This is a genomic window from Burkholderia gladioli (genome assembly GCF_000959725.1).
Lineage (GTDB): Bacteria > Pseudomonadota > Gammaproteobacteria > Burkholderiales > Burkholderiaceae > Burkholderia > Burkholderia gladioli.
In genome coordinates this window covers 57,672-171,032 of the sequence record NZ_CP009323.1, presented here as the reverse complement: position 1 = coordinate 171,032, position 113,361 = coordinate 57,672, and the positions used below count along the sequence as shown (strand labels likewise).

Annotated in this window: 104 protein-coding genes, 1 tRNA gene and 5 pseudogenes (2 of these 110 running past the window's edge); 63 read left to right on the top strand and 47 right to left on the bottom strand. The window is 65.6% G+C overall.

Going from position 1 to position 113,361, the window contains the following annotated elements:
- The 5 genes from BM43_RS17610 to BM43_RS41365 all read right to left on the bottom strand — a co-directional run.
- On the bottom strand, positions 1-410 hold the start of the coding sequence (locus BM43_RS17610) for a 5-oxoprolinase subunit B family protein (RefSeq protein WP_036050168.1). The gene continues 466 nt to the left of window position 1, outside the view; 410 of the gene's 876 nt are visible here — the first part of the coding sequence; its start codon is at positions 408-410; the stop codon falls past the left edge of the window.
- Positions 407-1,858 (bottom strand): acetyl-CoA carboxylase biotin carboxylase subunit, encoded by a 1,452-nt coding sequence (locus BM43_RS17605; protein ID WP_036053119.1) that lies wholly within the window; start codon positions 1,856-1,858, stop codon positions 407-409. The genes BM43_RS17610 and BM43_RS17605 overlap by 4 nt, the downstream gene beginning before the upstream one ends.
- Before the next feature lie 5 nt (positions 1,859-1,863).
- A complete protein-coding gene (locus tag BM43_RS17600) occupies positions 1,864-2,106 on the bottom strand; it encodes an acetyl-CoA carboxylase (protein ID WP_013698639.1) in 243 nt (80 codons plus the stop codon).
- A 35-nt stretch (positions 2,107-2,141) separates the two neighbouring features.
- A complete protein-coding gene (locus BM43_RS17595; RefSeq protein WP_025101677.1) occupies positions 2,142-2,921 on the bottom strand; it encodes a 5-oxoprolinase subunit PxpA in 780 nt (259 codons plus the stop codon).
- 127 nt (positions 2,922-3,048) lie between these two features.
- Positions 3,049-3,192, bottom strand: coding sequence for a hypothetical protein (locus BM43_RS41365; protein WP_155296538.1), 144 nt, complete (start codon positions 3,190-3,192; stop codon positions 3,049-3,051).
- Here BM43_RS41365 and BM43_RS17590 point away from each other — a divergent pair.
- Positions 3,191-4,108, top strand: a complete 918-nt coding sequence (locus BM43_RS17590; protein ID WP_013698637.1) for a LysR family transcriptional regulator — start codon at positions 3,191-3,193, stop codon at positions 4,106-4,108. The genes BM43_RS41365 and BM43_RS17590 overlap by 2 nt on opposite strands.
- 77 nt (positions 4,109-4,185) lie before the next feature.
- On the opposite strand, the gene BM43_RS17585 is transcribed toward BM43_RS17590, so the two are convergent.
- The gene (locus tag BM43_RS17585) at positions 4,186-4,812 is read right to left on the bottom strand and encodes a GNAT family N-acetyltransferase (protein WP_158380926.1); all 627 of its coding nucleotides are present in this window, start codon (positions 4,810-4,812) and stop codon (positions 4,186-4,188) included.
- A 24-nt stretch (positions 4,813-4,836) separates the two neighbouring features.
- On the opposite strand from BM43_RS17585, the gene BM43_RS17580 reads away from it, so the two are divergent.
- A complete protein-coding gene (locus tag BM43_RS17580) occupies positions 4,837-5,802 on the top strand; it encodes a LysR family transcriptional regulator (RefSeq protein ID WP_042286233.1) in 966 nt (321 codons plus the stop codon).
- 122 nt (positions 5,803-5,924) lie between these two features.
- Complete coding sequence (locus tag BM43_RS17575; protein WP_036050170.1) at positions 5,925-6,419, top strand: GNAT family N-acetyltransferase; 495 nt, start codon at positions 5,925-5,927, stop codon at positions 6,417-6,419.
- Positions 6,420-6,450: 31 nt separating this feature from the next.
- Here BM43_RS17575 and BM43_RS17570 read toward each other — a convergent pair whose 3' ends face one another.
- Complete coding sequence (locus tag BM43_RS17570) at positions 6,451-7,743, bottom strand: NAD(P)/FAD-dependent oxidoreductase (protein ID WP_036050172.1); 1,293 nt, start codon at positions 7,741-7,743, stop codon at positions 6,451-6,453.
- A gap of 136 nt (positions 7,744-7,879) precedes the next feature.
- On the opposite strand from BM43_RS17570, the gene BM43_RS17565 reads away from it, so the two are divergent.
- Positions 7,880-8,551 carry a TetR/AcrR family transcriptional regulator gene (locus tag BM43_RS17565; protein WP_042286234.1) on the top strand — a complete coding sequence of 224 codons (672 nt, stop codon included), beginning with the start codon at positions 7,880-7,882 and terminating at the stop codon, positions 8,549-8,551.
- Between the two features lie 47 nt (positions 8,552-8,598).
- Here BM43_RS17565 and BM43_RS17560 read toward each other — a convergent pair whose 3' ends face one another.
- Both BM43_RS17560 and BM43_RS17555 read right to left on the bottom strand, forming a co-directional pair.
- Positions 8,599-9,510 (bottom strand): response regulator transcription factor, encoded by a 912-nt coding sequence (locus tag BM43_RS17560; RefSeq protein WP_036040010.1) that lies wholly within the window; start codon positions 9,508-9,510, stop codon positions 8,599-8,601.
- A 55-nt stretch (positions 9,511-9,565) separates the two neighbouring features.
- Positions 9,566-13,114 carry a hybrid sensor histidine kinase/response regulator gene (locus BM43_RS17555; RefSeq protein WP_036053128.1) on the bottom strand — a complete coding sequence of 1,183 codons (3,549 nt, stop codon included), beginning with the start codon at positions 13,112-13,114 and terminating at the stop codon, positions 9,566-9,568.
- A 187-nt stretch (positions 13,115-13,301) separates the two neighbouring features.
- On the opposite strand from BM43_RS17555, the gene urtA reads away from it, so the two are divergent.
- From urtA to BM43_RS17510, 9 genes are all read left to right on the top strand, one after another.
- On the top strand, positions 13,302-14,570 hold the full coding sequence (urtA, locus tag BM43_RS17550) for an urea ABC transporter substrate-binding protein (RefSeq protein ID WP_013698629.1): 1,269 nt from the start codon (positions 13,302-13,304) through the stop codon (positions 14,568-14,570).
- Between the two features lie 99 nt (positions 14,571-14,669).
- Complete coding sequence (gene urtB, locus BM43_RS17545) at positions 14,670-15,587, top strand: urea ABC transporter permease subunit UrtB (RefSeq protein ID WP_013698628.1); 918 nt, start codon at positions 14,670-14,672, stop codon at positions 15,585-15,587.
- Positions 15,588-15,649: 62 nt separating this feature from the next.
- Positions 15,650-16,828 (top strand): urea ABC transporter permease subunit UrtC, encoded by a 1,179-nt coding sequence (urtC, locus tag BM43_RS17540; RefSeq protein WP_036050173.1) that lies wholly within the window; start codon positions 15,650-15,652, stop codon positions 16,826-16,828.
- Between the two features lie 2 nt (positions 16,829-16,830).
- Positions 16,831-17,574: an urea ABC transporter ATP-binding protein UrtD gene (gene urtD / locus BM43_RS17535; RefSeq protein WP_013698626.1), complete on the top strand. Its 744-nt coding sequence runs from the start codon at positions 16,831-16,833 to the stop codon at positions 17,572-17,574.
- Between the two features lie 16 nt (positions 17,575-17,590).
- The gene (urtE, locus tag BM43_RS17530) at positions 17,591-18,280 is read left to right on the top strand and encodes an urea ABC transporter ATP-binding subunit UrtE (protein WP_036050175.1); all 690 of its coding nucleotides are present in this window, start codon (positions 17,591-17,593) and stop codon (positions 18,278-18,280) included.
- A gap of 57 nt (positions 18,281-18,337) precedes the next feature.
- Complete coding sequence (gene fmdA / locus BM43_RS17525) at positions 18,338-19,576, top strand: formamidase (protein ID WP_036050177.1); 1,239 nt, start codon at positions 18,338-18,340, stop codon at positions 19,574-19,576.
- A 17-nt stretch (positions 19,577-19,593) separates the two neighbouring features.
- Positions 19,594-19,971, top strand: a complete 378-nt coding sequence (locus tag BM43_RS17520; RefSeq protein WP_036039927.1) for an FmdB family zinc ribbon protein — start codon at positions 19,594-19,596, stop codon at positions 19,969-19,971.
- 39 nt (positions 19,972-20,010) lie between these two features.
- Positions 20,011-21,051 carry an aliphatic amidase gene (locus BM43_RS17515; RefSeq protein ID WP_036050179.1) on the top strand — a complete coding sequence of 347 codons (1,041 nt, stop codon included), beginning with the start codon at positions 20,011-20,013 and terminating at the stop codon, positions 21,049-21,051.
- A 387-nt stretch (positions 21,052-21,438) separates the two neighbouring features.
- The gene (locus tag BM43_RS17510) at positions 21,439-22,050 is read left to right on the top strand and encodes a LysE family translocator (protein WP_036050180.1); all 612 of its coding nucleotides are present in this window, start codon (positions 21,439-21,441) and stop codon (positions 22,048-22,050) included.
- Between the two features lie 27 nt (positions 22,051-22,077).
- On the opposite strand, the gene BM43_RS37830 is transcribed toward BM43_RS17510, so the two are convergent.
- Complete coding sequence (locus BM43_RS37830; protein WP_063769164.1) at positions 22,078-23,547, bottom strand: alpha/beta fold hydrolase; 1,470 nt, start codon at positions 23,545-23,547, stop codon at positions 22,078-22,080.
- A gap of 138 nt (positions 23,548-23,685) precedes the next feature.
- Here BM43_RS37830 and BM43_RS17500 point away from each other — a divergent pair, with 138 nt between their 5' ends.
- Positions 23,686-24,678, top strand: a complete 993-nt coding sequence (locus tag BM43_RS17500) for a LysR family transcriptional regulator (protein WP_036050182.1) — start codon at positions 23,686-23,688, stop codon at positions 24,676-24,678.
- Between the two features lie 42 nt (positions 24,679-24,720).
- Here the strand turns inward: BM43_RS17500 and kdgR are convergent, their stop codons facing one another.
- From kdgR to kduI, 3 genes are all read right to left on the bottom strand, one after another.
- Entirely contained in the window at positions 24,721-25,557 is an 837-nt protein-coding gene (kdgR, locus tag BM43_RS17495; protein ID WP_013698618.1) for a DNA-binding transcriptional regulator KdgR, read from the bottom strand.
- Positions 25,558-25,620: 63 nt separating this feature from the next.
- Entirely contained in the window at positions 25,621-26,382 is a 762-nt protein-coding gene (kduD, locus tag BM43_RS17490; protein WP_042286236.1) for a 2-dehydro-3-deoxy-D-gluconate 5-dehydrogenase KduD, read from the bottom strand.
- Between the two features lie 64 nt (positions 26,383-26,446).
- Positions 26,447-27,283 carry a 5-dehydro-4-deoxy-D-glucuronate isomerase gene (gene kduI, locus BM43_RS17485; RefSeq protein ID WP_025099251.1) on the bottom strand — a complete coding sequence of 279 codons (837 nt, stop codon included), beginning with the start codon at positions 27,281-27,283 and terminating at the stop codon, positions 26,447-26,449.
- 268 nt (positions 27,284-27,551) lie between these two features.
- Here kduI and kdgT point away from each other — a divergent pair, with 268 nt between their 5' ends.
- On the top strand, positions 27,552-28,577 hold the full coding sequence (gene kdgT / locus BM43_RS17480; protein ID WP_025099252.1) for a 2-keto-3-deoxygluconate transporter: 1,026 nt from the start codon (positions 27,552-27,554) through the stop codon (positions 28,575-28,577).
- Between the two features lie 183 nt (positions 28,578-28,760).
- Positions 28,761-29,381, top strand: coding sequence for an HAD family hydrolase (locus tag BM43_RS17475; protein WP_036050187.1), 621 nt, complete (start codon positions 28,761-28,763; stop codon positions 29,379-29,381).
- Positions 29,382-29,457: 76 nt separating this feature from the next.
- Here BM43_RS17475 and BM43_RS17470 read toward each other — a convergent pair whose 3' ends face one another.
- The 10 genes from BM43_RS17470 to BM43_RS17425 all read right to left on the bottom strand — a co-directional run bounded on the left by BM43_RS17470 (position 29,458) and on the right by BM43_RS17425 (position 40,313).
- Positions 29,458-30,195: a GntR family transcriptional regulator gene (locus tag BM43_RS17470; protein WP_025099254.1), complete on the bottom strand. Its 738-nt coding sequence runs from the start codon at positions 30,193-30,195 to the stop codon at positions 29,458-29,460.
- Positions 30,192-30,638 carry an oxalurate catabolism protein HpxZ gene (gene hpxZ / locus BM43_RS17465; RefSeq protein WP_036050189.1) on the bottom strand — a complete coding sequence of 149 codons (447 nt, stop codon included), beginning with the start codon at positions 30,636-30,638 and terminating at the stop codon, positions 30,192-30,194. Before hpxZ ends, BM43_RS17470 begins: the two co-directional genes overlap by 4 nt.
- Positions 30,635-31,333: a cysteine hydrolase family protein gene (locus BM43_RS17460; protein ID WP_036050191.1), complete on the bottom strand. Its 699-nt coding sequence runs from the start codon at positions 31,331-31,333 to the stop codon at positions 30,635-30,637. Before BM43_RS17460 ends, hpxZ begins: the two co-directional genes overlap by 4 nt.
- Before the next feature lie 16 nt (positions 31,334-31,349).
- On the bottom strand, positions 31,350-33,200 hold the full coding sequence (locus tag BM43_RS17455; RefSeq protein ID WP_052710574.1) for an ABC transporter ATP-binding protein: 1,851 nt from the start codon (positions 33,198-33,200) through the stop codon (positions 31,350-31,352).
- Positions 33,200-33,898 (bottom strand): biuret amidohydrolase, encoded by a 699-nt coding sequence (gene biuH / locus BM43_RS17450; RefSeq protein WP_036050193.1) that lies wholly within the window; start codon positions 33,896-33,898, stop codon positions 33,200-33,202. The genes BM43_RS17455 and biuH overlap by 1 nt, the downstream gene beginning before the upstream one ends.
- Before the next feature lie 27 nt (positions 33,899-33,925).
- Positions 33,926-34,855 carry an ABC transporter permease gene (locus tag BM43_RS17445; RefSeq protein ID WP_036050195.1) on the bottom strand — a complete coding sequence of 310 codons (930 nt, stop codon included), beginning with the start codon at positions 34,853-34,855 and terminating at the stop codon, positions 33,926-33,928.
- Positions 34,848-35,984, bottom strand: coding sequence for an ABC transporter permease (locus tag BM43_RS17440; RefSeq protein ID WP_036050197.1), 1,137 nt, complete (start codon positions 35,982-35,984; stop codon positions 34,848-34,850). The genes BM43_RS17445 and BM43_RS17440 overlap by 8 nt, the downstream gene beginning before the upstream one ends.
- Positions 35,985-36,048: 64 nt before the next feature.
- Entirely contained in the window at positions 36,049-37,146 is a 1,098-nt protein-coding gene (locus BM43_RS17435; protein ID WP_013698606.1) for a BMP family ABC transporter substrate-binding protein, read from the bottom strand.
- Positions 37,147-37,165: 19 nt separating this feature from the next.
- Entirely contained in the window at positions 37,166-39,196 is a 2,031-nt protein-coding gene (gene atzF, locus BM43_RS17430; protein WP_036050199.1) for an allophanate hydrolase, read from the bottom strand.
- A 304-nt stretch (positions 39,197-39,500) separates the two neighbouring features.
- On the bottom strand, positions 39,501-40,313 hold the full coding sequence (locus BM43_RS17425; RefSeq protein ID WP_013698604.1) for an inositol monophosphatase family protein: 813 nt from the start codon (positions 40,311-40,313) through the stop codon (positions 39,501-39,503).
- 353 nt (positions 40,314-40,666) lie between these two features.
- On the opposite strand from BM43_RS17425, the gene BM43_RS17420 reads away from it, so the two are divergent.
- Positions 40,667-41,443, top strand: coding sequence for an RNA methyltransferase (locus tag BM43_RS17420; RefSeq protein WP_036050202.1), 777 nt, complete (start codon positions 40,667-40,669; stop codon positions 41,441-41,443).
- Positions 41,444-41,698: 255 nt separating this feature from the next.
- Positions 41,699-42,469 carry a serine O-acetyltransferase gene (gene cysE, locus BM43_RS17415; protein WP_013698602.1) on the top strand — a complete coding sequence of 257 codons (771 nt, stop codon included), beginning with the start codon at positions 41,699-41,701 and terminating at the stop codon, positions 42,467-42,469.
- Positions 42,470-42,530: 61 nt separating this feature from the next.
- Here the strand turns inward: cysE and BM43_RS17410 are convergent, their stop codons facing one another.
- The 4 genes from BM43_RS17410 to BM43_RS17395 all read right to left on the bottom strand — a co-directional run bounded on the left by BM43_RS17410 (position 42,531) and on the right by BM43_RS17395 (position 45,289).
- Positions 42,531-43,334, bottom strand: a complete 804-nt coding sequence (locus BM43_RS17410) for a UDP-2,3-diacylglucosamine diphosphatase (RefSeq protein ID WP_036039898.1) — start codon at positions 43,332-43,334, stop codon at positions 42,531-42,533.
- Positions 43,335-43,356: 22 nt separating this feature from the next.
- Positions 43,357-43,848 carry a peptidylprolyl isomerase gene (locus tag BM43_RS17405; protein WP_013698600.1) on the bottom strand — a complete coding sequence of 164 codons (492 nt, stop codon included), beginning with the start codon at positions 43,846-43,848 and terminating at the stop codon, positions 43,357-43,359.
- 86 nt (positions 43,849-43,934) lie between these two features.
- Positions 43,935-44,510 (bottom strand): peptidylprolyl isomerase, encoded by a 576-nt coding sequence (locus tag BM43_RS17400; RefSeq protein ID WP_013698599.1) that lies wholly within the window; start codon positions 44,508-44,510, stop codon positions 43,935-43,937.
- Between the two features lie 41 nt (positions 44,511-44,551).
- A complete protein-coding gene (locus BM43_RS17395; RefSeq protein WP_036050204.1) occupies positions 44,552-45,289 on the bottom strand; it encodes a tetratricopeptide repeat protein in 738 nt (245 codons plus the stop codon).
- A gap of 230 nt (positions 45,290-45,519) precedes the next feature.
- Here BM43_RS17395 and cysS point away from each other — a divergent pair, with 230 nt between their 5' ends.
- The 8 genes and pseudogenes from cysS to istA form a co-directional block, all read left to right on the top strand.
- Entirely contained in the window at positions 45,520-46,914 is a 1,395-nt protein-coding gene (gene cysS, locus BM43_RS17390; RefSeq protein ID WP_036050207.1) for a cysteine--tRNA ligase, read from the top strand.
- Between the two features lie 47 nt (positions 46,915-46,961).
- The gene (locus tag BM43_RS17385) at positions 46,962-47,870 is read left to right on the top strand and encodes a DNA-3-methyladenine glycosylase family protein (RefSeq protein WP_036050209.1); all 909 of its coding nucleotides are present in this window, start codon (positions 46,962-46,964) and stop codon (positions 47,868-47,870) included.
- Positions 47,871-47,975: 105 nt separating this feature from the next.
- The gene (locus BM43_RS17380) at positions 47,976-48,947 is read left to right on the top strand and encodes an acetyl-CoA carboxylase carboxyltransferase subunit alpha (protein WP_013698595.1); all 972 of its coding nucleotides are present in this window, start codon (positions 47,976-47,978) and stop codon (positions 48,945-48,947) included.
- 34 nt (positions 48,948-48,981) lie between these two features.
- Positions 48,982-50,415, top strand: coding sequence for a tRNA lysidine(34) synthetase TilS (tilS, locus tag BM43_RS17375; protein WP_036053136.1), 1,434 nt, complete (start codon positions 48,982-48,984; stop codon positions 50,413-50,415).
- 334 nt (positions 50,416-50,749) lie between these two features.
- Positions 50,750-52,000: an aspartate kinase gene (locus tag BM43_RS17370; protein ID WP_013698592.1), complete on the top strand. Its 1,251-nt coding sequence runs from the start codon at positions 50,750-50,752 to the stop codon at positions 51,998-52,000.
- Positions 52,001-52,172: 172 nt separating this feature from the next.
- Positions 52,173-52,266 (top strand) — tRNA-Ser (locus BM43_RS17365).
- A 159-nt stretch (positions 52,267-52,425) separates the two neighbouring features.
- Complete coding sequence (locus tag BM43_RS17360; RefSeq protein ID WP_036050211.1) at positions 52,426-53,631, top strand: tyrosine-type recombinase/integrase; 1,206 nt, start codon at positions 52,426-52,428, stop codon at positions 53,629-53,631.
- A 1,215-nt stretch (positions 53,632-54,846) separates the two neighbouring features.
- Positions 54,847-56,241 (top strand): annotated as a pseudogene (gene istA, locus BM43_RS17355) (IS21 family transposase); the annotation flags it as partial.
- Between the two features lie 290 nt (positions 56,242-56,531).
- Here the strand turns inward: istA and BM43_RS17350 are convergent.
- Both BM43_RS17350 and BM43_RS17345 read right to left on the bottom strand, forming a co-directional pair.
- A complete protein-coding gene (locus tag BM43_RS17350) occupies positions 56,532-58,538 on the bottom strand; it encodes a MacB family efflux pump subunit (protein WP_036050212.1) in 2,007 nt (668 codons plus the stop codon).
- Between the two features lies 1 nt (position 58,539).
- Positions 58,540-59,706, bottom strand: coding sequence for an efflux RND transporter periplasmic adaptor subunit (locus BM43_RS17345; RefSeq protein ID WP_157693212.1), 1,167 nt, complete (start codon positions 59,704-59,706; stop codon positions 58,540-58,542).
- A gap of 383 nt (positions 59,707-60,089) precedes the next feature.
- Here BM43_RS17345 and BM43_RS17340 point away from each other — a divergent pair, with 383 nt between their 5' ends.
- The 4 genes and pseudogenes from BM43_RS17340 to BM43_RS42290 all read left to right on the top strand — a co-directional run.
- Positions 60,090-61,490: an efflux transporter outer membrane subunit gene (locus BM43_RS17340; RefSeq protein ID WP_080742312.1), complete on the top strand. Its 1,401-nt coding sequence runs from the start codon at positions 60,090-60,092 to the stop codon at positions 61,488-61,490.
- A 1,088-nt stretch (positions 61,491-62,578) separates the two neighbouring features.
- The gene (dsbG, locus tag BM43_RS39010) at positions 62,579-63,499 is read left to right on the top strand and encodes a thiol:disulfide interchange protein DsbG (RefSeq protein ID WP_080742310.1); all 921 of its coding nucleotides are present in this window, start codon (positions 62,579-62,581) and stop codon (positions 63,497-63,499) included.
- Positions 63,500-63,546: 47 nt separating this feature from the next.
- Positions 63,547-63,777, top strand: coding sequence for a hypothetical protein (locus BM43_RS40555; protein ID WP_127841035.1), 231 nt, complete (start codon positions 63,547-63,549; stop codon positions 63,775-63,777).
- A gap of 758 nt (positions 63,778-64,535) precedes the next feature.
- Positions 64,536-64,742: pseudogene (locus BM43_RS42290) on the top strand (integrase); the annotation flags it as partial.
- 58 nt (positions 64,743-64,800) lie between these two features.
- Here BM43_RS42290 and BM43_RS17330 read toward each other — a convergent pair.
- Positions 64,801-66,062, bottom strand: a pseudogene (locus BM43_RS17330) (IS256 family transposase); the annotation flags it as partial.
- Positions 66,063-66,113: 51 nt separating this feature from the next.
- Here BM43_RS17330 and BM43_RS17325 point away from each other — a divergent pair.
- Positions 66,114-66,605, top strand: a pseudogene (locus BM43_RS17325) (tyrosine-type recombinase/integrase); the annotation flags it as partial.
- Between the two features lie 343 nt (positions 66,606-66,948).
- Positions 66,949-67,176 carry a helix-turn-helix transcriptional regulator gene (locus tag BM43_RS39005; RefSeq protein ID WP_036050217.1) on the top strand — a complete coding sequence of 76 codons (228 nt, stop codon included), beginning with the start codon at positions 66,949-66,951 and terminating at the stop codon, positions 67,174-67,176.
- Positions 67,177-67,688: 512 nt separating this feature from the next.
- Here the strand turns inward: BM43_RS39005 and BM43_RS40545 are convergent.
- A complete protein-coding gene (locus BM43_RS40545) occupies positions 67,689-68,051 on the bottom strand; it encodes a hypothetical protein (RefSeq protein ID WP_127841036.1) in 363 nt (120 codons plus the stop codon).
- 462 nt (positions 68,052-68,513) lie between these two features.
- On the opposite strand from BM43_RS40545, the gene BM43_RS17315 reads away from it, so the two are divergent.
- On the top strand, positions 68,514-69,080 hold the full coding sequence (locus tag BM43_RS17315; protein ID WP_042284828.1) for a hypothetical protein: 567 nt from the start codon (positions 68,514-68,516) through the stop codon (positions 69,078-69,080).
- 138 nt (positions 69,081-69,218) lie between these two features.
- Here the strand turns inward: BM43_RS17315 and BM43_RS17310 are convergent, their stop codons facing one another.
- From BM43_RS17310 to BM43_RS17255, 12 genes are all read right to left on the bottom strand, one after another.
- Positions 69,219-69,857 carry an acyl-homoserine-lactone synthase gene (locus tag BM43_RS17310; protein WP_042284826.1) on the bottom strand — a complete coding sequence of 213 codons (639 nt, stop codon included), beginning with the start codon at positions 69,855-69,857 and terminating at the stop codon, positions 69,219-69,221.
- A 166-nt stretch (positions 69,858-70,023) separates the two neighbouring features.
- Positions 70,024-70,719 (bottom strand): helix-turn-helix transcriptional regulator, encoded by a 696-nt coding sequence (locus BM43_RS17305; protein WP_036050220.1) that lies wholly within the window; start codon positions 70,717-70,719, stop codon positions 70,024-70,026.
- A 399-nt stretch (positions 70,720-71,118) separates the two neighbouring features.
- Positions 71,119-72,045 carry a 3-oxoacyl-[acyl-carrier-protein] synthase III C-terminal domain-containing protein gene (locus BM43_RS17300; RefSeq protein WP_036050221.1) on the bottom strand — a complete coding sequence of 309 codons (927 nt, stop codon included), beginning with the start codon at positions 72,043-72,045 and terminating at the stop codon, positions 71,119-71,121.
- The gene (locus BM43_RS17295) at positions 72,042-73,103 is read right to left on the bottom strand and encodes a 3-oxoacyl-ACP synthase (RefSeq protein ID WP_042284824.1); all 1,062 of its coding nucleotides are present in this window, start codon (positions 73,101-73,103) and stop codon (positions 72,042-72,044) included. The genes BM43_RS17300 and BM43_RS17295 overlap by 4 nt, the downstream gene beginning before the upstream one ends.
- Entirely contained in the window at positions 73,100-73,708 is a 609-nt protein-coding gene (locus BM43_RS17290) for a GNAT family N-acetyltransferase (RefSeq protein WP_036050222.1), read from the bottom strand. The genes BM43_RS17295 and BM43_RS17290 overlap by 4 nt, the downstream gene beginning before the upstream one ends.
- Positions 73,709-73,733: 25 nt before the next feature.
- Positions 73,734-74,813: an acyl-CoA dehydrogenase family protein gene (locus tag BM43_RS17285; protein ID WP_036050223.1), complete on the bottom strand. Its 1,080-nt coding sequence runs from the start codon at positions 74,811-74,813 to the stop codon at positions 73,734-73,736.
- A gap of 24 nt (positions 74,814-74,837) precedes the next feature.
- Entirely contained in the window at positions 74,838-76,046 is a 1,209-nt protein-coding gene (locus BM43_RS17280) for a pyridoxal-dependent decarboxylase, exosortase A system-associated (protein WP_036050226.1), read from the bottom strand.
- Entirely contained in the window at positions 76,043-77,659 is a 1,617-nt protein-coding gene (locus BM43_RS17275; protein WP_036050229.1) for an acyl-CoA ligase (AMP-forming), exosortase A system-associated, read from the bottom strand. Before BM43_RS17275 ends, BM43_RS17280 begins: the two co-directional genes overlap by 4 nt.
- A 25-nt stretch (positions 77,660-77,684) precedes the next feature.
- On the bottom strand, positions 77,685-78,632 hold the full coding sequence (locus BM43_RS17270; RefSeq protein WP_036050232.1) for a ketoacyl-ACP synthase III family protein: 948 nt from the start codon (positions 78,630-78,632) through the stop codon (positions 77,685-77,687).
- Entirely contained in the window at positions 78,629-79,525 is an 897-nt protein-coding gene (locus BM43_RS17265) for a 3-oxoacyl-[acyl-carrier-protein] synthase III C-terminal domain-containing protein (RefSeq protein ID WP_227742936.1), read from the bottom strand. The genes BM43_RS17270 and BM43_RS17265 overlap by 4 nt, the downstream gene beginning before the upstream one ends.
- A gap of 121 nt (positions 79,526-79,646) precedes the next feature.
- Positions 79,647-79,928, bottom strand: coding sequence for an acyl carrier protein (locus BM43_RS17260; RefSeq protein ID WP_036050237.1), 282 nt, complete (start codon positions 79,926-79,928; stop codon positions 79,647-79,649).
- Positions 79,929-79,989: 61 nt separating this feature from the next.
- On the bottom strand, positions 79,990-81,240 hold the full coding sequence (locus BM43_RS17255) for an acyl-CoA dehydrogenase family protein (RefSeq protein WP_036050240.1): 1,251 nt from the start codon (positions 81,238-81,240) through the stop codon (positions 79,990-79,992).
- Positions 81,241-81,480: 240 nt separating this feature from the next.
- On the opposite strand from BM43_RS17255, the gene BM43_RS17250 reads away from it, so the two are divergent.
- Positions 81,481-82,317, top strand: a complete 837-nt coding sequence (locus tag BM43_RS17250; RefSeq protein ID WP_036050242.1) for a FadR/GntR family transcriptional regulator — start codon at positions 81,481-81,483, stop codon at positions 82,315-82,317.
- A gap of 55 nt (positions 82,318-82,372) precedes the next feature.
- Here the strand turns inward: BM43_RS17250 and BM43_RS17245 are convergent, their stop codons facing one another.
- The 3 genes from BM43_RS17245 to BM43_RS39000 all read right to left on the bottom strand — a co-directional run bounded on the left by BM43_RS17245 (position 82,373) and on the right by BM43_RS39000 (position 84,881).
- On the bottom strand, positions 82,373-83,797 hold the full coding sequence (locus BM43_RS17245; protein ID WP_036050245.1) for an amidase family protein: 1,425 nt from the start codon (positions 83,795-83,797) through the stop codon (positions 82,373-82,375).
- 337 nt (positions 83,798-84,134) lie between these two features.
- A complete protein-coding gene (locus BM43_RS17240; RefSeq protein WP_036050247.1) occupies positions 84,135-84,464 on the bottom strand; it encodes a helix-turn-helix domain-containing protein in 330 nt (109 codons plus the stop codon).
- Between the two features lie 57 nt (positions 84,465-84,521).
- Positions 84,522-84,881, bottom strand: a complete 360-nt coding sequence (locus BM43_RS39000; protein ID WP_080742066.1) for a helix-turn-helix transcriptional regulator — start codon at positions 84,879-84,881, stop codon at positions 84,522-84,524.
- A 166-nt stretch (positions 84,882-85,047) separates the two neighbouring features.
- Between BM43_RS39000 and urtB (BM43_RS17235) the strand changes: the two genes are divergently transcribed.
- From urtB (BM43_RS17235) to BM43_RS17200, 8 genes are all read left to right on the top strand, one after another.
- Positions 85,048-85,923 (top strand): urea ABC transporter permease subunit UrtB, encoded by an 876-nt coding sequence (urtB, locus tag BM43_RS17235; RefSeq protein ID WP_036050250.1) that lies wholly within the window; start codon positions 85,048-85,050, stop codon positions 85,921-85,923.
- Positions 85,924-85,928: 5 nt separating this feature from the next.
- Complete coding sequence (locus BM43_RS17230; protein WP_036050251.1) at positions 85,929-87,002, top strand: branched-chain amino acid ABC transporter permease; 1,074 nt, start codon at positions 85,929-85,931, stop codon at positions 87,000-87,002.
- On the top strand, positions 87,002-87,736 hold the full coding sequence (locus tag BM43_RS17225; protein WP_036050253.1) for an ABC transporter ATP-binding protein: 735 nt from the start codon (positions 87,002-87,004) through the stop codon (positions 87,734-87,736). Before BM43_RS17230 ends, BM43_RS17225 begins: the two co-directional genes overlap by 1 nt.
- On the top strand, positions 87,723-88,466 hold the full coding sequence (locus BM43_RS17220) for an ABC transporter ATP-binding protein (RefSeq protein WP_036050254.1): 744 nt from the start codon (positions 87,723-87,725) through the stop codon (positions 88,464-88,466). Before BM43_RS17225 ends, BM43_RS17220 begins: the two co-directional genes overlap by 14 nt.
- A gap of 28 nt (positions 88,467-88,494) precedes the next feature.
- The gene (locus BM43_RS17215) at positions 88,495-89,673 is read left to right on the top strand and encodes an ABC transporter substrate-binding protein (RefSeq protein WP_036050256.1); all 1,179 of its coding nucleotides are present in this window, start codon (positions 88,495-88,497) and stop codon (positions 89,671-89,673) included.
- Between the two features lie 54 nt (positions 89,674-89,727).
- Positions 89,728-91,143: an amidase family protein gene (locus BM43_RS17210; RefSeq protein ID WP_036053143.1), complete on the top strand. Its 1,416-nt coding sequence runs from the start codon at positions 89,728-89,730 to the stop codon at positions 91,141-91,143.
- On the top strand, positions 91,140-91,685 hold the full coding sequence (locus tag BM43_RS17205) for an amino acid synthesis family protein (protein ID WP_036050258.1): 546 nt from the start codon (positions 91,140-91,142) through the stop codon (positions 91,683-91,685). Before BM43_RS17210 ends, BM43_RS17205 begins: the two co-directional genes overlap by 4 nt.
- 73 nt (positions 91,686-91,758) lie before the next feature.
- Positions 91,759-92,793: a porin gene (locus BM43_RS17200; RefSeq protein ID WP_036050259.1), complete on the top strand. Its 1,035-nt coding sequence runs from the start codon at positions 91,759-91,761 to the stop codon at positions 92,791-92,793.
- Positions 92,794-93,182: 389 nt separating this feature from the next.
- Here the strand turns inward: BM43_RS17200 and BM43_RS40540 are convergent, their stop codons facing one another.
- The gene (locus BM43_RS40540) at positions 93,183-93,401 is read right to left on the bottom strand and encodes a hypothetical protein (protein WP_127841037.1); all 219 of its coding nucleotides are present in this window, start codon (positions 93,399-93,401) and stop codon (positions 93,183-93,185) included.
- Positions 93,402-93,620: 219 nt separating this feature from the next.
- On the opposite strand from BM43_RS40540, the gene BM43_RS38995 reads away from it, so the two are divergent.
- The 21 genes and pseudogenes from BM43_RS38995 to BM43_RS38985 all read left to right on the top strand — a co-directional run.
- A complete protein-coding gene (locus BM43_RS38995; RefSeq protein ID WP_407852666.1) occupies positions 93,621-93,908 on the top strand; it encodes a helix-turn-helix transcriptional regulator in 288 nt (95 codons plus the stop codon).
- On the top strand, positions 93,905-94,228 hold the full coding sequence (locus BM43_RS38990) for a hypothetical protein (protein ID WP_036050264.1): 324 nt from the start codon (positions 93,905-93,907) through the stop codon (positions 94,226-94,228). The genes BM43_RS38995 and BM43_RS38990 overlap by 4 nt, the downstream gene beginning before the upstream one ends.
- Positions 94,229-94,693: 465 nt before the next feature.
- A complete protein-coding gene (locus BM43_RS17185) occupies positions 94,694-95,272 on the top strand; it encodes a ParA family protein (RefSeq protein ID WP_227742937.1) in 579 nt (192 codons plus the stop codon).
- Between the two features lie 255 nt (positions 95,273-95,527).
- A complete protein-coding gene (locus tag BM43_RS17180; RefSeq protein ID WP_042284840.1) occupies positions 95,528-96,106 on the top strand; it encodes a hypothetical protein in 579 nt (192 codons plus the stop codon).
- Positions 96,103-96,750 carry a transglycosylase SLT domain-containing protein gene (locus BM43_RS17175; RefSeq protein ID WP_036050266.1) on the top strand — a complete coding sequence of 216 codons (648 nt, stop codon included), beginning with the start codon at positions 96,103-96,105 and terminating at the stop codon, positions 96,748-96,750. Before BM43_RS17180 ends, BM43_RS17175 begins: the two co-directional genes overlap by 4 nt.
- Before the next feature lie 35 nt (positions 96,751-96,785).
- A complete protein-coding gene (locus tag BM43_RS17170; RefSeq protein WP_036050268.1) occupies positions 96,786-97,127 on the top strand; it encodes a TrbC/VirB2 family protein in 342 nt (113 codons plus the stop codon).
- Positions 97,128-97,140: 13 nt separating this feature from the next.
- Positions 97,141-97,461: a VirB3 family type IV secretion system protein gene (locus BM43_RS17165; RefSeq protein WP_036050270.1), complete on the top strand. Its 321-nt coding sequence runs from the start codon at positions 97,141-97,143 to the stop codon at positions 97,459-97,461.
- A gap of 1 nt (position 97,462) precedes the next feature.
- Positions 97,463-99,952 carry a VirB4 family type IV secretion/conjugal transfer ATPase gene (locus BM43_RS17160; protein WP_036050272.1) on the top strand — a complete coding sequence of 830 codons (2,490 nt, stop codon included), beginning with the start codon at positions 97,463-97,465 and terminating at the stop codon, positions 99,950-99,952.
- Positions 99,949-101,106, top strand: coding sequence for a TrbL/VirB6 family protein (locus BM43_RS17155; RefSeq protein ID WP_036050275.1), 1,158 nt, complete (start codon positions 99,949-99,951; stop codon positions 101,104-101,106). The genes BM43_RS17160 and BM43_RS17155 overlap by 4 nt, the downstream gene beginning before the upstream one ends.
- Positions 101,103-101,810: a TrbJ/VirB5 family protein gene (locus BM43_RS17150; protein WP_036050278.1), complete on the top strand. Its 708-nt coding sequence runs from the start codon at positions 101,103-101,105 to the stop codon at positions 101,808-101,810. The genes BM43_RS17155 and BM43_RS17150 overlap by 4 nt, the downstream gene beginning before the upstream one ends.
- Before the next feature lie 177 nt (positions 101,811-101,987).
- A complete protein-coding gene (locus tag BM43_RS17145; RefSeq protein WP_036050280.1) occupies positions 101,988-102,704 on the top strand; it encodes a VirB8 family type IV secretion system protein in 717 nt (238 codons plus the stop codon).
- Complete coding sequence (locus BM43_RS17140; RefSeq protein ID WP_080742065.1) at positions 102,701-103,537, top strand: TrbG/VirB9 family P-type conjugative transfer protein; 837 nt, start codon at positions 102,701-102,703, stop codon at positions 103,535-103,537. The genes BM43_RS17145 and BM43_RS17140 overlap by 4 nt, the downstream gene beginning before the upstream one ends.
- The gene (gene virB10, locus BM43_RS17135) at positions 103,530-104,747 is read left to right on the top strand and encodes a type IV secretion system protein VirB10 (protein WP_036050282.1); all 1,218 of its coding nucleotides are present in this window, start codon (positions 103,530-103,532) and stop codon (positions 104,745-104,747) included. Before BM43_RS17140 ends, virB10 begins: the two co-directional genes overlap by 8 nt.
- On the top strand, positions 104,744-105,871 hold the full coding sequence (virB11, locus tag BM43_RS17130; RefSeq protein ID WP_036050285.1) for a P-type DNA transfer ATPase VirB11: 1,128 nt from the start codon (positions 104,744-104,746) through the stop codon (positions 105,869-105,871). Before virB10 ends, virB11 begins: the two co-directional genes overlap by 4 nt.
- 14 nt (positions 105,872-105,885) lie before the next feature.
- Entirely contained in the window at positions 105,886-106,287 is a 402-nt protein-coding gene (locus tag BM43_RS17125) for a hypothetical protein (protein WP_036053148.1), read from the top strand.
- Positions 106,284-108,065 (top strand): type IV secretory system conjugative DNA transfer family protein, encoded by a 1,782-nt coding sequence (locus BM43_RS17120; protein WP_036050287.1) that lies wholly within the window; start codon positions 106,284-106,286, stop codon positions 108,063-108,065. The genes BM43_RS17125 and BM43_RS17120 overlap by 4 nt, the downstream gene beginning before the upstream one ends.
- On the top strand, positions 108,062-109,948 hold the full coding sequence (locus BM43_RS17115) for a PriCT-2 domain-containing protein (protein ID WP_036050290.1): 1,887 nt from the start codon (positions 108,062-108,064) through the stop codon (positions 109,946-109,948). Before BM43_RS17120 ends, BM43_RS17115 begins: the two co-directional genes overlap by 4 nt.
- Before the next feature lie 45 nt (positions 109,949-109,993).
- A complete protein-coding gene (locus tag BM43_RS17110; protein ID WP_036050292.1) occupies positions 109,994-111,559 on the top strand; it encodes an LPD7 domain-containing protein in 1,566 nt (521 codons plus the stop codon).
- 10 nt (positions 111,560-111,569) lie between these two features.
- The gene (locus BM43_RS17105) at positions 111,570-112,097 is read left to right on the top strand and encodes a hypothetical protein (RefSeq protein WP_036050294.1); all 528 of its coding nucleotides are present in this window, start codon (positions 111,570-111,572) and stop codon (positions 112,095-112,097) included.
- 1 nt (position 112,098) lies between these two features.
- Positions 112,099-113,148 carry a relaxase/mobilization nuclease domain-containing protein gene (locus tag BM43_RS17100; protein WP_036050297.1) on the top strand — a complete coding sequence of 350 codons (1,050 nt, stop codon included), beginning with the start codon at positions 112,099-112,101 and terminating at the stop codon, positions 113,146-113,148.
- A pseudogene (locus BM43_RS38985) lies at positions 113,129-113,361 on the top strand (DNA adenine methylase) (its annotated part continues 26 nt past the right edge of the window); the annotation flags it as partial. The gene BM43_RS17100 and the pseudogene BM43_RS38985, both read left to right, overlap by 20 nt.

Below are 113,361 nucleotides of genomic sequence, written 5' to 3'. Positions count from 1 at the left end.
ATGAACTCGTCGACATCGCGCTTGCCGTTGATCCGCGCCGCGTATTCCAGGTCGGTCGAATCCGGGTCCTGGTGGCGCTCGCGAAAGCGCATCAGCGTCTCGTGGGTCCAGGGATCGTTGTACAGCACCGGGATCTCGATGATGCGGGTGGCGATCTCCAGTTGCGCGTCGCCGGTTTCCGCCTCGATCTGCTTGAGCAGGGCCAGCAGCGCCTCGGGATCGATGAGGTCCGGATCGTAGCGAACCTGGTAGGAGGCATTGGCCGGGCAGATGTCGACGATGCCGGGCACCGCGCGCCGTTGCAGCTCGCGCGTGATCGCGGTGCCCTTGAAGAAGGCGTCGAGCGACATCTCCTCGCTGATCTCGACGAAGATGAATTCGTCGCCGCCGAAGGTGTAGCGCGTGGTCATGCGGCCTCCTCGCGAGGCCCGGCAGCGGCGGCGAGCCGCTCGCGCCAGGCCGGGATCCAGGCTTCCAGGAAATTCGTGTGATAGCGCGCGGCGCGCACGTCGGGGTCGGCCAGCAGGGCGCGATGCAGTTGCGCGGTGGTCTTCACGCCGCCGACATGCAGCTCCGCGAGCGCGCGCTCGAGCCTCGCCAGCGCGGCCGGCCGGCTTTCGTCGGCGACGATCAGCTTGGCCAGCAGCGAGTCGTAGAACGGCGGCACCGTGTAGCCCTGGAACAGCATTGAGTCGATGCGCACGCCGGGCCCGGTCGGCCAGGCGAGTTCCTCGATGCGGCCCGGGCTCGGCCGGAAGTCCTGCACCGGATCTTCCGCGTTGATCCGGCATTCGATCGCCGCGCCGCGCGCCACGATCTGGTCCTGGCTCAGGCGCAGGGGCTCGCCGTCGGCGATGCGCAGGGTTTCGCGCAGGAGATCGACGCCGGTGATCGCCTCGGTGACCGGGTGCTCGACCTGGATGCGCGTGTTCATCTCGATGAAATAGAACTCGCCGCGCGTCTCGTCGAACAGGTATTCGAGCGTGCCCGCGCTGCGATAGGCGACCTGGCGCGCGAGCCGCGTCGCCGAGGCGCACAGTGCCTGGCGCAGTTCCGGCGTGAGCGAGGGCGAAGGCGCCTCCTCCATGATCTTCTGGCGGCGCCGCTGCAGCGAGCATTCGCGCTCGAACAGATGCACCACCTCGCGGCCGTCGCCGAGCACCTGCACCTCGATATGGCGGGCCCGCGCGATGAAGCGCTCCAGGTACACGCCGCCGTTGCCGAAGGCGGCCTGCGCCTCGCGCTGCGCCAGCGGCAGCTCGGCATCGAGCTGGGCCGCGTCGTGCGCGACGCGGATGCCGCGACCGCCACCACCGGCCGCGGCCTTGATCATGATCGGGTAACCGATTCTTTCTGCGATCCCGCGTGCCTCGTCGAGCGACAGCACCACGCCGTTGCTGCCCGGCACGGTCGGCACGCCGGCGCGCTGCGCGGTTTCGCGGGCCTTGGCCTTGTCGCCCATGGTGGCGATCACGGCCGGCGAGGGGCCGACGAAGATCAGCCCGGCCGCCTCGACCTGGGCCGCGAAGTCCGCGTTCTCCGACAAGAAGCCGTAGCCGGGATGGATCGCGTCGGCGCCGCATTGTTGCGCGGCGGCGAGGATGGCCGCCGGATTCAGGTAGCTCTTGGCCGCGTGCGAGGAGCCGATGGGGATCGCCTCGTCGGCCAGGCGCGCGGCCAGGCTGTCGCGATCGGCGTCGCTGACCACCGCCACGGCGCGCATGCCGAGCTCGTGTGCCGCGCGGATCACGCGCACGGCGATCTCGCCGCGATTGGCGACCAGCACGGTGCGGATCCGCTTCGGTCGATAGAAGGCCGCGCTGGCGGCGCTGTCGTGGGGCGTGTTCGACGGATTCATCATGCTCAGGCCTCGATGCGCATCAGGACCTGGCCGGCATCGACCGGCTCGCCGTCCTCGGCCAGGATTTCCGCGATGCGGCCCGCCGCGCCCGCCTCGACGTCGTTGAACTGCTTCATCACCTCGACCAGTCCCACCACCGTGTCGCTGTCGACCGGCGTGCCGACCTCGACATAGGGCGCGGCGTCCGGCGAGGCGCGCCGATAGAAGGTGCCGGGCAGGGGGCTGACGATCTCGTGTTGTGCCATCTGGGTAGTCCTCATCGATATTCGGGGCGCGCGGTTCAGCGCGCGACGGGGTAGCTCGGCGCCGCCACCCGGATGTCGTGCGCCGTGAGCGCCGCGCGCGTGGCCTCGACCAGTTGCAGCGCGCCGGGCGTGTCGCTATGGATGCAGACCGAATCGAAGTCGATCTCGATGTCCTCGCCGTCGACCGTCGCGACGCGCCCCTCGACGCAGGCGCGCAGCACCTTGGCGGCCACCTGCATGGGGTCGAGCCGGCCCACCCGGCGCGTGAAGACGATCGAGCCGCTGCGGTCGTAGTCGCGATCGGCGTAGAACTCGCGCACCACCGGCTGGCCGAGTTCGCGGGCGATCCGGTAGGTCACCGAGGCTTCCATGCAATACAGCAGCAAGGTCGGGTCGAGCCGCTGCAGCGTCTCCACCAGCAGGCGCGACAGGTTCTCGTCGCGCGCGGCCAGCATGTAGAGCGCGCCGTGAGGCTTGACGTGCTGCACGCTCACGTCGTGCAGGCGCGCGAATTCACGCAGCGCGCCGAGCTGGAACACGATGTCGTTGACCAGCGTCTGCGGCGTCTCGGTGAGCGTGCGGCGGCCGAAGCCGACCAGGTCGCGAAAGCCCGGATGCGCGCCCACGCCGACGCCCGCCTGGCGGGCGAGCTGCACGGTGCGCGCCATGATGTTGGGATCACCGGCGTGGAAGCCGGTGGCGATATTGGCCGAGCTGATGAGCGGCATGATCTCCTCGTCGACGCCATCGCCGACGGTCCATACCCCAAAGCCTTCCCCCATGTCGGAGTTCAGGTCGACGCGGTGTTTCTTCATGCTGGCGTTCTCCTCGATGCGGGGCGAGGACGCGGCCGGCAAGCCGCGTTCACCCCATCGAGAAGCACAGTAGCCGCTGGCCGCCGGTCAAAATAGTTCTATTTTTATATGGCACCGTATCTGTTTTTCAGATGGGGTGGGCGCCGCCGGAATGCGTGAAAATCGGCGCGGAGCCGGTTGCCAGGGGCATATCGACAGGCTCGCGCCCGATGGATTTTGGTGGGAATAAGATATCGGCCATCTCGATATCGATTTTTCGGATGATTGCCATGGCCCTGACGCTGCGCCAGCTGAAGTATTTCGTCGCGACCGCCGAACTCGGCCAGATCTCCCAGGCGGCGATTCAACTGACGATTTCGCAGTCGGCGGTCACCAACGCGATCAAGGAGCTGGAGGACAGCCTCGGCACCCAGCTCTTCATGCGCACCGCGACGGGCGTGACTCTCACCACCACGGGGCGCCGCTTCCTCAACCAGGCCTACACGATCCTCGCCTCGGTCGACGAGGCGATGCGCATCCCGAACCTGGAAAGCACGCTGAGCGGCACGCTCACGCTGGCCGCCAGCTACACGGTGCTCGGCTATTTCCTGCCGCATCACCTGCAGCGCATGAGCACCCTGTATCCGCGCCTGAACATCCAGTTGCACGAGCTCAATCGCGAGTCGATCGAGGAAGGCCTGATCACCGATCGCTACGACATGGCCGTGCTGCTGACCTCCAACGTCGCGAATCCGGAGCTGATGCTCGAGCCGGTGATTCATTCGCCGCGGCGTCTCTGGCTGTGCGCGCAGCATCCGCTGCTCAAGCGCGAGAACGTCACGCTCGCCGACGTGGCGGCCGAACCCTTCGTGATGCTGACCGTCGACGAGGCCGCCTACACGGCCCTGCGCTACTGGAACGAAACGCCTTACCGTCCGAACGTGAAGCTGCGCACGTCCTCGGTCGAGGCGGTGCGCAGCATGGTGGCCAACGGCAGCGGCGTGGCGATCCTGTCGGACATGGTGTATCGGCCCTGGTCGCTGGAAGGGCGGCGCATCGAGACCATGCAGCTGCGCGATCCGGTGCCGCCGATGAGCGTGGGGCTCGCCTGGCGCCGCAACGCCGAGTTGAGCCCGGCGATGCTGGCCGTGCGCGAGTATTTCCGGCATACCTTCATGGAGCCGCGTCCGTTGACGGGCGGCGCCTGAGACGGGGGAGGGCGGTGTTCCGGCGCGGTCATGGCCGCTCGCGTCACCGTCGTCCGGGAAGCAGCGAGGCCGCGCGCTTATCCGGCCGAGTAGCGGTAATGGCGATAACCGTCCGCCTCGTGGGTGAACGCGAAGCCGGCGGTTTCATACAGCCCCCGGGCGGGGTTGTCGGCCTTCACGCCGAGCACCAGCTCGAGCGGGCCGTGCGAGCGGGCGTCCGCGATATAGGCGTCGAGCAGCTTGCGCGCGATACCGCGACGCCGATGCGCCTCGACGACATGGATCGAGGCAAGCACGGCCTGCTCGCCGTGGCGTTCCCAGAAGCAATAGCCGATCGGCGTGCCCTGCTGCTGCGCCACATACATGAAGGGCAGGTCCCGGATCCATTGGCGCAGATGCGCGCCCATGGCCCGGCGCCAGCCGGCTTCCTGTTCGGGTTCGATGGCCAGGATATAGGACAGCTCGCCTTCGTAAAGCAATGGCAGGTCGTCCACGCGCGCGCGGCGAATCGAGTAGGGCTGGTCCGGCGCTTGGCTGTCGATGGGATGACTGGTCATGAGGTTCAAGGAGGGTTCATGGATGTACCACCCGCCATTGAACCGGAATTCGTCACAGGAAAACAAATAATCCATGCGTGCCGGGCCGATCGGCGGTGCTGCCGCGCCGTCCTCTCGCGAGCCCGCCCAATGCTGTGCATACTGCATCTCTCGTCTCGAAAAATGCATGTCATGCATGATGCTCTGCGCCGTCTCGACCTGAACCTGCTGCTCGTGCTCGACGCGCTGCACCGCCATCGCAGCGTGGCGGCGGCCGCCGACGAGCTGGCCCTGAGCGCCTCGGCCTGCAGCCACGCGTTGTCGCGCCTGCGCACGCGCTTCAACGACGAGCTGTTCGTGCGCTACGGCAGCGCGATGCAGCCCACGGCCCTGGCCGACCAGATCGCGCCGGCCGTCTCCGACGCGCTGCGCCTGCTGTCGGACCACCTCGGCGCGGCCGGCCCGTTCGTGCCCGCCAGCAGCACTCAGGTGTTCACGCTGGCGGCCACCGATTTCACGGCCTTCGCGGTACTGCCGGGCTTGATGGCGCGCTTGCAGGCGCTGGCGCCCGAGCTGCGGGTGAACGTCGTGTATTCGAGCCATCGCGATGCCCTCGAGGATCTCGCTGCCGGCCGCGCGCATTTCGCGCTCGGATTCTCCGACGAGGAAGGGCCTTCCGGCGAGGGCGTCGAGTCTTTCGCCTGCTACACCGACGACTATGTGGTCGTCGCGCGCCAGCCGCATCCGCGCATCGCGGGTTCGCTCCCGCTCGACACCTACCTGGCGGAGAAACACGTGGCGGTGCTGCCCTGGGCGAGTTCGGGCAGCATCATCGATGCGGTGCTGGCGCGCGGCGGACATCGGCGCCAGGTCGCCGTCTGCCTGCCGAGCGTGCTGGCCGCGCCCTTCATCGTCGCGAACACGGAGCTGCTGCTCACCTTGCCGCGTCGCGCGGCCGAGGCCTTGAGCCGGGCCACGTCGCTGTCGCTGTTCCCGACTCCGTTCGCGAGCCCCGACTACACCCTGCGCGTGTATTTCCACGCCCGGCATGCCGGCACGCCGGCGCATGCCTGGATGCGCGAGCAACTGCGGCAGGCGCTGGAGGCGGCGAATCCCCCGCTGCCCGCGAAGCTACGGAAAAAGCGGCACGGAACCTGAGGCTCGGCCGAGCGGCAAACTGCATGGCATACAGCCGCCCATGAAGAAGTTTCAGCGCGCGGTTCGCCCCGGCGCCCTATGATCGCGTGCTTGGAATCGATTGGATTGAACAGGTACCCGGGATGAACCACGAACTCCACCTGCGCGACGCACTGCCGACCGACGCGGATCGCTGCTACGCGATCGAGATCTCGGCCTACGAGGGCGACGAGGCGGCCACGCGCGAGAAGATCGCCACGCGCATCGCGCAATATCCGCAGGGATTTCTCGTCCTGGAGCGCGAGGGCCGCGTGATCGGCTTCATCAATTCGGGCTGTGCCCACCAGGTGGTGATGTCGGACGAGGCCTTCAAGGAGCTGGTCGGGCACGACGCCGAGGCGCCCAACGTGGTGATCATGTCGGTGGTGCTGGACCCCGCCGAGCATGGCAAGGGCTATGCGAAGCTGCTGATGGACAGCTTCGTGGCGCGCATGCGGGCGATGGGCAAGGCCACCATCCACCTGATGTGCAAGGACCGCCACGTCGAGCTGTATCGCAAGCTCGGTTACCAGTACGTGAAGCCTTCGGAATCGGACCATGGCGGCATGACCTGGCACGAGATGGTGATGCCGCTCTGAGCCGCGCCCACGCGCGCCAGGGTCGTGACGCCTAGGTCATCCGGATCGTGGGCCGCACGCAGCCGTTGAGGCGCTCGGCGCTCCACAGCAGGGCCGACTTCCTCAGGCCATGCAGCGCGTATTGATGCTGGCGATACAGCATCGCGTGGCTCAGTTGTGCGAAACGTCCCTTGATGAAGCCGCCGCGGAAGAAGCCGAACTGCCCGAGCGTGCCGAAGGCGTTGTAGTCGCTGATCGACACCAGCGCGCCGAGATCCTGGAAGTGGAACTCGGGCAGGGGCTTGCCGTCGAGCCAGGCGGGCAGGTGCCTGGCCAGGAAGCGTGCCTGCTGCGTGGCCACCTGGGCCGTGGGCGGCAGCGGGCGCTCCTGGCCTGCCGGCGTGTAGCTCGCGCAATCGCCGACCGCGAAGATGTGCTCGTCGTCCACGCTCTGCAAGGTCGGCCCGATCGCGACCTGGTTGGAGCGATTGACCTCGATGCCGGCCAACTGGCCGAGGAAGGTCGGTGCCTTCACGCCGGCCGACCAGACCATGATGTCGGCCGGCTGGCTGCCGCCGTCGGCGAGCTGCAGGCCATCGGGCCCGGCCGCCGTCACGCGCGTTCCGGTGTGCACCTCGAAGCCGATCTGGCGCAGTTGCGCCTCGCTCGATTTCGACACGGTTTCCGGAAACGCCGCGAGGATGCGCGGCCCGCTTTCATACAAGGACAGCTTGAGCCGCTCGCGTATCGCCGGGTCGCCGTAGCTGCTCGCCACCTCGAGCAGGTGGCTCAACTCCGCGGCCAGTTCCACCCCCGTCGCGCCGGCACCGACGATCGACACGCGCAGGTCGCGGTTCATCACCACGCTTTGGAAGATGCGCACGCGCAGCGCCTCGTTGAAGGCCTCGGCCTCGACCTGGTTGTCGATGAAGTGGCAATGGCTGGTCACGCCGGGCGTGCCGAAATCGTTGGCGCGGCTGCCCACCGCGAGAATCAGCACGTCGTAGCCGATCCGGCGCGGCCCGATCAGGGTCTCGCCGGCGGAGGTCTCGATCGCGGCCAGGTCGATCTCGCGCGTGGCGCGATCGATGCCGACCATCTCGCCGGGCTGGTAGGTGAAGCCGTGTTCGCGCGCATGCGCGAGGAAGATCACCTGCTGCTGCTGGATCTCGCGCGTGCCGGCGGCGATCGTGTGCAGCATCGGTTTCCAGATATGCGTGGGGCTCTTGTCGATCAGGGTCACGTCGGCGCACTGCTTGCGCCCGAGCGTGTCGCCCAGGCGCGTGGCCAGCAACAGGCCCGCAATGCCGCCGCCCACGACGACGATTCTCGGTCGATGTTTCATCGCGATTTATTCATCATGTGTTGAATTCGACAGACGATGGTAAGGGCAGCCCTTGTTCGCTGTCAATGCGAGGGGGCTGCCGGATGGAAGGCAAGGGTTAAACTTCGTCATTTCCCGGTTTGCCGATCTCGACCCGATGAAGTCCCCGAACGATTCCCTGGATGCCGCCGCGACGGCCACCCAACGACGCCGCGCGCGCGGCCGGCCCGCCGCCAGCGACGCGGGCGGTGCCGACGTGCTGCTGCGCAATGCGCGCGCGGCCTTCTCCAAGGGCGGCTACCACGCCACCAGCGCGCGCGAGATCGCGCGCGTCTCCGGCGTCGACGCGGCGCTGGTCGGCCATCATTTCGGTTCGAAGGAGACCTTGTGGGCGGCCGTGGTCGAGCAGATCGCCGACGAAGTGGCGCCGATGATCGAGCGCATCCGTGCGCTGCACGAGACGCCGGAGCTGTCGCCGCGCCAGCGCGTGGAGCAGGCGATGGCGTTTTTCATCGACCAGGTGTTCGCCATGCCCGATGTCGGCATGTTCTTCTCGACGGCCGCCACCGAGCACGGCGAGCGGCTCGATTTCCTCGTCGATCGCCTGGTGCGCCCGGTTCACGACGTGTTCCTGCCGCTGATCTCGCGCGCCATGAAGGCCGGCGAGATGCCCGCGCGCGACCCCGAGATCCTGTTCTCGATGATCGCCAACGGCGTCAGCAAGACCGTCTCCTACAGCCACGTGCTGGCGGCGTTCTCGTCCCTGCCGGCGCGGCCGGCCGCCTTCAAGCGCGAAGTGCTGGCGACCGCGATCGCGATGCTCGGCTAGGGCGCCGCCGCACGCGGCCCGCCCAGCCCGCGCCGCGCCTCCCCGCCTCAGGCGCGACCCACCGCCTTCACCGCCAGCGCCGCGGCAGCCGAGCGCGTCTCCACATGCAGCTTGCGGAACAGGTGCTCGAGGTGCTTGTTGACGGTGCGCGGCGCCATGTCGAGGATGTCGCCGATATCGCGATTGGTCTTGCCGCGCGAGACCCACAGCAGCACCTCGGCCTCGCGCGTGGTCAGCCCGAAGCGTTCGAGCAGGGCAGCCACCTGGGCACCGTCGTCCCAGGCTTCCAGCACGATCACCCATTCTCCCTGCTCGCGCGTGCCGCTCACGCGCGCCGAACGGCGCACGCCGCCGTCGGCGGTCTCATGCACGGCATCCTCGGGGCAACCCTGTTCCAGCCATTGCGCGAACCAGCGCGCCAGCGGCGGCGGCAGTTTCGCGCGCGCCACCGACAGGCCCGCCTCGCGCCCGAGCGGGTCGTAGCCGGCCAGCCGCGGCGCGGCCTGCGGGCTCTGCCAGCGGATCGCCGCCGCGCCGTCGACGATCACCGCCGCGCGCGCGTCGAGCCCGAGCACCGTGTCGGCATAACGCTGCGCGCGCGAGCGCTGCACATGGGCGGCGATGCGCGCGCAGACCTCCTCGGGGCGCACCGGCTTGGTCACGTAGTCGATGCCGCCCACGCGAAAGCCCTGCACCACGTGCTCGCTCTCGGCCAGCGCCGTCATGAAGATCACCGGCAGGTGCTCGTGGCGCCGGTCGAGCTTGAGGCGCCGGCAGGTCTCGAAGCCGTCGAGCCCCGGCATCATCGCGTCGAGCAGCACCACGTCGGGCGTGACGCGCGCCAGGCACTTCAGCGCGTCGTCGCCGCTGAGCGCCACCAGCACCGCGTAACCGTCGGCGCGCAAGGTGTCGGACAGCAGGGCGAGGTTGTCGGGCGTGTCGTCGACGATCAGCACCACAGGCCGGTTGCCGAGCACGCCGGGCAGCGCGGCATCGGGGAGCGGGCGCGCGGCTTCAGTCATCGGCGCCGAGCGGGAGACGGTCAAGCTCATGCTCGAAATCCTTCAGTTGGAACAGCTCGGCGCGCTCGCGCAGCGCGGCCAGCGCCGGGGCGAGACCCGGCCGGCGCGCGACGGCCGCGTCGAGCGCCTCGATCAGGCCCTGCACGTAGCCGACGTCGAGCAGGGTTTTCAGTTGCGCGTGGATCGCGCGGGGCAGGGGCGTCGGCGCGACCGCGAAGGCGGGTTCCTCGGCGGCCGCGGGCGAACCGCCCGTGATCGATGACGCGGCCGCCGCCGTCATCGCGTGGCCGCCGGCTGCCGCGAGCTCGATGCGCGTGGCCGTCGACGCCGCGGTGCTCGCTTGCGCCGGCCCCTCGTCCTTCATCACCCATTCGAGTTCGAGCAGGGCCGCCAGCTTGTCGAGCAGCACCGGCACCTGCACGGGCTTGACGAGATAGTCGTCGCAGCCGATCGCGATCGCGCGCTCGCGATCGTCGGCGAAGGCATTGGCGGACAGCAGCATGATCGGCGCGGCCGAGATGCGCCGCTCGCGGATCAGCCGGCTGGTCTCGTAGCCGTCCATGGCGGGCATCGAGATGTCCATCAGGATCGCGTCGGCGGCCTGCGTGCCGAGCCAGCGCAGCGCATCGATGCCGCTGCCGGCCTCGACAATCCCGAAGCCGAGCGGCGCGAGCATCTGCGCGACGATCGCGCGCTGGTCGGGCAGGTCGTCGACGATCAGCAGGGTGCGCCGCGGCCCGCGATAACCGCCGATATCGGCCAGCTCGGTGCGCGCGGGCGCGGCGCTGCGCACCGCCGGCGCGAACACCTTGACCACGAAGCGCGTGCCGCGCCCCGGCTCGCTGTCCACCTCCAGGCTGCCACCGAGCGCGTGCGTGAGCAGCTTGCAGATGGTCAGGCCCAGCCCCGCGCCGTGATCGTGCGCGCTGGCCGCGGTGCCGCGCTCGAAGGGCAGGAACAGCCGCTCCATCTCCTCGGGCGCGATGCCGGGGCCGGTGTCGACCACCTCGAAGGTCAGCGTGTCGAGCGCGTGGCCCACGCGCAGCGTCACGCCGCCCGCCTGCGTGAAGCGGATCGCGTTGCCGATCAGGTTGGTGAGAATCTGGCTCAGGCACTTCTGGTCGGTCTTGACGGTCGGCGGCAGCCAGCCGGCCGGCTGCACCGCGAACTCGAGCGCCTTCTCGACCGCCTGCGGGCGCAGCATCGAATTCATCTGCGCGAGGAAGTCGGGCAGCGAGATCGGCGCGATGTTCAGCTGCAGCTTGCCGGCCTCGATGCGCGCCACGTCGAGCAGGCCGTCGACCAGCGCGAGCAGGTGCTCGCCGCTGCGGTGGATGGTGCGGATCGCGTTGAGCCGAGCGCTGGGGATCTCCTCGCGCGCCTGCAGCAGCAGTTGCGCGTAGCCGAGGATGCTGTTGAGCGGCGTGCGCAGCTCGTGGCTCAAGCCCGTCACGTAGCGGCTCTTGGCGCTGTTGGCGGCTTCCGCCGCGGCCCGCGCGCGCTTGAGCGCGGCGTCGGTCTTCTGGTGCGCCTCGATCTCGTGCATCAGCAGCTCGGTCTGGCGCTGCGATTCCTCCTGCGTGACGCGCCGGCTCTCGCGCTCCAGCACCAGCCACCAGGCGGCGATACCGCCGATCAGCGCGAGCGCGACGAACACCTTCACATAGGCGTTGGCGAGTTCGTGCCAGGCGGGCGAGCCCGGCGTGGCCAGCGAATCGGCGCTCTGCGACCAGATCAGGTAGAGCACCGTGGCCAGCAGCAGCGAGATCGCCAGCAGCAGGCTCAGGTAATGCGCCAGGCGCAGCCCGGTGGCGCCGAGCCGTGCGTTCGGGAACAGGCGGTGCAGCACCCGGTCGAGCTGCGCGCCGAGCCGCGCATGCGGCTTGCAGCGATCGTGGCAGCGCGAATCGAGCGAGCAGCACAGCGAGCAGATGGTGCCGCCGTAGGCGGGGCAGTGGGCCGTGTCCTCGTGCTCGAATTCGTTCTCGCAGATCGCGCAGCGGCGCAGGCCGCCGGGCGGCCCCGGCTCGGCCTGGCGCGCGAGATAGTAGCGCCCGCGCGTGGCGATCGCGATCGCCGGCGCGCTCACGAAGGCCACGCCCAGCGCGATGAAGGGCGACATGGCGCGCGCCAGCTCGCCGAACGCGCCGCCGTGCGCGAGCATCGCCACCACGGTGGCGATCGTCATCGCGCCCACCCCGACCGGGTTGATGTCGTACAGGTGGGCGCGCTTGAACTCGATGTCGCGCGGACTGTAGCCGAGCGGCTTGTTGACCACCAGGTCCGCGAACAGCGCGCCCACCCAGGCGATCGCCACGTTGGCGTACATCGACAGCACCTTGCCGATCGCCTCGAACACGCCCATCTCCACCAGCAGCAGCGCGATCAGCACGTTGAACACCAGCCACACCACGCGCCCCGGATGGCTGTGCGTGAGCCGCGCGAAGAAGTTCGACCAGGCGAGCGACCCCGCGTAGGCATTGGTCACGTTGATCTTCAACTGGGAGACGATCACGAACAGCACGGCCACGGGCACCGCCCAGGACGCGAGCCCCAGCGGGTCTAGCAGCAGGTGGTAGGCGAGCAGGTACATCTGGGCGGGCTGCGCGGCCTGGGTGGCGTCGATCTCGTGCTGGATCGCGATGAAGGCGAGGAAGGCGCCGCCCAGCATCTTCAGCGCGCCCGGCACGATCCAGCCGGGCCCGGCGCTGAGCAATGCGATCCACCAGCGCCGCCGGTTGCGCGCGGTGAGCGGCGGCAGGAAGCGCAGGTAGTCGACCTGCTCGCCGACCTGCACGATCAGCGCGAACACCACGGTGGCGGCCTGGCCGAAGGCGATCGCGCTGAACGCGCGGCCCTCGGGCGCGAAGCCGGCGAAGGTGGTCCATTCGCGCAGCAGCCCGGGGTGGTGCCAGAGCACCGCGCCGTAGGGCAGCACGAACAGCACCAGCCACAGCGGCTGGGTCCAGCTCTGCAGGCGGTTGATCAGCGTGATGCCGAACATCACGATCGGGATCACCACCAGCGAGCTGATCACGTAGGCCAGGCCGATCGAGATCGGGAACACCAGCTGCAGCGCGAGCGACATGATGGCCGCTTCCAGCGCGAAGAAGATGAAGGTGAAGCTCGCGTAGAGAAGGGAGGTGACGGTCGAGCCGATATAGCCGAAGCCGGCGCCGCGCGTGAGCAGGTCCATGTCGACGCCGTGGCGCGCCGCGTAGTAGCTGATCGGCAGGCTGGTCAGCCAGATCAGCAGCGACACCGCCGCGATCGCGCAGACCGCGTTGGTGAAGCCGTAGTCGATCACCAGGCTGCCGCCGATCGCCTCCAGCACCAGGAACGAGACCGCGCCGATCGCGGTGTTCGCGACCCGGAATTCCGACCAGCGGCGAAACGAGCTGGGCGTGTAGCGCAGCGCGTAGTCCTCCAGCGTCTCGTCGCCGACCCAGGCGTTGTAGTCGCGGCGCACCTTGACGATGCGCTGCGTGATCGGCCGGAGATCGGGCCCCGCGGCGGGCTCGGGGGCGACGGACTGGTGCATCGGAGCCATGTCGGGTGATCCAGGTTGGTGCGCGGATGGCGGGCGGGATGCGTCACGCAAGTTACATTCCAGGCGCGCCTCGGGATATACGTCAATCGACGTATTCCGGTGCTTTATTTGGCTTCCTACATTCCGCTCCACACGCCGGCCACCTGCTCCGGCGGACCGAACCGACAAGGAGAACGGGATGTCCATGGACGATCGACACGATGACGAAGCCCCCTCGGCGCTGCGCCGGCGCCTGATCGGCAGCCTCGCGGCCGCCCCGCTGATGGCGCTGGGCCTGCCGCGCGCCGCCAGCGCGCAGACCCCGCCGACCGCCAAGGTCAACACCACCAAGCTCGCTGTTACTGACACCACGGTGACGGTCGGCCAGTTGCACTCGGCCACCGGCACCATGGCGATCTCCGAGACGGGTTCGATCCAGGCCGAGCGCCTGGCGATCGAGCAGATCAACGCGATGGGCGGTGTGCTGGGCCGCAAGATCCAGATCATCCAGGAAGACGGCGCCTCGGACTGGCCGACCTTCGCGGAGAAATCCAAGAAGCTGCTGGAGAACGACCACGTGGCCGCCGTGTTCGGCTGCTGGACCTCGGCCTCGCGCAAGGCGGTGCTGCCGATCTTCGAGAAGGACAACGGCCTGCTGTACTACCCGACCTTCTACGAAGGGCTCGAGCAGTCGAAGAACGTGTTCTACACGGGCCAGGAAGCGACCCAGCAGATCCTCTGGGCGCTCGACTGGGCCTCCAACACCAAGAAGGCCAAGAGCTTCTTCCTGGTCGGCTCCGACTACATCTGGCCGCGCACCTCGAACAAGATCGCGCGCCGCCATATCGAGCAGCACCTGCATGCCAAGGTGGTCGGCGAGGAGTACTACCCGCTGGGCACCACCGACTTCTACTCGCTGATGAACAAGATCAAGCTGGCCCGGCCGGATTGCATCTTCACGACCGTGGTGGGCGGCTCGAACGTGGCCTTCTACAAGCAGTTGAAGGCCGCCGGCATCACGCCGCAGAAGCAGTTCCTGCTGACCCTGTCGGTCACCGAGGACGAGGTGCTCGGCATCGGCGGCGAGAACTTCGCGGGCTTCTATTCCTCGATGAAGTATTTCGAGTCGCTCACCAACGACAACAACAAGGCCTTCGTGCAGGCCTTCAAGGCGCGCTACGGCCAGAAGGCCGTGATCGGCGACGTCACCCAGGCCGCCTACCTCGGGCCCTGGATCTGGAAGGCCGCCTGCGAGCGCGCCGGCAGCTTCGACGTCGACAAGGTGGTGGCCGCCTCGGCCGGCATCGAGCTGAAGAACGCGCCGCAGGGTTACGCCAAGGTCGACGCGAACCACCACCTCTGGAGCCGTTCGCTGATCGGCGAGGGGCAGGCCGACGGCCAGTTCAAGGTGGTGGCGCAATCCACCGACCCGATCCAGCCGAACCCGTTCCCGAAGGGCTACATGTAAGCGGCGCGGGCTCAGCCGCCCACGCCCGTCCTGCCATCCCGCCTTGCGCATAGCCGACGCGCGGCGGCCGCTTGCGGCCACCGCGCGAGGAGAAAACCGATGTCCGCCACCGACATTTTCAATATCACCCTGATGCAGGGTTTCGCCGGCCTGAGCCTGTTCAGCGTGCTGCTGCTGATGGGCCTGGGTCTCGCCGTGATCTTCGGCCAGATGGGCGTGATCAACATGGCCCATGGCGAGTTCATGACGATCGGCGCGTACACGGTCTACCTGTTCTCCTGGTTCGCGCAGAACGTCTGGCACGGCTTCACGCCGGTCTACTTCTTCGTGGCGATCGTGGCGGCCTTCTTCATCGCCTTCGCCGCGGGCTGGCTGGCCGAGTGGGCGCTGATCCGCCATCTGTACCGGCGCCCGCTCGACACGCTGCTGGCCACCTGGGGCCTGAGCCTCGGCATGCAGCAGGTGTTCCGCTCCGCGTTCGGCCCGAAGGAGGTGAGCCCCGCGCTGCCCGACTGGCTGATGGGTTCCTGGGAGCCCGCGCAAGGGCTCGACATCCCCGTGAGCGGCATGTTCGTGATGGGCCTCGCGCTGATCATGACGGGCGGGCTGCTGCTGGCGCTGTACCGCTCGCGCTGGGGCCTGAGGGTGCGCGCCACGGTGGCGAACCGGCCGATGGCCAACGCCGCCGGCATCAATACGCGGCTCACCGACCGCATGACCTTCGCGATCGGCTGCGGGGTGGCCGGCGTGGCCGGCGCCGCGTTCACGGCGATCGGCTCGACCGGCCCCACCAGCGGCTCGCTCTACATCGTCGACTCGTTCTTGGTGGTGACCTTCGGCGGCGCGGCCAGCCTGCTCGGCACGGTGGCCTCGGCCTTCGGCATCGCGCAGATGCAGTCGATCAGCGAGTTCTTCCTGTCCGGCTCGACCGCCCGCGTGCTGACCCTGCTGACCGTGGTGATCATCCTGATGCTGCGCCCGCAAGGCCTGTTCGCCTCCAAGGTGCGCCGCGCCTGAGCGCGGGCGAGCCGCTTCACGACCCGTTCAACCGAATCCCGACCTCCCACCGGAGAGCCATCATGGAACCCATCCAACCCGTCGCCGGCGCCACCAGCACCGCGGTGCCGCCCGCCGGCCGGGCCAGCCCCGGCGGCTGGCGCGCGCTGGCGCGCCGCGCCGACGCCTCCGGCTATGCCGGCATCGTGCTGCTGGCGATCCTGATCGTCGTGGTGTTTCCGCTCGCGCTCGATGCGTTCCGCCTGAACCTGATGGGCAAGTACCTGACCTATGCCTTCGTGGCGGTGGGCCTGGTGATCGCCTGGGGCTACGGCGGCGTGCTGAGCCTGGGGCAGGGCGTGTTCTTCGGCCTGGGCGGCTACGCCATGGCGATGTTCCTCAAGCTCGAATCGTCCGATCCGGTTTCGACCAGGACGCAGACCACGCCGGGCATTCCCGACTTCATGGACTGGAACCAGCTCACCGCGCTGCCGGCCTGGTGGAAGCCCTTCCACTCGCTGCCGTTCTCGATCCTGGCGGTGCTGGTGGTGCCCACCCTGCTGGCCTTCGTGGTCGGCTTCGCGATGTTCAAGCGGCGCGTGGGCGGGGTCTATTTCGCGATCATCACGCAGGCGGTAGCGCTGATCCTCTCGGTGCTGATCATCGGCCAGCAGGGCTACACCGGCGGCGTGAACGGCATCACCGACCTGCGCACGCTGCTGGGCTGGAACATCCAGGGCAACTCGGCCAAGTACGTGCTGTATTTCGTCAACGCGGCGCTGCTGATCGGTGCGATGCTGGCCTGCCGCTGGATCCAGCGCGGCAAGGTGGGCACCTTGCTGCTGGCGATGCGCGACAAGGAGGACCGGGTGCGCTTCTCCGGCTACGACGTGGCGATGTTCAAGGTCTTCGCGTTCTGCGTGGCCGCCATGCTGGCGGCCATCGGCGGCGCGATGTTCACGCTGCAGGTCGGCTTCATGTCGCCGTCCTTCGTCGGCATCGTGCCCTCGATCGAGATGGTGATCTACGCGGCGGTGGGCGGGCGCATGTCGGTGGTGGGCGCGGTGGTCGGCACGATCCTGGTCAACCTCGGCAAGACCTGGTTCTCGGAGAGCTTCCCGAACCTGTGGCTGTACCTGATGGCCGCGATGTTCATCGGCGTGGTGATGGCCTTCCCGAACGGCCTGGCCGGCCTCTACGAGGCGCATCTGCGTGCTCGCCTGCGCCGCTGGCTCGGCGACACCACCCAGCGGGGGGCATGACCATGAGCAATACCGACTTCCTGCTGGCGGTGGAGGACCTGAGTGTGTCCTTCGACGGCTTCAAGGCGATCGACTCGCTGAACCTCTACCTGGAGCGCGGCGAGCTGCGCGTGGTGATCGGCCCGAACGGCGCTGGCAAGACCACCTTGCTCGACCTGATCTGCGGCAAGACCCGCGAGACCGGCGGCAGCATCAAGTTCCGCAACGAGGAGATCACCCAGCTCGCCGAGTACCGGCGCGTGCGCAAGGGCATCGGCCGCAAGTTCCAGACGCCCTCGATCTACGAGAACCTGTCGGTCTCACAGAACCTGGAGGTGTCCTATCCGCGCGGGCGCGGCGTGTTCGGCGCGCTGGCCTTCAAGCGCGACGCCGAGGTGAGCGACCGGGTGCTGGCGGTGGCCGAGGAGATCGGCCTGGCCGCCGCGCTCGACCTGGAGGCGGGGCTGCTCTCGCACGGCCAGAAGCAGTGGCTGGAGATCGGCATGCTGCTGATGCAGGACCCCGAACTATTGATGCTCGACGAGCCGATCGCCGGCATGAGCGTGAAGGAGCGCGAGATCACCGCCGAGCTGCTCGGGCGCATCTGCCAGCAGCGCTCGATGATCGTGATCGAGCACGACATGGCCTTCGTCGAGCGCATCGCGCACAAGGTCACCGTGATGCACCAGGGCAGGATCCTCGCCGAGGGGCCGATGGCCAAGGTGCAGGCCGACCCGCGCGTGATCGACGTCTATCTCGGCCACTGAACAGGAGGAACCCCAGATGCTCGAAGTCGACGATCTCGTCGTCAGCTACGGCCAGAGCGAGGTGCTGCACGGCATCGGCTTCTCGGTCGGCACGCGCGAAAGCGTGGCGGTGATGGGCCGCAACGGCATGGGCAAGACCACGCTGTTCAAGGCGCTGATCGGCATGCTGCCGGCCAGCCGCGGCAGCGTGAAGGTGGGCGGCGCCGACGTCTCCAAGGACGAGAGCTTCCGGCGCGTGGCGCGCGGCATCGGCTACGTGCCGCAGGGCCGGCAGATCTTCGCCTCGCTGACGGTGGAGGAGAACATCCGCACCGGCCTGGAGAACGCGAAATCGCAGACCGTGCCCGACGATCTCTACGCGCTGTTCCCGGTGCTGTTCGACATGCGCCGCCGCAAGGGCGGCAACCTCTCGGGCGGCCAGCAGCAGCAACTGGCGATCGCGCGGGCGCTGGCCACCGATCCCAAGGTGCTGCTGCTCGACGAGCCCACCGAGGGCATCCAGCCCTCGGTGATCAAGGACATCGCCCGCGCGCTCAACCAGATCCGCGCCACGCGCGACATCGCGATCGTGGTGTCCGAGCAGGTGCTGAGCTTCGCGCTGGAGGTGGCCGACCGGCTGTTCGTGATCGAGGGCGGCCGTTTCGTCCACCAGAGCACGCGCGAGGCCGGCGACACCGACCGCATCCGCGAATACCTGTCCGTCTGAGGGCGCGCCGCCCGAGGCGCGCCATCCCATTCATTGCCGAAGCGAGGAGCACACGAGATGACCGATACCCTGATCAAGGTCGACCTGAACCAGTCCGCCTACGAGAACGCCCAAGTCCACAACCGCTGGCACCCCGACATCCCGATGGCCTGCTGGGTCAAGCCCGGCGACGACTTCATCCTGGAGACCTACGACTGGACCGGCGGCTTCATCAAGAACGACGACAGCGCCGACGACGTGCGCGACATCGACCTGTCGATCGTGCACTTCCTGTCGGGCCCGGTGGGCGTGAAGGGCGCCGAGCCGGGCGACCTGCTGGTGGTGGACCTGCTCGACATCGGCGCGAAGTCGGACAGCCAGTGGGGCTTCAACGGCTTCTTCTCGAAGACCAACGGCGGCGGTTTCCTGACCGACCATTTCCCCTCGGCGCAGAAGTCGATCTGGGATTTCCACGGCATGTACACCAGCTCGCGCCATATCCCGGGCGTGAACTTCGCGGGCCTGATCCACCCGGGCCTGATCGGCTGCCTGCCCGATCCCAAGCTGCTGGAAACCTGGAATGCGCGCGAGACCGGCCTGATCGCCACCAACCCCGAGCGCGTGCCGCCGCTGGCCAATCCGCCGTTCGCGGCCACCGCGCACATGGGCAGCCTGAGCGGCGAGGCCAAGGCCCGTGCCGCCGCCGAGGGCGCGCGTACCGTGCCGCCGCGCGAGCATGGCGGCAACTGCGATATCAAGGACCTGTCGCGCGGCTCGAAGGTGTTCTTCCCGGTCTACGTGGACGGCGCGGGCCTGTCGGTGGGCGACCTGCACTTCAGCCAGGGCGACGGCGAGATCACTTTCTGCGGCGCGATCGAGATGGCCGGCTGGGTCCACATGCGCGTGAACCTGATCAAGGGCGGCATGGCCAAGTACGGGATCCGCAACCCGGTGTTCCAGCCCAGCCCGATCACGCCGAACTACAACGACTACCTGATCTTCGAGGGCATCTCGGTGGACGAGACGGGCGGCCAGCACTATCTCGACGTGACGGTGGCCTATCGGCAGGCCTGCCTGAACGCGATCGAGTACCTGAAGAAGTTCGGCTACTCGGGCGCGCAGGCCTATTCGCTGCTCGGCTGCGCGCCGGTGCAGGGGCATATCAGCGGCGTGGTCGACATCCCGAACGCCTGCGCCACGCTCTGGCTGCCCACCCAGATCTTCGACTTCGACATCCGGCCGAACGCCGAAGGGCCGATCCGCCATGTGAAGGGCGAGGTCGACCTGCCGATCTCCTACGATCTCGTGAAGGCCTGAGGGCCGGGGAGCGCGCGATGCCGATCTACGACTTCCATTGCGACACCTGCGGGCCCTTCGCGGCGCTGCGTTCGATCGCCGAGCGCGACCGGCCCGCGCCCTGTCCCGTGTGCGGGACCATCGCCGCGCGCCAGCTCACGGCGCCGTCGCTGGCGCTGATGTCGGGCGAGCGGCGCATCGCGCACGCCACCAACGAGCGCGCCGCGCACGCGCCGCGCCAGTCGGGCGAGGGCGCCGCGTCCCGGCACCGGCCCGGCTGCGGGTGTTGTTCGGGCGGCCGTGCCACGCTCGCCGGCGCGAGCGGCGGCAGCGCGATCGGCGCGGCGGCAGCCGGCGGCGGGGCAGCGGGCGCGCTCAAGCGTCCCGCCGGCCGGCCCTGGATGATCAGTCACTGAGCGGGGCCATCCCGCCAACCAAGCGAACGGAGCAAGACGATGCGACATGGCGATATTTCGAGCAGCCGCGACGGCGTGGGCGTCGCGGTGGTGAACTACAAGATGCCGCGGCTGCATACCCGGGCCGAGGTGCTGGAGAACGCGCGCAGGATCGGCGAGATGCTGGTCGGCATGAAGCGCGGCCTGCCGGGCATGGACCTGGTGATCTTCCCCGAGTATTCGACGCAAGGCATCATGTACGACGAGGCCGAGATGTACGAGACCGCCTCCACCATCCCCGGCGCGGAAACCGAGATCTTCTCGGCCGCCTGCCGCCAGGCCAAGGTGTGGGGCGTGTTCTCGATCACCGGCGAGCGCCACGAGCAGCACCCGAACAAGGCGCCCTACAACACCCTGATCCTGATCGACGACCAGGGCGAGATCGTCCAGAAGTACCGCAAGATCATGCCCTGGACGCCGATCGAAGGCTGGTACCCGGGCGATCGAACCTATGTGACGGACGGGCCGAAGGGCCTGAAGATCAGCCTGATCATCTGCGACGACGGCAACTATCCCGAGATCTGGCGCGACTGCGCGATGCAGGGCGCCGAGCTGATCGTGCGCTGCCAGGGCTACATGTACCCGGCCAAGGAGCAGCAGGTGCTGGTCTCGAAGGCGATGGCCTGGATGAACAACACCTACGTGGCGGTGGCCAACGCGGCCGGCTTCGACGGCGTCTATTCCTACTTCGGCCACTCGGCGATCGTCGGCTTCGACGGCCGCACGCTCGGCGAATGCGGCGAGGAGGAGATGGGCGTGCAGTACGCGGAGCTGTCGGTCTCGCAGATCCGCGACGCGCGCCGCAACCTGCAGTCGCAGAACCATCTCTACAAGCTGCTGCATCGCGGTTACACCGGCACGATCAACTCGGGCGACAGCGTGCATGGCGTGGCCGACTGCCCGTTCGGCTTCTATCGCGACTGGGTGAACGATCCGCAGAAGGCGCGCGCGGCCGCCGAGGCGATCACGCGGCCGATGCCGGGCACGCCCGAATGTCCGATCGAGGGGATTCCTCACCAGGCGGAAGCCAATACGCGCTAGGCGGGCAGGCGAGGCGAAGGGGTTTGGCACGAGGGAGCAGGGAGGCAGACCGGCGGCGCGCGCATCGACGCGCGCGCCGCCGCGCTGCTGCCGGCCTGCGGCGAGGGCGAGGCATCGAAGGCAGGGCGGCGACGGCAAGTCGGCGAAGGCAGGGCATCGAAGGCAAGGCATCGAAGGCAAGGCGGGAACGGCAAATCAGCGAGAGCCAGGCAATGGCAAGCCAGCAATGGCAAGCCAGCGACTGCCAGGCGGCGATGGCGAGTCAGGCGCGGCGGCGCTGGCGGCCAAGCCGGGCCAGGGCCGCACGCGGCTGCGCTAAGATGGCGGCTCGCGGCGTCTTGCCGGAGCCATCGCCCCGGTGCGCCGCCGCCTGTCCTGGAGGCTTCGATGGCGCTGTCCGCCCTGTTGGTATTCGCATTGGCCCTGATGGTGGCCGCCGGTTCGCCGGGGCCGGGGATCGCCGCCCTGGTCGCGCGCGTGATGAGCAACGGCTTTCGCGACGTGCTGCCGTTCCTGGCCGCGATGTGGATCGGCGAGATCCTGTGGATGAGCTTCGCGGTGGCGGGCCTGGCCGCGCTGGCCAAGACCTTCGCGACCGCCTTCCTGCTGCTGAAGATCGCCGGCATCGTCTACCTGCTGTTCCTGGCCGTGAAGATGTGGCTCGCGCCGGCCGCCGTCGACGACGGCCAGTTGCCGAGCGGCCAGTCGCCGCTGCGCATGTTCGCCGCCGGCCTCACCGTCTCGCTCGGCAATCCCAAGATCATGGTGTTCTACGTGGCGTTGCTGCCCACGCTGGTCGACCTCTCCCATGTCGGGCCGCTGGCCTGGGCCGAGCTGGCGCTGACCATGCTGGTGGTGATGGCCGCCGTCGACCTGAGCTGGGCGCTGCTCGCGGTGCGCGCGCGCCGGCTGCTCAGGAGCCGCCGCGCGGTGAAGGTGGCCAACCGCGCCAGCGCCACCATGATGGCCGGCGCGGCGGTGGTGATGGCCACGCGCTGAGGGCGCTTCCGCCAAGCCTGCCGGGTATCACAGCGGCGGCTTGACGCCGTCCTTCTCCACCGAGATCGCGCCGGCTCGCCACTGCCCGTGATCGCCGGGCGCCGCGACCGCGAACAGGTAGGCGCCCGGCACCAGATCCTCCCGCCCGGCCGGCGCGTAGGTCACCACCGGCGCCGAATCGGGCACATGCACGCGCAGCGTCTCGCTGCCGTAGCGCAGGTCCAGGTCGCGGCCGCCGGGCTCGGCCGTGACCGCCGTCACGGTGGCGCCCGTCATGCTGCTGCCGGGCGCGAGATCCCAGGCGTAATGGCCTTCCCCGGTGCCGCGCCGCTCCTCGCGATAGACCATCACCTCCAGCGCGCCGAGTCCGGCGCCGCTCGGCACGGCGGCCGCGCCGACATAGCTGCCGGGCTCGATCCGGGCGCGGTCATAGGGCTTGACGGCGGCCAGCCGCGTGCGCGCATCGAGCTTGAGGACCTGCGTCGCGCCTTCGCGGGTGCGCACCGTCACCGTCGCTCCCTCCACCGACTCGATCCGGCCGCGCACGTGAACCGGCGCGAAGAAGCCGCCGATCTGCCTGGCGATATCGTCGTGATCCTCCTCCAGCGCGAAGTGCCCCGTGTCGTAGTAGTGGATCGCCGCGTCGGGCACCTCGCGCCGGATCGCCTCGGCGCCGGCCGGCACGAAGATCGGATCGTTCCTGCCCCACACCACCAGGGTGCGCGGCTGGTGCTCGCGCAGCCAGGCCTGCCAGGCCGGGAACGCGGCCACGTTGTTCGGGATGTCGAGTTGCAGGTCGGTCATGATGCGGCGGCTGTCGGGGTTGGCGAGCGCGGCCGCGTCGTTGGTCCAGGCATCGGGGTTCAGCGCATCGGGCTCGCGCGCGCCGTGGCGATAGAGCAGCAGGGCGGTGGCCAGCGAGACATGGCTTTCCGCCAGCGCGCGCTTGGCCTCCGTGGCCTCGCCCGTGATCGCGGCGTCGCGCCGGCGCCGGGCGGGATCGACCCCGTCCTCCGAGATCACCGCGTTCTGGAACACCAGCCCGTCGATCCAGTCCGGATGATGCAGGGCCAGGCGCATGCCCACCGGGCCGCCGAAATCGGTCATGTAGACGATCAGGTGCGGCTCGCCCAGGCTCGCGACGAAGTGCTCGATCACGCTCGTCACCTTGTCGAAGCTCGGCGCGAAGCGCTCGGCGGGCGGTGCCTCGCTGTAGCCCATGCCGGGGTAGTCGGGCGCGATCACGTGGAATTGCCCGGCGAGCAGGGGCATCAGGTCGCGGAACTCGTGCGACGAACTCGGGAAGCCGTGCAGCAGCAGCAAGGTCGGCTTGGCGCGATCGCCGGCCTCGCGATAGAACAGGCGCAGCCCGTCGACGCTGGCGTAGTGATACGAGACGGGATCGGCATGCGCGACGGGGCCGGCGAAGCAGGCCGAGGTGGCCAGCAGGGCGGCGAGAAAGCGTGAGGCAAGACAGCGTGAAGCGGGGCGAAACATGGGGCGGTTCCTTGGCTGGGAGGAGGCGGTGGCGACGCGCCGGGAGCGGCGTGAATCCGCACGATGCCCGCGCGCCGAGCCTGTGTAAAATTGATTGTTCGCGCCCGATGTATTGAGGCCATCAATGGAGCCGCCGCCATGCGTTTCAACAAGCTCGACCTGAACCAGTTGGTGGTCCTCGATGCGCTGCTCGACGCGCGCAGCGTGACCCAGGCGGCCCAGCGGCTGTTCCTCAGCCAGTCGGCGACCAGTTGCGCGCTGGCCCGGCTGCGCGAGTATTTCGACGACGAGCTGCTGGTGCCGGTGGGCAAGACCCTGGTGCCGACCTCGCGCGCCGAGAACCTGCGCCAGCCGGTGCGCGAGGTGCTCCGGCAGATCCAGTCGATCACCCACGACGCGCCCTGCTTCGATCCGGTCAGCTCGGACCGCACCCTGGTGATCGAGGCTTCCGATTACGTGATCAGCGTGTTCCTCGGCGAGGTGCTGCGGCGCGCCTCGATCGAGGCGCCGAACATGCGCTTCCGGGTGCGTACCGCCGCCACGCTTGGCCTGGTCCATCTCGAGAACGGCGAGATCGACCTGCTGATCACGCCGGATTTCCGCGCCGGCGCGGCCTATCCCTCGGAGCTGCTGTTCGAGGACGGCTGGTCCTGCCTGGTGTGGGACGGCAACCAGCAGGTGGGGCGCCGCCTGACGCTGGAGCGCTACCTGGAGCTGGGGCACGTGATCATGGAGTGGGCCGGCGGCGCGATCGTCACGCTGGACAGCCGCGCCGTGCTCGATCTGGGTTACCGGCGCCGTGCCGAGGTGACGGCCGAAACCTTCCAGGTGGTGCCGCACCTGTTGCACGGCACGCAGCGCGTGGCGACGCTGCAGACGCGGCTGGCCACCCTGCTGCAGCGCGCCTCGCCCTCGCTGCGCGTGCTGCGCTGCCCGTTCGCGATCCCGAAGCTGGCCGAGGTGGTGCAGTACAACCGCTTCCAGGAGCACGACCCGGCGCTGATGTGGTTCCGTCGCCTGATGCGCGAGGTCGCGCACGATGCGGCCTTCGCGTCCTTCGCCTCGGCGAGCCACGAGCCGGCCGCGCCCGCGCCCGCGCCAAAAAGAAAGGCGGCCCGTCGGGCCGCCTGATCGTTCGTCGTGCCTGGGTTCGGGCTGGCGCGCCGCCGCTGCTCAGAGCGGCTCGCCGCGATAACCGAGCTTCGAGGAGATCACCTGCCCCGCCTGCTTGAGCAGGGCCACGTAGTGCGCCTTGGTGTCGGCGCCGCAGCGCATGGTCGGAAACGAGATCGACAGCCCGGCGATCACTCGCCCGAAGCGGTCGAACACCGGCACCGCCAGGCACACCAGCCCGTCTTCCTGTTCCTCGTTGTCCTCGCCGTAACCCTGCTCGCGCACGTGCGGCAGGATGCTCCAGACCGCCTCGGCCGAGGCCAGCGTCTTCTGCGTGGACTTGCGGAACTCGATGCGCGAGAGCGCCTCGCGCGCCTCCTCGGGCGCCATCCAGGCCAGCAGCACCTTGCCGATCGCGGTGCTGTAGAGCGGATTGGTGCGGCCGATCCGCGAGTGCATGCGCAGCCCGTAGTCGGCGTCGATCTTGTGGATGTAGATGATGTGGTCTTCGTCGAAGGCGCCCAGGTGCAGCGCCTCGCGCGTCAGGCGCCCGATGCGGCGCATCTCCACGTCCGCCTCGCGCACCAGGTCGACGCTCTCCAGCGCCTGCGAGCCGAGCTCGAACAGCCGGATCGTCAGCCGGTAGCGCTCGGTCTCGTCTTCCTGCGCGACGAAGCCGAGCGTCTTCAGCGTCTGCAGAAAACGATGGACCGTGGTCTTCGACATGTCGAGCCGGTTCGACAGCTCGCTGATGCCGATCGGCCCGTGCGCGCCGAGCGCTTCCAGCACGGCGAACACCTTGCCCGCGGCCGAGGCCGATTCCGTTTTCTCGCCGCCTTCGTCGTTCCGCGCCCGGGAGGCGGCCTCGTCCTTCCGGCGCCTGAGCATCGCTTCCATGTGCAGACCATCCCTCGAATTTGATTCAGGCGTGAGCATAGCGTGTCCCGGGTCGGAGTTGAATCAGCGGGCCAGCCAGCCGCCGTCCACGGCCAGCGTGTGGCCGTGCACGTAGTCGGAGGCGGGCGAGGCTAGAAACACCACGGGGCCGGCCAGGTCGCCCGGCACGCCCCAGCGCGCGGCCGGGATGCGGCCGACGATTTCCTCGTTGCGCTGCGCGTCGTGCCGCAGCTGCGTGGTGTTGTTGGTTTCCATGTAGCCGGGCGCGATCGCGTTGACGTTGATGCCGCGCGAGGCCCATTCGTTGGCGAGCAGGCGCGTCAAGCCCAGCACGCCGCTTTTCGAGGCGGTGTAGGAGGGCACCCGGATACCGCCCTGGAACGACAGCATCGAGGCCACGTTGATGATCTTGCCGGGCCCGTCCTGCTTGACGAACTGGCGCGCCACCGCCTGCGCGAGGAAGAACACCGTCTTCAGGTTGGTGTCGATCACCACGTCCCAGTCCTCCTCGGTGAACGCGAGCGCGTCGTTGCGGCGGATGATGCCGGCGTTGTTGACCAGCACGTCGATGCGGCCGAAGGCCTCGACCGTGGCGTTCACCACGTCGTCGATCGGCTGCGTGCTCGACAGGTCGGCGCGCAGGTCGAGGAAGCGGCGGCCGAGCGATTCGACGCGTGCCATGGTCTCGGTGGGCGCGCCGCGGTTGACGCCGGCGATGTCGCAGCCCGCCTCGGCGAGCGCGATCGCCATCCCGGCGCCCAGGCCGGTATTGCAACCGGTGACGACCGCGACCTTGCCGGTCAGGTCGAAGAAATTGGCTGGCATGGGGTTCCTCTCGATTGCCAGTGATGGATCAGGCGACGCCCGGCGCGGGCCGGGCGGCCGTGCTTCAGCGCAGATCGCCGATCTTGACGTGGTCCATGTCCTTGAACACCTGGTTCTCGCCGACCATGCCCCAGATGAAGGTATAGGCCTGGGTGCCCACGCCCGAGTGGATCGACCAGCTCGGCGAGATCACCGCCTGCTCGTTGTGGACCAGGATGTGGCGCGTTTCCTGCGGCTCGCCGCACATATGGAACACCGCCGAGTTCTCCTGCATGCCGAAGTAGAAATACACCTCCATGCGGCGCTCGTGGGTGTGGCAGGGCATGGTGTTCCACAGGTTGCCCGGCTCCAGCTTGGTCATGCCCATCGAGAGCTGGCAGGTCTGCACCACTTCCGGAACGATGAACTTGTAGATGGTCCGGCGGTTGCTGGTGGACGGGTCGCCCAGCGTTTCCGGCGAGGCCTGCTGCAACGTGATCACGCGCGTCGGATAGCGGGTGTGGGCCGGCGCGCAGTTCAGGTAGAACTTGGCGGGGCGGGCGGCATCGTCGCTGCCGAACACCACCGACTGCGTGCCCTGGCCGATGTAGATCGCCTCCTCGAAGCGCACCGCGTGGCGCTGGCCGTCCACCTCCACCCAGCCGTCGCCGCCGATGTTGATCGCGCCCAGCTCGCGCCGGTCCAGCAGGTGCTCCACGCCGATGGTCTTGCCCAGCGCGTTGGGCACCTCCACCGCGCGGGTGGCCGGGAAGGCGCCGCCGACGATGATGCGGTCGATATGGCTGTAGGTCAGCTTGAGCGCGTCGGCCTCGAACACCTGTTCGACCAGGAAGTGGCGCCGCAAGCCGGCGGTATCGAGGGTTTTCGCGTGTTCGCTGTGTATGGCCTGGCGGACTTCCATCTTGCTGTCTCCTGGGGATCGATGAGGCGGGGCGCCGGAGCCCCTTTGCGTGTTCCGCATTAGATCACAGCCGAATAAAAATCGGAACGTTGTTCCAGTTATTTTTTCGAAACGGGCGGGACGGTCGATGGTTTGCTTGAGTGACGGTGGGCAATTGCAGGGTTAACCGCGATGTAAGGCGATCAAAGAATGGAATAACGTTCCGAAATCACGTCGGGGAGACGGCGGATTCGACAACGGACGCGAACGTCCATGGATGGAGAACCTTGTGAATATCAAGAAAGCGATCGATCGCGTACCGGGCGGCCTGATGCTGGTGCCCATGGTGCTGGGCGCCTGCGTCCACACCTTCGCGCCGGATGCGGGGAAATACTTCGGCTCGTTTACCAACGGGCTGATCGCCGGCACGGTGCCGATCCTCGCGGTGTGGTTCTTCTGCATGGGCGCCACCATCGACCTGCGCGCCACCGGGGTGGTGCTGCGCAAGTCGGGCACCCTGGTGGTGACCAAGACGCTGGTGGCCTGGCTGGTCACCCTGATCTGCGCGCAGTTCATTCCCGACGACGGGGTGAAGGGGGGGCTGTTCGCCGGGCTCTCGATCCTCGCCATCGTGGCCTCGATGGACATGACCAACGGCGGGCTCTACGCGGCCGTGATGCAGCAGTACGGCACGCGTGAGGAGGCCGGCGCCTTCGTGCTGATGTCGCTCGAATCGGGGCCGCTGGTCAGCATGACGATCCTCGGTGCGGCCGGCGTGGCGGTGTTCGAGCCGCGCCTGTTCGTGGGCGCGGTGCTGCCGTTCCTGATCGGCTTCGCGCTGGGCAACCTCGATCGCGACCTGCGCGACCTGTTCGGCCGCTGCGTGCATCCGCTGATCCCGTTCTTCGGCTTCGCGCTCGGCAACGGCATCGACCTGCACGTGATCGCCAAGAGCGGCATCCCGGGCATCATCCTCGGCGTGGCCGTGATCATCGTCACCGGCATTCCGCTGATCCTGGCCGACCGCTTCATCGGCGGCGGCAACGGCACGGCCGGCATCGCCGCCTCGTCGACCGCGGGCGCCGCGGTGGCGAACCCGGCCATCATCGGCGAGATGGTGCCCAGGTTCAAGCCGCTAGTGCCGGCCGCCACCGCCACGGTGGCCACCGCCTGCCTGATCACCGCGATCCTGGTACCGATCGTCACCGCGATCTGGGCGCGCCGCTTCAGCCGCAACCTGCCGGCCAGCAACGCGGCCGCGGCCGATGCGAAGCTGCAGCAGGTCGGCGTGTCGGGGCACCAGGGCCATATCTGAGGCTCGCAGGAGGGCAAGCGCGCCGTCGGCAGAGGCGGCGCGCGCCGTCGCGGATTCGCCGCGACGGGCGAGAGGCCGGGCCGCATGTGCGCTCCGGCCTTGTCGTTTTGGCGAGCCGGCCGCGCAAATTTGCTATCTTCCGGGGTCGCACGCGTTTCCCTGTTTTCTCCCGCTCCCGAATCCATGACCGACCGCATCGTCGCCGCCTTCGATTTCGACGGCACCATCACCACCGCCGACAGCTTCCAGCACTTCGTCCGGCGAGCCGTCGGCACCCGCCGTTTCGCCTGCGCGGGCCTGCGCGCGCTGCCCTGGATCCTCGCCATGAAGACCGGGCTGATTTCACGCGGCGCGGCCAAGGCGCGCTTCGCCTGGTTCGCCTTCGGGCCGATGCCGGCGCGTGAGCTCGATGCGCTGGCCACCGCCTTCGTGCAGACCGAGCTGCCCAGGCTGGTGCGCCCCGAGATGCTCGAGCGCGTGCGCGAGCATCAGGCGCGCGGCCACCAGGTGGTGCTGGTGAGCGCCTCGCCCTCGCTGTACCTGGAGAAGTGGGCCGCCACCCTCGGTCTCGACGCGGTGCTGGCCACGCGGCTGGCCTGGCGGGACGGCGCCTTCGCGGGGCGCTTCGACGGCGAGAACTGCTGGGGACCGCAGAAGGTGGTGCGGCTCGCGGCCTGGTGGGGCGATGAGCCGCCCGCGAAGCTCTATGCCTATGGCGACAGCCGCGGCGACAAGGAGATGGCCGAGCGCGCCGACTGGTCGTGGATTCGCGGCCAGGGGCCGATGGGGCCGATCGAGGCCTGAGCGCCGGGTATCGCGCGCCGGTCGATCGGCGACGGCGCGCGCGCGTGCGGCTGTAGCACGGCGCTAGAGCACGCAGCTAGAGCACGAAGGGCAGCTTGCTGCCGCGCGCCTCGGCCAGCATCGACAGCGTGATCTTGCGCACTTCCAGCCGGCTCTGCGTGATGTGGGCGCGCAGCAGCATGCCGGCCTCGGCGATCGCGCCGCGCTCCAGCAGGCGGATCATCTTGGCGTGTTCCTCGTAGGTGGCCGAGGTGCGATGCGCCTTCAGGAAGTCGAGCCGCCGCACGATGCGGATCCGCTCGGTCACCTCGTTGTGCACGCGCAGCATCTCGGCATTGCCGGTAGCCGCCACCAACTGGCGGTGGAAGGCTTCGTCCATGCGGAACATCTCGGCGGGATCGGTCTCGCGCGCCTCGGGCGCGACGCACCAGGTGGCGTGCAGCGTGGCCAGCGCATCGGCCCAGTTGCCGGCGCCGGCCGTGAGCCGCTCGATCGCGGCGAGCTCCAGCACGATGCGCAGCTCGTAGAGCTGGTCGAGCTGGGCGAAGTCGATCGGCGCGACCTTCCAGCCGCGCCGGAAACCCACCTCCAGATAACCCTCGCGCTGCAGCCGGAACAGCCCGTCGCGCATCGGCGTGCGCGATACGCCGTAATGCCTGGCGATATCGGTTTCGGAGAAGCGGTCGCCCGGCAGCAGCCGGAAGCCGAAGATATCGCTCTTCAACTGCTGGTAGACCTGCTCGGCGAGCGGGTTGGCGCGATTGACCGCCTGCTCGTCGTCGGCGAGTTCGGGGGAGAGAGGGGAATCGCTCACGCTGGGCTGGGTCCGGTGGAGGAATGCGCGGCTCGCGGCTCGGGCGTGTCGATCAGGCTCACGTGCGCGGCGACGATGCGCCAGCCGCGATGCAGCGTGTCGGTCCCGTCGAGGCGCGCCCAGGTCTGCATCTGACGGCCCAGCAAAGAGGTGGCGTCGCTGCTGAATTCGGTGCTGACGGTCGCGTGCTCGCCGCCGAAGCTGGTGATCACGGTGCGATGCAGGCGGCGCGAGGGCGGCACCGGCTCGCAGCTCGCGCGCCAGGCGCGGATCGCCGCGCCGCCGTGCTGGATCTCGGCGATGCCGTAGCGCACCACCTCGGGCGCGTTCCAGAACAGCGCATCCATGGTCGGCACGTCGTTGTCGACCAGCGCGCGCTCGTAGGCCTCGAAGGCCGCGCGCACTTCGGCAAGGATCTCGGGGCGATTCAGTTCGATGGTCATGGCTGTGGGCTGGCGGATGGGGCGGCGGGCAGCGGGGCCGCTTCGAGCAGGGCGCGCAGCGGCGCGGTCCAGCCGACGATGCCGCCCTGCGAGCTTATCATTTCGAGACAAGCGGCCTTGAAGGCCGGGAAGTAGCTGGCGGTGGCATCTTCCACCAGCAGGCAGTCGTAGCCGCGGTCGTTGGCCTCGCGCATCGAGGTCTGCACGCAGACCTCGGTGGTCACGCCGGCGAACACCAGGTGCGTGATGCCGCGCTCGCGCAGCAGCGCGTCGAGCGCGGTGGCGTGGAAGGCGCCCTTGCCTGGTTTGTCGATCACCGTTTCGCCGGCCAGCGGCGCGAGCGCCTCGACGATCTGGTTGCCGGGCTCGCCGCGCACCAGGATGCGGCCCATCGGACCGCTGTCGCCGATGCGCAGGTCGGGCGCGCCGCGCAGGCGCTTGGCGGGCGGGCAATCGGACAGGTCGGGTGCATGCGATTCGCGTGTATGCACCACGCTCCAGCGCTGCTCGCGCGCGAAGGCGAGCAGGGCGGCCACGCTCGGCACGATCGCGGCCAGCGGCGCGACGTCGTTGCCGAGCGCGGCGCCGAAACCGCCGGGCTCGATGAAGTCGCGCTGCATGTCGATCACGATCAGCGCGGTATGCGCCGGGTCGTAGCGATAGGGCGCGGGGCGGGCGGGGACCTCGAAGTGCATCGGGATGTTCTCTCTCTCAGCGATGGGTGCTCGGCGCATCGGCCGGCCGGGCCGGTTCGCGATGCGTGTGCGCGGCTCCGGGCTTGCCGGAAGACGCGGCCGGCTCGTCGGCCTCGTCGTGCCCGGCCATGTGGCGGCCCAGCACGGCGCGATCGGCGCCGGCCGCCTCGGTCTCGAACACCAGCCGTCCCGCCGACATCACGGCGATCCGGTCCGACAGCGCCAGCAGCTCGTCGAGATCCTCGCTGACCAGCAGGATCGCGGCGCCGGCCTCGCGCGCGGCGAGCAGGCGCGCGTGGATGTCGGCCACCGAGGCGAAGTCGAGGCCGAACACCGGGTTGGCGACGATCAGCACCTCCACCGGCTGGCCCAGCTCGCGCGCCAGCACGGCGCGCTGCACGTTGCCGCCCGACAGGGTGCCGATCGCGCGCTCGGGCAGCGGCGGGCTGACCTTGAATTCGGCGATGCGCTCGGCCGCGCGCCGGCGCAGCGCGCGCCGGTCGAGACGCCAGCCTTGCGCGCGCAGCGGCGCGCGGTCGAAGTCGCGCAGCGCGAGGTTCTCGGCCACGCTCATCGAGGCGATGCAGGCATTGCGCAGCGGCTCCTCGGGGATCGCGAACACGCGGCGCTCGCGCATCTCCTCGCGGGTGGCGCGATAGGGACGGCCGCCCACCGCCATGTGTCCCGCCGCCGGCTGGCGCTGGCCGATCAGGGCCTCGACCAGGGCCTTCTGGCCGTTGCCGGAGACGCCGGCGATGCCGAGGATCTCGCCGCGACGCACCGCCAGCGAGAGCTCGCGCACGGCCGGCAGGCCGAGGTCGTCGCGCACCGTGAGGCCGCTGGCCTCGAGGCCGATCGGCGCGTCGGCGGGGCAGGGGCGGCGCGTGGCGCGCGCCGCGAGTGTCGTGTCGGGCAGGGATGCGGCGGGGCTGGAGGTCGCGCTCGTCACGACGCCTGTCGTCGCGATCGTCGTTGCGCTCGTTGCCGCGTTTTTCGCCGCGCTTGCCGATGCGCTCGTCGTCGTATTCGTCGCATTCGTCGCATTCGTGGTCGCGTCATCGGCCGCGTCCCTTGCCGCCGTCTCCACGCCCATCATCCAGGCCGCCAGCTCGTCGCGGCTGGTATCGGCCACGTTCGCCTGCGCCACCGCGCGGCCCTTGCGCAGCACCGTCACCGCGTCGGCGAAATCGAGCACCTCGCGAAACTTGTGGGTGATCATCAGCACCGTCAGCACGCGCGCGCTGGCCAGCTCGCGCATCAGGCCGAGCACCTCGTCGGCTTCCTGCGGCGTGAGCACCGAGGTCGGCTCGTCGAGGATCAGGAAGCGCCGCTCCAGGTAGAGCTGCTTGAGGATCTCCAGCTTCTGCTTCTCGCCCGCCGCGAGGCTCGACACGGGCGCATCCAGCCTGAGCCGGAACGGCATGTGCGCCAGGAAGCGTTCCAGGCGGCCGCGCTCGGCGCGCCAGTCGATGCGCCAGGGCAGCGCGGCGCGCGCGAGCAGCAGGTTTTCCTCGACCGACATGCCCGCGGCCAGCGTGAAGTGCTGGTAGACCATGCCGATGTCCAGCGCCTGCGCGTCGCGCGGCGAGGCGATCCGCACCTCGCGCGTGCCGGCGATGATCTGCCCCGCGTCGAGCGGCCCGTAACCGACCAGGCCCTTCACCAGGGTGCTCTTGCCCGCGCCGTTCTCGCCGAGCAGCGCATGCACGCTGCCCGGCGCGATCTTCAGCGAGACCTGGTCGAGCGCGCGGAACGCGCCGAACGACTTGCTCGCGCCGATCACCTCGATGCCGAGCGCGCGGCCGTTGGCGGCGTCCAGCGCATCGGCGGCGCTGGCGGCGCCGATCGGGCGCGCCACGCGGCGCATCACGACGCGGCTCCCAGCGTGGCGAGCAGGGCCGCCGAGCTCGACACCGCGCCGAACACGCCGCCCTGCATGGTCACCATGTGCAAGGCGGCGGCGTGGTTGGCGGGATCGGTGGCGCCGCAGCAGTCGGCCAGTATCACGCACTCGAAGCCGCGATCGTTGGCCTCGCGCATGGTGGTGTGGACGCACACGTCGGTGGTGATGCCGGTCAGGATCAGGTTGGCGATGCCGCGCGTGCGCAGGATCAGCTCCAGGTCGGTGGCGTAGAACGAGCCCTTGCCGGGTTTGTCGATCACCACCTCGCCGGCGAGCGGCGCGAGTTCCTCGATGATTTCCCAGCCCGGCTCGCCGCGCACCAGGATTCGCCCGCAGGGGCCGTCGTCGCCGATGCCGACGCCGTCGGTGCCGGCCTGGCGGCTGCGCCAGCGCTTGTTGGCGGGCAGGTCGGAGAGGTCGGGGCGATGGCCTTCGCGGGTATGGATGATGGTGTAGCCCTGCGCGCGCATCGCCGCCAGCACGCGGCCGATCGGTTCGATCGGCGCGCGCGTGAGCGACAGGTCGTAGCCCATCTTGTCGACGTAGCCGCCGTGGCCGCAGAAATCGGTCTGCATGTCGATCACGACCAGGGCGGTGTTGTCGGGGCGCAGCGCGCCGTCATAGGGCCAGGGATAGGGTTTGGCTTCGATATGGCGGTTCATCGGTGAGGCGTTCCTTGGCGATGCGCGTCAGCGCGTGAGGCTCAGCTCGCCCGGCGCGCCGGCGAAGCGGCGATCGGGACGGCAGTGGAGGATCATGATGGCCAGCGTCAGCACATAGGGCGCGGCGTTCCAGAGGTCGTAGCCGGCGGTCACGCCGATCGCCTGCAGGGCCGGGCCGAGCGCGCCGGCCGCGCCGAACAGCAGCGAGGCGGCCAGGCAGCGCAGCGGCTGCCAGCGCGCGAAGATCACCAGCGCCACGGCCATCAGGCCCTGGCCGCTCGACAGCCCCTCGTTCCAGCTTCCCGGGTAGACCAGCGACAGGTAGGCGCCGCCCACCGCGGCCAGCGCGCTGCCCACCGAGGTGGCTGCGATCCGCACCCGCGTGCCGTGGTAGCCGAGCGCGCGCGCGGTTTCGGCGTGGTCGCCCACCAGGCGCAGCACCATGCCCCAGCGCGTGTGGCGCAGGCCCCATTGCAGCGCGAGCGCCAGCACGATGCCGAGCAGGAACAGCGGGCTGATGCGCAGCGCGTTGTGCAGTTGCGGCAGGCCGGCGGCCCAGCGGCCGAGATCGAGCGAGCCCAGCATCGGCGCCTGCGGCTCGATGAAGGGCTTGCCGAGGAAGAAGGCCAGGCCCGTGCCGAGCAGCATCAGCGCGATGCCGAAGGCGATGTCGGAGACGCGCGGCAGCGAGCAGACCAGGCCGTGCAGCGCGCCCAGCAGCAGGCCGGCGCCGGCCGCGGCGAGCACCCCGAGCCAGGGCGAGCCGCTCAGGCAGGCGGTGGCGTAGCCGGTCATGGCGCCCGATACCAGCACGCCTTCCAGGCCCAGGTTGACGCGGCCGGCCTTCTCGGTGAGGCATTCGCCGAGGCTCACGAACAGGTAGGGCGTGCTGACGCGGATCGCGCCGGCCGCCAGCGACAACAGCAGGATCGCCAGGGGCGAATGCAGCTCAGGCATGGGTGTTCTCCATGGCGGCGAGCGCCGTGTCGGTGTCGAGCGGCCGGGCGGCGCGGGCCGCGTCCTGCAGCTTCAGGCGCCAGGCGGCCAGCCGCGGGCCGAGCGCCTCGAAGGCGAGCAGGTTGGCGAACAGCAGGCCCTGCAGCACCAGGGTGGTGGCGTCGGGCAGGTCCAGGCGCCGCTGCAGCAGGCTGCCGCTGGCCTCCATGCCGCCGATGCCGATCGCGCAGAGCACGATCGCGAGCGGGTTGTGGCGCGCCGCGAAGGCCACCAGGATGCCGCCGTAGCCATAGCCGACCAGCAGCGAGGCATTGGCCGCGCCCTGCACGGCGGCGGTCTCGAACAGGCCGGCCAGGCCTGCGGCCGCGCCGCCGAGCGTGCAGGCCAGCAAGGTGAGGCGTGCCACCGGCAGCCCGGCCAGGCGCGCCGCGCGCGGGTTGCCGCCGACGATGCGCATCGCGAAACCCTGGGTGGCGTGGCGCACCAGCACCCAGGCCGCGAGGCAGGCCAGCGCGCCCCACAGCAGGCCCCAGTGCACGTCGAGGCCGGGCAGCGAGCCGATCGCGAAGGCGTCGGGGATCGGCCGCGTGGAGGGCTTGTTGAGGCTGGCCGGGTCGCGCAGCGGCCCTTCCACCAGGAACTTGAACACCGCGATCGCGATATAGGACAGCAGCAGGCTGCTGATCGTCTCGTTGACGCCGCGCCACTGGCGCAGCGCGCCGGCCGCGCCGATCCACAGGCCGCCGGCCAGCATCGCGGCAACCGCCATCGCGGCCAGCCCGAGCCAGGGCGGCGTGCCGGCCGGCAGCAGCAGCGGCACCGCCGCGCTGGCCAGGCCGCCCAGCGCCAGCGCGCCCTCGCCGCCGATCACGATCAGCCCGACCTGGGCCGGCAGCGCCACGCACAGCGCGGTCAGCATCAGGGGGGCTGCGCGCAGCAGCGTGTTCTGCCAGGCGAACGAGGAGCCGAACGCGCCTTGCGCGATCAGGCCCAGCGCCTCGAGCGCCGGGGCGTGCGCGGCGGCCAGGAAGGCCGCGAACAGCAGCACGGTGGCCGCCAGCGCGGCCAGCGTCGGCACGGCCGGCAGCAGCGCGAGCGCGCAGCGCGCGGCGAGCGGATTCAGGCGCATGGTCGGGCTCCGGATTGGGCTCCTGGTCGGGCTCCTGATCGGGCGCGGTCGGTCGGCGCCTTCATCAGATCTGGCCCACCACGCCGGCCACCAGGTAGTTCATGCTCTCCAGCACGATGTCGGTCTGCGCATGGCTCACGCCGGCCGCGATCGCGGTGCCGCCCTTGTTGTCCTTGAGCGGGCCCTTGAAGATCACGAAGTCGCCGGCCTGCATCCTGGCCTTCACCGCGTCGGCGGCCTGCTTCGCGGCGGGCGTCACCTTCGCGCCGTAGGGCGAGGGCTTCACGTAGCCTTCCTTGAGGCCGCCGCGCATCACGTTGGGCGGCGTCTTGCCGGCCTGGACGGCCTGCACCAGCTGCGTGTAGGGCGTGGCCCAGTCCCATTCGGCGCCGGTCAGGTAGCCCTTGGGCGCGAGCGCCGACTGGTTGGCGTGATAGCCGCAGCTCATCGCGCCGCGCTTCTCGGCGGTTTCGATCACCACCTTGGGGCCGTCGACGTGGCAGGTCAGCACGTCGCAGCCCTGGTCGACCAGGCTGTTGGCGGATTCGGCTTCCTTGACCGGCATCGACCAATCGCCGGTGAAGATCACGTGCGTGGTGATCGACGGATCGACCGACTGCGCGCCGAGCGTGAAGGCGTTGATGTTGCGCAGCACCTGCGGGATCGGCTTGGCGGCCACGAAGCCGAGTTTTTTCGTCTTCGTCATGTGGCCGGCCACCACGCCGCTCAGGTACTCGCACTCGTCGATGTAGCCGAAATAGCTGGTGATGTTGGCCGGGTTGCCGGCCTTCCAGAGCCCGCCGCAATGCGCGAAGCGCACCTTCGGATACTTGGCCGCCATCTTCAGCACGTGCGGGTCGAAATAGCCGAACGAGGTGGCGAACACCAGGCTCGCGCCGTCCTGCTCGATCATCGCGGCCATCGACTTCTGCGCGGCGATGGTCTCGGGCACGTTCTCCTCCTCGACGATCTTCACCCCGGGCAGCTTGCGGATCACGTTGGTGGCGGCGGCCTGCGCCTGGTTGTAGCCGTAGTCGCCGCGCGCGCCGACATAGAGCGCGCCGACGGTGAGCCCGGAGGCGGCCAGCGCCCGCTCGAGCGGCAGCATCGCGCCGAGCGCGAGGGCGCCGGCGGTGTGGAGGAAATGGCGGCGTGTGGTCATGAGGCGTTCTCGTTCAGCGTCAGGCGTTCAGGGGGAGGGAGGAGGTGGCGGCGCTCGTCGGCGCGGCGCGCTCGCGCAGGTAGGCGAGCCAGCCGCCGTGGGCCGTGATGTCCAGCGCGCGGCCGGCGGCGAGCGCGGCCGGCTCGCAGATGAAGCCCTTCACCGCGCTGCCGTCGGCCACGCGCACCGTGCCGATGCCCAGCGGCGCCGGCACCTGGGCGACCAGGCCGCCGAACAGGCGCAGCGGCAGCTCCCACAGTTCGATCGCGATCGCGCGGCCGTCGGCGTCGCCGGGGCTGTGGACCAGGGCCGGCTTGGGCGGGGTGGTGCCGGCCAGTGCATAGAGGCGATAGTCGGCGCTGGTGACGGTGGCTTCGACGAAGCGCGCACCGGCTTCGAGCAACTGGCCGTTGAGTGGCTGGCCGCGCAGGTGCGCGCCGACCACGGCGACGATCAGGGTGGGCTCGTTGGCGGGCAGCGGCGGCAGGGGTTCGGCTGCCGGGCCGGATGTCGAGGGCTGACTGGCGGACGTATCGGCGGGGCGCGCGCCCGATTGCGAGCCGGGCAGGGAGGCTGATGAAGCCGGCGATCCAGCAGTCGATGAAAGGGCCGATGACAGGGTCGATGACGCGCCCGCCGAAGAGGGCGACGGAGCAGCCGTTTGCGCGCCCGTGCGAGCGCCGGATTGCGCAGCCAACCGCGCCACCAGCGCGCGGCCGAGCGTGGCGAGCTGGTGATCGGCGCCCGCCTTGCCGATCAGCGTGATGCCGGCCGGCAGGCCGTCGGCGCGCGGCAGGGCGGGGATCGCCAGCGCGCACAGGTCGAGCAGGTTGACGAAGTTGGTGTAGTAACCCAGCCGGCTGTTGACAGCGATCGGATCGGCGCGCACCTGGTCGATGGTCGGATGGGTCGGCGCACTCGGCACGATCAGCACGTCGAGCTCGGCGAAGATCGCCTCGGCGGCGCGGCGCAGCTCGGCCAGTTCGTATTGGGCGTTGAACGCGTCGACGGCGCTGAAGGCATCGGCGCGCGCCACCACCGCGGCCACCACCGGGTCCATCGCCTCGCGCTCGGTGTCGAGGAAGCCGCCGATCGCGGCGCGCCGCTCGGCCACCCAGGGGCCGTCGTAGAGCAGGCGTGCGACGGCGTTCAAGGGCGCCATGTCGACGGCGACCGGGTCGGCCAGCAGGTCGGCCGCCAGGTGACGCAGCGTCTGCATGTAGGCGGCCTCGGCCTGCGCGTCGTCGAAGAATTCGGGCTGGGCCGGCACGCCGATGCGCCAGGCGCGGTTCGGCAGGCCGAGCGGCGGCACCGCGCGCGAATAGGGATCGGCCGCGTCGAAGCGGGCCAGCACGCCGAGCACGCGCCAGGCGTCCTCCACCTCGGGCGCGAAGATCGACACGGTATCGAGCGTGCGGCAGGCCGGCACCACGCCGCGCTTGCTGAGCAGGCCGAGCGTCGGCTTGAGCCCGACGATGCCGTTGAAGCCGGCCGGCACGCGGCCCGAGCCGGCCGTGTCGGTGCCCAGCGAGAAGGCCACCGCGCCGCCCGCCACCGCTACCGCCGAACCCGAGCTGGAACCGCCCGAGACGTAGTCGGGATGGTCGACCTGGCGCACCGCGCCATAGGGCGAGCGCACGCCCACCAGGCCGGTGGCGAACTGGTCGAGGTTGGTCTTGCCGATCAGCACCGCGCCGGCGGCCAGCAGCAGCGCGACCACCTGGGCCGATTCGGCCGGCGTGCTCGCGAAGGCGGGGCAGGCGGCGGTGGTCGGCAGGCCGGCCACGTCGATGTTGTCCTTGACGGCGAAGGGCACGCCGAACAGCGGCATGCGCTCGACGACGGCGGGGCCGTGCGCGGCGCGCAGCGCGTCGAGTTCGGCCGCGCGAGCATGCAGTTCGGCGGGTTCGACGCGGTGGATCCAGGCTTCGGGGCGGTCCATCGCCTCGAGGGCGGCGAGCGCCGCGTCGATCCGGTTCGCGACGGTCAGCGTGCCTGCCGCGTAGTCGGCGAGCAGGGTGGTAATCGAGGTGCGTTGTCGGTCTGGCATTCGGAACTCAATCTTGTATTCAAGATGGCGTTCAAGATGCAGGTTGCGTGCCAGGGGCGCCGGCGTGATCGGCGAGAAGGCGGGGAAGGCTTGCCGGACAAGGCTCGGCGGGAGGCAGGGGCGAGCGGGCGCGGGCGCGCCGCGTCTCGATCGCGCCGGCGGCGGGCTACGCGGCTGGTGCGCGGCGGCGTCCGAAATGGTGCGGACGTCCGATCCTGGTGCGCGGCGTGGTCGATGCGGCCGGCCGTAAACGACAACGGCCCGCATCCCGGAGGATGCGGGCCGTGCTGCCCGGCGCGGATGCTTACTGCTGGGCCGGTGCCTCGCCGCCGACGCGCGAGTAGCGGTTCAGGATCGGGATCATCTGCGCGTAGATCTTCGGGTTCGCCGCGACGATCTCATGACGGTCGAGGAAGTCGGCGTCGCCGTGGTAGTTGCCGACCAGGCCGCCGGCCTCGGTGATCAGCAGGCTGCCTGCGGCCATGTCCCAGGCGCTGATGCCCTGCTCGAAGAAGGCGTCCAGGCGGCCCGCGGCGACATTGGCCAGGTCCAGCGCGGCCGCGCCCGGGCGGCGCAGCCCCGTGCAGGCCTGGGTCATCTCGACGAACAGGCGCGTGTAGGCCTCGAGGCCGTCCTTCTCGCGGAACGGGAAGCCCGTGCCGACCAGCGCGTCCGACAGGCGGTCGCGGCGGCCGACGCGGATCCGGCGGTCGTTCAGGAAGGCGCCGCGGCCGCGGGTGGCCGTGAACAGGTCGTTGTTGTTCGGGTCGTAGACCACCGCCTGCTGGACCACGCCGCGATGCGCGAGCGCGATCGAGACGCAGTAGTAGGGGAAGCCGTGGATGAAGTTGGTGGTGCCGTCGAGCGGATCGATGATCCAGACGAATTCGGACTCGTTGTCCGACTTGCCGGATTCCTCGGCGAGGATCGCGTGGTCGGGGTAGGCCGTCTTCAGCGTATCGATGATGGCCTCTTCCGAGGCCTTGTCGACTTCCGTCACGAAATCGTTCTGCTGCTTCTTGCGGATCTCGATCATGTCGAGATCGAGCGAGGCGCGGTTGATGATCTGTCCGGCGCGGCGCGCAGCCTTGACAGCAATATTGAGCATGGGATGCATGGAACTGGATCCTGTAGCCGGCGGCACGGGGCCGCCACGAGGTGACTGGAACCGGCGAAGCGCGCCCGCCGCAAGGCGGACGGACGTTTCGTCGACGGAAGACGCGAATTGGCAAAGAACGGGGCGCCAGGCGGCGGACAGCCTCGGAAAACGGGGAGGCGGGGCGGCCGGCGAGCGCGGAAAGCGGCATTTTACCCGAGTCGCGGCGTTTTTCCGACTGTCTCGCGCCCGGGGCCGCCGGCCCGGCCGTTCGGACGGGTGGGATTGGGACGGCGTTGGCGATACCATACCGCCAGTTCGTTTCCCGTTTGTTTCCCATTTCCTTGCCGTTTTCTCAGCCGGACCCATCGACGTTGGACATTTCGCCCCCGATCCCCGCCCCGCCGCAAGCCTTCCGTGCCGCGCGCTTCGTGCTCGTCGAGCCCAGCCATCCCGGCAATGTCGGCGCCGCCGCCCGCGCGCTGAAGACCATGGGCTTCTCGCAACTGGTGCTGGTCGCGCCGCGCGTGGCCGAGGTGCTGGCCGACCCGGAGGCGATCGCGATGGCCAGCGGCGCCGACGACGTGCTGGCCGCCGCCCGCATCGTGGCCACGCTCGACGAGGCGCTGGCCGGCGTGTCCTGGTCGGCCGCGCTGACCGCGCGCAGCCGCGAATACGGGCCGCCGCGGCTGGCGCCGCGCGCCGCCGCCGGCGAGGCGCGGCGCCAGCTCGACGGCGGCGAGATCGCCTTCGTGTTCGGCAACGAGCGCGTCGGCCTGTCGAACGAGCATGTCGAGCGCTGCAGCGCGATCGCGCATATCCCCGCCAACCCCGATTACAGCTCGCTGAACCTGTCGCAGGCGATCCAGGTGCTGGCCTACGAGCTGCGCGTGGCGCTGCTGGAGGGCCAGGCCGCCGAGCACCACGACGGCGCGGCCGGCACGCTGGCGCAGGCCGACGAGATCGAGAAGATGTTCGCCCATCTGGAGCAGGCGCTGGTTGCGCTCGAGTTCCTCGATCCGCGCAATCCCAAGAAGCTGATGCCGCGGCTGCGGCGGCTGTTCTCGCGTGCCGGGCTGGAGCGCGAGGAGGTCAACATCCTGCGCGGCGTCGCCAAGCACATCCTGATGAAGTCGGGCGGCGAGCACTGAGCCTCGGGCACGGGCGCCGAGGCCGCCGTTGACGGCGGCAGGCGCCCGGCGCTTGCTTGGCGTTCCTGAGGATTCTTCGAGCCGAGCCGCGATGCGCGCCGGCGAATACCCCCGGCGCCGATGGGGACAAAATCCGTCGCCAGCAGCCGCGCGCGAGTCGCCCTACAATCGTCGCACGTCATAAGCAAATGGCGATAAGGCATAAGCGCCGCGCGGCAGGCGGCAAGAACATCCCTCCCCGGTCATCGACACACCATGTTCACGAGACTTCGAGAAGACATCGCGACGATCCGCGAGCGTGATCCCGCCGCTCGCAGCGCCTGGGAAGTGCTCACCTGTTATCCGGGCATCCATGCACTGGTCTTCCATCGGCTCGCGCACGCCTTCTGGCGGCGCGGCCAGCGCTGGGCGGGGCGCTTCGTCTCGCAGGTCGGGCGCTTCATGACCGGCATCGAGATCCATCCCGGCGCGACGCTGGGCCGGCGCGTGTTCATCGATCACGGCATGGGCGTGGTGATCGGCGAGACCGCCGTGGTCGGCGACGACTGCACCATCTACCAGGGCGTGACGCTCGGCGGCACCTCGCTCACGCGCGGCGCGAAGCGGCATCCCACGCTCGAGCGCGGCGTGATCGTCGGCGCGGGCGCCAAGGTGCTGGGCGGCTTCACGATCGGCGAGGGCGCCAAGATCGGCTCGAACGCGGTGGTGGTCAAGCCGGTGCCGGCGGGCGGCACGGCGGTCGGCAATCCCGCGCGCGTGGTGCTGCCGGCCGAGAGCCGGCCCGCCGCGCCCGAGCGCGCCGCGTTCTGCGCCTACGGCATCACGCCGAACGCCGACGATCCGATGTCGCTGGCGATCCACGGCCTGATCGATCATGCGGCCAAGGAATCGCAGCGCGTCGACGAGATCGTCGCCGCGCTGGAGCGGCTCGGCGAGCGCTTCGAGGCGCTCCAGGCCGATGGCCGGCTGGACCTGCGCCGCCTGTCGGCCGCGCTGGAAGGGCGCGCGGTCGAGCACACGGGCTGAGCCCGGATCGAGAAAGGAATCGCCAATGGAAAAGGGCGGCCGAGAGGCCGCCCTTGTCGTTTCAGTGTTCCAGCGGCAGCGCCGCGACGCCCTCGGCGTCGATGCGCAGGTAGCCGCCGCGCGGCCTGCCATGGTCGAGATCCCAGTCGGGCAGCACCCAGCGCGTGCCCTCGGGCTCGATGTGCCGCGCGGGGCGATGGGTATGGCCGTGGATCATGGTGTCGGCGCTGCTGCGCTCGAACAGCTCGGCGATGCCCTCGCGCGTGACGTCGTAGCGCGGCAGCATCGGCCGGTCGCGGCCCGCCTCGCTCCTGGCGCGCATGCGCTCGGCCAGGCCGCGCCGCCAGCGCAGCGAGCGCGCGAGGAACAGCCACTGCGCCAGGCGATTGCGCGCGAAGCCGCGGAACCACTGGTAGCCGCGATCGGCCGTGCACTGCGCGTCGCCGTGCGCGAGCACGATGCGCCGGCCGAAGGCGAGCACCACCGACGGGTCCGGCACCAGCATCGCGCCCGCGGCCTTCATGAAGCGCCGGCCGAGCAGGAAGTCGCGATTGCCGTGCATCACGTAGAGCGCGATGCCTCGCTCCGAGAAGCTGTGCAGCAGCGCGGCGATGCGCTGCGCGAACGGGTCGTCGTCGAGGATGTCGTCGCCGACCCAGTATTCGAACAGGTCCCCGAGGATGAACACCGAGTCGGCGCTGTCGGCCGTGACGCGCACGAAATGCTCGAACGCGGCGACGGTGCGCGGGATCGCCTCGCTCAGGTGCAGGTCGGAGATGAACAGAAACGGGCGTGCCGCATGCGCGAGACCCTGCTCGCCCGGCACGCCCCCGGAGACGCTTCGCGGCGGTGTTTCCTGCAGCATCGAAGTGCCTCCCTCGACGGCGTCAGACCACCACGGCCTTTTCGATGATCACGTCGTCGGCCGGCACGTCCTGGTGGAAGCCCTTGCTGCCGGTCTTGACCTTCTTGATCGCGTCGACCACGTCCTGGCCTTCGACCACCTTGCCGAACACGGCGTAGCCCCAGCCTTGCGGCGTCGGCGACGAGTGGTTCAGGAAGTCGTTGTCGTTGACGTTGATGAAGAACTGCGCGGTGGCCGAGTGCGGATCGTTGGTGCGTGCCATCGCCACCGTGTAGGTGTCGTTCTTCAGGCCGTTGTTGGCCTCGTTGTCGATCGGTGCCTCGGTCGGCTTCTGCTTCATGCCCGGCTCGAAGCCGCCGCCCTGGATCATGAAGCCGTTGATGACGCGGTGGAACACCGTGTTGTCGTAGTGGCCGGCCTTCACGTAGTTCAGGAAATTCTCCACCGACTTCGGTGCCTTGGCGGCGTCGAGTTCGAGCTTGATCACGCCGTGGTTCGTATGCAGTTCAACCATGATGGTTCCTTCGTTGAGGTGGGTGAAATGGCACGCGGCCGGTCGTGACGACGCGGCCGCGTGAGGGGCGCTGGTGGCGCGCCGGATTATTTGCCGACGACGCTCGCCGATTCGATCGTGATCGTCTTTTCGGGCACGTCGCGCATCGAGCCGCGCGAGGTGGTCGGGGTCGCCTCGATCTTCTTCACGACATCCAGGCCCGAGACCACCTTGCCGAACACGGCGTAGCCGTTGCCGTCCGGGTTCGGGTAGTCGAGGTTGGAATTATCGACGGTATTGATGAAGAACTGGGCCGTGGCCGAATTCGGATCGCTGGTGCGCGCCATCGCGATGGTGCCCGTCAGGTTCTTCAGGCCGTTGCGGCTTTCCAGGGGAATCGGCGCGCGCGTCGGCTTCTCGTCGAAGTTCGCCTTGTAGCCGCCGCCCTGGATCATGAAGCCCGGGATCACGCGATGGAAGATCGTGCCGTTGTACTGGCCGGCCTTCACGTAGTCGAGGAAGTTCGCCACCGTCTTCGGCGCCTTCTCCGGGTAGAGCTCGACACGGATGTCGCCCTGCGTGGTCTTGAACTGCACGACGGGATGCGCGGCGGCCGTTTGCGCATGGGCCGGCGCGGTCGCGACGAGGGCGGCGCTGCCGAGCGCCAACAACAGACGTTTCATGACGATCCTCTGGTTGATGAAAAAATGACGGCCCGGCCGCCTCAGTGCGAGGGCGCGACGTAGGGCGGGGTGGCCAGCGTCGCGCCGCCGCCGCCGTTGAACTCGAAGTTCGACTGCTGAGGCGGTGTGATGGTCGACAGGTTCGAGGTGGCATCGGCCGAGACGCCCTCGGCCCGGCTCGCGGCGGCGGGCTTGTCGGCCTTGGCCTGCGCTGCCTGTTGCGCGGCGGCTGGCGGCGCGATGATCCGCTCGATGTCGGCCAGGCGCTGCGCGCTCGCGCCGCTCGTGCGGCCCAGCGAGCGCGCGCGCTTGTAGGATTCGGAGGCCAGGCGCAGGTACAGGTCGCCGAGGTTCTCGTAGGCGAGGCTGTAGTCGGGGTTCGCCTGGGTGGCCGTGACCAGCGCCGCGCGCGCGTCGTCGTAGCGGCCATGCTTGGCATAGAGCGCGGCGAGGTTGTTGTACGGCTCGGGGAGTTCGGGGTAGGCCTGGGTCAGCGCGAGGAACTGCGCGATCGCGTCGTCGTCGCGATTGAGCCGGGCCAGCACGGTGCCGCGCTTGAACTGCGCCTGCACGTCGCGCGGGTTCGCGGCGATCCGCGCATCGAGCTGCGAGAGGGCCGCCGACCAGTTGCGGCTGGTGATCGAGGCGTCGATCTCCGGGGTGCCGTCGGCGGTGGCGGGGGCCTTCTGCGCCCAGGCCGGGAGCGCCAGCACGACACCCAGGACGGTGGTCGCAAGGAGGGTCGCAGCGCTCGTCGCGCGGCCGCGGGAAGATTTCATAGGCTCAAATCGCAATGTTATACTCCGAGCCATTCTAGCAAATCGTCCGCGCGTTCCGGCGAGCCGCGGACTGTCTTTTGCCTCTCGCGGCCGTTACCGCTTCGCCCGTCGTCCGACCGACGCCTCCATGTCGACGGTGCGTCGTGCCGGGCAGCGGCGGGTGCTCCGAGCGGATTCACACGCAGGCGCCCTTCGCCAGGGCGGCACTCATCGGCTCTCGTTTGTTCTCTATGGAATCACTGCGCATCTACAACACGCTCGCGCGTGACAAGCAAGTCTTCGTGCCGCGTCAGCCCGGCGAAGTGCGCATGTACGTGTGCGGCATCACGGTTTACGACTACTGCCACATCGGCCATGCGCGGATGATGGTGGTGTTCGACATCGTGCAGCGCTGGTTGCGCCAGCTCGGCTATCGCGTGACCTACGTGCGCAACATCACCGACATCGACGACAAGATCATCCGTCGCGCGGTGGAGAACGGCGAGACCATCGGCGAGCTGACCTCCCGCTTCATCGCGGCGATGCACGAGGACCTGGACGCGCTCGGCGTCGAGCGGCCCGACCACGAGCCGCGCGCCACGCACTACATCCCGCAGATGCTCGGCATGATCGCGGCCCTCGAGGCAAACGGTTACGCCTACCAGGCCAAGGACGGCGACGTCAATTACGCGGTGCGCAAGTTCGCGAACTACGGCCGCCTGTCGGGCAAGTCGCTCGACGACCTGCGCGCCGGCGAGCGCGTCGCGACCAACGACGCCAAGCAGGATCCGCTCGATTTCGTGCTGTGGAAGCGCGCGAAGCCCGAGGAGCCGGCCGATACCAGCTGGGATTCGAAGTACGGGCGCGGCCGCCCGGGCTGGCACATCGAGTGCTCGGCGATGGGCTGCACGCTGCTCGGCAATCATTTCGACATCCACGGCGGCGGGCAGGACCTGCAGTTCCCGCATCACGAGAACGAGATCGCCCAGAGCGAGGGCGCGACCGGCGAAACCTTCGTCAACACCTGGATGCACAACGGCTTCGTGCAGGTCGACAGCGAGAAGATGTCGAAATCGCTCGGCAACTTCTTCACGATCCGCGAAGTGCTGGAGAAGTACGACGCCGAGGTGGTGCGCTTCTTCATCGCGCGTACCCACTATCGTTCGCCGCTGAACTACAGCGAAGTGCATCTCGACGATGCGCGCGCCGCGCTCACGCGTTTGTATACGGCGCTCAAGGACGTCACGCCCGACGGCGCGCCGCTCGATCCCGACGAGCCGCACGCGCAGCGTTTCGCCGCCGCGATGAACGACGATTTCAATACGGCCCTGGCCGTGTCGGTGCTGTTCGAACTGGCCGGCGAGGTGAATCGCACCCGCGATGCCGCGCTGGCGCGGCAGTTCAAGCAGCTCGGCGCGTTGCTGGGCCTGCTCGGCCGCGATGCGCGCGCCTTCCTGCAGCAGGCCACGGGCGCCGGCGCCGATGCGCTCGACGGCGAGGCGATCGAAGCACGCATCGCCGAGCGCGTGGCCGCCAAGCAGGCCAAGAACTATGCCGAAGCAGACCGGATCCGGGCAGCCTTGCTCGAGGCCGGTGTCGCGCTCGAAGACAAACCGGGCGGGTTGACCGAATGGCGTCGCGTTTGATCGCGCGTCGTCCGTTCCGCTGATCGACTCGTCAGGCAGGAGGCAAGATGGCAACGGGCAGGAAAGTGCCGGCAAAGGGCGCGGTTCGCGCGGCGACACGCTCGCCGGCCACCGGCCGCGCGCCGGCCGGGAAGGTCGCCGCCAAGCGCGCGACCGACCCGCGCGCGGGCGCTGTCAACGGCGTGGCGCATTCGCCGGCCGCGCGCGGCGCGGCGAAACCGGCGCGTGCCGAGAGCGCGGAACGCGAACTCGCGGCCGAGCTCGTCGACGGCGCCGCGCGCAAGGCCCGTGCGAACGAGGCGGCCTTGCCGGAGTCGTCCGCCGAGGCCGAGGAAGTGGTGCGCCCCCCGTACTGGGACAAGGCCAGCGCCGATCTCGTCAAGCGCGATCGCATTCTCAAGAAGCTGATTCCGAAATTCGGCCCGGCGCATCTGGTCAAGCGCGGCGATCCCTTCGTCACGCTGGCGCGCTCGGTGGTCGGCCAGCAGATCTCGGTGAGCTCGGCGCAGGCCGTGTGGGCGGCGATCGAAGCCGCCTGCCCGAAGCTCGCGCCGCAGCAGGTGATCCGCCTCGGCCTGGAGAAGCTCGCGGCCTGCGGCCTGTCCAAGCGCAAGTCGGAATACATCATCGACCTGGCCCAGCATTTTGTTTCGGGCGCCTTGCACGTCGACAAATGGACCTCGATGGAAGACGAGGACGTGATCGCCGAGCTCACGCAGATCCGCGGCATCGGCCGCTGGACCGCCGAGATGTTCCTGATCTTCAACCTGTCGCGGCCCGACGTGCTGCCGCTCGACGACCCCGGCCTGATCCGCGCGATCAGCGTCAACTACTTCAGCGGTGAACCCGTCACGCGCAGCGAGGCGCGCGAGGTCGCAGCCAACTGGGAGCCGTGGCGTACTGTCGCAACCTGGTACATGTGGCGCAGCCTTGACCCGGAATCCGGTGACACTTGATCCGTTTTTGCTATTGATTAAATCGACTCGATAGTTTCGAGTCGATTTTGATGCGAACCAGCGCGGTTAGAATACGCGCTGCCGCACGACCTAGGACTCCCATACATGAAGACCACGTTTCTGGATTTCGAACAGCCGATCGCCGAACTGGAAGGCAAGATCGAGGAACTGCGATTCGTGCAGGACGATTCGGCCGTCGACATTTCGGAAGAGATCGAGCGGCTGTCGAAGAAGAGCCAGCAACTGACCAAGGACCTCTACGCGAATCTCTCGCCGTGGCAGGTCTCGCAGATCGCGCGCCATCCGCAGCGTCCCTACACGCTCGATTACGTGAGCGAGCTGTTCACCGATTTCCACGAACTGCATGGCGACCGCGCCTTTGCCGACGACCAGTCGATCATCGGCGGCCTGGCCCGCTTCAGCGGCAATCCCTGCATGGTGATCGGCCACCAGAAGGGGCGCGACACCAAGGAGCGCGCGGCGCGCAACTTCGGCATGCCGCGTCCGGAAGGCTATCGCAAGGCCGAGCGCCTGATGCGCCTGGCCGAGAAGTTCGGCCTGCCGATCTTCACCTTCGTCGATACGCCGGGCGCGTATCCTGGCATCGGCGCCGAGGAGCGTGGCCAGTCGGAGGCGATCGGCCGCAACCTGTACGTGATGGCCGAGCTGAAGACGCCGATCATCACCACCATCATCGGCGAGGGCGGCTCGGGCGGCGCGCTGGCGATCGCGGTGGCCGATACCGTGCTGATGCTGCAATTCTCCACCTACTCGGTGATCTCGCCGGAAGGCTGCGCTTCGATCCTCTGGAAGAGCGCGGCCAAGGCGCCCGAGGCCGCCGAGGCGCTGGGCCTGACCGCTCACCGCCTGAAGGCGCTGGGCCTGATCGACAAGATCGTCAACGAGCCGCTGGGCGGCGCGCATCGCGATCCGAAGGGCATGGCCGCGCTGCTGCGCCGTGCGCTGGCCGATACGCTGCGCCAGTTCCAGGGCATGAGCATCGATGCGCTGCGCGAGCGTCGCCTGGAACGCCTGCTTGCCTACGGCAAGTACAAGGAAACCACGCCGGGCATCTGAGCCCCGTCTTCCACGTGCCTCGCGCGTGATGCCGATGATTCCTCCGAATGACCTCAACGCGGACCGCGTCGTACTCGACGCGGTCCGCGTTGCTTTGGGCGAACTGCCCGAGCACGCGACGATCGCGATCGCCTACAGCGGCGGGCTCGATTCCTCGGTGCTGCTCGAAGCCGCCGCGCGCGTCGCTGGCGCCGAGCGCTGCGTGGCGCTGCATGTCCATCACGGCCTGAGCCCGAACGCCGATGCGTGGCTCGCGCATGCCGAGGCGGCCGCGGCTGCGCTCGGCGTGCGTTTCGATGTCGAGCGCGTCGAGGTGCCGCGTGGCACCGGGCTCGGCGTCGAGGCCAGCGCGCGCGAGGTGCGCTACCGCGCGCTCGACGCGATGGGCGAGCGGCATGGCGCGCAGGCGCTGTGGCTGGCCCAGCATGCCGACGACCAGGCCGAGACGGTGCTGCTGCAGTTGCTGCGCGGCGCGGGCCTGGCCGGCATCGCCGCGATGGCGCCGCGCTACCTGCCCGCCGAGGCGAGCATGGTGCGCGTGCGCCCGCTGCTGCATCTGCTGCGCGCCCAGCTCGAGCGTTATGCCGAGGCGCGCCGGCTGCGCTGGATCGACGACGAATCCAATGCCGACACGCGCTATACGCGCAATGCGCTGCGCATCGAGGTGCTGCCGGCGCTGTCGGTGCATTTCCCCGGTTTTCGCGACGCGCTCGCGCGTACCGCCCAGCATGCGGCGGCCGCGCAGCGGCTGCTCGACGCGCTGGCCGCCGGCGATCTCGCCGAGATCGCCCGGGACGAGGGCCGCGCCTTGTCGCGCGAGCGACTGCTCGCGCTCGACGACGAGCGCGGCGCCAACCTGCTGCGCCACTGGATGCGCACGCTCGGCCTGCCCGGTGCATCGGCCGCGCGCCTTGCCGAGATGATCAAGCAGTTGCGCGCGACGCAGGTGTCGCATGCGCTGCGGATCGATCATGCGGGACAGTGCCTGAGGCTGTATCGCGAGGAGGTGTATTGGGAGGCCGGCGACAGTGCCGATCCGCCCGACGACGGCACCTCGCCCGAGCGCCCCGTGGCGCGGCTCGACTGGAGCGGCCAGGAGGTCTGGCACCTGCCGGCCTGGCGCGGCAGCTTCGTGTTCCGGCCGGTGACGGCCGAGGCGGGGCAGATGGAGAACAGCGTGGCCGAGGCCACGCTCGCGCAGGCGCCGCTGATGGTGCTCGCGCGCAGCGGCGGCGAACGCCTGCGGATGTCCACCGGCGGCCCCTCGCGCACGCTCAAGAACCTGTTCCAGGAGCGCGGCGTGCCCGCCTGGCAGCGCGACGTGCCGCTGCTGCATGTCGGCCCGGTGCTGCTGTTCGTGCCGCGCATCGGCCTGAATCGCGCGCCCGAGGCGGCCGGCGCCGAGGCCGGGCAGGGCGGCGGCGCGCGCCGCCAGATCGAGTGGCGCCCCGATTTGCTGATGGCCTGAATTAAATGGGGCCGGGGTGATGACAAAAATGCCGATTTGTAGCGGCACCCATTTTTTAAAGGTACCGGATCATTGCGGCTCGCTTGTCAAGCGGACCTCGATAGAGTACGCTCAAGCGTTTGCTCGGCTCGATTTTTCGAGCATTTTGTGCAGGTTTTCCGCGTGACGTACCCGGTTTGCGCGGCCTGATCCGCCGACCGGGCAAATCCGCCACGCCAGCGTACTGTTCCCGCCGTTTTTCCCGTCGTCCCCCTGCCAAAAGCCGCGAGACCGAACGGCAGCGCGGCTTCCAGCGCAGTGCGCCCGCGCGGTCAATCTCCTGTTCTGAACGACAATGGCACTCATCGTACATAAATACGGCGGCACCTCGATGGGCTCGGTCGAGCGCATCAAGAACGTCGCGAAACGCGTCGCGAAATGGCATCAGGCCGGTCACCAACTGGTGGTCGTGCCCTCGGCGATGTCCGGCGAAACGAACCGCCTGCTGGGTCTCGCGAAGGAAATCTCGAGCCAGCCCGATCCGCGCGAACTCGACATGATTGCCTCGACCGGCGAGCAGGTCAGCGTCGGCCTGCTGGCGATCGCGCTGCAGGAAATCGGCGTCCCGGCCGTCAGCTACGCGGGCTGGCAAGTGCCCATCAAGACCGACAGCGCATTCACCAAGGCACGCATCCAGTCGATCGACGATGCGCGCGTCAAGAAGGATCTCGCGGCGGGCAAGGTGGTGATGATCACCGGCTTCCAGGGCGTCGATCCGGAAGGCAACATCACCACGCTGGGCCGCGGCGGCTCGGACACCTCGGCGGTCGCGGTCGCGGCGGCGCTGGGTGCCGAGGAGTGCCTGATCTATACCGACGTCGACGGCGTGTACACGACCGATCCGCGCGTGGTCGACGGCGCCCGCCGGCTCGACCGCGTGACCTTCGAGGAGATGCTGGAAATGGCCAGCCTCGGCTCGAAGGTGCTGCAGATCCGCTCGGTCGAATTCGCCGGCAAGTACCGCGTGAAGACGCGCGTGCTGTCGAGCCTGACCGATCCCCTGATTGCGCTCGACGAAGAGATGAAGTCGGGCACCCTGATTACTTTTGAAGAAGACGAGACCATGGAAAAGGCAGTCATTTCCGGCATCGCATTTCAGCGCGACGAAGCCCGCATCGTGGTGATGGGTGTGCCCGACAAGCCGGGTATCGCCTACCAGATCCTCGGCCCGGTGGCCGACGCGAACATCGACGTCGACATGATCATCCAGAACCAGAGCGTGGCCGGCAAGACCGACTTCACGTTCACGGTCGGCCGCGGCGACTACCAGAAGGCGATGGACATCCTGACCAACCAGGTCAAGGGCCATGTCAACGCCGAGCAGGTGCTGGGCGACCCGAAGGTCTCGAAGGTCTCGGTGGTGGGCGTGGGCATGCGTTCGCACGTGGGCGTGGCGAGCACGGCGTTCCGCACGCTGTCGGAAGAGGGCATCAACATCCAGATGATCTCGACCTCCGAAATCAAGATCTCGGTGCTGATCGACGAGAAGTACATGGAACTGGCCGTGCGCGCGCTGCACAAGGCGTTCGAGCTGGACCAGGCCTGAGTTCGCGGGGTTTTCGCGGATTCGAGCGCGCGGCCGTTTTCGGCCGCGCGGCTCTTGGGAAGCGGGTTGTGGTTTAGGCAAAAAAAGCGTGCCGAAACATTTGACCTGGGCCCAATGAGCAGATAGAATTTCGTTCTCGTCGCGCTGCCTCCCTGGCGCGAGCGAAAGTTTGGGAGACGTGGCCGAGAGGTCGAAGGCACTCCCCTGCTAAGGGAGCATCTGGGCCAAAACCTGGATCGAGGGTTCGAATCCCTCCGTCTCCGCCAGGAGCACCTCCCGGGGCATCTCGCAATGTCCCGGACCAGACCCCGGAAGGCCGCCACATTGGCCTTCCGGGGTTTTTTCTTGTGCCGGACCTTCCCGCTCCAGACCCTGCAATCGCAATCCGAAGTATGGGTAGTAGTATGGGTAGACAGGAGGCTGTCATGAGCACGACTTCACGCTCCATCCACCGTCTTTCCGCGCTTCGTGTGGCACGTCTGAACAAGCCTGGCCATTATTGCGATGGCGGTGGTCTGTACCTTCAGGTGTCGGTGGCGCGTACGCGCTCATGGGTCTACCGTTTCCGGCGCGAGGGCCGGTTGCGTGAGATGGGCCTGGGGCCACTGCACGTCGTCTCGCTTGCCGACGCACGCGAACTTGCAGCCCGCTGCCGCAGGATGCTGCTCGAAGGCGTCGATCCGATCGAGGCCCGCCACGCCGAGCGGGCGCAGCAGTTGGCGACTGCGGCACGCAGCAGGACATTCGATGAGTGCACCAAAGCATTCATCAAGGCCAACCGCGTCGGATGGAAAAATGAAAAGCACGCGGCGCAATGGGAAAACACGCTGGCTACCTATGCCTCACCCATCATCGGGTCGCTTCCCGTGCGTGATATCGACACAGCGCTCATTGTGAGGGTGCTTGAACCTATCTGGCAGGCGAAGCCCGAAACGGCGAGCCGCGTGCGCGGACGTATCGAGTCAGTGCTCGACTGGGCGACGGTGCACCGGTATCGTGAAGGCGAGAATCCGGCGCGATGGAAAGGCCATCTCGACAAGATCCTGCCTGCCCGTACAAAGGTGCGGAAGGTACGGCACCATGCCGCCCTGCCGTACAAGGAATCGGCAGCGTTCATGAAGGCACTGCGGGCGCAGGATGGCCTCGCGGCACGGGCGCTCGAACTGCTCATCCTGACCGCAGCCAGGACCAACGAAGTCATTGGTGCTGTGCGCAACGAGTTTGATCTGGAGGCGGCTATATGGACGGTGCCGGCAGAGCGGATGAAGGCCGAACGGGCACACCGGATTCCGCTGCCTGATTCCGCGCTTGCACTGGTGCGCCGGCTGCTTGAAGAGACAGACGGTGACCTGGTGTTCCCGGGGACGAAGAAGGGCAGGTCGCTGTCCAACATGGCCATGCTCACGGTTCTGCGCCGGATGAAACGCACCGGCCTGACAGTACACGGTTTTCGCTCGACATTCCGTGACTGGGCCGCCGAGTGTACGACCTATCCCAACGAGATGGCGGAGATGGCCTTGGCGCACACAGTGGATGACAAGGTCGAGGCCGCCTACCGTCGCGGTGACATGTTCCAGCGTCGCAAGCAGATGATGGACGACTGGGCGGCATACTGTGACGAGAAAAGATAGATAATTTTGGATCGCTCACGAATGTCAACCCGTAAATGATGGGCGTCAGATCTGGCGGCGGCATTCTGCGCATCAGTGATTCGCGGTCGCCCGCAGTTTGGTCGCCAGCCAGCCATGCGGCTGGAAATAGCGAGGATTTTTTACGTCGTGGGATCTCGGAGCAAGAACCGGCTCGTCGTGTTGGCGGAGTGGGAACCACAGGGAAACCATGAGAAATCCGCCGCGGGAGCACCACTCGGGTTTTGGCAACAATTCTCCTGAACGCGTGTTTGAGGCGCCGGTGAAGGCGAGTTAATCTGGCAACGTCCGGCGGTGACCGGACACCATCAGGAGGACCTGCATCATGAACGAGCACAGTGGTGGGTGCGAAGGCGCGAAAGCCCGCCTTATTCGCCTTCGGGAGGTGCGCGCGCGCGTAGGCCTTGGCGCAAGCACAGTCTGCCGTAAGCGATCCATCTTTGACGTCTGGCAGTAAGCCGCAGGAGCGAGGAGCATAGGTGTCCATCTTTTTTTCGACTGCGGTCTTAAGATCGTGATCGCCAGCCAAAGCCCGCTCGACGAGCCGGTCCAGTTCGGGGTCGCCGAATGCATACCACCACGGATCGATATCCGTAGCATCACTCGTCTTCGCTTCCATGTCTGCTGAAGGCCCAGACAAACCAGGATCGTCAGTCCCATTATAGGAAGCCCCAATCGACTCGGAAGCAGATGTGCGCCCTGCGGCGACGGACTCTGCCTGCCAACGCTTTGGAATCGATATCTGGGGCTGCGTCCATGTCGTACGTGTCAGCGTCCCGCATTCAGCAACGCCCAGCGAGACGATCAACAGATGATCGTGCTGAATCGCCACATCGACCTCGACCCCCGAACCCATCGTAAGGTGGTACGTGGCAAAATAACCCGCAGAGAATGAGAGAACTTGTTCATTCGCGAGCCAGTGTAGATAGCGTCAAGCAGCATGGCCGGCGCGTGTTGCCTCACGGGAAGATGTTACTCCAGCCTAATTGTCGTTTTCCAATTGTTTTGCGATGAAGGCTGGCTCATCGAGGATTCTGGTAACCAGTTCCCTCGCGCGGTTTGATCGCCGTGCTTTCACGCGGCGCTGCAGGGTGCATAGCCGGGCACTGGAATACATCGCGGGTGCCAGTTCGACGAGGCGCTCGTGCAGTTTCCTTGCGGTAATGCCGGGTAGACGGCGTCAAGCAGCACGGCCGGCGCAAACATCACACTCAGGAAGTCGCCGCGGCCATAGCGAGTATGAGCGTTCGCACGGCCCGGCGCATCGAGCATGACGGCCGTCTGCCGTCGCAGAAGCCGCCGCGCACATAGCGCACGCGTCACGATCCATTCGCAGAAGTCTGGCAGAGCGAGGTCGTGCCGTTGCTGCGCCACGCGCCCCGGCTCAAGGCCATCACGCTGCTGTGCAAGCTACAGGAGGCGCATCTCGGCCTCTTTCCTGACAGCATGCGGCGCACGCTAGAGCGGCGCGTCAGCCAATGGCGTGCACTTGAGGGCCCCTGCAAGGAGATCTTCTTCCCGCAGCAGCACTTGCCCGGCGTGGAGGGACTGTCGGACTTCACCGACATGCGAGATCTGCGCGTGATGATCGCCGGCGCGCCCGTCGATCATCGGCTCTATCACTTCGTTCTCGCGTTCTCGCACTGGGAGTACGCCTATGTCGTCGAAGACGGCGAGAGCTTCGAGGCCCTCTCCACCGGCTTGCTGAACGCGCTGTGGCAGGCCGGCGGCTGCCCACATGAGCATCGCACCGACAGCCTATCGGCAGCGTTCAAGAATTTGCAGACCGAAGAGGACTTCACGGCTCGCTATGACACGCTGCTGGTGCATTACGGCATGGCCGGCACACACAATAACGTGGACGTAGCCCACGAGAACGGCAGCGCGGAATCCTCGCACCGTCATCTGAAGGAGGCAATCGACCAAGCACTGATGCTGCGTGGTCATCGCGACTTCGGCGATCGTGCAGGCTATGAAGCGTTCGTGCGCGAGGTCGTCATGCGGCGCAACCCCCGCAACGCGGCCGCGTTCAACGCCGAACGCGAACATTTGCAGGATCTGCCCGCACATCGCACGACCGACTTCATCGAAGACGAAGCACGCGTGACACGCTGCGGCACCTTCACCGTGCGCGGCATTCTCTACAGCGTGCCGTCACGCCTGATCAGCCACCGTCTGAAGGTCCGTGTCTACGCCGATCACCTCGACTGCTATCTGTCCGGAGCACTCGTGCATAGCACCGCGCGGGGCTCCCATGCCGCAAATAGCCGCCGTCGCAAGCTCGATTACCGGCACTTCATCGAGGCGCTCAAGCGCAAGCCCCGGGCGTTCAAGGGGCTGGCGTTTCGCGACGACTTGTTCCCGCGTGAAGCGTACCGCCGGACATGGAAGCGGCTCGAGGCCCATCTCGCGCAGCGCGAAGCCTGTAAAGCCATGGTCGGGCTGCTTGAACTGGCCGCCAATCATGGAGTCGAGGCGGTTCTTGCGGAGCGGCTCGAGACGTTGCTTGCCGCCGGTGAGCGGCCCACCTCGGTGCAAAGAGAATCATCGCCACGGGCCGTAACGGCGCGAAACTCGCCTCGCTGCCCGCCGGCGTCGAGAAAGTGCAACTTGACGAATCCGCAGACGAAACGCTGCGCAGTGTATTCGCGGAGAAGGTCGATGTGGTGCTGGACTACCTCTGGGGCGAACCGGCGAGCCCCGGCTTCGCTATGTGCAGATGGGGTCGATCGCGGGCGAAGCGATTTCTATCTCTGCCTACGTTCTACGTAGTTCTGGCCTGGAGATACTGGGTAGCGGCATCGGCAGCGTCTCCATCCGTGATCCCGTCGCCGGCGCCGGAGAACTGCTTGCTGCTACCGTTCCCTTGGTCTTGGCGCTGGTCATTCGTCGGCGAGTGCCTTCACCGGGTCGAGGCGCGCAGCCTTCAATGCCGGGTAGGAACCGAAAACAATGCCGGCCATGCTCGAAACGACCAGCGCGATGACGATCGAGTCGGTCGAGAAAATCATGTCGAGTTGGGGAATTCCGGCTGTGAGCCGGTTGGCGGCGTAGGCTAGCCCAAGCCCAACCATGCCCCCGCACACACAGACGTAGATCGCCTCGAACAGAAATTGGAGTTGGACTTCCACGCGGCGTGCCCCGATCGCAATGCGTACGCCAATCTCATTCTTTCGCTCGGATACCGACGTCAGCATCATGTTCATCACGCCGACGCCCGCGACTAAAAGCGCGATCGCCGACATTGAACCGATCAGCCATTCGAGCTTGTCGTTCGTCGATAGTATCGTGGCTCGAATCGTGTCAGTGTCGTAGATGTGGAAGTCCATCGCCTGGTGACGCCGGATCATGAGACTGGTCAGCGACGTCAGCAAGCCAGTCTCAACCGCACCTGCGCTTGGCCGCACAACGATTTTGTCCAGATCGGCGGCGGGGTTGACGCGCTCCAGGTAAGCCGTATAAGGCATCCACATGGTTGGGGACGGACTCGCTGTCATACCCAGTCCCGGCTTGGCGACGCCGATCACAAGACATTGAATCGCTCCGACGATCACGACGCGGCCCACCGCGGTGCCGTGCCCGAACAGATTGTTGCGCGCTGACGTGTCGAGCACGACTTCCGGTGTCGCGCGCCGAACTGCCAGCCTGTCGAAAAAACGACCCTCGGCCATTGTGACCTGATTGACATCGAGATAGGTACTGTCGACGCCATTCAGGGTGCCGTTGACCGTTGCCAGATCCGAGCGCATCAGTTGTGTGCCGCTCACCATCGGTGTCGCACTGTCAACTCCCTCGTGCCTTGCGAGGGCAGTGAGATCGTCCATCGTGAGGGGCCGTACAAGTCTCTGCGCTGCCGCTTGGAGAAAGCGTTGCGGAAAGACTTCGATGGTGTTCGACTGGACACCGCGAAGCGAATTGACGATTTTTTGGCGCGATGCTTCGCCGATCGCGTTCGCACATACCACTGCAGCAACACCGATCGCGATGCCAAGTACCGTCAGGAGCAGATGCATCCGACGGCGATTCACCGATGTCAACGCGAAACGGACAAGCGGCAGGAAGCGAAGGTGGTGTTGCGGCGCGGCGGTTCGTGCCGAAGGAGTACCCTCGGGGCGAGAGATCACGGGAGGCGTCGCTTTCGACTCGCAAGTTGCCCCATCCCCGCGCGGCACGTCCCAATACGCGGAGCGGACGTCGGAGACGATCTTTCCGTCTTCGATCGTCAACACGCGCCCGGCATGACGAGCCACCGCAGGGTCGTGGGTCGCGAAGACAATCGTATGGCCAGCCGCGTTCAGTTCGCCGAGTGCCTGCATGAGCCGCTCGCCATTTTCTCGATCGAGTGCGCCCGTTGGCTCATCGGCGAGGATAATCTTGCCGCCGTTGATGAGCGCGCGCGCGATACTCACGCGCTGCTGCTGACCGCCTGAGAGTTCTGCCGGTCTGTGAAGGAGTCGTCCGGCAATCCCGAAGCGTTCGGCCAGTGCGGTAACGCTTTCGCGTCGCGCGGTCGCGGACGTACCCGCATAGATGGCGGGCAACTCGATGTTTTCGAACGCGGTGAGCCCGGCAAGCAGATGGTACTTCTGGAAAATGAAGCCAAAGTAACGACGCCGAATTGCAGCGATCTCGTCCTGGCCGAACGCACCGATAGGCCGACCTTCTATAGCATACGAACCGCGCGTTACCCGGTCAAGACAACCGATGACATTCAGCAACGTGCTCTTGCCCGAGCCCGAACTGCCGACGATCGCGACCATTTCTCCCGCCTCGATTCGCAGCGAAACGTCGTCGAGCGCGCGCAATACCTTACCACCCTTCATATACTCGCGCGAAACGTATTCGAGTTCCAGTATGGGAATCACCGTGCCGGATTCGTCATGCGTCATGTCATCCGCCCCTCAACGTCGAGGGAGCAGTTGTGGGTTCGACCTTCGTGATGACCCGTGTGTCTGGCCGGAGTCCGCCCAAGATCTGCACGATGTTGCCGTTGTCGATGCCAATCGTTACCTCCCTCAGCTTCGGTTTGCCGTGCTCCAGCACCTGAACGAACCCCTTGCGACCGCCCGGGAGAACGTTGACCAGTTCGGATGGTAGTGCGATCGCGTCTGAGGCCGATGCGACTCTCATACTTACCCTGGTGGTGGTGCCGAGCCTCAACTGCGTGTCGGGATCATCGACGCCGATCACCACATCGAACGTGATCGCGCCTGGCTGTTTCTGTGACGAGAGCGAGTTCTCGCTATCGAAATCACGCGGCGCAGGTGCGACGGAACGGACGGTACCGCGATATTCACGCCCCCCGCCGAGCAAGGTTATTGACACTATTTGTCCGGGCCTGATCTTGCGGATGTCGATCTCGGACACTGAAGTCCTGACTATCAGCTTGTTTGGGTCGGCTAGCATCACGATATTCGGTGTCTGCTGGTTTGCATTGACGGTTTGTCCTTGAACTGACAATAAGGCGACCACGACGCCTTCGCCTGGTGCGCGGATTTTGGTGTAGCCGAGCGTAACCCGAGCGGTGTTGACGGCGATCTGATCCACGGTACGTTGCCCCTGCAGCGATCGAAGTGTACCCAGCGCAGCCTTATAGACCAGCCTCGCATTGTCCATGTCCTGTTGCGATCCTGCGTCGCTTCCGGCAAGCCTGCGCGCGCGATCGAATGCGATGCGGTCCTGCTCGAGGACCGCCCTCTCCGATGCCATCTGGCCGTCGAGCGAGGCGAGCATCGCGCGCGCGGTATTCAATGCGTCGATCTGCGTCGCACTGTCTATCTCGGCGATCATTTGGCCTTTCTTCACGCGGTCGCCAAGTGAGACATACATCTTCTTGATTTCGCCCGACACCTGTGCGCCTACGTTGACGACGTTCGACGAGTCGAGAGTGCCAGTGGCATGCACCACATCGACAATCGCGCCGCGCGTTACCGGAATCGTAAGGTAGCGAAACGCCGGCTTCGCGTCTCGATGCGAGACGTACAAGTATCCGCCTGCGATCGATGCCAGAGCGATAAACGATATAGGGATGACTGCACTACGACGGGAGATTTTCACGGACACGCCAAGTTTCTTTGATTTGTTGTAACGAAAACGATCAGGTGCCGTCCTGCGATCTGCGCAGGCGTCCAGCACTCTCGGGTCGAAACGCCCACAGACGATAATGGAACGGCGTCGCGAAGGTCAACGGATGGTATTTTTTTCTTAGGGAAAATCTCTGCGCCGTCCATGAGCGGCCTTTAAAAGGCCATCATTGGAAAATCATCCCCAATCAGATGTAGAAGTTGAACTTTGAATTTTTTTGCTTGCATTAGAGGCGAGGCCTTCGTACGATGATTAGCACAAATATTGCCCACAGGATTCGCATGAAGCTCGGGAGAGACCCGTAACGAGAAGCCTGATGGGCGACTCAAATCAAAGAATATCGGGGTATCTGTTCCATGATGCCGAGTGCATGCTTCAGAGGTTTCGTCGTCAGCTTCGCCTGCGTTTTCGGATCGACTTTCCTGTGCACTAGTTGCGCATCGCTGAATCACTCGACCTACGAACGTCCCCGCTTGCACTTTGCGCCTAATTGGCACAGTTCGACCTCGAGCGACATTCGATCTAATCTGCCATCATGGTGGGTAGCATTCGGCGATCCTGCGCTAAATCACCTTATCGACAAGGCGATGAAAGCAAACTGGGATCTCGCAACCGCGGTCCTGAATTTGCGGCAAGCAAGATTGCAGGTAGGTATTGCCCGGGAACAGGGCTATCCAATGCTCGCGGCAGGGATCGGTTTGTCCGCCTCGCACAGTTTCAAGGCGCCGAAGACAACAACTCACGAAGCGGCCACCTCGCTGTCGGTTTCCTGGCAGCTCGATCTGTGGGGAAACATCGCAGACCAGGTCGAAGCTGCTGAATGGGAGGCACGCGCCACCGACCAGGACAAAATAGCGGTCGCCATGACTATCAGCTCCGAAGTAGCAGACGATTATTGGCAACTCGCACTTATCTCCGATCAGATCGATCTGAATCGCAACACCATCGAATACGACGAGCAAACGTTACGGCATGTACGGAGTCGTCATGATATTGGTATCGCGACGGCAATCGATATTCTTGCAGCGAAACAGGCGCTGATTGTCGCAGAACAACAGTGGAGCGAACTAAGGGACGAGCAGGTCCAAACTTCAAATTCGCTCTCCATTTTGGTCGGCGATCCCGTTGGCACAGTGTATCCAGTCGAAGCAAACGCTTTGAATGAGACGCTTACGGATATACCGATTGGTGTACCCGCTGATGTGCTGTCGCGAAGACCGGACGTCAAGGCGGCGGAATTCCGGCTCAGGGAATCATTGCGCAAAGTCGACACGACACGCACTAGCTTCTATCCGACGTTTGGCCTGACCGGCGCCGGTGGTACGTCGAGCGAAACGCTTCGCAATCTGTTGCAGAATCCAGTGGGTTCGATCGCGGCGTCTATCGCGTTTCCATTTCTAAATGCTTGGACAATGAAATCGCAGATAGCTTCTTCAGGAATCTCTTACGACGAGCAGGTTGTAGCCTTCAAGAAGACCTTCTATCAGGCCCTGGTTGACGTTGAGAATGCGCTGTCGTCAATCGATGATTACAACGCTCAAATCGCACAGCTTCAGCGGGCGGTGGGGTACGCTAACGAGAGTGAACGCGCCTATGCGGCGCAGTACCACGTCGGCACAGTACCACTGCAAACAGTACTCGATGCGGACGAGGCGGCGCGGAACGCAGTTTCGTCTCTATCCAGCGCGCGTTACCGCCTGATTGTGAGCGAGGTTACGCTGATAGTTGCGCTCGGCGGCACGATCGACCTGCCGTGATAACCGTCTGCTCGCAGGGAGAGAAATATCGGGAAGATCACATAAACTGCTGTTGCGCCTTCATGGCCCCCGCCAAGCAGATAACGCTTAGATGCGATGTGGCGGTGGGCTACGCAGGTCCTTGGGCCGTTGCTGAATCGTATCGCCGACGGCTTGTTCCGCCATCCGGTGGTCAGTTTTAGTGATCGTATGAAACGGGCAGAGGGTAGCAGGAAGTCAATCCCGATGTCCGAATCTCCTCTCGTCAAACGAATTTTACATCGGACAGCAGGCCGACGAACCTACATCAATGGGCCGCTACGTTACCCTGTAGAAAGGGTAAATCTCATGGCTTCGGTCGCAAAGCTCTGCCGCACAAGGAGCTCCAAGTCGCTCAAGGGCGACTAAGGAATGATGCGGACCGTTTAATTCTAACGGCGGTAGATGAGATGGAAATTAAATTCTGAGCTGACGCTATTCGAAATCTGCCTTTTTAAAATTGTAGAAAAAATTGAAAATTTATTCTTCTTTGTTGATTTATTTTTAATTATTTTGTACGATTTTTTCTTCCGTCGATAAAATGAATGATTTTATGAATAAAATGATGAAATTTTTTCGGGTGGTTACTAATTTTGTGATTTTATTTTCGATCGGGTTTTTACCGATTGCGGGGTATGCGCAGCAGTGCGGCATACAAGCCAATTATGCGGCTTGCCCGAATCAACTATGTTGCAGCGAATATGGATTCTGCGGTAGCACCGACGAATATTGCGGGGATGGTTGTCAAACTGATGTGGGTTATTGCAGTCCCAGCACAGGTACACCCGGCGAAGGGCTTGTATGTGGCCTTGCTACTCTTACTGTGACAAGTGCAATTTGCGGCACCATCGCGGTCGCGGTCGCGTGCGCCGCTGGGACGGTATTTACTGAGGGCGCATCTGTGTGGCTATGCAGCACGGCATTTAACCAGGCGTGCACATACGGTGGAGGAGTGGCTACGACCGTCGCCGGATATATATGTTCATGAGACTGTCAGGAGCCGCAAGCTGCACCGGTGATTAATCGAGGTGACGTAGAATTGTAAGTTAATATTTTTCTCTAACTTATAAATGAATAATTTAAAAATTGTAAGAATAACCGCGATCGACGCATTCCGGCGCTTGCTCGTCGTTATGCTGCCAGTAATTTTCTGTGCGCCCTCATTTGGTGCTCAAGGATTATTGCCCAACCCCGCACCGCTCCAAGATCATGTTGATATGGCCTCCGACGAGCAACAACGGACATCGCTTCCACTTGCATTACAGCAGGCCGAAAAGAGCGGAAATAAAATTTTAAAGACCTTTCCTGCTGCTGGTGGCTTCGTAGGTCACGTCTTGCAAACTGCGCCGCGGCACTACTCGATCGTCTATACACTGCCAGGGCGCGACGATTTGCTTGTCGTAGGAACACTGCTAAGTGGGAAAGGAGAAAATTTGAGTGCAAAATATATCAGTGAGTACGCCCCTCAGACTAACTATGACGAGTTTTCTTCCAGAATATTGGCTACTCGCTCAATAGCAAGCGGGGCATCATCGAGTGGCGCCGAAATCTATGTTTTTATGGACCCCAACTGCATATTTTGCCATCTGCTATGGAAGGCTTTACTGCCTTACGAGAGCGCCGGTCTCAGCGTACATTGGGTTCCACTCGGGTTTTTAAAGAAGGATTCTCCCGGAAAAGCCGCGGCGCTGCTTGATGCGGCGAATCCAGCGCGGGTGCTAAATACGATGGAGACTGGCTTCGACGAACGTACAGAGTCAGCGGCAATCGATGCGGAAAGCTCTATCCCAAAGCAAACATCTGACGAACTCAGCTCGAACAAGAAGCTCTTTGACGCGATGGGCTTCGTGGGAACACCTGCAATTGTCTACCGCGATGCGTCTGGGCACTGGCAAAGTTTGCAGGGGATGCCTCGATTATCAGCACTTTCTGCCGCCTTGTCGCTACCGCTTTTGCCGCAGACTGATCCAGAGCTAGAGCGTTTCAGATAATTTATCGCAACCGAATTTGCTGAGAACTCGATATAGCTGGAGAACACGTGAACCAAATCGAACTCGAAAGATGCAAAGCGAAACGTAAGAAGCGAGTGGTGTACTTGACTCTCGCCTGGATGATTTTGTGCGCCTTGCCAGGCATGTTATTTTTTAATAAATATCCTATACTTGGATATCTAAGCGGCGCATCCGTTACTTTGCTTTTTATCGTGGGTTGTGTTTCTATTTTTACGATCAGCCATCCGAAAGATCGGCGAGGGTGTGGAAATTCATAGCATGATATCGGCACGTTGCGTCTATAGAATTCTTGCGTGATTTTGTTACAATTCGTTCCGTTCAGGATAACTGCGGCCGAGATACCTCGCGCGTCGATGATGAGGGCGTTGGAGCGGCAGCCGGCTAGGGCATGAGATTATACCGACCGTGAAATCGTCAATTTTCGTCATGAGCGCTGGTCGACTTGCCGTTCTCCGCCAGCGTTTTGCCATCGTACACGTACCGCATAGTTGTCTTGGCGACACGCGGTCGTCCCGCCGCTGGCTCGGAATCACCAGCGAAATCTGGCATCGTCACGACAGGGCATCGGAGCTTGGGGGCTTTTGCGGTCGGCAAGCCGCGGCTTCGCCACGCGCAGATGGGATCAATCGCGGGCGAGGTGATTTCTGTCTCGGCCCACGCTCTGCGTAGTTCGGGCCTGGAGATACTGGGTAGCGGCATCGGCAGCGTCTCCATCCGCGATCTCGTCGCCGGCGTCGGAGAACTGCTTGCTACTACGCCCGTCGGCGGTTTCGATACACCGGTTGAGATTCTTCCGCTCGCCTCCGTGTCGGAAGCCTGGCTTGTCGACGCTGACGATCGGAGACTCGTCCTGCTCCCGTAGCGTTACGTTTCGCTCCGAAGCACGAGATAACGGGGGCGCAACCCTTTATCGCATTTGCAGCCAGGAAAGGACACGGATGACAGAACTCTTCTCGGTAGTCGGCCTTGCAGAAGTTCGTGAGGCCTCGCGTGGCTTGGCGATGCAGTTAGTTGGCGGATAAGAGAACTCGAGTCAGTGCTCGACTGGGCGACGGTGCACCGGTATCGTGAAGGCGAAAATCCGGCACGATGGAAGGGCCACCTCGACAAGATACTGCCTGCGCGCACAAAGGTGCGGAAGGTCCGGCACCATGCCGCCCTGCCGTACACAGAATCGGCAGCGTTCGTCAAGGCACTGCGGGCGCAGGATGGCATCGCGGCGGCACGAACCTGTCCGCATTTTTGTGGGCGAGGCGGTTGAACAACGTGTTATCCGCGCGCCTGCATAATCGCTCTCCGAACAGGAGAGCAAACTGGGGTTCATCGCTGATTTCCAGTCGAACGCAGACCGCACGGTCTTGGCCAGTACGTTGCGCAACGCCAGCCAGAGTAGCTTGATGGCCGCCTCGTCATTTGGGAAGTGACCACGGGTCTTGATGATCTTGCACAACTGCATGTTCAAACTTTCTATGGCGTTCGTGGTGTACACGACCCGTCGAATCTCCGGCGGAAACACGCAGAACGGCACGACGTGCTCCCACGCGCGTTGCCACGACTGCACGATCGTCGGGCACTTCGCGCCCCAAGGCCCGTCGGCGAAGTCTTGCAGCGCCTGCCGTGCCGCCTCTTCGCTGGCAGCCGCGTAGATCGGGCGCCGCGCTGCGGCGAGCACCTTACGGTCCTTGTAGCTGGCGTATTCGAGGCTGTTGCGGATCAAGTGCTCGATACAGGTCTGAACGGTGGTCCGCGCATAGGCCGCGCTGATGGCCTCGGTGAGCCCCTTCAGGCCATCGACCACGGCGATCAGGATGTCCTGGCAGCCGCGCGTCTTCAGTTCGTTGAACACCTTGAGCCAGAACTTGGCCCCCTCGGTTTGCTCGATCCAGAGGCCCAGCACGTCGCGCTGGCCATCGGCCTGGATACCCAAGGCCAGATAGACGGCCTTGTTGCTGACCACGCCGTCGTCACAAATCTTGACCCGTAGGGCATCGAAGAACACCACCGGATACATCGTTTCGAGCGGGCGGCTCTGCCAGCTCAGCGCCTCGGCCATTACCTCGTCGGTGACCGGGCTGATGAAGTCGGGAGATACCTCGGTGCGGTAGCTCTCGGCCAGAAAGGCCTGAATCTCGCGCACGCTCATGCCACGGGCGTACATCGCAATGATGCGTTCGTCGAAGCCGGTGAAGCGGCGCTCGTGCTTCGGAATCAGGATCGGTTCGAAGCTGCCGTCGCGATCGCGGGGGACTTCGACCCGAACCGGACCACGATCAGTGATGACCGTCTTGCCGCTGGCGCCGTTGCGCTCGTTGGCTTGCCCGGCCGGCTTAGACTGGCCCGGCGGGTAGCCCAGATGCAAATTCATCTCGGCGCCCATTGCGCGTTCGATGATCGCTTTGTTGAACGCCAGCATCAGGTCCTGCACCTCGACCGGCGTCATCGGCCCCTTGACCAACTGGTCCAGCAATTCCTTGGGCAGTTCAGGCAGCGGCCCGCGGGCCGCTGCCTGGGATGCTACCGTTCGTTTCTTCTTCATTGGCATATCCATGACTTTTACCTCTCATGATATGCCTCGCCCACGAAATGACGGATAGGTCCCGCAGCACGGGCGCTCGAATTGCTCATCCTGACCGCAGCCAGGACCAGTGAAGTCATTGGTGCTGTGCGCAACGAGTTTGATCTGGAGGCGGCTATATGGACGGTGCCGGCAGAGCGGATGAAGGCCGAACGGGCACACCGGATTCCGCTGCCTGATTCCGCGCTTGCACTGGTGCGCCGGCTGCTTGAAGAGACAGACGGTGACCTGGTGTTCCCGGGGACGAAGAAGGGCAGGTCGCTGTCCAACATGGCCATGCTCACGGTTCTGCGCCGGATGAAACGCACCGGCCTGACAGTACACGGTTTTCGCTCGACATTCCGTGACTGGGCCGCCGAGTGTACGACCTATCCCAACGAGATGGCGGAGATGGCCTTGGCGCACACAGTGGATGACAAGGTCGAGGCCGCCTACCGTCGCGGTGACATGTTCCAGCGTCGCAAGCAGATGATGGACGACTGGGCGGCATACTGTGACGAGAAAAGATAGATAATTTTGGATCGCTCACGAATGTCAACCCGTAAATGATGGGCGTCAGATCTGGCGGCGGCATTCTGCGCATCAGTGATTCGCGGTCGCCCGCAGTTTGGTCGCCAGCCAGCCATGCGGCTGGAAATAGCGAGGATTTTTTACGTCGTGGGATCTCGGAGCAAGAACCGGCTCGTCGTGTTGGCGGAGTGGGAACCACAGGGAAACCATGAGAAATCCGCCGCGGGAGCACCACTCGGGTTTTGGCAACAATTCTCCTGAACGCGTGTTTGAGGCGCCGGTGAAGGCGAGTTAATCTGGCAACGTCCGGCGGTGACCGGACACCATCAGGAGGACCTGCATCATGAACGAGCACAGTGGTGGGTGCGAAGGCGCGAAAGCCCGCCTTATTCGCCTTCGGGAGGTGCGCGCGCGCGTAGGCCTTGGCGCCAGCACAGTCTACCGGTACCTGGCGGCAGGGAATTTTCCGAAGCCTGTCGAGATTGGTGGCGGAAGGGTGGCATGGCTCGAAAGCGAAATCGATGCGTGGATCGCGAATCGTCCAGAGGCAGGCTGGTGTAGTCCGGAATAGCCTCTTAACTGCGGACGGGAAGGTTAGCGAGCTTCGCGGCAGAGCCCATTCAACCGCTTCCGCCTTCGGCGGGAGCGGGTCGTGTCCAGTGCGGCGTGGAATTAGATTGCCGACGGCAATCGAGTGCATCCGAAGGAGTTACAGACGATACGGGAATGTGCCGGCGGCATAAGGGTGTGGGTGCCGATCGTCAGTACCGTTATTTCTCCGATTTCGCCTGGCAGACGCCTGTATCGGCCGCTACGATGGTGTGGTGCGCAGCCGCTCTAGCGAGGGCGCTCACGCATCATCTCCTGGTGGCCGTCGGCGCGGGACGTTACCCCCGCTAGTCCTACCGCAGCTCTCATCCTCTCATACGGTCCAATGCCCTTGGTTTCGGCATCTATCAAGATCAGCCCAACGGCGCAGAGACCGGCTTTATCATGGCGTTCGACCGGCCTGCGTCTGGGCGACATCGAATACGGGTAGCGCAGGCACCTCGGCAAAGGGGGGCGTGCGTATATTCCGGGTGCCTACAAATGAGACGATGAGCAGGCGTCGCAGGCGATTTGCGCGGAGGCGATGATCTCCGGCGAATCAGTACCGGATTTCGTTTCGATGAAGATTTTCGTCGTCATCCGTGACGATACCGAAGCCACTTCGGCTGGCCCGAGATTCAGCGAGGTCGAATCGACAAGGTCGGAATCGAAAAGCATCAGCAGCGAGGTGTTGGTTCGGTCGAATGACGTGTAGGCGGGCCCATCACGCGTCGGCGAATCCAGCGCGCGTCTCGTGACTGGTCGACGGCATGTTACCTGGGACGGGGCGTCCGCACGTACGTTCAAACACATCTTGTGGAGCTCCCGGTTCTGCGAGAGTCGCAACAGATGACTCATTGATGTTGGCTGAAACGTCACCCCCGCGGTCCCCGGCACTCACGTCTAACGTTGCTGGCTATTGCAGGACATTCTCTAAAACGCGTTCCGTTAGACCATCAAAACGGACTTCCGTACAAGATCGCTTCGCAGTCTTGAACCATGCACCTTTCCCGATAGCAGACTCGCGCCTTGCCTTCCAGCGGCGCTTGCGCGCTGACCAGCGGTCACCAGAATTGTGGGATGTTCACTTCCGCGTCTCTGTGCCGACTACGCTAAAGCATACCCTCCATTTCTTCGCAGTTGATATTTCGTCTGAGAAAACCGAAAAAAGATACGTGGCTCAGGCCCGACGACTCCGCCGCGATTGAACCTCACGATTGACCAGTGGCCGAAACTTCAGGTGCCCTCGCGCCCGCGCCGGTCAGCCGGAATGGCACAACTGGAACGGTACAGGCACGCGCATTTGAGGCTGGGAACATCATGAAAGAACTCAATGCATGGACAGTCGCTGGCATGGGGAGCGCCCCTCAGATGCTACCGCCAAATGCTGCTGCCGATGAGCGTTTGCAGCGGGCCGAGTCTGAAGTCCATCGGCTGACCAGATGCGTGGCAATGAAGGACCGGCAGCTTTGCGAACTGCGCAAGGCGCTTGCGCATTCCGCGACCGTTCATTACTCGTTTGAAGATCGCCTGCAGCGTGAACTGGATTCTCTGCGGATCATGATGCCTGTGAACGAATTCCACGAGCATTGGGGCAAGTCCACCGCTGGCCGATCCGTGGAGGGCATTGTCGTGAAGCTTCCTTACGTGACTTCGATACTGTCCGTCCTGTTTGATGCAATGTGTACGTTCTGGGTGGACTGCGATCACGATCACCCTCCGAAGTCTTCGACTGTCGCGCACGCCATCGACGAACGCCTGGGCTTGAGTTCGCAACGGAACGGAGAGGCTTCGCGCAGCGGGCAGGCTTATGCGTCGGCGATCAGGCCGGACTGGGCGAAGGAGGCCGACAACCGCCACCATTGGCGGCCTGCACGGATGCGCTGATGCAGGAGGCCAGTCGCCTGGACTGCCGCTTGCGGTCTCGTCGTTTCGTTGCCGCATCCGGCGAGGTGCTTGTCACCGAGCGTATACTCAGAACGGGCGCCCGCGTCAGTGGAAGACGAATGACCCCGCAAGCCAGCTTTAGCGAGTGGGACCTGTGAAGATCTGCCCGAAGCGGGTGATCGAGTCCAGTAACGTATCGGGATCGCACTGGAGATTGCGGAACGCAGCAGGCCCCAGTTCAATTGAGCACGCAACGATATCTGCGCGGCCCGGCGCAGATCGAACGCCGATATCGCGTAGATCGAGTCCGAAACGTCTGTACAGACGTGCAACGGAGCGCGAGACGACGCCGATCACGTGTGTCGCGCCGAACGAGAGGGCGAGCGCCATTGCGTAGGGGAACAAGGACATGCCCGAGGTCGAGCCGGTTCGGTGGTCTGGCAGTCCGGGTCCTGCGAACCGCGACATCTCCCATATCGAACTCGATGACGGCAACAAGCCTGGGCCTGCGAGCTGTGGGAAAACATCACGGAGCAGATAGGGTCCTGTGGTGGGCATCAGACGCGCGCATCCGCAGACCTCGTCGTCGGCGGACAGTGCGACCAGATGGATGGTACTGGCAGCGTCGAATTCATCCCACTCGATTGTGGCATCGTCGGACACGCCAGGTATTTCCCAGTGCAGGCGCTGGACAAAGACCTTGTGGCGAAAGGTGCCGAGATTGCAACGGATATCCAATGGCAGGTCATCAAGCCTGCCGGCAACGATGGATGACATGGGCTCCTCCTGGAGTTAGCCGTTGAGGCGACGCTATCAGCGTGTCTGTGGCCCGGGAACTCGGAGCTTTGGGAGGGTGTTGATGGATGCGCGCGAGCGTGCACGGGCCAACGTCATTTGTATGGTGACGGGCAGGACGTGCGGTGGAACTTCAGGAAAAATGGATTCAGGGTTTTATGATGCCCTGTGCCGTCGCGTGGACGGCTGCTGCCGTTCTGCTTCGGATGTTGAGAGCCGCCATCGCTTCTTCGATGTGGTAGTCAACGGTATAGCGGGAGCGGCCGAGGATCTCGCCAATCTCGGCGGAGGTTTTCCCACGCGCGACCCAGGTGAGGCACTCCAGCTGGCGCGGCGTAAGCAGACGTGCCGCCCTTTTTGAATGTATCAGCGCGAGGCGATGCAGTTCAAAATTGAACTGCGCGCTCATCAGGTAAGCCAGTCGGGAGTTGCCTTTGTCGTTGACGCAATGAAGTGGGCCCGACAGGTTAAACAGCAGAATACTGCCATCGGACTGGTGGACCGGGATACTAAGTCCCGCGGGCAGTCCAGCCTCTCTTGCTTCATCGAGCAGACGACTCTCGGCTTTGCTCAACCCGATGATGTCGTGCCACCGGTAGGGCGCGGACTGCAGGAACGCGGCCCGATGAACGGGATCGGTGGACGCGTAGTCTCGACGCTGGTAGTGCCGCATCCACTCCTGCGGATAGTGCGAGCCGATCATCTCGAGTGCCGTTCGCCGCGTGCAGGCCGAGCGGATCGGCGTAACCCGGCTGATCACATAGTGCGGGAAGCCGAGCCTCCTGGCCGCTCGGCCGAAAGACTCGACGAGGGAATAAACGTCTTTGGCGCGTGCAAGACGCATAACCGGTGCTGGGGCACCAGCGAGCAGAGCATCAGATGTGGATGACGGCCCATGTTGGTCGCGGTTAGAACCGCGTCGAGGGACATGTTTCATGTTCGCTACCCTGGCGTTGCCCGACAGGGACTGGAACTGCGGGCGCCAAATGAGAACGAGGCACGCGCGCAATGACAGTGCGGTCCATGCGGCAGGGGCTTTTGGGAGAGAGGCGGTGAGTCAGATCGCACATGCGATTGCCGAAGGCATCGGCGACGGCCAACCGCGGGCATACTGTGCACCCCGCCCGAGTCAGTTTAGCGGTCATTGTAGTCTGTGGATGGCGGTTCAACGATGCATGTAAGAGATTGAAATCATGTGCACCGTGCAGGGGCAGGTGTGAGGAAGGATGATGGTGTCGATGGGCTAACGGACCAGCAGCGCGGCTGCGGAAAACCCGCCGACGCCGCGTGCAAAGAGCAGGAACGGCCTGCCCGGTACCAGTCCCTGGCACTGGGCAAGATTGATGAACGCGTCGCTGACGGTGACGTGGCCGATGTGGGCAAAATTCGCGGCGAACAGCCGGTCCTGCGGAATCTGAAGCGCATCGAGCAGGCGGCGCCATGCAGGCAGATCCAGATGATGGGGCAGGATACGCTGGATGTCTTCCAGTGCGAGATGTGCCTGCTGGACTGTCTGCCTGATCAGGCTGCGCGCCGCGAAGAAGTGCTGCGCTGCCAGGCGCGGTTCTTCATTTGCCAGGACGCCTCGCCAGCCCTGGCCACTGGCATATGTCGTGATCGCGAGCACGCGGTTGACGGCGGCGCCGCGCTCGATGAATGCGGCGAATGCACCATCACCCAGGATCCCTTGACTTTGCATTAACCGTTCTGATTCGAGAGGCATGACGTCGGCGCCGACAAGCAGGACCCGTTTCATGTAGGGCCGGGAGATGAACATCGCACGAATTACACGCAGTGCGCCAAGGGCGGATGCGCAATGCTGCTGCGCGAACGAGAACGCCTCAGCGTTGGTGAAGCCGAACCGGTCGCAGAGCAGGCCGGGTAGCGACTGCGGCGGTGGCACAATGCTGCCCTGGAGCGTATGCACGTAGACGATGCAGTCGACTTCATCAGGTGCGATACCTGAAGCAGCCAGGAGACGCTGGATCGCGCTGGCCGCGAGTCCGATTGCGGTCTGCCCACCCGCACTGCGGTAGTAACGCATCCCGGCCCGCTCCAGGTTCAGTAGGGTGGTGGTCTTCTGTCCTGTTCGCTTTGCCCAGTTCCGGACGTCGTCGATGTGCGGGGGGAGATGGAAGGCGACGTGCGGTATGCCGAGATCGGGGATCATGAAACAGACTGGATAGCGTTCTGCTGACAGAGGTAGGGGGCGCCGCGAGTCTCCAGCAGCGCAGCGCCCACAAAGCCGCCGATCCCGTAGCCCCATAACAGCATGCGATGTGTCCGGCGGCATGGGGTCCAGTGGGGCGCCTGTGCGAGGCGTACGATGGATTCGGTCGCGCCGAGGTGAATGCAATGTCGATGTTGCGCTCCGGCGTCCTGCTGGCCGACCAGGTTGCAAACTGCGCGCGTGAGCGACGGAATACCCGGGTGCCCGACAACCTCGTCAATTTCACAGTGACGAAGAGCGTGTCGCGCGAGCAGAAACTCGATCATCGATAGCAACGTGAATGTCCGGGCATCGGAGACTCGTGCGACACGACGACTGATGTCAACGGGAACGTGCCGGGCTGCTACATCGAGCAGGTGCAGGCCACCTGTTCCGTAGTCGGTTCGTTCCACGAGCAACGCACCGGCGGCGTCACCGTGCACAATGTCAGGTCCGCATATTCTGGAAAACGGTGGGCACCACTTCTCCGCCGCGACAATCAGTATCGTGTGGACCTGCGGTTCAGCGACGAACAGGTCGGACGCCAGCCGCAATGCTGTGAATGGCGACACGCCATGCTGTTGCGAGACCGAAAAAGGAAAGCACGGTGTGCCGATCCCGGCACACAGCCGTCCGGCAACTGTGGTCGAAACATGTTCATCGAGGCTGCTATGACAGAACACGATGACATCGATTGGGCGCGCGTCCGGCGGCCGGGCGGCGCAGATCGCGTTTGCCAGTTTTGCGGCGAGTCCGGAAAGATCCGTACCGGTTTCGACCGGCACCATGCAGGTCATGTCGGGTGTGGCCACACCGGAATGTACAGGGCGCGAACCACCGGTTTCCTCGCCCGGCCATGCGTCCAGCCAGTGCCCGTAGTCGGGGTGCCAGGATCTCATCCAGGCATCCCAGCCGGGATGTCCTGTTGCGCGTAGTGCCGATTCCATTGCCGTCCATCGGGACAGCGGTATGGCGTCCGGCACCCAGGCCGCAACGGCGGTGATGACGGGCGGGTTCATGCGTCACCCTCGGCCGAGCCGCAGTCGTTGGCGAGATCGCCGGGTAGCAGGTCATACAGTACGCGCCCAAACCGCCATCCACGCATGACGTGGCAATCCCGCTGCAGCCCGATCAGGTGAAAACCGATCCGCTCGAGCAGGCGTCGCGAGCGCGCATTGCAGTCCGCGGCCCATGCCGTAATGCAGTGCAGCCGGTCGGTTTCGAGCACCTCGTGGAGCAGCCTGACGGAGGCAACAAACGTCATGTCCGGGCAGGTGGGCCGCCGGCTGTCGCGCAGTACCCAGAACGAGCCGGTACCGAATGCATGCGTCAGATCGCTGACAGCCACAACGCCGCTTGGAGCTTCATGCCCTGCCGGTCCGAATACGCGCAGGCGGTGCCGGGCGCTTTGCACCATGAGCTGCACGGCAAGCACGGGAAGCGTCTGACGGCCTTGCCCGAAATCGAACCACTGGTTGATGTCCGGTTCGGTGAGCCAGGCAGCGATGTCATTCACATCGTTGCTGCCCGGTTCACGAAGCCAGCATGAGCCGGATCCTCGACCCGTCTGGCCGGGTCCTTCAGTCTGGTGCGCGGATGCCTGTGTCCGCCCTTCGCTGTTCACGGGGAATCTCCTGCTGGTGAACGACTTATGCCGACGCGCTGAACGTGCGTAGCGCCGCCTCGACCTTCATCAACAGCATCGCAAACCAGTGCATCGTCTGGAACCGTGCCGCTGGTGGAAGACCTTCCACGTAGCCATGGCCACCGCAAAGCTGTACCAGCTCCCGCGCAACGTCCGTCGCTTCGGTGGCAACGTGGCGCGCCATCTGCGACACGGCGGCGATCTGCGCCTGCGTATCGTCCGCTGCCACCGACCGGAGAAAGAGGTGGATGGTATGCGCGGACATGAGCATGTCGGCGAGCCGGGTTGCGACAAGCTGATGGGTGACGATCGGCTTGCGAAACGTCTGTCGGGTTACGCTATAGGCGAGCGCGAAGTCAATGCCCTGCTGCACGGCACCGGAAAGCAGCGCTGTGAGGTAGGTTGCTGTATCCGCGAGCCACCGTCGTACCGGATCGCCGCCCTGATTCGCGGCCTGGGGCACCACCAGGAATGGGGCATTGCCCGCACGGGCGGGAGTGCGGGTGATCGTTAGCGCGCCGAGCACGGCAACGGGAGCGGTACCCCGAACGTCCTGTCCTGCAGGCGGTGTCGCCAGCATGAGCTGCGGACGTCCATCGTTCATGCCGACCATTATTGCCGGCGAGGCCGGATGCTGGCGCAGGATCCAGAGGCTCGAAGCGCTCATGTCGGGGATACCCAGCGCAATGGACGTGGTGCCGTCGAAGTAATGCTGGATATCGCGATCGGGTAGCCGGTCAAGTGCATCGTATTCGCGCAGCGTCATCAGTGCGGGGCTGCTGAGCGTCAGCTCGGCCGCGCGCTCCAGCGGACCCGCTGCGAACTGTTCAACGACAAGTGCCAGGTCGTGCCGGCTGATTCCCATGCCTCCCACCTGCTCCGGCAGGATCATGGTCGCGAGGTCGAGCGTCGCAGCGAGCGTGACCGTTTCGCTCCATTGGGCGACGTCTGGGCGGGCGGCCAGCAGTGGTTCAAGGCGCTCGCGCGCAAACTGCCAGGCAGCAGCACGCAACCCCTGCTGGTCGTCGCTGAGTGTCCAGGATGCTGGCGTGAGGTCCGCCACGACGGATTCGCTCGATGGCATGATGATTCTCCGGATCTCGTGGCGTCACACGAGCATTTCGACGGGTTCGGGATGACTGAGGAAATGCAGCGGGCTCGCCGAGCGGCCATACGCACCCGACTGGCTTACCACGACGAAATCGCCAATATGGGCTTCGGGAAGTTCGATGTCGTCCGCCAGACGGTCGAGCGGCGTGCACAGGCACCCCACCACATGGCAGCGTTCGCGTGTCACACCGTCGGGGCGGTTTCCGAGGACGACCGGAAAGTTACGGCGAAGGACCTGACCGAAGTTGCCGGAGGCGGCGAGGTGATGGTGCAGGCCGCCATCCGTGATGACGAATGTTCTGCCGCGCGAGACCTTGTGGTCGATGACCCGGCATACGTAGATTCCCGCCTCGCCTACCAGGTAGCGCCCGAGTTCCAGGACAGGCACGATTCCCGGCAGACGTTCGCCAAGCCGTGGCAGCCAGTCGTGCATTGCCTCGCACACTGCCTTTACATCAAGCGGTGTATCGCCAGGGAAGTAGGGGATGCCAAAACCGCCGCCAAGGTTCACGAACCGCGGCAGTTCGGTCAAACCGCTGGCCAGCTGGAGGACGAGTTCAACACTCTGGCGCTGGGCCTCGATGACCGTTGCTGCAAGCAGGCACTGCGAACCCCAGAAGATGTGAAAGCCGGCGAGTGTGACTTCCCGTGCTTCGAGTTCGCGCAGCAGCGCCGGCACCTGGTCCACATCGACGCCGAACGGCGCCGCACCGCCTCCCATGCGCATGCCGCTCTGTCCAACCTGGAAGTCGGGATTGACGCGGATTGCCACGCTGGGCTGCACGCCCAGTTCCCATCCGAGTGCGGTGACGAGCCGCAACTGGGTTTCCGATTCAACGTGCACGTTTACTCCGCTGGCGACGGCGCGTCGCAGGTCGTCGTGAGACTTGCCTGGCCCGGCAAAGCCGATTGCGGCGGGGGTGGTGCCCGCATCGAGCGCGAGCGCCATCTCTTGTGCCGAGGCGACATCGAAACCGTCGACCCGTGCGGCGAGGTAGTGCACGACGGCGGGCATCGGATTCGCCTTGATCGAGTAATGAAGGTGCATGCCGGAAGGCAGCAGGCTGCGCAGGTCACGGATGCGGGCGTCGATCGCAGACCGATCGTATGCGAAAAACGGTGTGCGCCCGGCACGATCAGCAAGCTGTCTTACGTCTACGCCACCGAACTGCAGCCCCGGAGGCCGCCGGATGAGTGTCAGGCTCACGATGCTTTCTCCCCTGAACCGTGTCCGAGCGAGGCGAATCCAAGCGCGGCAACCCTATTCCGTAGCGCCGCCCTGTCGAACTTGCCGTTGGGATTGCGTGGAATGTCCGTGCAGCTCACGATGTCACGCGGGACCATATAACGTGGCAGGCGCTGCACGCACCAGTTGCGGAGGTCATCGACAGATGAGTCACCAGCCAGGACGACAAGCAGCGCAACCGCTTCGCCAAGCGCATCATCCGGGATACCGAGCGCGACGGCTTCCACGACGAGGCCGCTTGCGTGAACCGTTTCCTCGATTTCCTCCGGACTGATGCGGTAGCCGGAGCTCTTGATCTGGGCGTCATTGCGGGCGATGAAATAAAGAAAACCTTCGCTGTCGCGCCGCGCGAGGTCGCCAGACCAGACTGCAATATCACGCGGCGCGCCGCCCGGTTTTGCTTCGGGCGACGGGCGGTAGCGTTGCGCGGTCCGCGCGGCGTCGTTCCAGTAGCCGAGTGTGACGCACGCGCCCACGTGCACCAGCTCGCCGGGTTCGTCGGGAGCGCACGGCGTACCGTCCTCATGGACCACCAGGATGCGCGCATTGGGCACAGCGTTACCGATCGAGTCGGGCCGCCGGTCGACCTGTGCGGGATCGAGATAGGTGGAACGGAATGCCTCGGTCAGTCCGTACATCAGGTATGGCGTGGCACGGGGGAAGAGCGTCCTGAGCTTCTGCAGCACGGGCAATGGGAGGCGACCGCCGGTGTTCGCGAAGTAGCGCACCGCATTGCGCGGCCCGTCAGGCCACGTCGCGCCCGCGAGTTGCATCCACAGTGGCGGCACACCGGTGATGGCGGTGACGCGTTCGCGCTCGCACGCGAGGATGGCGTCCTGCGCAGTGAGGTAGTTCAGCAGGACCGCTGTTGCGCCAGCAGACCAGGCCGAGGTGAGCTGGCTCAGGCCCGCATCGAAGCTCAGTGGGAGAAGCGCGAGGATGCGGTCAGACGGCTCGTGACGCAGATACTCCGCTACGCTCCAGGCGCCCTCAAGCAGGTTCCGGTGACTGAGCATCACGCCCTTGGGCAGGCCCGTCGAGCCGGAGGTATAGAGAAGGGCGGCAAGGTCGGTGTCAATGCATGGCGTGGACGGTGCCGGAATCGAGGCATTGCCGGGGGCCGCGGTGTTCCGGTCCGGCCAGCGGTGGACCATGACCGTTCCTGTGCAGAAGAGGGCCGGGTCAGGCGCATCTACCACGATCAGATCGGATACGGGTGCAAGGCCGTCCGCAGCCTGGGACCGCGCGCGAAATGCGGAGGTCACCAGACACCGGGCGCCGCTGTCGCGAAGCACGTGGGCCACCTGGTTCGGTTTCAGGAGCGGATTGACCGGGACGAACACGCAACCCGCGGCGCAGGCGCCGAGCATCGAAACGACGGTCTCGATACGCTTGTCGAGAAAGATTGCAACGCGCTCCCCCGCAGCGATGCCAAATGAGGATAGAGCCTCCCCGAGCGCGTGGCTCCTCTTAAGCAGTTCGAGGTAGGAGACGCGGACATCGCCGCACACGAGCGCCTGCGCATCAGGTGAACGGCGCGCTGCTGACTGCACAAGATCAAGGAGGTTTCGCATGGCCGGATCGCTATGAAGTTCTGGGTCAATGGCGGATCACCATCGCGCCAAAGCAGCCGGCAAGTCCGCTGGAGAACAGCAGCGAGTGCGAGCCCGGTTGCGCGCGCGGCGCGGTGTGGAAGTTGATGAACGGGTCGGCACCGAACACGTGGCCGAGGCGTGCGAAATTCGCCGTGAAAAGGCGCTCCTGGGGTACGGACAGCATGGTCATGAGGCGCTGCCAGCCGGGAAGGTTGACGTGGTGAGGCAGGACATGGACGAGTTCATTGCCTGTGAGACCTGCCTGTCGAAGTGCCGCACGCATCGTCGTGAATGCCGACCAGTAGTAACGGTCATCCGGCACGGGCTGCAACTCGTCGTCGGTGCCGCGGAAGTAGCGCCCGTCCGTATAGAGATGCAGCCCCACGATGCAGTTGCGGTCCGCACCGCGCTCCAGCAGGATTGCGCACGCCCCATCGCTATGCAGCGCGAGGTCCTGGATGGCGCGCAGATGATCGCAGCCCGAGCCCATCACATCCGCGCAGACAACGATCGCCCGCTGGATGGGGCGACCGGCGATGGTGAGCACGCGCAACACACGGATGGCGGCCATCGGCGAGACGCAGTTTTGCTGCATCACCGCGAATGCGAGTGCGCGGTCCAGTCCCATACGGGACTGGATGAACGCCGCAGTACCGGCAGGCGGTGCGAGGACGCTGCTCCGGATTGTGTGGGTGTAGATAAGCGCATCGATGCTTGCCGGTGTCGTGCCGGTATCCTCGAGCAGGGTGGAAATCGCCTCGCACGCGAATGTGACGGGTGGTCCCGCTGCAGCATCGTGGAACTGCTGTACGCCATTGCGCAGCAGCGCGCTCGCGCGCCCTTCGGGAAATCCGCAGCGACGGGCCCAGGTGTTTGCATCGACTGTCCGGGCCGGAAAGCTGGTTGCGATGCCGGACAGCGATAACATGGAAGTGGTTGCGGGCGCAGTCATGGCTGCCTCACGCGGTATTCGAGGATGGCGCAGGCGGCCTGTCCCTGAAAGCCGGCCGACCAGAGCAGAATGCGTTGTCCGTCCGACGGAGCAACCGATTGCAGCAACATGTGGAGCTGCGCCGGCGTGTCTGCGGCGCACAGGTACCCAATGTCGCCCGGGTCGGGGTACCACATTCGCGATGCAGGCAATTGGGCCTGTGCGGTGACGTCGCACGCCAGGGTTGTGTTGATGCGCGGCGGCACGATCCAGTCGATTGCCGTGGGTTTCAGGCCTGCCTGCGTGCACGTCTGCCCGATCACCTCCACCACGACGGTTTCGTCGATGCATATGTCGGCGGGCGCGACGGGAACCGAAGGCGTGCATACGTTGACGCTGAGCACCTGCCATCCGGGACCGGCGTGACGCCGGATCACTACGGCAGCCGCACCGTCGCCCAGTGCCGTTAGCGATCCGGCCCGCCGCGAGAACGGCGGCAGCCAGCGTTCAGCGCCCACGATCAGTGCACAGCGCGTGTGATCGTCACTGGCCATCATGTCGGCCACCATCTGCAGCGCAAGAAAGAAGGACATGCCCTGGAGCTGTCCAATCGCGAACGGCACGCCCGTCGATCCCAGTTCGCTATGCAGGCGACCCGCGCACGAGAGCGCGAGGTCGTGCTCGAAACTAGTCGCGCAGACGATGACCTGGTCCAGCACGAGGTTGTCCTTCCCGCGGCACCGCCGGATAGCCTCCCCGGCGACCGTTGATGCCATTTCCGAGAGGCAAAGGCGTGGCTCACAGGCGACGCGCACGGGCATTGAGGCATGCACTGATCCCGACGGATGACTGACGTGGGCAGGGCCCGCCACTTCGCCGCTCCAGCGCAGCGTATCGGCATAGACTGATCGCATGATGGTTTCCCGCGCGCATGAAGGTGTAGCCGCTGGCTGCTGTAACACTACGTCCGGCCGCACGCGTGCCTGTGGGATGTAGCGTGCCGTGGCCGCGATGCATGCCTGCCCGCGAACGGGGTCAGTTGCGACGGACATGGGATTCCACGAAGGAGACAAGGTTGCCGAAGCGCAGGAACAGATCGGCAGAGAGGTCTTCCGGCGCGAGCGTGAAGCCGAAACGCTGTTCGAGCTGAAGAAGCAGGTCTGTCATGTTCATGGAGTCGACACCAACGTCGAACAGGTTCGTGTCGTCCGCGATCAGGGCCGCAGCCATGGTGCTGCCGATGGCTGATAGCAGGCATGACCGGATGGTGGCTGAGATTTCCTCGCGCCCGGGGCCGTGCGTGTTATGCGTCGTCATGGGGTGACTCCTGCCCGGATCTGTGGGCGTTGGCTATGTCAGGCGATAAGATGGTGATGAGTCAGGCGTGGTGGGACACTGCACGAGGCACGACCGTGACGTCCCACGGACGTGACGCTGATCGCTGCGCGGCCCGTGCGACCATGAGCCGCTGCAGGTCGCCGGTACCTTCCATGATGTCGAACGCCCTGGCGTCCCGGTAGCCCTGCTCAAGTGACGGACAGGCGGCGATGCCGTCGAGACCGGCGAGGTCTATTGCAGCGCGCGTCACCCGTGCAGCCACGCGCGAGGCAAACGCCTTGGTCATGGAGGAATCCATTGACGTTGCTATGCCGCGATCTGCTTTCCAGGCCGTGCAGTGACAGAGCAGCCATGCGGCCGCAATCTGGCGGTCGATGTCGAGCAGGGACGCTTCCACGCCGGCTACGCCCTGGTGCCTGTCCGCGGGCGTGCCGCCCGCATCTAGCCACGCCGCAAGGTCCGCGCGCACCCGCCTGCAGCTACCGACCATGACGGCGGAAAGCAGGGGCCTGAAGTAGTCCCAGGAGCGCTGCGCACCCGAGAAAGCGTCGTCGAGCGGCTTTTCGTCGCCACGGGCAAGCAGCGCATCGTCGGTGACCTCGCAGTCGGTGTAGGAGAGCACGGCAAGCTGGGTCGCACGCAGGCCTGCCATCCGCTCGATGCGCGACACTTCGAATCCGGGTGTATTGCTCTCTACCAGGAATGCGCGGATACCGTAGCGGCCCATCTGCCGGTTGATCGTTGCAAACGTGATGGCGCAGTCGGCGCGCGCGCCGTTCGTGATAAAGCACTTTGTGCCGTTCAGAACCCAGCCGCGACCGGTCTTCCTTGCACTGGTACGCATGGCAGTCGCGTCGGAACCATAGTCCGGCTCGGTGATAGCGAAGGCGCCCCAGCGCGGTGTGCCCGACTGGAATTGCAGGAAGAACCGGGCCTGCTGTTGCGTCGAGGCGAGCGCACCAACAGGCGGCATGGCGAGACCCGGGCCCGGTAAAGCAAGGGCGAGGCTTGCGTCGGCTTCCCCGAGGCAGGCCATCAACGTTGCCTGCGCCACGAGGGACTGCAGGGCCAGACAACCGCCGTACTGGATGGGTACAAGGTTCATGTTGAGGGCGCTGACGTCATCCGCACGCCAGGGCGGACCGACAATCTGTCCGGTTGCATCCGATTCGAGGCTGACATCGCGGATACGCCTGGCAAGCAGATCAAGATCGAGTCCACGCTCGGCGAGCGCTGCAGCGATATCGTCGATCGTGTAAACCTGCTGCGAGCTCTGTTCATGCCGCGTCATGTCGCCTTCTCCCGAGCGGGCGCATCTGCGCCCTGGACCAACATTCACGCCAACCCACGGATGATGTGTGCGTGTCGTCTGGCAATGAGCGTAGGCATTGGGACGGGTAGTCGTCACCTCCGAACATTGGGAGGTGTTGTATCGGAGGGCGTCGGCGGCGGCGTCATCGTGGTCACGCGACACGGATGACCGATAATGATGTCCGGATCGAACGATGATGGCTAACTACGGGTGTGACGTATGGCAGCGCGAAAACAGGCGACAGAGAAAAAACCGTTGCTGAAGCGAGACAAGCGGGGGCCCCGCACGACCAAGCGGGGAGACCAGGTGGCCGAACTTATCAAGACGTGGATTACCGATGGAAAGGTGCGCCCCGGTGTGCGACTGAACAAGGAGGCCGAGCTCCAGGACATATTCAACGTCAGCCGCGGCTCGATGCGCGATGCCCTCAAGGCACTGGAGGTGCAGGGACTTGTGCGTCTGAGTACGGGACCGGACGGTGGCGCGACGATTACGCGAGTGCCGCTTGCCCGTGCATTTCAGGCATTACAGAACTACCTGTTTTTCGAGAGCATCAGTCTCGAAGATATCTACGCCGTGCGGCGCGTGCTGGAGCCGCTACTTGCAGCAGGGGCGGTCGAGCATCTGACGGAGGCCGACCTGGGAGCGCTCGAGCGTAGCGTGGAAGTGTGCGAGCCGTTTGTCGCAAGCCATGACCATGCGCTTGACCAGCGCCATGAGGACATCCACTTTCATGACGTGCTCGCCGCGGCAAATCCCAACGCGTTCCTTCGCTGCGTATGCCAGATCATCAACCAGATGCTGCACAGCCTGGTGATCGTGGCTGGCAACGTGACTCAGGAGGATTATCAGGCGTTCGGGCGGCAGACCGTCGCTGCCCATCGAGCGATTCTGGATGCCGCGAAGAGGCGCGACGCCGCCGCGGTGGAGCAGCTCATGGCGGCGCACATGGAAGAGGCGGAAGCGCAATTGCGCAAGGTGCACGCGGCCTTGCGCCAGAAGCTGGTACTGGATTCGGACCTTGGCCTGCACGTGCGGAGTAAGGGAGGTTCGTGATAAGGCGTCCGGCCCGGTGTTCTACAGGTCCGGACATTCGTTCTGACAGATAGCTTCAACGTGGTGTGCCGCTTGCAATGGATGAGGAAAGCGCACGTGTGAGCTCAGTCAACGGCGCGCGTCCGAGGGCAAGCTCGAGGATGTGGCTGGCCCAGAGCACAAGGGCATCCGCATGACGGCCGCCAACGATCTGTATGCCGACCGGCAGTCCTTCCGAAGTCGCTCCTGCATAGACGCTTGCAGCGGGAAGGCCCAGCTGGTTGCACCATGCGGTGAAGTGGGGAAACAGTTCATCGCTGGCTGGGCGTTCCGCAAGGGGCATGGCCACACGGGGATACACGGGACAGATGACAAGGTCGTACCGCTCGAAGAATGCGTTGACGGTGGCGCCCAGTTCGCCTCTCTCGATGAGTGCCCCGAGCAACGCCTGGCGCGATATTGCAGCGCCCGCATTGGAGTAGGCCTGTAATGACGAATCGAGCGCCGCGCCGCCGTCAGGCATGCCTTCGGTGAGCTGGTGGCAGCAGGCCGGCCAGAGGATGGCGTGGATGGCGTTACAGCGAGCGATACCCGGCGGGTCTTCCGGATGGACCCTGGTGCCAAGGTCACGGAATGTGTCGGCCGCACGCACGACCGCGTCGTGGACTGCGGTTTCGGGCGTGACAGCGAGCCCCAACGATGGACTATACGCTATGCGTACCCCACCCGGTGCTGGCTTGCACTTCAGACCAAGTTCATAGTCGCTGGCGTCGAATGGCAACGCGTACCAGTCGCGACTGTCAGGACGGCTGATGACGGTCAGGGTGCGGGCTGCATCCGCCACGCAGCGGGTCACGGGACCAACATGGCTTAGTAACCCAAACGGCCCGCGGGGTGCATGCGGGACACGACCGAAGCTTGGCTTGAAGCCGAACGTGCCGGTGAAGGCGGCTGGAATCCGGATTGACCCGCCGCCGTCAGTGCCAATCGCGACCGGCGCCATACCGAGGGAGACCGCCGCTGCGGCGCCGCCACTGCTGCCGCCGGGGGTCCGTTGCGTGTCCCAGGGATTGCGCGTGACGCCGGTCAACGGGCTGTCGGTGACGATCTTGTGGGCGAACTCAGGCAGGGTGGTCTTCGCGAAGCAGATGGCGCCAGACTCGCGAAGCCTCGCCACGCACGGGCTGTCGTGGCGCGCCGGGGTTTCGTCCGTGGCCCGTGAGCCGTACCGTGTAGCAAGTCCGCCGACCGCGACGTTGTCCTTGACGCTGATCGGCACACCGTCCAGCGGCCCGAGCGCGCGCCTGTGTTGCCATCGTGTCTCGGACGCACGCGCCATGTCGAGTGCATCCGCGGCTATCTGGCAGAAGGCATTCACGGCGGGGTCAAGCTGTTCTATGCGCAGGAGCACGGCCTGCATGACTTCCACGGGGGAGGCGCCCCTCGTCTCGTAAAGAATATGAAGTTCCTGTGCTGTCAGATCGCAGATGTCACTGCCCATGTCGTCTCCACATTAATCATCATAAATTACCTTAGGCGTCACGCTTGTCCGTGTCAAGAATCGATGGGGAATTGATATTCAGGGTAAACGAGCGATCTTCCGACGTTGACATACCCATACTGTCGACGTAAATTTATGATCATAAATGCGCCAACACCCTGGCGGCGAAGCAGTAGTCTCGGCTCAGGACATGACGTGAGTTTGACGGACGTCGCAGTGCGCCGTCACCAAGCATTCCGTAGGAGTTGTCGTCCGATCAGGACGCAGGTTGCAGTACAGGCAAAGCGCCAGGTATGGCGTTGTCTGCGGCTGGCTTTGAGACTCAGGAAATCTTAGTTTATTCCTGAGCGAGTTTCTCTGCGCTGGCGAGGAGAACTCGCTTCTTTTCCTTGCTCAGCCTGCCGGCGATTGCCAGCAGGTTCGCGAGCAGGTCGTCGTCCTCGTAGAGGAAGCCCGTGGGGACAAGGAGTGCTCGCGCCAGACGCTGGCTGGTCTGTATCGCCGGGGTGTGTTTGCCCTTTTCGTACTGGTTGACGCGGGTACTGGCCGAGAATTCGTCAATACCCGCCTGGATGCCAAGTTGCTCCTGGGTGAAGCCCGAGCGCAGTCGCGCCTGTTTCAGGCGTCGGGGGAAGACGGCATCAGAAGTGGGTGTATCGCGCGGCATCCGGCGAGTTTCCCGGATTCGCTCAGGAATTTTACTAAGTAATTCTTAGTCGAAAGACTAAACATTACTTGGTTTTCTGGTCCTGGAGGATAGTGATAGTGTCAGCGTCTCGGCATTCGCAAGGAGAATCTTTTTCTTGGCACGCGTGAGCGGAGCCGCAGTTGCGAGAAGGGCTGCAAGCAGATCGTCCTCCTCGTAAAGGAACGACGTCGGGACGTGCAGTGTTCTCGCCAGGCGTTGCCCCATCACGAGGTGGGGCAGGTGCTTGCCTCTTTCGTACTGGTTGATGCGGGCACTGGCGGAGAATTCGTCGATTCCTGCATTAATGCCGAGCTGCTCCTGGGTCAGGCCCGAGCGTATCCGTGCCTCTTTCAGGCGTTTTGCAAAAACGGAGGATGTCGTGTGTTTATCCGGCATCCTCTGAGTCTCTGGGAATTGCTTGCCATTTTTACTAAGATTTTCTTAGTCTTCTTCCTAAGAAACTCTTTGCCTTGAGGGGCGGGGGAGCTGAAATGCGGTTCGTTTGCAGATTGCACGTAAGGGGGCGAGAGCTCCGCAGACATGAACACGGGGACTTGCTCATATGACGACGATTCTCAACATTCTGGGTTACGTGAGCATCCTGATGCTGGTGGCGCTTGGGCTCGCGATCGTCTTCGGCATGATGGACATTGTGAATCTGGCACATGCGGAGTGGGTCACGATCGGCGCATACGCGCTCGCAGTCGCGCAGGCGGCTGGCGGAAAGCAGGCCTTCTGGCTTGCCCTGCTGGTGGCACCGGCTGTCGGGGCGCTCCTCGGATGGTGCCTCGAACGTTTCATCATCCGGGTGCTCTACGACCGGCCGCTGGACACACTCCTCGCAACCTATGCGATCAGCCTGATCCTGCAGAAGGCACTGGAGCTCATCTTCGGTACCCAGCCAATGCTCGTGTATGCCCCACTCGACGGAGCGGTTCAGGTCCCCGGCGGTAGCTATCCGGCCTACCGGATCTTCGTGATTGCTGTTGCGCTGACGGTCACCGCAGGGTGCTGGCTGCTATTCGCCCGTACGCGCTTTGGTACGCAACTGCGTGCCGTGATCCAGCACCCGGCGATGGCCGAGGCCACCGGCATCGACACCCGGCGCCTGAATCGCATTGCCTTCTGCGGCGGTGCGGCGCTTGCCTCGCTCGCCGGCGTGCTCGTCGCGCCCATGGTTTCGGTGGAGTCGCATCTGGGCGTCTCGTATCTCGCCAAGGCGTTCCTCGTGATCGTACTGGGCGGCATCGGATCGATCGCGGGCAGCATCCTGGGCAGCGTAGTCATCGGCACGGCCGAAACGCTGCTGGGCTATCGCGTCGATCCCTCACTCGCTTCTGCACTGGTGCTGGTCCTCTCCATTGTGGTCATCCGGTTCAGGCCGCAAGGGCTGATTCCGGGATTCAGTGCGGCGCATCAGCTTCTCGGCAAAGGATAAAGCGTATGTCTGGAAAACATACAGGCCGCCTGCGGCTATGGTTCTCACAACCGGTTTTCAGCCCCCGGGATGTTCCGCCCCTGCTGATGTGGGGCGCAGCGGTGGCAACTGTTGTGATCGTGCCTTTTTTTGCCGGTCCCTGGCTGCTGTCGATGGTGCGCGATGCGCTGGTGATGGGAATTCTCGCATTGAGCTATGACCTGCTCTGGGGACGGGCCGGAGTACTCACGCTCGGGCATACGACGTTCCTGGGTCTCGGCGCTTACGGATTTGCCGTCACGACCGTCCAGTTCGGACAGGCTCCTCTGATGGGGCTCGCGGCCGGCATGTTCTGCGCTGTGGCTGTCGCCGCCGTGATTGGCTATTTCCTGCTCTTTGCCGGAGTAAGGCTTCACTTCTTTGCGATCATCAGCCTGGCCGTGCTGATCGTCGCACAGCAGCTCGCTGTCAGCTGGCAGTCGGTCACAGGAGGAGATACGGGCATCCTGGCCATCCCCGGACTGTCGTTCGGCGTGGGCAGCCACACGTTCGACCTGGGCGGCCCGAGCGCATCCTGGTACACGGTGGCCGTCTTTCTGCTTGCCGCGACAGGCCTGGTGTGGCTTGTGTGCCGCAGTCGCTACGGCAAGGTGCTCGATGCGATCGCCACCAACGAATGGCGGGCAAAGGCGTGCGGCTATCACACGTCGTTTCACCTGCTGCTCGTCTTCGTCGCGTCGGCAGTACTTGCGGCGATAGCGGGCGCGTTGATGGCGGCCTGCTCGGGTGTGGTGGCACCGGACGTGTTCTCGCCGCTGCTTGCCACCGAGGTCATTCTCTGGGTGGCGATCGGCGGCCGGGGAAGAACCGTTGGACCCGTTGTCGCCGCCGTCGTTCTGACACTCCTCAGGCAGACCGTCTCCAGCTACAGCACGGACGGCTGGCCCCTGATCCTGGGTGGCCTGTTTCTCGGCTGTGTGCTCTTCATGCCGAACGGACTGCGACTCCATGGATTGGTGGAGGCCGCGCGCCGCGTTGCCCGAACGCCATGGAGCAGACCACTGGTTCATCGTGCGGACCATGCACAGGAGGAACGGTAATGGACACCCAGTTTCTTCAGGGCACAGGCCTCTCTCGCGCATTCGGTGGAGTAAACGCCGTGGCCGGTGTGGACATCACGATTGCGCCACATGACCTGCTGTGCGTGATCGGCCCGAACGGCGCGGGCAAGAGCACGCTTGTTGGCCTGCTCTCAGGCGCGATTGCCCCCGGTTCCGGCGAACTGTATCTCGATGGCGAACGGATGAGGGGCCGCCCGATGCACGCCTTTTGCCGGCGCGGCGTGGTGCGCAAGTTTCAGGGGACCAACACCTTCCTCACGATGACGGTGCGCGACAACCTCGCGGTGGCCGGTCTGGGCGTTGCGGCTCACCGGGCTTCGCCGATGCCCGATCCTGACGCGGTGTTGGAGGAGATTGGGCTCACCGGGCAGGCGGGCGAGCTCGCCTCGCATCTGCCGCACGGCGAGCGGCAGTGGCTCGAAATCGGCATGGCGATCATGTGCCAGCCCGCATTGCTGCTCCTCGACGAACCCGCAGCCGGTCTGTCCGCGAAGGACTCGCAGCGGCTGGTGCGCCTCATCCACCGGCTACGGGAGCGGTGCGCGGTGCTCGCCATCGAACACGACCTGGGCTTCGTGCAATCTCTCGCGTGTGAGACATGGGTCATGCATCGGGGAGAGGTGGTTCGAAGGGGATCGTATGCGGAGATCGCGAACGACGAGGAGATCCGCCGCATCTATCTGGGGCGGGGGGCGACACATGCTGCGCATTGAAAACCTGTGCGCCGGATACGGCGACGTGGATGTGGTTCACAACCTCACGCTGGACGTACTGCCGAACGAGGTGGTCGGTGTGCTTGGGTGCAACGGTGCCGGCAAGACTACCCTGGTGAAGGCGCTCATGGGGTTGCTGCCGCGTGTGAGTGGGCAGGTGTCCTTCCTCGGGCAGCCGGTCAGGGGCCTGCGCACGCACGAGATTGCACGCCGGGGCATCGGACTTGTGCCGCAGGGACGCTGGATCTTTCCGAAACTGACCGTGCGGGAGAACCTGCTGATCGGCACGCAGGCCGCCGGTGGGGCGGACATCATCGACGAGGTATTCGATTACTTCCCGGTGCTCGGGTCGCGTCTGTCGCAGCAGGGCGGCACGCTCTCGGGTGGTGAGCAGCAGGTCCTCGCCATCGCACGCACCCTGTGCGGCCGTCCAAAACTGCTCCTGCTGGATGAGCCGTCCGATGGCGTGCAGCCTAACCTGGTCGAGCGTATCGGCGAAGTGATTCCGGAACTGTGCCGCCGCTCGAAGCTGGCGGTGCTCCTTGTCGAACAGAATCTCGATCTCGTCCTTCAGAGCGCGCAGCGTTGCATCGTGCTCAGCAATGGTCGCCTCGTGCATGCCGGCGCCGTCGAACCGCAACCGGGCGACCGAGGCGAACACCCGCTCGCGCGCTATCTCTCTCCGGCTGCGGAGCCTGCGCCGGACTTGCCTCATGAAAGCATCCAGTGAAACCCAGCGATATCAAGTGAGAAAACGCATGAACCGTCGTGACTTTTCCCGAAGCGTGCTGCTTGGTGCGGCCGCGTCCCTTGCAGCGTCGGCTGTCTCTCCGTTCGCACGTGGAGCGGAGCCATTGAAGATCGGGCTGCTCGCACCGCTCAGCGGTCCGCTGACGCGTGTGGGCCAGACCAACCGCAACTGTGCCGCGCTGGCAGTGGGCGAGATTAATGCGGCGGGCGGGCTGCTTGGCCGGCCGCTGCAGCTGAGTGTTGAGGACACGCAGATGTCCACGGCCGTGACACTGGAGAAGGCACGGCAACTTTTCATGCGTGACGATGTCGCGATGATCACGGGTATGGTGCTGCCGTCCGAGCGCGAAGCGGCGCTGCAGGCGTCAAGGGCGGCGCGAAAGCTCATCGTCTATCCGAACTTCGACGAAGGACGATGCGACCCGCAACTGCTCACGACCGGGCTGGCTGCGAGCCAGCGGATCGAGCCGCTCATTGCTTGGCTCATGCGTGACGGTGGACGGTCCGTCTGTGCAGTCGTCTCGGACATCGGCAGCAACCGGAAGGTGCTGATCCCGCAGCTGCAGGCGGCGGTGGCCCGCCATGGCGGGAAGTTCCTCGACGTCTACTGGCTGCCCTTCGGCACGCGCGACTACGGTGCGGTCCTGCAACGGGTCGCCAGTTCGAATCCGCAGATCGTGTGGCACAGCATCGGGGACGACCCGGTGACGTTCGTGAAGCAGTACCGGTCGTTCGCGATGAAACCGCAACTGGTGACGGACATTGCGCACGAGTCCCTCTCGATCGCAACCACGGGGGCATCGACCGGCACGATCGGCGTGTCGTCATACTTCATGAGCCTCGGTAACCCGGAAAACCAGGCGTTTCTCACGCGCTATACGGAGCATTACGCCGATGCCCGCGATCCCCGCCTTGGCCGCTATGCCGTGGTGTTGCCGCATGGCGAGAACACGTATGCCGGCATTCGTCTTTTCGCCGAGGCCGTCGGGTCGGCGGGTAGTGTCGACGCCGGCCGCGTCAGGGCTGCGTTGGCCGCCGTCTCCGTTGCCCTGCCGCGTGGCAAAACGGGGGTGAGTCACGACGGCGGTCATGTGCTCTGCCAGACACGGATCGGTCAGGCGCTCGCCGACAACAGCTTTTCGATCCTGGCATCCACCGGCCCGGTAACGCCGGTTTGTGAAGGATAGGCGTGGCCTCATCACCCTGCGAAAGGGTGCGTGCTAATAGATAAGGACTACATAATGAGTGAAATTGTCATGCTGGGTGCGAATCAGATGGTGGTCGGGTTCAGGCAGCGCACGCTCTCTCCCGTCGAGGTCATGTGCGCGGTACTGGACCGCATCACGAAGCTCGATCCGGTTGTCAACGCGTTCTGCGCCCTGGACGAGGAAGGGGCGATGTCGGCCGCCGGGGAGGCCGAGCGGCGGTGGATGCGCGGCGAGCCGTGCGGTCCGCTTGATGGCGTACCGGTATCGGTCAAGGATCTCGTCGCCGTAGCAGGTCTTCCAACACGGCATGGGTCATGGACCACTTCCCCAGACCGCGAAGACGCCGATGCGCCGGCCGTGGCGCGCCTGCGGCGCGCGGGCGCCATACCGTTCGGCAAAACAACGACTTCCGAGTTCGGCAACAAGATCGTCACCGACTGTCTGTTGACAGGTGCGACGCGCAATCCGTGGGATACGCGGCTTTCGCCGGGAGGCAGCAGCGGGGGATCGGCGGTCGCGGTTGCGCTGGGCATGGGCCCGCTGTCGCTAGCGACCGACGGCGGCGGGTCGATCCGGATTCCCGCCTGCTGGAGCGGCGTGGTCGGGTTCAAGCCCACGTTCGGGCTCGTACCGGCCGGTTCAGCAACGTCATGGACGGCTCTGTCAACGCAGGGGCCGATGGCACGGAACGTACACGACGCAGCGCTGATGCTTGATGCAATGACTCACGAGAGCATCGCAGGACGCTCGGCAACGGTGGCCTCGTCCGGATACTCCAGTGCGCTTGACGACGGCATCGCGGGTCTGCGCATAGCGTATTGCGCGTCCCCGGCGGGTATATCCGTGACCTCGCGCATTGCAGAACGTGTCGGGAGGGAAGTCAGCACATTCGCGGCACTCGGCACGCGGGTGGCCGAGACTGAAGTCGCACCGCTTGCAGAATTCTACGGGGACGGACGCATGCATTCGATCCAATGGTCTGTGTTCTTCGCGCAGCGCGTCCGGCACATGGAAGAGGCGGACAGGACAGTGCTCGATCCCGACCTGAAGGCACTGGCGAATGCTGGCGCACAGGTGGACACCGCGACCTTCGCCGACGCGCTGTTTGCCCGTCATGCGTTCAGGGCATCAATGGAGACATTCTTCGAGCATCACGACCTGCTGCTCACGCCGACGTTTCATTGCGGCCCACCACCGGTTCCCGGGCTGCCGGCCCATCTGCGTCACGCGCCCGTCCTGACGGCGTGGTGCAACCAGGCCGGACTGCCCGCGATATCGGTGCCTTGCGGATTCGCCGATGATCTGCCTGTCGGTTTGCAGATCATCGGCCCCCGAGGCAGCGATGCGCTGATACTGCGCGCAGCGCGCGCTTACGAGCTGGCGAGGGGAGATTTTCCGGCACCGGCAGGGGAACTGCAGCTTCCGGGTGACATGGAGATCGCGCCATGAACGTCCAGATTACGCGGATCGTGATCCATCTTGTTGAGCGGTGCGCGGAATTCGGTGCAGCCGTGACACCTCCGCATCGTCAGGTCGTTGCCGCTGCCGTGCTGAAGCCGGCGGACCTGGATGTCGATGGTGAGCTCGAGGCGCTGTATGCGGCGGGCGCGGAGCTCGGCCGGATGCTCACCGGACGGGCGCTGCTCGCGCTCGGTTGCGCGGGGGAAGACATCCAGGGTTACGGGAAAGCGGCGCTCGCGGGTACAGGCGTGCCGCTTGAGTGGGGCGCAGCGCTTCTGCATCCGCGACTCGGCAAGGCGGTGCGCGACTGCCTGCCTGGCGCGTCCTCGATCATGCCGTCCGTAACGAAGCGCGGGCCGCCTGGTGCGTGCATCGACGTTCCGCTGCACAGCGTTACGGACATGTGGAGCTTCGACCACTTCGACACGATATCGCTCTGCGTACCTGATTCGCCGGCCCCGCACGAACTGCTGGTCGCCGTTGCGCTGGCCGACCGAGGAAGGCCGCTCGCGCGCGTCAGGCCGGGGTGACGCGCGACGAGACATCGCGCCGTCAGCAAGGCGAGCGTCAGAAGAACACTCACAAACGATAAAAGGGGAAATCATGCGCAGGCATGTGCGGGGAATATGCAGCAAAGGTCTTGCAGCGCTGTCGTTGTGCCTGGCAGTGGGCATGGTGCATGCCCAGTCGTCAGTGTCTCTTTACGGTCTGGCCGATGCATTTGCCGGGGTGGTGCGTACGCCCGGCTCGGCGGGCAACGCGTGGGAGGTGGGCTCGGGAGGGCTATCGACGTCGTATTGGGGCATATCGGGCGCCGAGGATCTGGGCGGTGGCATGAAGGCTATCTTCACGCTCGAGAGTTTTTACCGGATCAACGGTGGCCAGTCAGGCGCGTTCTACGGGCAGTCCTTCTTCGGGCGAAGGGCGTTCGTCGGTTTGAGCGGGCAATTCGGTCAGCTGACCCTCGGGCGTAATGATTCCCTGCTGTTCGTGTCCACGCTGCTGTTCAACCCGTTCGGCAACTCGTTTGTCTTCTCGCCCATGGTGGTCCACACATTTCTGGGTTCCGCGATGGGTGCTGCGTCGGTGCAAAGCGATACGGCGATCGATGATTCGATCGTCTACCAGTCGCCGGAGGTTGGCGGTCTGACGGGAAGTCTGCTGTACAGCAATGCGGGCGTCGCGGGGCATGCAGGGCAGGCGAACTACAGCGCGAACGTGCTTTACTTCGCGGGGCCGTTTTCCGCAACCGCAGCAGTCCAGAGCCTCCACACGGCGTCGCTTTTTCTGAATGGCGCCACGGAACAGACGGCGTGGCTCGTCGGAGCCGCGTATCGTCTGCAGGCGGTAAAGCTCTATTTCGAGTACGAGCGTGTGACCAACAACAATGAGCTTACCGACGATACCGTTCAGGTAGGCGCCAGCGCGCAGGTCGGAACGGGCAGCGTGCTGGTGTCCTGGGCGGGGACGCTCCGGCGGCCTGTAGAGGGCGCGGACGTCCGCTGGTCGACTGTGGTGCTCGGATACGACTACCCGCTCTCGAAACGCACGGACGTCTATGCAGCGTGGCGGTACGACACCATGACCAGCGTGTCGTCAGGCAACAGCCTGGGTGCGGGTATCAGGATGAGGTTCTAGCCGGCCTGATCTGGCAGGTTTGCATGGTCGGAAGAGCCAGATTGCCGCAGGGTCGTATGCCGGTGGCGACATTCGATGGGTCGGCACATCGGGGTCCTCCAGTACGCGGCAGACGATGTCGCGGTTTCAGGCACCGCGTCGCCTTCGTGGCACGAGGGCGGTGGAGGGTGACGAAAAGCCGATGAAACGCATGCCGTGCAGCGAACGCGCCGGGAACCAGGGCACGCCCGGCCACGAGACGTCGCCGGCGAATTTTGTCCAGGGTACGTACGCCTGGATCGCCCCGGATGAACCCGCTTCAACGGCTCCGTGGGTCTGCGACGCGGGCCCGCCTGTAGCGGTATTCATGGGTTCCACGCCGCTCACTCGCCTGCCGGGGTAAGAATGCGTCAGGTGTCGTTGCCCTCGTTGTTGCTTCCTGGAACACACCCGATCAGGCCAAACATGGCCTGGAATTCGTACCCGCAGGCTTCGCACACATACTCCTGATAGATCGTGTACGCGCCTACAGCACACGCGCCCATCGTCACGCTCAACGAGTTGCAGGATGGGCAGCGCACGACGCCATCCTCAACGGTACGCGTTCGCCAGTCATCGGAAGACAGCACGACCGTCTCTCCTGGTTGACGCGACGGGTACCACCTTTGCGGGACCACCACCGTACGTCAGGTGTTGACCATTCTACGCTTCCCGTTCGTGAGATTGACCGCAGTAATCACCGCCGTCGACCGGTGATACGTGTTGCCTCTCTGTATGTCGTTCGCACCGTCCGACGGGAGCTTCCCGTCGACAAGACGGGTTGGACGTGGGACCCCACCGCTGCTTGAATGCCCCCATGTACCGGCAACGCCAGGCCGGAATTTTTTGGGGAAGGCATGTCAACTACGAACAGCGAAGCGCACTGGATCCTGCGCCGCCGCCAGGTCGAAGAGAGAACGGGGCTGTCGCGCTCAACGATTTACCGTCGCATGGAGGCGGGAACATTTCCCCCGGCGATACGGCTGGGCGGCCGCCTGGTGGGATGGCGCGCGGCCGACATTGAACAGTTTCTGGAGAATCCCGCGCGTTATCGTGCGCCTGCGCCAGCGCGTGATGATGTGGGAGGCGCGCCATGAGCCGCGATCCCGCTTCGGCACCACTGCATCGGCGGCTGGAAAATTGGGGCAATGCATCTCGCGGCGCTTACGATCCGGTCGATGCGGCGCGGATCACGAAAGCATGGCAGAGCCTGCATCCACGGCATCGCGACATACTGCGCATGGTATATCTCTGGCATGCCAGCCATGAGGTTATCTGCAGGCGGCTGCGCATACCCCGTCGGCCTGCGCAACGCTTCGAGCTGGAACTTGCGGCCGCACGTACGGCCCTCGCACGCGTCCTGGAGAGCGGGAACCAGGATCGCGACGGCTCGCACCCATCTGACGACAGCCAATGATGGTGTGCTGTCGCCCCTGGTTCGATTTGACCCGGCCCGCAGCCTGCACGGTCTGACGCAGCCGATGCTGTCGTCGGCGAATCTCGGGTCGAAGGTCCCGCACCAGAAATTTTTTTGGGAACCAGTGGGAACACCCGGGAACACGTGGGTAAATGGAAGGACGGCGTAGTGCCTGAGGCCACTTGCAAAGGGCGGCGCACTCGCCTAGATTGAAGCCAACAATCTGATCCGGTCAACGTGCCACGCACGACCGAGTACGCGTTAGCGGCCCCGCAGTTCGATGTCTGTGCGATGACGTGGTGTGCCGTGACGCATTCGCAAAAAGCCTGCATCTGCAGGCTTTTCTGCTTTTCTGGCGCTGATGCAATGATCCCCCGTTGAGCCCGCGGTCAGCCTCTCCGTTGCCGCGGGTTCCTTTTTCTTCGCAGGTTCATCGACAGCGGGCGCGGCTGAGGACGATGAACCATGAAATCGCTTCTGATCATTTCGGCAAAGAGTAACTCGGGCAGGACGATGCTGACCTGCCTGCTTGCCCGTCACCTGCGTCGCGTCAATCACTGGCGCGTGCTGGTACTGGACCTTGCCGAGCCGCCGCGCTGCGCACGGATGCTCGCCGGCGGGCAGCATGATGCGATCGGGTCCGGCAACCCGGTGCCGGACCCGACCGGGCGCGCCCGACCCGCACCCGGCGGCTGCGTTCGCGTGCTCAGCGGCGACGCCGTCGACGGTCTGCGCTCGCGTCACGATCCCGCCCGCACCCGCTACTACGCGAATCTTCGTCATCTGCTATGCGTGGTGGCGCCGCGGTTCGACGTGTGCCTGATCGATACGCCCGTCCTGCCCGACCTGCGCGCTGTCTGTGCAGAGGCGCTGGTGGACGCGGTACTGAGCGTCATAGCGATGTCGCCGGACTGCGTCGACTGTGCCTCGGAAATCATCAATGGCACATACGGGATCCGCAACGTCCGGGCGCGACTGAATCCGGCACTGCACTTTGTCGGGCTTCTGCCCGTCGTCGCAATCCCTGGGAAGAAGCGTGGGTGAAGGTGATGGAAACGACGCTGCGTGAATGGCTGATCGCGGACCAGGCGTTTCCCCATGGATACGCCTGGCTGCCTCGCCCGGCAGCTGTCGGGCGCGCTGTGGGTTGCTCAGTGCCGCGCGGCCAGCCAGCCGCGCAGGATGTCCGGGTCGCCGAATCCTCGCGGACAGTGGTCGCCTGTCTGGAGGTCCTCACTCGCCGGCTCGATGCAATCGGGAACGGTGCAACGCCCGCCCTTAGTCGTGCAGAGGTGTGCGATGCATGACGCAGCCATCCCATTCGACATTGCCATGGCCGGCCGCGGGCTGCTGCGGGTGTTGCGCCGCTGGTTGATTGCCCTCGCCGCATTTGTCGGGGCATCAGTCCCGGCGCCTGGCACTGCCCATGCCGACGACTGGGGTTGCCAGGTGATCCTGTGCCTGTCCAATCCCGGTGGCCCTGAGCAGTATGGCGAGTGTGTCCCGCCGATCCGGAGGCTGTGGGCAGCGTTGCGCCACGGCGATCCTTTTCCGACGTGCGACTTCGGCGCAGGTGGCTCGCAGGGGACGTCGGCGGTGAACGTCTTTGCGGGTACCGGGTACTGCCGTGAGGATCTGCTGTACTGGGGTGACCCTGGGCAGAGTGAGCTGCTATGCAATGCGCGCGGCGCAATCAATGTCGAAATCGACGGCGCGCTGGACACGCGCGTGTGGTGGGACGCGGGAGGAGCAGACCGCATGATCACGGAGTTCTACGGAGCCGGCAGTACCGCTATCCCGTACGAGCCGACCCAGTCCGCGCGTCTCTTTCTGGAGCGGGAATACGAAAGCTCTGGCGGACAGGGAGGTGGCGAATGATACCGCTCGCCGCATTCCTCGCCCTGACGCAGCAGTGCGCACCGGCCGTGGCGCCCGCCACGATGGCAGCCATCGTGCGGGTCGAGTCGGGCTTCAACCTGTACGCGATCGGGGTGGTACACGGGCGCCTCGAGCGCCAGCCGGCAAACCTTAACGAGGCCGTTGCGACGGCACGCGCGCTGGAGGCCGCCGGGTGGGATTACAGCGCAGGTCTTGCGCAGGTAAATCGGGCGAACTGGATCAGGTTCGGCCTGACGACTGAGACCGTGTTCGATCCGTGCCGCAATCTCGCCGCCGGCGCGGCCATCCTCCAGGGCTGCTTCGAGCGCGCGCGGCACGAGCATGCAGAAGCGCAGGACGCATTGCGTGCGGGGCTGTCATGCTACGCGAGCGGCGACTTTTCCACGGGATTTCGCACGGGCTATGTGCAGAGGGTCGTCGCCGATGCCGCGCTCCCTGATCCGGTGGTTCCGGCGACTGCCGCCGATGTCCCGCCCATTCGCGTCATCCCGTCCAGTCCGCAGGGCGCGCGTTCCGGTCCGTCACGCATCCCGGATCGAACGCCTTCGACCACGGACCCCAGGCGAAATCGCCAGACCGGTCTACCCGGCGACATGACGCAGGAAAGCGCGGTCGTCTTCTGACGAAGCAAGGCCAATGTGTGTAACAGGAGCAATCCATGAAATCAGGACTGCAAATCAAGTGGAGATCGATTCCGCGGGAAACCTGGATTCGTGAGTCGGCGCGAGCCGTCCGGCGCGGGCTCGCGATTGCGTCCCTGCTGGCACTGACGGTGACCCCGGCATATGCGCAGCTCTCGCAGGTCAACACCCTGCTCACGACGATCCAGACCACGTTACTCAGCGTGGGTGCGGTGGTGTGCTCGATCTCGATCATCTGGGCGGGCTTCAAGATGATGTTCCAGCACGCGCGCTTTGGCGACATTGCCAACGTATTCATCGGCGGGCTGTTCGTTGGCTGCGCCACGGTGATCGCAGCGATGCTGATCCCGACGAGCTGATCCGGAGGCAAACATGGACCAGCTCAGGGATCCCGTCTTCAAGGGCTGCACACGACCCGCGATGCTGTGGGGCGTGCCGCTCGTGCCGTTGCTGATGGTGGGTGGCTGCATCCTGATTCCCGCGATCTGGGCACTGCTTGCCAGTCCGCCGGCGGGCGTCGGTATCGTGCTGCTCCTCGTCCCCGTGTTCGTGACGATGCGTGCGGTCACGCGGCATGACGACCAGCGGCTTGCGCAGGTCGTGCTGTGCTTTCGCATGGCCTTTCGCCAGCGCAATCGCCGCTTCTGGGGGGCGCACGCCTACGTGCCGGTTCGCGTCAAGAGGAGGGGCTGACATGGCTGCGCAACCGCACCTCATCGACGTCGCCGGACGCGAGGTCGTGCTCGCGGACTTTGTGCCGTTCTCATCGCACGTGACCGACCACGTGATCCGCACGCGGGAAGGCGATTATCTGCGCGTGTGGAAGATCGCCGGTATTGCCTTCGAGGCGGCCGATCCAGGCGACATCCTGGTGCGTCACGAAGGGTTCAACCAGCTCGTGCGCAGCCTGCCGGGTGGCCATGTGGGACTCTGGTCGCATCGGCTCCGCCGGCGCGTGACTGATCACTTCGCCACGCCTTACGGCAACCCGTTCTGCCAGGAGCTTGCCACACGGTACTACGCGAGCTTTGCGGGCTACCGGATGATGGCCAACGAGCTGTACCTGACGGTCGTCTACCGGCCGCACCGCACGCGTCTGGGGCGGCTATTCAGTCAGGCAGCCCGTCGCACCGCCGGCGATATCAGGCGGGGCGAGTATGAGGCGCTGAAGGTGATGGCGGAACTCGCCGCGCAGGTCGAATCGGGCCTGAAACCGTGGGGTCCGGTCGCCCTTGGCGTCTACAGGAACCAGGTTCGCGACGCGAAGCAGATCCACCACACGCAGCGGTCCGTGCGTTTCTCGGCGGCACTGGAGTTTCTGGGTTACCTCGTCAACGCCGCCTGGGAGCCCGTGCCGGTGCCGTCTGGCCGCATTGCCGAAGCCCTGCCGACCTCGCGACTTTTTTTCCGCACCGAGAAGGTCGAGATCCGCATGCCGGGCGCAACGCGCTACGCGGCGCTGCTCGACCTGAAGGACTACCCCGAAGAAACGGAGCCCGGGATGCTCGACGGTCTGCTTTACGGCGACTTTGAGTACATCGAGACGCAGAGCTTCACGATCCTCGATCGTCCCACGGCAAAGGAAGCGCTTGAGCGCCAGCGCAACCAGCTGATTGCCGGCGAGGACGTCGCGGTATCGCAGGTCGAGGCGATGGACCAGGCGCTGAACGACCTGATCAATGGCGATTTCGTCCTGGGCGAATACCACTATTCGCTTGCCGTGCTCGGGGACCGCCCGGACGAGGTAGCGCGGCACGTGGCGAAGGCGCGCACGCAGCTCGCGGACGTGGGCTTCCAGAGTGCGCTCGTCGACCTGGTGGCGGACGCCGCGTGGTTCGCGCAGTTGCCTGGCAACTGGCGCTACCGGCCACGGGAGGCGAAGCTTACCTCGCGCAATTTCTGTGGGCTCGCGAGCCTGCACAACTTCGCGACGGGCAAGCGCGACGGCAACCCGTGGGGCGAGGCAATCACCATTGTCAAGACGCCCAGCGGCCAGCCGCTCTATCTGAACTTCCACGCGACTCCGGAAAAAAAGGAATCGGCCGACGAGAAGGCACTCGCCAACACCCAGATCATTGGGCAGGCGGGTGCGGGCAAGACGGTACTTGAGCTGTTCCTGCTTGCCATGGCGATGAAGTATGGCGTCACGGGCGTTGTCTACGACAAGGACCGCGGTACCGAGATCGCGATCCGCGCGGTGGGCGGCCGCTATACCGTCTTTCACCGGGGTGTCCCGACGGGACTCAATCCGTTCCAGCTCGAGCCGGATGAGGCGGTACTGGATTTCTGGGAGCGTCTCGTGCGCCGGCTCGTCGACACAGGTGCGCCGCTTTCGGCGAGAGACGAGCTCGACGTTTCGCGTGCCGTGCGGGAAGTGGCCCGCATGGCGCGGCCGCTTCGGCGCCTGTCCATGGTGCGGCAGCTGATGCCCAACGTGGGCGAGAACAGCCTGCATGCGCGACTGACCAGGTGGTGTGCGGGCGGCCGGCTTGGCTGGGTACTGGACAACCCGTCGGACCTGCTGGATTTCAGCGAGAACCACCTGTTCGGCTTCGACGACACAGAACTGCTTGACGATCCGGAGGTGTCGACGCCGGTGACGATGTACCTGCTGCACCTGACCGGAAGCCTGATCGACGGGCGGCGCTTCATCTATGTGATGACCGAGTTCTGGAAGCGCCTCGGGGACCCGGTATTTACAGATTTCGCGAACAACAAGCAGAAGACGATCCGAAAGCAGAACGGTCTGGGCATCTTCGACACGCAGTCGCCGGCGGACGTCCTGCGCAGTCCTATCGCGCGGGCGCTCATCGAGCAGACCGCGACGTTCTTCTTCCTGCCCAATCCGCGGGCGGACTACGACGACTACGTGCATGGCTTCAAGCTCACGCAGGCCGAATTCAATATCGTTCGCACCCTTGGGGAGAACAGTCGCCTGTTCCTTGTCAAGCAGGGACACCACTCGGCGATCGGCAGGCTGGATCTCGGCGGACTCGGCGACGTGCTCGACGTGCTGTCGGGAACAACGGACAACGTCGAACTGCTCGACGGTATCCGTGCCGAGATCGGCGACGAACCCGCTGCATGGCTTCCCGTGTTTCATGAACGGCTGGCGCGGCGGCGTGCGGGCGGGGCCGCCCTGAACACGCTAACCCCGCGTGTGTCAGGAAGAGGTGCACGATGAGCGGCCTTTTCACAGCGGTTGGCGGCACGCTCGAAAACGGCATGTCGACGTACGTCACGGGCGTGTCCTCGGCGCTCTCCAGTGCGCTGGTGCCGGTCGTCACGACGGCGCTTACGATCTGGATCATCGTGTACGGGTTCGCCGTGGTGCGTGGCGAGGCCCATGAGTCGGTACCGGCATTTGCGTGGCGTGGGATGAAGGTGGCCATCATGCTTGCGTTTGCGCTCGGTGCGGGCATCTACCAGTCGCAGGTCGTCACCGCGGTGGAGGGCGCTACCGCAGGCCTGGCCCAGACGATCCAGACTGCGGCCGCGAATGCCGGAGCCGGCAACGCCGGCTGCGGAACGGTGAGTGGCGCCAGCGTGACGGGGACGAGCGCGTCCTCCATTTACCGGACTCTCGACTGCTATGACCGGCAGATCGACATCGTGATGGATGCCTACTTCAACAAGGCGACGCATGAAGGCTTCAGCATGGCGGGCATCGTGGCCGGCATCGGCGATTTCCTTTGCGGGCTGGTAGCCGCGCTCGGTGCCTCGGTCTTCCTGATCGTCCTCGCATTCGAGGTGCTGATGGCGAGGATGCTGCTGGAGCTGGTGCTCGGCCTTGGGCCCCTGTTCATCGCATGTGGCGCATTCAGCCCGACAACCCGGTTCTTCGAGGCATGGACCGCGAAGATTGCGAACTACGCGCTGTTGCAGGTACTCATTGCGGCGTTTCTGGGCATGGCGCTGACCGCGTTCTCCGCAGATCTGGCGCCGTTCCAGGTGACGACCTCGGCACCCGATGCGAATGCCTCCTCGCTGACAGCCGCTGTTCACAGCGCACTCGACAGCGCAGCGTCCTGGGGAGCGGGACTGGGCATGTGCGTCACGGGCCTCCTGCTGGCCACGGTCGGATGGCAACTGCCTGGGGTCGCGTCCGGTCTGGCTGGTGGCGCCACCCTGTCGGGGTTTGGCGCGTTCGTTGCGGGATATACCGCACGCCAGGCGCTTCGCGGCGTCGGTGCCGTCTTGCGCTTCGGGCACGGTCCACGCCGGCCGGGCGGAAAGATTTCGGATGGCGGAGGGGGAAGCGGCTGGATGCCAGCCTACCAGCGTGCGGCCCGCGAGCACCTGGGCGATCAGGGAAACGATGGAGAGTCAGCATCATGACCACCTCACATGTACGGCGCGTTCTGATAGCAGGCGCAATCGCCGCGACCGGTTGCCTGTCTTCCGTCGTTCGTGCCCAGGGGATTCCGGTGTATGACGCACAGAACGTCGTGCAGGCGATCGCGACTGTCGGGCAACTGAAGGAGGAAGTGCAGCAGGAGCTCCAGCTGTATCAGTCGCTCAGTGGCACCCGTGGATTTGGGTCCCTGATGAGCAATCCGGTTCTGTCAAACTCGCTGCCGTCGAACTGGCAGTCCGTCTATACGGCGATCCAGAACGGGGGATATGCGGGTCTCACCGGCGGTGGGCAGACGCTGCGTTCGGCGAGCGGGATCTACAACTGCGAGGACCAGAGTGGCATCGACCAGCAGGTCTGCCAGCGCGCGCTCAACAAGCCGTTCCAGGACAAGGCATTCGGCACACAGGCGTACCAGACCGAACTCCAGGAACTCGACCAGATCCAGGGTTTGATGCAGCAGATCGATGTGACGCAGGACCAGAAGGGCATTTCGGAACTGCAGGCTCGCATCCAGATTGAGAGCACGGCCGTCGGCAACGAGATGACCAAGCTGCAGCTCTTCAGGATGCTCGCCGATTCCGAAGACCGGCTGATTGCCGGGCAGCAGCAGGAGCTCGTCCTCAAGCGCGCCGGCAATACCGCACGGTTGCAGGACCAGATGGTGCCCGCAAGCTTTGGGAACTGAGTTCGGAAATTGAGGAGATTGACATGGTTCGGTCCATCGCTGCAATCGTTGTCGTACAGTTAGTCATACTTATTAATGGATGCTCGGACAGTCCACCCCGACCCGTCCTGCCGGATGGCTCGCACCGTGTTCCGGTGAACCGCGTGCCACCCACTCCCCCATCGGATGGAGGCGGTCATGAGCAGTGACCGTGACTATCGTCGGGCGCTCGATTTCGAGGTGTCGGTCACGCACCTGCAGGAGCGGTCCGAACGTCGGGCATGGTACGTGGCCGCGACCTCGGTCGTGGTGGCCATCCTGTGTGCAACCGCATTGGCTGTGATGATCCCCTTCTATCGGCTCGTGCCACTGCCGATAGAAGTTGACCGGCTGACGGGCGAAGCGCAGGTGATCGACGTGCTCGACGCGAAGCACATCCCTATGCGCGACATCGAGGACAAGCACTGGGTCGAAATGTACGTGCGCTCGCGCGAGCGTTACGACTGGGGCCTGCTGCAGATGGACTACGACCGCGTGCTCGACATGAGCGACGACCGGGTCGCGCGTGATTACCGGGCGATCTACGGCGGACCGGACGCGCTGGACCGGCAGCTCGGGGCAAATGCACAGCGGCGCATCCGCATCCTCTCGACGACGCTTGTGCCGGATGAACCGGGGCATGCCGTCGTGCATATCGAGCGCACGACGTGGAAGAACGGGATCGATAACGCGGAGGCGCCGCAGCGTTTCGTCATCACGCTGGCCTTCACGTACCGGCCATCCGTCTTTACGCGCGAGCGCACGGCGATTGAAAACCCGTTCGGCTTCAGGGTGACGGCCTACAGTCGCGATCCCGAATACACCCCTGCCGCGTCATCGCCGGCGTCACAGTCGGTCCCGGGAGGTGTGTCATGAAACTGGACAACCTGGTGAGAACCGTTGTGCTGGCGACCGCACTGGCAGCGCTCTGCGGTGGCGCCCGCGCGTACGACGTGCCCGGCTGGTCCGGCGACCCGCGTGTGCGGCAGGTCGTGTACCGGCAGGACGAGGTGGTGCGAGTCATCGCGCAGCGCGGTTTCGCCACGCACATTGCGCTCGACCCGGCCGAGCACATTCTCGTCGTGGCCCCCGGCGACCGGGACGGATGGCAGGTGGTTGCAAACCGGGGTGAGCACGACGTCTACCTCAAGCCCCAGCTCGCCGCTCACGACACGAACCTCGAGATCCGCACCGACCGGCGCAGCTACAGCTTTGACCTGGTGGTGCTGCCGCTCAGGGCCCGGTTCGCCAATGACGAGGAGATGTATCGCATCACTTTCGTGTACCCCGACAGGCAGGCGGCAAAGACGAAAGCTGCCGATGATGCCGCCCTCGTACGCGCGCGCCTGGACCAGCCGCCGGTGGTGCGCAATACCGCCTACTCGATGCAGGTGATGCCGCACTCGGAGGATATCGCGCCTACTGCGGCGTGGGATGACGGGCGCTTCACCTATATCCGCATTCCCAACAACCGGCGTATCCCTGCGATCTTCCGCGTGGCCGGCAACGACAGCGAAAGCGTCGTCGACCGGCACATGGAAGACGACGTGATCGTCGTGCATGAGCTCGCGCGACGTTTCGTGCTGCGTCTCGGTGACGAGGTGGTCGGTCTGTGGAACGACGCGTTCGACGTGGACGGAGTACCGCCTGCGGATGGCACAACGGTGAGCGGTGTGAAGCGTGTTCTGCGGAGCGACGGCCATGAATGAGGAAACGCCGCGCAATGGGATTGCGCCCAAGGTTGTGGCCGGGGGCGACCCCGCAAAGGTCACAGAAACCATAAACGGCGACCTTGCAAACCAGCCAGCCGATCGTGGCATGCCGGAGCTGGGGCAGCAGGGTGGTCGGCCCCGTGCCTGGTGGCTTGCGCCGCTGGTTGTCGTGGCGGTTGTGATCGGCGGAGCGGTCTGGACGATGCACGGGTTTCTCGAGCGGCACGATGCGGCTGAGAAGGCCAGACGGGATGCCGTGCAGGACCAGCCGTCCCCGGGGCGGGTGTTCAGCGACGGGACCGTAGCGGCATCAGCAGTTGCCGCAGTGCCAGGCAGCCCGGTCACAGCGAGTGCCGCCGCGTCGGCCCCCGTTGTCGCGGCGACGCCCCGCACTCCTGTCCGTACCGCGCCGGTTCGCAGCTATTACGATGCGCCGCTGCTCGCCACCGGAAGCACAGGCGGAAGCAATGGTCCTGCCAATGCAGCGGCGGAGCTTGCCGCATCAACACCGGGCGCTTCGCCGGGCGCGACTGCTGTGACGGTCGGCCCGCCCCAGGGCAGCAGTCCGCTTGCCCAGGCGCTGACGCCGACCGTGACACCGAAAGCGCGCGCAGGCTTTCTCGGCAACCGCAGTCTTGTTCTTGCAGAAGGCGCCAAGATCGACTGCGTGGGAGATACCGCGTTCGATTCGACCGAGGCGGGTATCTCGACCTGCACGGTGACGAAGAACGTCTATTCGGATGACGGCCATGTGGTCCTGATTGAACGGGGTTCGCAGGTCAACAGCGAGTACCGCTCGAACCTGGCACCTGGACAGAAGCGGGTGTTCATCCTGTCGGCCCGCATCAAGACCCCCGAAGGGGTGACGGTCGAGACCGATTCGCCGGCCGCGGACGCGCTCGGACGCATGGGCGTGGGCGGCTATGTGAACAACCATTGGAGCGAACGGATTGGCGCGGCCATGCTGCTCGGCATGACGCAGGACGCGATCGGCTATTTCGCGACGCGTGGCGGCAACAGCAACGGCCCGGTGGTGTTCGAGAACACGCAGCAGCAGGGCAATGACATGGCCTCGCGAGTACTCGACAGCACGATCAACATCCCGCCCACGCTGTCGCAGAACCAGGGGGCCGAGTTCACGATCGTCGTCGCGCGGGACCTGGACTTCAGTGCGGTCTATGCGCTCGATCCGGAGGGCTCGCGATGAAGGCGCAGGCCCACATCCTGAGCGACGCACCTGTGTCAGCCGATGCCCCACTGCCGAGGCTGGCAGAGGACGCGTCGGTACGCGAGCTCATGCGGCCGTTCGCGGGGCTGCTCGATGACCCGACGGTCACGGAACTGGTGATCAACCGGCCGCAACGCGTGCTGATCGAAACCCATCTCGGATGGCATGTCCACGACTGCGCAGACCTTGATTTCGAGCGCCTGATGTCGTTCGCGGTCGCGATTGCCACGCTCACGAACCAGGAGGTCTCGGCGCTGCATCCGGTGCTCTCCGCGCTGCTGCCAGGTGATGCGCGCATCCAGATCGTGATCCCGCCGGTGGTACCTCCGCGTACCGTGTCGGTGACGATCCGCCGTCCCTCTTCGCGCGAGAAAACGCTCGATGCGTATGCTGGCGAGGCCCTGTTCGCGCACACTAGGTGGCGCCGCCCGGCTGGACTTGATGAGGCGATGCCGGCGCTACGGCCTCTCGATCGCGAACTCGCCAGGTGCCTCGAAGCGCGTGATTTGCCGGCCTTCTTCGAGCGGGCGGTGCGCGGGCGGCTGAACCTCGCGATCGTGGGCAACACCGGCTCGGGCAAGACGAGCTTCATGAAGACGCTGTGCCGGTACATTCCGGCCACCGAGCGCATCGTGACGATCGAGGATGTGCGCGAACTCTTCATCCGCCACATCGAGAACTGCGTCCACCTCATCTACAGCAAGGGTGGTCACGCTCAGGCGCGGGTGACGCCCGCGGACCTGATCGCCAGCACGATGCGCATGCGCCCCGACCGCGTGCTGCTCGCCGAACTGCGCGGCAGCGAGGCGTACGACTTCCTGAAGCTCCTGACCACGGGCCATGCGGGGTCAATCACGAGCTATCACGCGTCGAGCGCCCCGGTCGCGATCGAGCGGTTCGCGCTGATGGCGAAGGAACATCCGGAGGCTTCGACGTGGGATGACGCGGCACTGCGCCGGCTGCTCTTCATGACGATCGATGTGGTGGCGCACATGGAAGCCACTGCCGTTTTCGATGAGTCAGGGGAGCAGACGGGCCGGCGATGGTCGATGACGGAAGTCTGGTTCGATCCGCTGCGTCGCCATCAGGCGGATTTCCGGTGAAAGGGGAGCAGGCCATGGACATCGGAAAGGCAACCGGAACGGTACGGTCAACCACCAGGGGGGGCGGGTATCACGCGGTGCGCGCGCTGGTCACGCTCGCGATTGTGGCCACGGCTGCTGCCGGTCTGATCCTCGCCCTCTGGCTGGCGTCGTTTTTCTTCGTCGCGAGCCAGCACCTCAACCCCGTTCATGCCGGGTTTCATGCCTGGCCGGATGCGGCGCTGGCCTGGTACGACGGACGTCTGCCAAAGGTGGGACGCCGGCTTGCCGGCGCGGCGCTGTTCGGCCTCCTGCTCGCGTTTGGTGCGCCGGCGCTTGGCGCTTACACGCTGCTGGATCGCACCGGCCGCCGGCGTCTTTATGGCAGCGCGCGGTTCGCAAACGAGGCGGACATCCGCCGGGCAGGACTGCTATGAGCACGGTGACGACATCAGAAGCATTCAGCGGCCCGCCGCTGGTCGTGGGTGTCTGGCGTGGCCGCTACCTGCGGTTCACTGGCCAGCAGTTCGTGCTGCTTGCGGCGCCGGCACGGTCGGGCAAGGGCGTGGGCATCGTGGTGCCCAACCTGCTGAGTTACCCGGATTCGGTGGTCGTGCTCGATATCAAGCAGGAGAATTTCAACCTCACGGCAGGCTTTCGTCGCGCACACGGCCATGACGTGTACCTGTTCAATCCGTTTGCCGAGGATGGCCGTACGCACCGGTATAACCCGCTCTCGGCGATCTCGGACGGCGTGTTCCGCGTCGGCGATATTCTCGCAATCGGGTACGCGCTGTATCCGGTCGGCGGTCACGACGACTTCTGGAAGGATCAGGCCCGCAACCTGTTTCTCGGGATCGTACTGCTGCTGTGCGAGTGGCGCGATGCGCGCCGCAGCGGCGACACCGATGTGCCCGACCATCCGGTGACCATGGGCGAGGTGCTGCGGCAATCGTCCGGTAACGGCATGCCCGTCAAGGCGTATCTCCAGCAGGCGCTGCTGCAGAACCGGCGGTTGCTCACTGGTGCGTGCGTCGACGCGCTGAACCGCTTTCTTGCGAACGACGACAAGGTCCTGGCGAGCATCCTGGCGACGTTCAATGCGCCGCTGACGATCTGGGCCAATCCGATCGTTGACGCCGCGACGAGCGCCAGTGACTTCGACCTGCGCGACGTGCGCAGACGGCGGATGTCCGTGTATGTCGGCATCACGCCCGACCACCTGACCGAGGCAGCGCTGCTCGTCAACCTCGTGTTCTCGCAACTCGTCAACCTGAACACGCGGCAACTGCCCCAGGACAACCCGGAGCTGAAGGTACAGTGCCTGATGCTGATGGACGAATTCACGTCGGTCGGCAAGATTCACATCATCGCCCGGGCAGTCGCCTACATGGCGGGATACAACCTGCGGCTGCTTTCGATCGTGCAGTCGGTGTCACAGCTTGAGTCGGTTTATGGCCGCGCGGACGCGAGGACCTTCGTCACGAATCACGCAATGCAGATCATCTACGCGCCGCGTGAGCAGAAGGATGCGAACGAATACTCGGAGATGCTCGGCACCTTCACAGACCGCTCACGCAGTGTGAGCCGGTCGACCGCGGTCTTTGGCGGCCGGGGCGGCTCGAGCGAGAGCTTCTCCGAGCAGCGCCGGCCCCTGCTGTTGCCTCAGGAGCTGAAGGAGCTTGGGCGCGAGAAGGAAATCATCCTGCTCGAAAACACGAAGCCGATCCTGGCCGGGCGGATCTGTTACTGGCGCGAGCCGGTCTTTACCTCCCGCCTGCGTACGGCGCCAGCTATCCCGGCGATGGATCTCGTGCGCTTCATCGCCCAGGTCGAGCGGCGCGTGAGGGATGTGCAACCTGACGAAGTGGATGAAGCCGGCGTGATGCACATTCCGCCGGAGTATCTGGAAGTGCTGCAGGCCTGGGATCCGCGCGACCTGCCACGGCATCTTAACGACATGAGCGATGGCGAGGCCGCCGCGTATGCCGAGCGCCATTTCATGCTGCTGGGGGTGCCGGCTGCACGCGTTGCCGTCGCGGCGCGGCGGCTGTCGCCGTCTGATCTCGACGTCGCGGAACTGCGCCCCTCGGACGGCACGTCCAGGCGCAAGTCTGCGCGCGCCGCGGGCGCATCTCCCACCCAGCGCGGGCGAGCTGCATCGCGTGCGGGTGACAGTTCGAATGTCGTGCCGCTTCACGGAGAGCGCCGATGAATGCCCGGTACCTGAGTGAAGAGGAGCGTGCGCGCGCGGCGCTGGCCACGATTCCAGCCGATGACTACGCGACGTGGGTCGACATGGCCTTCGCGCTCAAGCAGGGATTCGGCGAGGCGGGCTTCGACATCTGGGACGAATGGAGTCGCACCGCCCACAACTATAGCGAACGTGCGGCGCGAGTGACGTGGCGCTCGGCCGGCGAGTCGGGCGGCAAGACACTCGCGTCGCTCTTCTGGCTCGCGCAGCAGCAGGGCTTCGATGTCAGGGCGTCGCGTGCGGCGATGGACCCGGTGGACCGACCGCGCGTGCCATTAGCGCGTCCGTCCGTGGACCAGGCGCGGCAGCAGGGCAGGCTCGAGGCGCGGGTGCGCGCGCGACAGGCTGCCGTGGCGCGGGAGGCACTGGCGATCTGGAAGTGGGCACGGCCGGTGGGGCCCGGACATCCGTATCTCGAACGCAAGCAGGTCAGGGCGGTCCCCACGCTGCGCGAACTCGAGGCCGAGGAGCTGAATGCGCTGCTCGGATATGCGCCGCGCAGTGTCGGGGAGCCGCTCGCCGGCCGCGTGCTGGTGGTGCCGGTCCGCATCGGCGAGACCCTCTCGACGCTGGAACTGATCGACGCCGAAGGACGCAAGTCTGCGCTGGCGGGTGGTGCCAAGTCGGGCGGCTGCTGGGTGGTTGAACCGGGCCAGTTTCGCGAGGGTGCGGTTACGCCCATCCTGATCGGCGAAGGGGTGGCAACGGCACTGGCAGTGTGGCAGGCGACCGGCTGGTTCAGCGTCGCGGCCCTGTCGAGTGGCAACCTGCGGCCAGTGGCAGCGATGTGGCGCGGCCGTTACCCTGAAGCGGAGATCGCGGTGCTCGCCGATCTCGGTGCCGGGTATGAACATGCGAAGCAGGCCGCGTCCGGCACGTCCTCGCTGCTGGCGGAACCGCACTTTGCGCCAGAGGCCCGCATTGCCGGCGAGATGCCGACTGACTTCGACGACATGACCGTGCTATCTGGATCCCGTGCCGTTGGTGAGCTTTTACGGGAGTCACTGTACGAGGCGCCAGGACGGGCGGTTGTGGGTGCGGAAGTGTCTGGGCAGGCCATGGCTGCAGACGGATCGGACGATGCACTGAAGGAGGGTGAAATGGGTAACGTGAAAGAGAAACTCGTGGGTGACGCGGAGGCGTCGGGCCGGCGCCGTATCTCGCGTCGCCGGGCGGCGAATCAGGACGCGCCAGAACCGGCGTCGCAGGAAAACCCGGCGCCGGCAGCCAGGCAGGCACAGTCCGAGCCGCCGGAACAGGACCGGCGCGAGACCGAGGCGCCAAACGCGGAGCCTCCACCAGCGCTTGTGCCGTATGCGCCGGTGCGCCGTCAGGTGGGCGAGCCACTGTATGGACTCGACGAGGTGCCGGGCGAGATCAAGGCGCTGGCCCAGCATCGTTTCGGCGCGCAGATCCGCATGGCGACGCCCCGCGAGAACGGTGGTCCGTACCGTGGCGAGGTGTTCAACACCGAGCACTACCTGATCCAGGAAGTGTCGACGCGTAGCGTGGTGTTCCACGCGAAGGCGAACGTGGAGTTCGTCTCGGACCGGCTGCGGTGGATGGACGAAAACCAGCGCCTCAATGGGGCGGAGGTGCAGATCGGCTACGACGGCACCCGCGGGAAGGTGTATCCGTGGGACCGTGCGCGCGATCTGCTTGAGCGCACGGTTGCATCCCTGAAGAAGTCCGCACGCGAGGTCGGTTTCGGCAACGAGCTCGATGCGACACTCGACCAGTTGCAGGGCGTGTCATGGACGCGGGTGAGGGAAGCACGGGCAGCCGCCCTCGCGCAGTCGAAGGAACGCGCCGGCCGCGAACAGGGTGAAGGGCAGCAACGCTGATCGCGCGCGACGCTGTGTCAGTCAGCGAACTGAGGGAGCTCCACGATGGATGAAACCACAACCTCTACTACCCCAGCCGGCACGCCTGCCGACGATCCGGTCATCAACGTGATCGAACCGGATCCGCCGCCGCTTCAGGATCCGCAGGGCGGCGCTGCGGGCGCAGACCGCTTTGACCAGACGGCGGCCGATGCCTTGGGCGCACGCCGGCGCCGCGAGTTCGATGCCGCGCGGGCGCGGCTGCGCGATCAGGCCATCCAGGTGGACACTCCGCCGCAGGCGGCGGCACAGCAACCAGAATCGCAGCAGAGGGCGCCGCGTGGCAGCGACGACACGACCACCATGCGATGGGCGCCGCTTGGGAATCCGCCAGAGACGGTGCGAAAGCGCTACCTGCGGGCGGGCAACCAGTATTTCCTGAAGGATGTGCCGCATCAGCTCGCATTCGAGGATATCGGTCCCTACATCGTGACGGAACACAACCGGCCGGACGTCGTTGAGTCGATGGTGGATATGGTCCGTGCCAAGGCATGGGGGCGCGTGCGGGTGTCAGGCCACGAGCAGTTCCGGCGCGAGGTGTGGGTCCGGGCGATGCGGCTCGGCATCGAGGTGAGCGGATACGAGCCGAAGGCGGTTGATCTCGCGCGTCTGGCCGAAGGTCGTCGTGACCGGATGACGAACCGCATTGACGTGTCGCAAACGGCTGAGGCTGCGCGGGTTCCTGCGGATTCCCCGAAAGCGCCTGCGGTGACGGCTGGTCCCACGGAATCGCAGGCGGCGCAACCAGCGAAGCGCGATGCCTCCCGGCAACTGGAGAAGGGCCCCGCCGCGCGACCGGCTGCTGGCGAACCCCCGCATGCTGCTCCAGCCGCCGAAACCGGGCCACACGTTGGTGAATCTGAGGGGCAGGAGCGTCAGCGCTACGTGGGCGAACTGGTCGAGTACGGCAGCGCGCCCTATCAGCACAATCCTGCGCGCAGTGACTCGTATTACGTTGTCTATCGCGATGCGGGTGGTGCGGAACGTGTCGTCTGGGGTGTGGATCTGGAGCGGGCCGTTGCGGAGTCCGGGGCGCTCGCCGGACAGCACGTGATGTTCGAAAACCTTGGCCGGCGTCTCGTGACGGTGATGGTGCCGGTTCTCGACGGGACGGGAAATGTGATTGGCGAGGAGGAAAAGGAGGTCTATCGCAATACGTGGCAGGTCGATGTCGTGGGGAAGGAGCCGACGCAGTCGCGTCGCGAGGCGTCCGACAGTAGGGGTGAGGCGGGAAGGAGCGGGACTGCGCGGCCGGCAACTCCGCGGCACACCCAGGCCGTGCGGCGTGAAACTCCCGTCGCGTCACCCGAAGAGCACGCCGTGCAGATGGCTGTGCTGACCGCCGCGATGCGGCAGCAGGGGTTCAGCGAGCGATCCATTGCGCGCGTGCAGCAGCACGCGCAACGGCTGCTGGCCGCGTTCGTGGCGGAGGGCGTCACCGTGCCGCGACCGCGCGTGTTTGATCCCGAGGCCCCGTCCGCACGCAACCGCCGCACTCGCACGGCAGCGCAGCGCGTCCCGACCCGCGAGGTCGAACGTGGTCCGGCAGAACCGGCGCCTCCGTCGCTGTAGGAGCACGCGCATGACCACGCGTATGCGACTGTGTGTGGATCTCGGGCCGGCGAAGCCACGCTGGGAGGCGTGGTGCGTCCTGCACGGCGTCACGGCGGCCGATGGTGTGCGGCAACTGGTCCACGGTGTGCTGGGGCAGGACGAGTCGCCGGACGGGTTCGCCGGGCATGAAGGTCATTTTCCGGTCGACGGGCATCGCGAACGCATCGAAGTTCGCCTCACACAGGAGGAACTCGAAGCGGCCCGACAGCGTGCATTGGCAAGCGGACTGAATGTCAACCGCTGGATGGTTGCCGTGATTCGCGCGCAGCTTGTGCACGAGCCGCAACTGGGCGAGCGGGAGATGCGACTGCTTGCAGATTCAAACCAGCATCTGGCCACGATCGTGACGTTGCTCGGACGGTTGCAGGTGCATGGTGATGCGCGGGGCGCGGCGCACATGACGCACATGATCGAGGGCGCCCGTGCCGTGATCGATACGCACTTGCGTGCAGTCACGCAGGTGCTGCGCGCCAACCTCGACCGCTGGAGCCGCTAGCATGCCTTTTCCGAAGACATACGTCGATCAGATGCTGCTGAACTGGGGTGACCGGCTCTTTCACGATCCACTGCGGCACGTGCGGGCGCCGCGCATGTCGCGCGGTGAACTCCACCGGGACGTACGACTTATGCGCGAGCAGCTCGCCCGCACGCTCAGGCGTATCCCCGAAGTGATGGTGAAGATCACGAACAAGGCGTCGAGCGCGCAGGGCATGGGTGCTGTGCGCCGTCATCTGCGCTACATCTCGCGCAACGGCAGGGTTGAACTTGAGGACCAGGACGGAATGACCGTGCTCGGCGATCAAGAACTGCACGATCTCACAGATGCGTGGTGCCTCGGCGGCTGGGGTATTCCTGAGGAGAGCCGCCGGCGCGAGGTATTCAATGTGCTGCTTTCGATGCCGCCAGGCACGAACAGGCAGGCGGTGTGCGACGCCGCGCGCGCGTTTGCCGCTGAGGAATTCGGTGACGGCAGGCGGTATGTCTTTGCCGCGCACGATGACGAAGCCCATCCTCACGTGCATCTGAGTGTGCAGGTACGTGGGCCGGACGGCAGACGTCTCAATCCACGCAGGCAGGATCTACTGCGCTGGCGTGAACGGTTTGCACACCAGTTGCGCGAGCATGGCGTCGAGGCCAATGCGACTGCGCGACTAACACGCGGCGAGACGCACCGCTATACGAAACAGGCCGTCGTGCATATGGTTGCGCGGGGTGACGCACCTCGTTACTGGCGGCAGGAACTTGATGATACCGCGCGCGTTGCCCTGTGGGATGCGCACGCCGGTGCGCTCGAGGCGTGGCGGGGCGTGGCGCATGCGATGGCTGGTTCACAGAGTGGGGATGATCGCAGTCTGGCGGCAGCGATTTCGGACTTCCTGCGGACAATGCCGGTACAGCACGACAGCCCATCGATAGCGCGTCCCGCGCGACATGAACAGCAGCGGCGTCGCAAACCGGCTCACGCGTACGGAGCGAGTTATACAGACCGTCGCGAAGGGCAGGGGGAACTGTTGCGGGGCGATCCGGATGTCGGGCTGGAACGCTGAGCAGGGGAGGTGCCATGACGATGCCGATCATCCGTGGATAGGTGGCAAACGACGGCTTGCCGACGTGCTTATCCCGCGCTTCCCCGTCGCATACCTGTTACGTTGAGGTGTTTGCCGGCGCAGCGGCACTGTTCTTCATGGGGCCGCCTGCTGAAGGTGGAGGTGCTCAATGACGTGAATGACGAGCTCGTGAATCTATCCGCGTGGTGCAAC

Bases quoted from the DNA above. Each gene is read 5' to 3' on its own strand.
- BM43_RS17605 (WP_036053119.1), bottom strand. From the start codon at position 1,858: ATGAATCCGTCGAACACGCCCCACGACAGCGCCGCCAGCGCGGCCTTC.
- BM43_RS17600 (WP_013698639.1), bottom strand. From the start codon at position 2,106: ATGGCACAACACGAGATCGTCAGCCCCCTGCCCGGCACCTTCTATCGG.
- BM43_RS17595 (WP_025101677.1), bottom strand. From the start codon at position 2,921: ATGAAGAAACACCGCGTCGACCTGAACTCCGACATGGGGGAAGGCTTT.
- BM43_RS17590 (WP_013698637.1), top strand. From the start codon at position 3,191: ATGGCCCTGACGCTGCGCCAGCTGAAGTATTTCGTCGCGACCGCCGAA.
- BM43_RS41365 (WP_155296538.1), bottom strand. From the start codon at position 3,192: ATGGCAATCATCCGAAAAATCGATATCGAGATGGCCGATATCTTATTC.
- BM43_RS17585 (WP_158380926.1), bottom strand. From the start codon at position 4,812: ATGCAGTATGCACAGCATTGGGCGGGCTCGCGAGAGGACGGCGCGGCA.
- BM43_RS17580 (WP_042286233.1), top strand. From the start codon at position 4,837: ATGCATGATGCTCTGCGCCGTCTCGACCTGAACCTGCTGCTCGTGCTC.
- BM43_RS17575 (WP_036050170.1), top strand. From the start codon at position 5,925: ATGAACCACGAACTCCACCTGCGCGACGCACTGCCGACCGACGCGGAT.
- BM43_RS17570 (WP_036050172.1), bottom strand. From the start codon at position 7,743: ATGAAACATCGACCGAGAATCGTCGTCGTGGGCGGCGGCATTGCGGGC.
- BM43_RS17565 (WP_042286234.1), top strand. From the start codon at position 7,880: ATGAAGTCCCCGAACGATTCCCTGGATGCCGCCGCGACGGCCACCCAA.
- BM43_RS17555 (WP_036053128.1), bottom strand. From the start codon at position 13,114: ATGCACCAGTCCGTCGCCCCCGAGCCCGCCGCGGGGCCCGATCTCCGG.
- urtA (WP_013698629.1), top strand. From the start codon at position 13,302: ATGTCCATGGACGATCGACACGATGACGAAGCCCCCTCGGCGCTGCGC.
- urtB (WP_013698628.1), top strand. From the start codon at position 14,670: ATGTCCGCCACCGACATTTTCAATATCACCCTGATGCAGGGTTTCGCC.
- urtC (WP_036050173.1), top strand. From the start codon at position 15,650: ATGGAACCCATCCAACCCGTCGCCGGCGCCACCAGCACCGCGGTGCCG.
- urtD (WP_013698626.1), top strand. From the start codon at position 16,831: ATGAGCAATACCGACTTCCTGCTGGCGGTGGAGGACCTGAGTGTGTCC.
- urtE (WP_036050175.1), top strand. From the start codon at position 17,591: ATGCTCGAAGTCGACGATCTCGTCGTCAGCTACGGCCAGAGCGAGGTG.
- fmdA (WP_036050177.1), top strand. From the start codon at position 18,338: ATGACCGATACCCTGATCAAGGTCGACCTGAACCAGTCCGCCTACGAG.
- BM43_RS17520 (WP_036039927.1), top strand. From the start codon at position 19,594: ATGCCGATCTACGACTTCCATTGCGACACCTGCGGGCCCTTCGCGGCG.
- BM43_RS17515 (WP_036050179.1), top strand. From the start codon at position 20,011: ATGCGACATGGCGATATTTCGAGCAGCCGCGACGGCGTGGGCGTCGCG.
- BM43_RS17510 (WP_036050180.1), top strand. From the start codon at position 21,439: ATGGCGCTGTCCGCCCTGTTGGTATTCGCATTGGCCCTGATGGTGGCC.
- BM43_RS37830 (WP_063769164.1), bottom strand. From the start codon at position 23,547: ATGTTTCGCCCCGCTTCACGCTGTCTTGCCTCACGCTTTCTCGCCGCC.
- BM43_RS17500 (WP_036050182.1), top strand. From the start codon at position 23,686: ATGCGTTTCAACAAGCTCGACCTGAACCAGTTGGTGGTCCTCGATGCG.
- kdgR (WP_013698618.1), bottom strand. From the start codon at position 25,557: ATGGAAGCGATGCTCAGGCGCCGGAAGGACGAGGCCGCCTCCCGGGCG.
- kduD (WP_042286236.1), bottom strand. From the start codon at position 26,382: ATGCCAGCCAATTTCTTCGACCTGACCGGCAAGGTCGCGGTCGTCACC.
- kduI (WP_025099251.1), bottom strand. From the start codon at position 27,283: ATGGAAGTCCGCCAGGCCATACACAGCGAACACGCGAAAACCCTCGAT.
- BM43_RS17475 (WP_036050187.1), top strand. From the start codon at position 28,761: ATGACCGACCGCATCGTCGCCGCCTTCGATTTCGACGGCACCATCACC.
- hpxZ (WP_036050189.1), bottom strand. From the start codon at position 30,638: ATGACCATCGAACTGAATCGCCCCGAGATCCTTGCCGAAGTGCGCGCG.
- BM43_RS17460 (WP_036050191.1), bottom strand. From the start codon at position 31,333: ATGCACTTCGAGGTCCCCGCCCGCCCCGCGCCCTATCGCTACGACCCG.
- BM43_RS17455 (WP_052710574.1), bottom strand. From the start codon at position 33,200: ATGCGCCGCGTGGCGCGCCCGATCGGCGCCGCCAGCGCCGCCGATGCG.
- biuH (WP_036050193.1), bottom strand. From the start codon at position 33,898: ATGAACCGCCATATCGAAGCCAAACCCTATCCCTGGCCCTATGACGGC.
- BM43_RS17445 (WP_036050195.1), bottom strand. From the start codon at position 34,855: ATGCCTGAGCTGCATTCGCCCCTGGCGATCCTGCTGTTGTCGCTGGCG.
- BM43_RS17440 (WP_036050197.1), bottom strand. From the start codon at position 35,984: ATGCGCCTGAATCCGCTCGCCGCGCGCTGCGCGCTCGCGCTGCTGCCG.
- BM43_RS17435 (WP_013698606.1), bottom strand. From the start codon at position 37,146: ATGACCACACGCCGCCATTTCCTCCACACCGCCGGCGCCCTCGCGCTC.
- atzF (WP_036050199.1), bottom strand. From the start codon at position 39,196: ATGCCAGACCGACAACGCACCTCGATTACCACCCTGCTCGCCGACTAC.
- BM43_RS17425 (WP_013698604.1), bottom strand. From the start codon at position 40,313: ATGCATCCCATGCTCAATATTGCTGTCAAGGCTGCGCGCCGCGCCGGA.
- cysE (WP_013698602.1), top strand. From the start codon at position 41,699: ATGTTCACGAGACTTCGAGAAGACATCGCGACGATCCGCGAGCGTGAT.
- BM43_RS17410 (WP_036039898.1), bottom strand. From the start codon at position 43,334: ATGCTGCAGGAAACACCGCCGCGAAGCGTCTCCGGGGGCGTGCCGGGC.
- BM43_RS17405 (WP_013698600.1), bottom strand. From the start codon at position 43,848: ATGGTTGAACTGCATACGAACCACGGCGTGATCAAGCTCGAACTCGAC.
- BM43_RS17400 (WP_013698599.1), bottom strand. From the start codon at position 44,510: ATGAAACGTCTGTTGTTGGCGCTCGGCAGCGCCGCCCTCGTCGCGACC.
- BM43_RS17395 (WP_036050204.1), bottom strand. From the start codon at position 45,289: ATGAAATCTTCCCGCGGCCGCGCGACGAGCGCTGCGACCCTCCTTGCG.
- cysS (WP_036050207.1), top strand. From the start codon at position 45,520: ATGGAATCACTGCGCATCTACAACACGCTCGCGCGTGACAAGCAAGTC.
- BM43_RS17385 (WP_036050209.1), top strand. From the start codon at position 46,962: ATGGCAACGGGCAGGAAAGTGCCGGCAAAGGGCGCGGTTCGCGCGGCG.
- BM43_RS17380 (WP_013698595.1), top strand. From the start codon at position 47,976: ATGAAGACCACGTTTCTGGATTTCGAACAGCCGATCGCCGAACTGGAA.
- tilS (WP_036053136.1), top strand. From the start codon at position 48,982: ATGATTCCTCCGAATGACCTCAACGCGGACCGCGTCGTACTCGACGCG.
- BM43_RS17370 (WP_013698592.1), top strand. From the start codon at position 50,750: ATGGCACTCATCGTACATAAATACGGCGGCACCTCGATGGGCTCGGTC.
- BM43_RS17360 (WP_036050211.1), top strand. From the start codon at position 52,426: ATGAGCACGACTTCACGCTCCATCCACCGTCTTTCCGCGCTTCGTGTG.
- BM43_RS17350 (WP_036050212.1), bottom strand. From the start codon at position 58,538: ATGACGCATGACGAATCCGGCACGGTGATTCCCATACTGGAACTCGAA.
- BM43_RS17340 (WP_080742312.1), top strand. From the start codon at position 60,090: ATGATGCCGAGTGCATGCTTCAGAGGTTTCGTCGTCAGCTTCGCCTGC.
- dsbG (WP_080742310.1), top strand. From the start codon at position 62,579: ATGAATAATTTAAAAATTGTAAGAATAACCGCGATCGACGCATTCCGG.
- BM43_RS39005 (WP_036050217.1), top strand. From the start codon at position 66,949: ATGAACGAGCACAGTGGTGGGTGCGAAGGCGCGAAAGCCCGCCTTATT.
- BM43_RS40545 (WP_127841036.1), bottom strand. From the start codon at position 68,051: ATGAGTCATCTGTTGCGACTCTCGCAGAACCGGGAGCTCCACAAGATG.
- BM43_RS17315 (WP_042284828.1), top strand. From the start codon at position 68,514: ATGAAAGAACTCAATGCATGGACAGTCGCTGGCATGGGGAGCGCCCCT.
- BM43_RS17310 (WP_042284826.1), bottom strand. From the start codon at position 69,857: ATGTCATCCATCGTTGCCGGCAGGCTTGATGACCTGCCATTGGATATC.
- BM43_RS17305 (WP_036050220.1), bottom strand. From the start codon at position 70,719: ATGCGTCTTGCACGCGCCAAAGACGTTTATTCCCTCGTCGAGTCTTTC.
- BM43_RS17300 (WP_036050221.1), bottom strand. From the start codon at position 72,045: ATGATCCCCGATCTCGGCATACCGCACGTCGCCTTCCATCTCCCCCCG.
- BM43_RS17295 (WP_042284824.1), bottom strand. From the start codon at position 73,103: ATGAACCCGCCCGTCATCACCGCCGTTGCGGCCTGGGTGCCGGACGCC.
- BM43_RS17285 (WP_036050223.1), bottom strand. From the start codon at position 74,813: ATGCCATCGAGCGAATCCGTCGTGGCGGACCTCACGCCAGCATCCTGG.
- BM43_RS17275 (WP_036050229.1), bottom strand. From the start codon at position 77,659: ATGCGAAACCTCCTTGATCTTGTGCAGTCAGCAGCGCGCCGTTCACCT.
- BM43_RS17270 (WP_036050232.1), bottom strand. From the start codon at position 78,632: ATGACTGCGCCCGCAACCACTTCCATGTTATCGCTGTCCGGCATCGCA.
- BM43_RS17265 (WP_227742936.1), bottom strand. From the start codon at position 79,525: ATGCGATCAGTCTATGCCGATACGCTGCGCTGGAGCGGCGAAGTGGCG.
- BM43_RS17260 (WP_036050237.1), bottom strand. From the start codon at position 79,928: ATGACGACGCATAACACGCACGGCCCCGGGCGCGAGGAAATCTCAGCC.
- BM43_RS17255 (WP_036050240.1), bottom strand. From the start codon at position 81,240: ATGACGCGGCATGAACAGAGCTCGCAGCAGGTTTACACGATCGACGAT.
- BM43_RS17250 (WP_036050242.1), top strand. From the start codon at position 81,481: ATGGCAGCGCGAAAACAGGCGACAGAGAAAAAACCGTTGCTGAAGCGA.
- BM43_RS17245 (WP_036050245.1), bottom strand. From the start codon at position 83,797: ATGGGCAGTGACATCTGCGATCTGACAGCACAGGAACTTCATATTCTT.
- BM43_RS17240 (WP_036050247.1), bottom strand. From the start codon at position 84,464: ATGCCGCGCGATACACCCACTTCTGATGCCGTCTTCCCCCGACGCCTG.
- BM43_RS39000 (WP_080742066.1), bottom strand. From the start codon at position 84,881: ATGCCGGATAAACACACGACATCCTCCGTTTTTGCAAAACGCCTGAAA.
- urtB (WP_036050250.1), top strand. From the start codon at position 85,048: ATGACGACGATTCTCAACATTCTGGGTTACGTGAGCATCCTGATGCTG.
- BM43_RS17230 (WP_036050251.1), top strand. From the start codon at position 85,929: ATGTCTGGAAAACATACAGGCCGCCTGCGGCTATGGTTCTCACAACCG.
- BM43_RS17225 (WP_036050253.1), top strand. From the start codon at position 87,002: ATGGACACCCAGTTTCTTCAGGGCACAGGCCTCTCTCGCGCATTCGGT.
- BM43_RS17220 (WP_036050254.1), top strand. From the start codon at position 87,723: ATGCTGCGCATTGAAAACCTGTGCGCCGGATACGGCGACGTGGATGTG.
- BM43_RS17215 (WP_036050256.1), top strand. From the start codon at position 88,495: ATGAACCGTCGTGACTTTTCCCGAAGCGTGCTGCTTGGTGCGGCCGCG.
- BM43_RS17210 (WP_036053143.1), top strand. From the start codon at position 89,728: ATGAGTGAAATTGTCATGCTGGGTGCGAATCAGATGGTGGTCGGGTTC.
- BM43_RS17205 (WP_036050258.1), top strand. From the start codon at position 91,140: ATGAACGTCCAGATTACGCGGATCGTGATCCATCTTGTTGAGCGGTGC.
- BM43_RS17200 (WP_036050259.1), top strand. From the start codon at position 91,759: ATGCGCAGGCATGTGCGGGGAATATGCAGCAAAGGTCTTGCAGCGCTG.
- BM43_RS38995 (WP_407852666.1), top strand. From the start codon at position 93,621: ATGCCCCCATGTACCGGCAACGCCAGGCCGGAATTTTTTGGGGAAGGC.
- BM43_RS38990 (WP_036050264.1), top strand. From the start codon at position 93,905: ATGAGCCGCGATCCCGCTTCGGCACCACTGCATCGGCGGCTGGAAAAT.
- BM43_RS17185 (WP_227742937.1), top strand. From the start codon at position 94,694: ATGAAATCGCTTCTGATCATTTCGGCAAAGAGTAACTCGGGCAGGACG.
- BM43_RS17180 (WP_042284840.1), top strand. From the start codon at position 95,528: ATGCATGACGCAGCCATCCCATTCGACATTGCCATGGCCGGCCGCGGG.
- BM43_RS17175 (WP_036050266.1), top strand. From the start codon at position 96,103: ATGATACCGCTCGCCGCATTCCTCGCCCTGACGCAGCAGTGCGCACCG.
- BM43_RS17170 (WP_036050268.1), top strand. From the start codon at position 96,786: ATGAAATCAGGACTGCAAATCAAGTGGAGATCGATTCCGCGGGAAACC.
- BM43_RS17165 (WP_036050270.1), top strand. From the start codon at position 97,141: ATGGACCAGCTCAGGGATCCCGTCTTCAAGGGCTGCACACGACCCGCG.
- BM43_RS17160 (WP_036050272.1), top strand. From the start codon at position 97,463: ATGGCTGCGCAACCGCACCTCATCGACGTCGCCGGACGCGAGGTCGTG.
- BM43_RS17155 (WP_036050275.1), top strand. From the start codon at position 99,949: ATGAGCGGCCTTTTCACAGCGGTTGGCGGCACGCTCGAAAACGGCATG.
- BM43_RS17150 (WP_036050278.1), top strand. From the start codon at position 101,103: ATGACCACCTCACATGTACGGCGCGTTCTGATAGCAGGCGCAATCGCC.
- BM43_RS17145 (WP_036050280.1), top strand. From the start codon at position 101,988: ATGAGCAGTGACCGTGACTATCGTCGGGCGCTCGATTTCGAGGTGTCG.
- BM43_RS17140 (WP_080742065.1), top strand. From the start codon at position 102,701: ATGAAACTGGACAACCTGGTGAGAACCGTTGTGCTGGCGACCGCACTG.
- virB10 (WP_036050282.1), top strand. From the start codon at position 103,530: ATGAATGAGGAAACGCCGCGCAATGGGATTGCGCCCAAGGTTGTGGCC.
- virB11 (WP_036050285.1), top strand. From the start codon at position 104,744: ATGAAGGCGCAGGCCCACATCCTGAGCGACGCACCTGTGTCAGCCGAT.
- BM43_RS17125 (WP_036053148.1), top strand. From the start codon at position 105,886: ATGGACATCGGAAAGGCAACCGGAACGGTACGGTCAACCACCAGGGGG.
- BM43_RS17120 (WP_036050287.1), top strand. From the start codon at position 106,284: ATGAGCACGGTGACGACATCAGAAGCATTCAGCGGCCCGCCGCTGGTC.
- BM43_RS17115 (WP_036050290.1), top strand. From the start codon at position 108,062: ATGAATGCCCGGTACCTGAGTGAAGAGGAGCGTGCGCGCGCGGCGCTG.
- BM43_RS17110 (WP_036050292.1), top strand. From the start codon at position 109,994: ATGGATGAAACCACAACCTCTACTACCCCAGCCGGCACGCCTGCCGAC.
- BM43_RS17105 (WP_036050294.1), top strand. From the start codon at position 111,570: ATGACCACGCGTATGCGACTGTGTGTGGATCTCGGGCCGGCGAAGCCA.
- BM43_RS17100 (WP_036050297.1), top strand. From the start codon at position 112,099: ATGCCTTTTCCGAAGACATACGTCGATCAGATGCTGCTGAACTGGGGT.